Raw genomic sequence first — 114,594 nt, 5'->3', positions numbered from 1 at the left:
GAAGCGGTACGTAAGCTGCTGGGCGACGATCGCCGCGCACACCTGTTGCCGCTGGGGATTGAGCAACTTCCGGCGCTGAACGCGTTCGACACGGTATTCTCGATGGGCGTACTTTATCACCGCCGTTCGCCGCTGGAGCATCTGTGGCAACTGAAAGATCAACTGGTGAAAGAGGGTGAGCTGGTTCTGGAAACACTGGTGGTTGAAGGTGATGAACACACGGTTCTGGTTCCGGGCGATCGCTATGCGCAAATGCGCAACGTCTACTTTATTCCTTCAGCGCTGGCGCTGAAAAACTGGCTTGAGAAGTGTGGTTTTGTCGATGTGCGTATCGCCGATATGTGCGTTACCAGCACCGAGGAGCAGCGTCGGACGCCGTGGATGGTGACCGAATCGCTGGCAGATTTCCTCGATCCACATGACAGCACGAAAACCGTCGAAGGCTATCCGGCGCCGCTGCGCGCCGTACTGATTGCCCGTAAACCATAAGATAAAAAAAGGCCCCTGTTAATGGCAGGGGCCTGGTACGAGCAAGCATCATATTGGGCGACATGATGCGCGGTAAAAACTGTTACGGGCGGTGAAGCGCAATAATCTGCTTCATCTCCGCCACTGCCGGGCCGTCAACACCGTAGCGGGCATATTCATCCGCCTGGGCATCCGACGACATCGATAATCCACTATTGCGATAACGCATCGGCGACGCGAACCAGCGTCCTGCTGAGCTGTGCACCTCTTTGACTCCCGCCGCCAGGAATATTTCCAGGTTTTGCGGACGCACACCAGCACCGGCCATAATGATTGGAGCGCCAGAGCGGGCATTAAGTTCCCTAATTAATGAAAGTCCTTTTTCCGCTGACGCCTGCTGGCCGGAAGTGAGAATACGAACAACGCCTAATTCTGCCAGCGCATCGCAGGCCTGCTGCGGGTTGGCGCACATATCGAAGGCGCGATGAAAGGTCACCGCCATCCCCTGCGCCGCCGACATAATTTCCCGCATGCGCGGCATATCGACCTGACCGTCTTCGTTTAGTACACCCGTTACCAGACCGGGGAAACCGAGTTCGCGCAGCAGCCGGATATCTTCCAGCATGGCGGCAAATTCATCGGCGCGGTAGCAAAAATCGCCGCCGCGTGGGCGAACAATCGGATGCACCGGAATCGTCACTCGCTGACGGACGCTTTTCAGCGCACCGGTGGAAGGCGTTAACCCGCCCTCTTTCGGTGCCGCACAAAACTCGATGCGATCTGCCCCCTGCTGCTGAGCGATCACCGCGTCATCAACGCCGTAACAACAGATTTCCAGTAAGGCCATAGCTCCTCCCTTTGTTCATCATGGCACGCTTATATAATTGCGAATCTGCGCGCCCTCACACCTGCAAGCGTCACTGCTCGCTGGCAACAATCTCTTCAATGGTCCACGGATGAAATTTCACCGTCACTTTGCCGTCGGTTACCGCAAGCGTTGGATTTGGCAAACGCTCGCGTTCTCCTTTTGGCGAGCTGGTTTTCACGGCGATGCCCGGCTGGCTTAACCCTTCATCAGCCAGTAGCGCCAGCGCGCGGGCATTCAGGGTTTCCGGCGCGCCTGGCAGGACAATTTCGATATGCTCCCAGCCTTCGTGCGGATAGCGTTTCTCGCCCGGCCACGGCAGTTCAATCACCGTAAATGCCCAGTGCTCCACATGCAGTGGCTGATGCAATTTAAACAAACAGATCGGGCGCCCGTTAATGATATTTTCCGACAGCAATTCACCGCACTGTTCAAATCCGCGTCGCCAGCGATCCGCCGTGGCGTTCTGGTGGCAGCGCAGGGAAATATGGTCGGCATGAAGTGGCGCAATCGCCAGCCCTAATCGCGTGATTAGCGACTGCAAATCGTCGCGAAAACGCGGCAGATCCGCGACAATATCCTGCAACTCTTCAATTTCTTGCCAGTTGTTCATAAGCCGTACCCGTATGTCGTCGCAAAGCGCATAATCTACCTTGTTATGCGACGCTCACCAACTCCCAGGCTTTCTGCGCGCCGGTGGATGATTTTCTGCACAGACCACGCGCGACGCGGTGCTGACGCCAACGGGCAATTGCAGTATACTCCCGCCTTTAATGAACACCCGGACGCGCCCGCATGTGTCGCGTCCTAAACGTAAGGTATCCCGGTGAATATTCAGGCTCTTCTCTCAGAAAAAGTCAGTCAGGCTATGATCGCGGCAGGCGCGCCCGCCGATTGCGAACCTCAGGTTCGTCAGTCAGCAAAAGTCCAGTTTGGCGACTATCAGGCTAACGGTGTAATGGCAGTGGCTAAAAAACTGGGCATGGCGCCGCGACAACTGGCTGAGCAGGTTCTGTCTCATCTCTCACTCGACGGGATTGCCAACAAAGTTGAAATCGCCGGGCCGGGTTTTATCAATATCTTCCTCGCGCCGGAATTTCTCGCCGCGGAAGTTAACCAGGCACTGAAATCTGAACGCCTGGGCGTAACGCAGCCGCAGCCGCAGACCATTGTGATTGACTACTCTGCGCCAAACGTGGCGAAAGAGATGCACGTTGGCCATCTGCGCTCAACCATTATTGGCGATGCCTCCGTACGTACGCTGGAATTCCTCGGCCACAACGTTATTCGCGCGAACCACGTTGGTGACTGGGGCACGCAGTTCGGCATGCTGATTGCGTATCTTGAGCTAAAGCAGCAGGAAAATGCCGGAGAAATGGCGCTGGCTGATCTGGAAGGTTTCTACCGCGAAGCGAAAAAACATTACGACGAAGATGCCGCCTTCGCTGAGCGTGCGCGCGGCTATGTCGTAAAACTGCAGGGCGGCGATGAATACTGCCGTGAAATGTGGCGCAAGCTGGTTGACATCACCATGAGTCAGAACCAGCAAACCTATGAGCGCTTAAACGTTACCCTGACGCGCAAAGATGTGATGGGCGAAAGCCTCTACAACCCGATGCTGCCTGGCATCGTTGCCGACCTGAAAGCTAAAGGCCTGGCGGTAGAAAGTGAAGGCGCTACCGTGGTGTTCCTTGATGAGTACAAAAACAAGGAAGGCGAACCGATGGGCGTCATCATCCAGAAGAAGGATGGCGGCTACCTCTACACCACCACCGATATCGCCTGCGCCAAATACCGTTATGAAACGCTGCATGCCGATCGCGTGCTCTACTACATTGATTCCCGTCAGCACCAGCATCTGATGCAGGCGTGGACTATCGTGCGCAAAGCCGGTTATGTGCCGGATTCCGTGCCGCTGGAACACCATATGTTCGGCATGATGCTGGGCAAAGATGGCAAACCATTTAAAACACGTGCTGGCGGTACGGTGAAACTCGCCGATCTGCTGGACGAAGCGCTGGAGCGTGCCCGTCGTCTGGTTGCCGAGAAAAACCCGGAAATGCCGGCAGACGAGCTGGAAAAACTGGCCAACGCGGTAGGCATCGGCGCGGTGAAATACGCGGATCTGTCAAAGAACCGTACCACCGACTACGTTTTCGACTGGGATAACATGCTGGCATTTGAAGGCAATACCGCACCGTATATGCAGTATGCCTACACGCGCGTACTCTCCGTGTTCCGCAAAGCGGGTCTTGAAGAGAGCGTGCTGGAGAATGCACCGGTTACCATCGGCGAAGAGCGCGAATCACAACTGGCAGCCCGCCTGCTGCAATTTGAAGAGACGCTGAATGTTGTGGCTCGTGAAGGGACACCGCACGTGATGTGCGCCTACCTGTACGATCTGGCCGGTCTGTTTTCCGGTTTCTATGAGCACTGCCCGATTCTCTCCGCCGGGGATGAAGAGGTGCGCAACAGCCGTCTGAAACTGGCGCTGCTGACGGCGAAAACGCTGAAGCTGGGGCTGGATACGCTGGGTATTGAAACCGTCGACAGAATGTAAAAAAAATCGTCCGCCTCAACGGAGGCGGACTGTTTGTTACAATCTGGCTAAGATTGAACAGACGCGCATATACAATAAATGACAGAGTTAACAATAACAGGATGTTTATTTCAAAGAGCAATCACTATCATGACGATAATATGGTTCAGATCTCACTAATCGAGTGGATAGCTAATTCATTGTCAAATGACTCATATATAACGACCTTGACCAGGGAAACCTCTACTGACTGGGAATGAATAAAAGTGCGTTGAGCAATATAAGCGTACAAATGGCCAGCAACCAGTTGACTGCCAATATACATTAGCGGCAAATATTTCGCTCCGACGATCCCTTCAAACGCCGTTATAAACCGGGATACCTGATCTTTCGTCATTCCCTTTTCATTGATGTTCACCGCAGGGTCAATAATATAGCCACCCACTATTTCACCCATTTCCACCTCCTTGTTTTACGTATTAGATAAATCTCAAACACAAATTAAAAGTAGACGATACAGAATCCATACAGTGTGTGCTTAATCACATTTTTATTAATAACGAATAAATAATGTCATTATTCACACGGTGAATGTTTTTATTAATTGCATTCAGATTAATTATTCGCAATATGAAAAAATGATCGGATTATTCCAGATAGAAAACCGCTCACCATAAGCAGGAGCGGTTTTTATTTTACGCATAACGAACTCAGAAATATTTACGCAAATATTCCGTCAGGCAGAGCATGGCCATCGCCTGACCATAGGGCATAGAGGTGAGCGGGATCTGGCGGTAGAACTCCAGATTACTGCCCATGCCGGTACCGAACGAAACCTGCAACAGCTCCCCTTCCGGCGAAATATTGCCAACGATCGCTTTGACCGCGTTTTCTGCCACCTCAGAATAATCAGCACTGACATAGCGTTTACGCAGCGCTTTCAGAATACCGTAGGCAAACCCTGCGGTAGCCGACGCCTCCAGATAGGAATCGGCATCGTCCAGCAGTGTATGCCACAACCCGCTCTCATGCTGACACTGCGCCAGTGCGGCGATTTGCGCATTCAGCACCTGCACCAGATAGCGGCGCACCGCGTTATTTTCCGGCAGATCCACCAGCTCAAGAAAATCCGGGATCACGATGGTCAGCCAGCTATTGCCGCGCGCCCAGCGCGCTTTGGCAAAGTTATGTAGCCCCTCGTAGTTCCAGCCGTGGAACCACAACCCGGTTTCCCGATCCATCAAATTTTGCACATGCAGCAGAAATTGATAGACCGCCTCTTCCACATAGTCCGGACGATTGAGCAGTTTACCGATCTTCGCCAATGGCAGTACCGTCATCATCAGGGTGTCGTCCCACATCTGCTGGTGATTCTCTTCCGCCAGCGTAATATGCTGCATACCGCCGTGATCGGTGCGTGGCATCTCGTTCATCGCCCACTCCGCCCAACTCTCCAGCCATGGCAAGTACGTTGGATTGCGCGTCTCTTCATAGCGGTACGCCAGTGTCAGGAACGGCGCCATGGTGTTGACGTTTTTGGTAGTTGCGCCTTCTGCAAAACGGTCGGCGAACCAGCTATCAATCACCTCGCGAACGCTCTCATCTCCGGTCTGGCGGTAATACTGATACATTCCGTACAGCCCGACGCCGTGCGTCCACTCCCAGCCAGCCCAGCCTTTGGTGTCAATCACGCGGCCATCATCCAGCCGGAGTAAAAATTCGCCACTGGTATCGTGAATGTTGACCAGATTGTGGGTAACCTTGCGAATCAACGCCTTCAGTTCATCACGGGCGATAAAACGCTCCGGCTGCCGCAGTAACGGGCTGTGTTTGACAGGCCAAACCTTCATATTCTTAACCTCAGTTGTAAGTCGATTTCAGTGACGCGTCTTTCAGGGAGGGCGCGGCAGGTTTATTACGATTCAGATAGCCGATATTGTTATTGCCCCACAGGGATTCGTATGGCATTCCCGCCAGCATCTCGACCGTTTCCCGCGCCTGCGGGGTAATGCATTCCGGCATCGCACGGCCGCTCTGGCGCATTTTTGCCGTCTCTTCACGCAGCACGCTGTGCGTTTTCAGATTCAGCCTGAAGTGCAAGGAAACGAGGAAACCGCAGCACAGCACGGCGATAGTGCCAAAGCACATGATCAGCAGAATGGTATGGCTCACTTCCGCCGCCTGGGTTTTCTGCCCGGAGACAAAGCCGGATGCCTGCATCACGATCCCCACCAGCATCACCGCACCGGCCTGCGAGGCTTTGCGCGTCAGCGTCATGATGCCAGCGAAAATCCCTTCACGACGCTGACCAGTGACCACTTCGTCAATGTCAGCGATATAGGTGTAGGTATTCCACGGCACATAGTTGATACCGCCGCGCCCCAGCCCTGCAACGGCAGAAACCAGCAGCAACAGCGAGTACACATCGCTCAAACCGGTGTAATAAAGCACGGCGTAAGACGCGGCACTCAGACCGAACAGCACCACCACCATGCGGTAAGACGGTGCAGGCCCAAAACGAATACACAGCGGGATCATGGCGATAACCGCAATGAACTGGAATATCGCCATGGTGCCCATCAGGCTGGATGCCACCGAGGCTTCCTGCATCAACACGAACACCACGTAGTAAGTGAATACGGCGTTGAACACATCCTGCGCGATATAGCCGCCGAGATACATGCCCAGGTGCTGGCGGAAGATTTTGATACGCAGCGTTGAGCTCAGTTCGACAAACAGGCGGCTCAGACTCTGGCCGAGAGTAAGATGTTTCTTCTCCGCTTCCGCGCGCAGCGCCGCTTCTGTCCACTCTTCACGCGGGCGCTCCCAGGTGAAGCACCAGACAAACGTCAGCATCATCGCGCACATTACCGAGAACACCAGGCTGGCATAGAAGAAAGAGATCGGGTTGTCCTTGCCGAAATGCGTCAACAGGATCCCCGGCAGGAATGACGCCAGAATCGCTGACATTTGCGCCATTGAGATGCGCGCGCCGGAGAATTTGGTTTTCTGTTTGAAGTCATCGGTCATTTCTGGCACCAGCGTTTCATAGGGCACCAGAATCATGGTGTAGACCACATCAAACAGCAGATAGGTCAGCAGGTAATACCAAAAACTCATGTCCCCTACCCACATGATTGAGTAGCTGAACACACAAGGAATACCCAGCAGGATAAAGAATTTGCGGCGACCAAAGCGCTTACCCAGCCAGGTCGTACCGAAGTTATCGGTCAAAAAGCCCATCAGCGGACTCACAACTGCATCCAGCACCCTTGCGGCTGCAAAGATAAATGTCGCTTCGATCGGTGTCAGACCACAAAAGGTTGTGTAGAAATAGAGTAACCATGCTGCGGTCAACGCGGTCGTGCCCGCTCCCAGAAAATCGCCAGAACCGTAGGCGAGGTAATTAACCAGTCCAATTTTACGTGTTTTCATTGCCGTCAACCCTGTTCATTATTGGGGACCTTTGACAATCCGGCTTAGCCAAAGGAATTTCTTACACGGCTAAAGTAAGAGGATGTGCAACAGGAAACCTTTCTGTTTCTGCCAGCAAAAAGGCGTAACTGGCAAAAATGCAAAGAGTGTCGATACGCGCATCACTGATTTATAAAACAGCGTTTCTAATGCTTCAAAAGGCGTGGTCAAAAATGAGTGGCAGATAGCAAAATCCCGCTCTGATGGCGGGATCGAAGGCTAAAAAAACAGCTAAGCGATTGAGTTTATTGCCAGCGAAGCGGCTAGCTTTTGGCAGGCTGACGGTAATTCACAATGACCTGGTTACTGCGGACGTTCAGCGGCGGCCACAAACGCCCGCCGCCCGGTACTTCCCAGACAAAACGCAATTGTTCAGCAGCGGGTACATCCGCCAAACCTCGCGTTGAACCACTCTGGCCATCGAGCGCCACGCAGCGCGTCTGCGAACAGAGACGCACCAGCAATCCCGCTGGCGTCGGGCCGTTCAGCTCATAGCGCCAGGAGACTTCCGTTATCAGACCATCGACCGGCTGCGTTGGCCCTAATGGCCGTGACGACGCCGCTACGCCCCGGTTATCCAGCCGGATGCCAATGCTGCTGGCTTGCCAGGCACCTTCACCCGCCGCGCAGGCGAACAACGGCAGCGCGACGATCAGCAGGATGAGATAACGCATTATTTACCCCCGATGGTTGCGGTCATGCGGATATGGCGATTGTCGGACATCTCCATATTCGACATCACCACCAGCTGCGGCAGGCTACGACGCAGGAAACGCGCCAGTAACGGACGCAGGGCATGGTTGACCAGCAGCACCGGAGGCGCGCCGAGCATCTCCTGACGCGCCAGCGCTTCCTGAGTCTGCTCCAGTAAACGGTCGGCCAGCCCCGGCTCCAGGCCACCACCGCCCTGCAGTGCTTGCAGCAGCAGACGTTCCAGCGGCGTATCAAGGCCAATCACCTGCACTTCATCATTACCCGGGAACCACTGCTGCGTAATCGCACGGCCGAGCGCTACGCGCACCACCGCGGTGAGTTCGTGCGGGTCGGTTTGCAGCGGCGCGTGCTCCGCCAGCGTTTCGAGAATGGTGCGCATATCGCGAATCGGCACTCTCTCCGCCAGCAGGTTTTGCAACACTTTGTGCAGCGTGGTCAGCGTCACCACGCCCGGCACTAAATCTTCGGTCAGCTTCGGCATCTCCTGGCTTACGCGATCAAGCAGTTGCTGCGCTTCCTGTCGGCCAAACAGTTCCGCCGAGAACTGACCAATCAGGTGGTTGAGGTGCGTGGCTACCACGGTACTCGCTTCCACCACGGTAAAGCCCTGGATTTGCGCCTGCTCTTTCAACGCACTTTCGATCCAGATTGCTGCCAGACCAAAAGCCGGATCGACAGTCTGCTCGCCCGGCAGCGAACCGGCTGCCGTACCTGGGTTAATCGCCAGCCAGCGGCCCGGATAGGCTTCGCCGCTGCCAATTTCCACCCCTTTCATCAGAATACGGTAACGCGCGGGCGGCAGATCCATGTTGTCGCGAATATGTACCACCGGCGGCAGGAAGCCCATGTCCTGAGCAAATTTCTTACGAATACTGCGGATACGTCCCAGCAACTCGCCGTCCTGCTGGAAATCCACCATCGGGATCAAGCGGTAACCCACTTCCATACCGAGGGAATCTTCCAGTTGCACATCATTCCAGGTCGCTTCTACGGCCTGCGTGTTTTCCGGGGCTTTCACTGGTACCGCGTCGACAGGTGCCTCCTGTTGACGTCCGCGCAACCACCAGGCAAGCCCGAGCAGCGCGGCGGTAAACAGCAGGAAGACAAAGTTCGGCATGCCAGGCACCATCCCCAACAGACCGAGGACACCGGCGCTCAGCAACATGACGCGCGGGTTCGAGAAGAGTTGCCCAACCATCTGCTGGCCGACATCTTCGTCGGTGCTGACACGCGTAACGATAACGCCCGCGGCGGTTGAAATAACCAACGCCGGGATCTGCGCGACAAGGCCATCACCGATAGTCAACAGCGTATAGCTCTCCGCTGCATCGCCCATCGACAGGCCATGTTGCAGCACACCCACCAGCAGACCACCGATGACGTTGATCACCATGATCAGAATACCGGCGATGGCATCACCACGAACGAACTTACTCGCACCGTCCATGGAACCGTAGAAATCGGCTTCCTGCGTCACTTCCGAACGACGGCGTTTCGCCTCATCTTCACCGATGATCCCGGCGTTAAGGTCGGCATCGATCGCCATCTGCTTACCGGGCATCCCGTCGAGCACGAAGCGCGCGCCCACTTCCGCGATACGTCCTGCACCTTTGGTGATAACCATAAAGTTGATGATCACGAGGATGACGAACACCACGATACCAATGGCAAAGTTACCGCCGACCAGGAAGTGGCCGAAGGCTTCAACCACGCGCCCTGCGGCGGCGGCACCGGTGTGCCCGTCCATCAAAATGATACGCGTGGAGGCGACGTTGAGTGCCAGGCGCAGCAAAGTGGTAAACAGCAGAATGGTCGGGAAAGCAGCGAATTCGAGCGTACGCTGGGTGAACATCGCCACCAGCAGCACCATGATCGACAGCGCGATATTAAAGGTAAACAGCAGGTCGAGGACAAACGCCGGCAGCGGCAGCACCATCATCGACAAAATAAGCAAAATGAGCACAGGCCCGGCAAGCACTTGCCATTGGGTCGATTTCAGATTGCTGGGCAGACGCAGCATTGCTACCAGATTAGCCATCAGTGTCCTTCTCGTTCATAAAATCCAGCGCTTCAGGCACCGGAAGATTCTCAGGTTTAACAGGTCGTTGTCCGCCTGACAGTCGCCAGCGTTTCAACTGCCATACCCACGCCAGCACTTCGGCTACCGCCGCATAAAGCTGACCTGGGATCTGCTGTCCAATTTCCGCATGACGGAAAAGCGCACGCGCCAGTGGCGGTGCTTCCAGAATCGGTACGCGATTTTCCGTACCCAACTCGCGAATACGCAGCGCCACCAGACCGGAGCCTTTTGCCACCACTTTCGGCGCGCTCATTTTATTTTCGTCATATTGCAGCGCGACGGCATAGTGCGTCGGGTTGGTGACAATCACATCGGCTTTCGGTACATCGGCCATCATGCGTCGGCGAGCGGCGGCTCGCTGCATCTGGCGGATACGACTTTTGATATGCGGGTCGCCTTCGCTCTGCTTAAATTCGTCACGAATGTCCTGGCGTGACATGCGCAATTTTTTCATATGGCTGTAGATCTGCCAGAAAACGTCAAAACCGACCATCGGGATGATGCTCAGCGACACCAGCAGTGCACATAGCCCGGCCAGATTAAGGGCGCTGGCCATGGCGGTTAACGGCGATTCGCTCATCAGGCGCATCATATCCGGCCAGTGATGCCAGACGAATATCCCGGCGACGCTGCCCATCAGCAGGGCTTTCATTAACGCTTTAAGCAGTTCAGCGCCTACCTGAGAGGAAAACAGACGTCCAAGACCGCTCAGCGGATTGAGCTTGGAAAAATTAAACGCCAGCGACTTGGTGCTGAAAACCAGCCCCCCCAACATTACCGGCGCAATCAGCGCGATAATCACCACGCCAGTCAACAGCGGCAGCATCCCCATCAGCGCCGTTTTCAGCATCATGATCACCTGCCCAACAAATAGCCCCGGATCATTGATGATTTTATGATCGAAGCGCAGCCCGGAAGAGAGCGCCATCGATAACCGTCGACCAAACATCTCGCCGCCAAACCACAGAATGCAGACACCCACCAGCATCACCAGCAGTGATGTCAGCTCTTTTGATCGGGGGATTTGCCCTTCTTCACGCGCCTTTTCTAGTCGGTGCGCTGTAGGGGCTTCTGTTTTGTCTTCGTTGTCTTCAGAGGCCACGGCCTGCATCCACGGATTACGGGTTTGACAACATATTGCCAGAGTCAAGGGTATCTAATGGGCAGAGTAAGGCATAAAAACAAGGGGTTTTCGCCATTTGAATTGCCCTTCAGGGTTCATCCACGCGCCCGAAACGAGGACAAAACAGCAATACCCTGTGAAAAATCCTGCCTAAACACCGTTTTTTGTCGGCCTGTCCTGATTGTTAACGACTGAACAGAATTGCAGGTAATCTCCTTTATAATGGTCGGCTTCGCGTATAACCCTGCACGGACGTGACTTTTTATGCCAGCACAATCGGACCGAACATCGCATACTGCGGTGTGCATCGCGGCGTTTGTTATCTATTACAGCCTGTTCTATTTCGCTATTTTCATTCCGGGTTTTATGCGTCTTTATCAAAATGGCCTTGACGGCCCGTTTCTGCATGGCGCCCTGTTGCTCCCCTGCTCGTTGCTGCTGTGGCGTTATTACGGAAGACACTATGACGGGTTGCTGCCTTTTGGCACGCTGGCGTGGCGAAACCTTGCCGCGCCGCTGCTGGCGCTGCTGGCGATGCTGGTAATGGAAAAGCTGTTCCAGCAGCCTGAGCCGTGGCTGGACTCCCTGGAAGGGTATAGGGGGTTAACCCGTTGGGCGTGGGTATTCACCGCCTGTCTGATAGCCCCGGTGAGTGAAGAGATTATTTTTCGCGGCTTTTTGCTCAATGCCAGCCTGGGATGGGGAAAAGTGTCGCAACAAGTCGGTATTGTGCTGACATCTTTATTGTTTGCCGCCATTCATATGCAATATCAGGCGCCGCTCACCTTTATTCAGTTGTTTATTTTTTCTGCGCTGTTGTGTGTTGTCCGGCTCGGGACAGGCGGGCTGCTGATACCAATAGTGCTGCATGCGCTGTCGAATCTCTTCGCAGTGGGCGATATCTTCCTGCAATAAAAAAAGGAAGGTTTCCCTTCCCTTTTTCGTGGGTTCGCTGACTTCACCTTCAGGCTGTCTGAAGGTGAATGTGCCGACAAATCAGAAGCCGAGGCTGTCCAGCAGGTCGTCCACCTGGTCCTGGCTTGCCACCACGCCCGCTTTGGTGGCGTCGAGCTGAGGGCCATTGAGCAGGCTGTCGTTTTCGCGTTTCGGGCGCGCAGACTGCTCCGGGATGTTTTCCAGCAGCACCATCAGCAACTGGCGTTCGATCTCCTGGATAACGTCCATCATGCGCTTGATCACCTGACCGGTAAGATCCTGGAAATCCTGCGCCATCATGATGTCCAACAACTGGGCGTTGGTGAAGCTGGTATGACCCGGAATTTCACCGAGGAACTTGCGGGTATCAGTCACCAGTTCACGGGCGTCTGCCAGTTCAATTGGGTTCTCGAACCACTCGTCCCAGCGCTTGCTCAGCGCTTTTGAATTTTTTTCCATCTCATCCTGGTGAGGCTGAGAGGCTTCCACGCTGTTCAGCGCGCGCTCGGCGGCCTGCGCCGTCATCTGGACCACATAATCCAGGCGATCGCGCGCATCCGGAATCGCTTCCGCTGCTTCGGCAATCGCTTGATCCAGGCCCAACTCGCGCAGACTATCGCGCAGCATGCGCGTCAGGCTACCGATGCGGGCAATAATGTCGCTGGGAGAATGCTCTTCAGAAGGTTTTATTGAAGGTTGCAACATAGTCCGGTCCTCACATGCCAAGTTTCTCGAAGATCTTACCGAGCTTCTCTTCCAGGGTGGCTGCGGTGAACGGTTTCACCACGTAGCCACTTGCACCAGCCTGCGCCGCCGCAATGATGTTCTCTTTTTTCGCTTCAGCCGTCACCATCAGCACCGGCATGGAAGCCATGTTGCTATCGGCACGGATGGTCTTCAGCAGTTCCAGACCATCCATATTTGGCATGTTCCAGTCGGAGATGACAAAACCAAAACCACCGGTCTGCAATTTGTTCAGCGCATCAACACCGTCTTCCGCCTCTTCGACGTTGTTGAATCCCAGCTCTTTCAGCAGGTTGCGCACAATGCGACGCATGGTGGAAAAGTCATCCACAACCAAAAACTTAAGCTCTTTATCCGCCATAAAAAATTACTCCTGGTTCAAATACGTATTGCCTGTCCGGCACTGATTTTCGCCAGCATCTGCTGGCTTACCTGGCTAAGATCGACCACTTCGCTGACGCCACCCATATTGATGGCCTCACGCGGCATGCCGAACACCACACAACTTGCTTCGTTTTGCGCGATGGTCCAGGCTCCCGCCTGGTACATTGCTAACATTCCCGCCGCGCCATCGTTGCCCATCCCCGTAAGGATCACGCCTACGGCGTTGCGCCCCGCATGTTTCGCGACCGAATGAAACAGTACGTCCACCGACGGACGGTGCCGGTTAACTGGCGGTCCATCGTGGATCTTAATCTGATAGTTTGCCCCGCTACGCGCGAGCTCCATATGCTTATCGCCCGGAGCAATATACGCGTGTCCCGGCAGAACGCGCTCACCATCTTCCGCTTCCTTGACGCTGATCTGGCAGAGCTTGTTCAAACGCTCAGCAAATGAGCGGGTAAAGCCCGGCGGCATATGCTGAGTGATTAGAATACCCGGACTTGAGAGCGGCAATGGCTGGAGTACATGACGAATTGCCTCTGTTCCTCCGGTTGACGCCCCAATGACCAGCAATTTTTCCGAGCTGAGCAGCGGGCCAGCCTTCAGCAGCGCCGGCGCTTCCATCGTTTTATGCGCAGCAATACGCGCACGCGAAGCGGTGCGCACTTTCTCAGCAATCATTTCGCTGTAGGCCAGCATGCCTTCACGAATGCCGATTTGCGGTTTGGTGACGAAATCAATCGCCCCCAGCTCCAGCGCACGCAGCGTCACTTCCGAGCCTTTACCGGTCAGCGAGGAAACCATCACCACCGGCATTGGCCGCAGACGCATTAATTTCTCAAGAAAATCCAACCCATCCATGCGTGGCATTTCTACATCCAGCGTTAAGACATCCGGGTTGAATTTTTTGATTAGATCCCGGGCGACCAACGGGTCTGGCGCCGTCGCCACCATCTCCATATCGCTGTGGCTATTGATAATTTCTGTCATGATCTGGCGCATCAATGCGGAATCATCGACGGACAACACCCTGATTTTACTCATGCTTTATCCTTACTCAGCGCATAAACAGTCTGCCCACGGAGGCTGAACTCGCGCACGAGGTTGCTGAAGTTCTCCGAATGCCCGGCAAACAGTAATCCGTCCGGCTTAAGCAGCGGAGCAAAACGATGCAGAATGTCCTGTTGCGTCGTTTTATCAAAATAAATCATTACGTTACGGCAAAAAATTGCGTCAAAAGGCCCCGGCACGTTGTACTGCTTATCCAGCAGGTTCACCGTGGTGAATTCGACGTAATTCGCCAGTTCTTGCCGTACACGTACCAGCCCGGCATGCGGGCCGGTTCCACGCATAAAATAGCGTTGCATCTGCTGTGGCGAGAGGGTCTTCAACTCGTCCTGGCGATAAATACCGCTGCGTGCTTTTTCCAGCACTTCGGTGTCGATATCGCTGGCAAACACTTTCCAGCGACCCGGCGCCATGCCCAGCGCATCGGCAAGAGTAATCGCCAGCGAGTAAGGTTCTTCGCCGGTAGAGGCCGCGGCACTCCATACGCGGTATTCACCCGTGCGCTTACGCGCATGCTCAGCCAGTACCGGAAAGTGATGCGCTTCCCGGAAAAATGCGGTGAGATTGGTGGTCAGCGAGTTGATAAACGCTTGCCACTCGGCGCTGTTCTGGTTCGCTTCGAGCATGCTCAGATAGCGACCAAAATCATCCAACCCCAGCGTGCGTAAACGGCGAACAAGGCGGTTGTACACCATGTCGCGTTTATGGTCCGCAAGAACGATCCCCGCACGCTGGTAGATCAATTGACATATCCGACGGAAATGCGCATCGGACAGCGCCAGGCGCTGTGTCATCTGTTGCAGTATTGATGACGTTTGCCCTGTGGGCAGTGATGATGTCATAGCGCCTTCTCAACCAGGTTAATTTCAGGATGCAGCAGGCACGGCTTTGGGCGGTGCCACTTCGGGTAATGCAATGTGCTCTTCAATCTTAAATACAGCCACTAACGAGGTCAGGTTATCCGCCTGGTTTGCCAGTTGATCGGTCGCGGAAGCGGCCTCTTCTACCAGCGCCGCGTTCTGCTGTGTGACCTGATCCATCTGGCTGACCGCCAGCGCAACCTGCTCAATGCCACGACGCTGTTCATCCGACGCAGAGGCAATTTCGCCCATAATGTCGTTGACCTGCGTCACCGAGCGGACGATTTCCGTCATCGTCTGCGCGGCGGTATCCACCAGCGCTGAACCCTGCTGAACACGGGATACTGACTCTTCAATCAGACCTTTAATCTCTTTTGCCGCCTGGGCGCTGCGGCTGGCCAGGTTACGCACTTCCCCTGCCACCACGGCAAATCCCCGGCCCTGCTCGCCCGCACGCGCCGCTTCCACTGCGGCGTTCAGCGCGAGGATATTGGTCTGAAACGCGATGCCATCAATCACGCTGATGATATCGCCGATTTTTTGCGAGCTGCCGGCAATCTCCTGCATGGTACTCGCCACGCTGGTGGTTTGCTGCCCGCCTTTTCTCGCGGTTTCCGCCGCGCTCTGCGCCAGACCGGAAGCCTGACGCGCGTTGTCGGCGTTCTGCCCGACCGTCGCGGTCAACTGCTCCATGCTGGCTGCGGTTTGCGCCAGCGAAGCGGCCTGCTGTTCAGTGCGCACCGATAAATCATTGTTGCCTGAAGCAATCTCCGAAATACCGGTATGCATAGCATAACTGCCCTGCCGAACATCGCTGACCGTAGTACGCAGCGCTGCCTGCATTTTTTTCAGGCTGGCGAAGATCGCCGAAATTTCATTACGCCCATAAACGGCAATCGGCTGCGCCAAATTGCCTGCTGCGATGCTGTCAAAGTGGCTGCTGATAATCGCCAGCGGCTGAACAATCATCTTGCGCGACCAGAACAGCGCGATGCTGGTAATCAGCGCCGCAAGGATCACCACCGCAATAAAAATGGCCGCCGAACGGTGATAATTACTTTCGCTGTCCTGCCGTGCTTGCTCGGCAAACTCGTTAATGTGCTTTTCCCACGCGTTAAAATTCGCGTCAAACTGGTCCTGCGACTCCTTCACCGGCGCGGTCATAAAATCTGATAGCTGGTTATTTTCAAGCCAGGTGGCCTGATGCTCCAGATCGCTGCGCCATGCGGCATACGTCGCTTTCGTCCCGTCCTGCAATTTCTGCCCCACAGGCGTTATTGCGGCAATGCCCAGAAACTCTTTCTCTTTCTCATCTGCCAGCTTCAGGCTGGCTTTTGCCCGTGTCATCAGAGCTTTAATATCATCCGGCGGATAACTTAATGCCGTGAGCGTACCCGCTTTATTCAGCAATGTGCTCGCTTCAAGCAGCGTGGCCCGAATTTGCATCAGCGCGCTGCGTTGATGGTTGCTGTTCGCTACTTCCTGTAAATGTGATGTGCTTTGTTTAAAAGCCCAGAAGGACAATCCGTTACTGCCGACCTGCAAAATGCCACACACAATCAAAATCAAAAAAAGTGTTGTCGAGATACGAATACGATTAAACATTAACGCCCCATCTGGCGGAAAAATGTCCGCGGTTAAGAACTGCTAAAATGTTTCCCAGTTATCTTCTTGTCCGGTTGCAAGTTGGCGACTCCGCGCCGGGGTCTTAGCGCTGCCTGCTGCCGGAGTTAAGGCACGCTGCGCCGGTTTGCCGGATACAGAAGAAAGGCGGAAAGCAGATACCGCCATCGTCAATCGACTGGCTTGTTCTTCTAAGGCAGCGGCTGCGGCTGCCGATTGTTGTACCAGTGACGCATTCTGTTGCGTGACGCGATCCATCTCGGATACCGCCAGCGCAACCTGATCGATGCCACGGCTCTGTTCGTCCGATGCCGAGGCGATCTCACCCATGATGTCGTTAACACGCGTGACAGCGTTAACAATGTCCGACATGGTTTCACCGGCACTCTCTACAAGCACTGAGCCGGTATCCACGCGGGAAACAGAATCTTCAATTAAGGTTTTAATCTCTTTCGCCGCCTGGGCACTGCGGCTGGCCAGATTACGAACTTCACCGGCAACAACGGCAAAGCCGCGCCCCTGCTCGCCGGCGCGCGCCGCTTCTACTGCCGCGTTCAGCGCCAGGATATTGGTCTGGAAGGCAATACCGTCAATCACACCAATAATGTCAGCGATCTTCTGCGAACTGGTGGCGATATCGTGCATGGTTTTCACCACGCCATCGACGACTTTACCGCCGCGCTCGGCGGTTTCCGACGCACTTTGCGCCAGCAGCGAAGCCTGACGGGCGTTGTCAGCGTTCTGCTTAACCGTCGCCGTCAACTCTTCCATGCTGGCAGCGGTCTGCTCCAGCGCCGAGGCTTGTTCTTCAGTACGCGAGGAGAGATCGTTATTTCCGGCAGCAATTTCGCTGGTGCCGGAGTAAATGGCATCCGAACCCTGGCGCACATTGGTAACGGTATCGATTAACGCGTTCTGCATATGATCGACGCTTTGCGCCAGTTCGGTCATTTCGCTGCGACCGGCAATCGTCAGTGTATGCGTCAGGTTACCGCCCGCGATTTCGCGGATATGAGCGATGACCGATGACAATGGCGACAACAGAATACGGCGGATCCCATACCAGACGCCGGTCAGTACAATCAGCAAGGCCAGCGCCAGAACCGCCATCTGCCATTTCGCAAAGGTGTAATCGCTGACGCTCTGCTCCCAGGCATTACGGTAGAGGCTGTCGCTCAGTGCAGCATATTTTGCCATCGCGTCACCGAGGGCGTTTTGCATCCCTTGAGTCGGTTGCGCCATAAAGGCGTTGATATTGCCGCTCTCCAGAAACTGAACCAGCTCCGTCAACGCAGCATTATAGGTACGATATTTCTCATCCAGCGCCTGCCGCGCCGCATCCATTTCCGGCAGCGATGGCATGTTATGAAAGGCGTCGTAATGTTTTGCTGCTTCCGCCAGCGAGGCTTTCGCGCTGTTCAACAGGTCGGTTTTGGCGCTGCTCTGCTGGTTGCCTGGGTCGAGCAACATACGCGCCGACGAGCGGCTCAGGTTGATGCGCGTTTGCAGCATTAATTCCCAGGCTTTTCCCAGTTCAGTTTGTTGCATACGCAGGTCATTAGAAGCAGCAAAACTCTGCTGGTTTTGCTTAAGGGAAGAGAAAAAAAGTCCCCCGGATACGAGCTGCAACAGGGCAAACACTGCCAGCACACTCATCAGCAGAGTAACGACGCGGATACGGTTCAACATGCAACACCTTTTCGATATGTTCTTAATGGTGTTATCGGCATGCGGCCAGGGAACTTTACATTTGCGAAAGGGAATTAAATAGTAACTTGAAATGCAATGTTCGCGGTCAGGGTATCACTCGATCTTTCCTGCAGCGGCGTGGTCTGCGTTGTAAGGTGCAGTCAGTTAACGTTAATGTCGCACCGATAGCGGTTTAATGACTGAGAAATTGCAAAACAAACGACTACGTAAAAGAGGTATTTTTTGTCAGTAAAAATAACGAATTAGAAGAATTGGACGCGTTGTCCAGTGGTAATGAAGGATAAACAAAATAACCGACAAAAAAGTGTATAAAAAAAGCGGATGACCGGTGAGTCATCCGCTCTTGTATGGCGGTTACGCGACGTGCGTTGCCGCGATGTCCAGCAGCGCCATCTCTTCGCTGTTGAGCAGTTTTTCAATGTTCACCAGAATCAGCATCCGGTCGCCAAGCGCACCGAGGCCGGTCAGGTATTCGGTGGACAGGGTGACGGCGAATTCCGGCGCCGGGCGGATCTGGTCCGATGCCAGGGAAAGCACATCAGAGACACCATCCACTACGATGCCAACCACACGCTGTCCCAGATTCAGGACGATAACCACGGTGTTGTCATCATACTCGACGTCGCCCTGGCTGAACTTCACGCGCAGGTCAACAATCGGCACGATCACGCCACGCAGGTTGGTCACGCCTTTGATAAAGTCCGGGGTATTGGCGATACGGGTCACCTGATCGTAGCCACGAATTTCCTGCACTTTGAGAATATCGATGCCGTACTCTTCATCGCCCAGAGTGAATACCAGGAATTCCTGTCCTGACGGCTCGCCAGCCAGTTTTGCTACATTACTCATACCGGTCATGTTTTATACCTTCTACTTAATCAGGCGGCTGTGTGCGCCATACGATGTTCACGATTCAACCCCTGCAACGCTGACACATCCACGATCAGCGCAACACTACCATCGCCCAGGATGGTGGCGGCAGAAATACCCGGCACTTTGCGATAGTTGCTTTCCAGGTTTTTCACCACAACCTGGTGCTGACCGATCAACTGATCAACCAGCAGCGCATAGCGACGACCTGCGCTCTGCAGAATAACGACAATCCCCTGCGTGGCCTCAGTTTTCGCCCCCATCACGTCAAACACTTTCCACAACTCAACCAGCGGCAGGTATTCACCACGTACTTCCAGTACGCGCTCACCACCGGCCAGCGGATGCAGATCTTCTTCACGCGGTTGCAGCGACTCCATCACCGCGTTCAGCGGCAGAATGAAGACTTCGTTGTTCACTTTTACTGACATCCCGTCGAGGATTGCCAGCGTCAGCGGCAGCAGGATACGAATCGTCGTGCCAGAGCCTTGTTTGGATTTTATTTCAACGTGGCCACCCATTTCCTGGATGTTACGTTTTACCACGTCCATGCCCACGCCGCGGCCGGAAACGTCGGTAACCTGCTCTGCGGTTGAGAAACCCGGGGCAAAAATCAGCATGCCGACTTCTTCATCGGTCATGTTTTCGTTGACCGCCATTCCCTGCGAAATCGCTTTCGCCAGGATACGCTCGCGGTTAAGACCAGCACCGTCGTCAGTCACTTCGATGCAGATATTTCCGCCCTGGTGTTCCGCCGAAAGAATCAGGTTACCGATAGGCGATTTACCGGCTTCGACACGTTTTTGTGGGGTTTCAATACCGTGGTCGAGGCTGTTACGCACCAGGTGCGTTAACGGGTCAATGATGCGCTCGATCAGGCTCTTATCCAGTTCCGTCGAGCTACCTTGCAGAGTCAGTTCAACCTGTTTATCCAGCTTGCTCGCCAGATCGCGCACCAGACGCGGGAAGCGGCTAAAGACATATTCCATCGGCATCATACGGATGGACATCACCGATTCCTGCAGGTCACGAGCGTTGCGCTGCAACTGGCTCATGCTGGTGATCAGATCGCCGTGTGTGACCGGATCCAGCTCATTGGAGCGCTGAGCCAGCATCGACTGGGTGATCACCAGTTCTCCGACCAGGTTAATTAGCTGGTCAACTTTTTCAACCGCCACACGGATACTGGTTGATTCGCTGGCACGCGCCGGTTTTTCACGAGCTGCCGGTTGTTCTTTCGCGACCGCTTTCAGCGCCGGAGCCGCTGGTTTCTCCGCCGGAACCGCAACAGGCGCTGGCGTTTCAACCACTTGTGCAACCGCTTCAACTGCTGCAGGCGCGGGGGCTGTCTCTGCGGTGGGTTTTTCGAACGCAATTTGATCGGCTTCGATGACGAAGCACAATACCGCGATAATATCGTCTTCGCTGACGCCGCCATCAAGCGTCACGCTCAGGGTATCAGCCCCCTTCACTACGTCGCTCAACGTTCCGAGGTTACCCAACTCTTCTTCCAGCAGTGCAACTTCGCTCTCTTTCAGGCGAGACAGGACGATGCGCAGTTTGCCGTCGCTTTCGGCAGCTGGCGCAGCAGCGGTTTCGGACTCCAGCGCAGTATCCACAACGGAGAGTTTTGCACCATTTGCAGGGGCAGCGACGACCTCTCCTTTTGCTTCCAGCGCCAGTTGGCGCAGGGCATTGCAGATATATTCAAAGCTGGCGGCGTCTGGCTCTTGCGAGCTTTTATAAGCGTCGAGCTGTTCCTGCATAATATCTTTGGTTTCCAAAAACAGGTTGATAATGTCGGTGTTAAGCTGCATTTCGCCACGCCGGGCCTCATCAAGCAGGTTCTCCATCAGGTGTGTGGTTTCCTGCAGGATGGTAAAACCAAATGTACCTGCGCCTCCTTTAATAGAGTGCGCCGCACGAAAGATGGCGTTGAGCTGTTCCGAATCCGGCGCTTCAGGCACCAGATCCAGCAAATGTTGTTCCATATCAGCCAACAACTCGTCGGCCTCATCGAAGAATGTCTGATAAAAATCACTAATATCCATGCTCACGCTATCACCTCGGATTGGCTTGTGGCGATGTGGGAACTGTTGCCGGAGCCGCCGGTGTGGATGCAGGTGCTGCTCCGACCGCAGGTTCTGGCTGTGTAATCGCGCTTATTGGCGCACTCTCGCTTTCGGCATTCTCATGCAGAATGGCTTCTTCAGTCTGTTTGTTGAGTACCAAAAGACTGATTCGGCGGTTGATTGCTTCATTCGGACCTCTGTCCGCAAGGCGCATTGTTGCCGCCATACCTACAACCCGAAGAATTTTGCCATTATCCAGCCCACCGGCAACCAGCTCACGGCGCGATGCGTTTGCACGATCGGCGGAAAGTTCCCAGTTGCTGTACCCTCTTTCGCCATTGGCGTAAGGGAAATCATCGGTGTGGCCCGAAAGGCTCACTTTGTTAGGGATGCCATTCAGTACTGGCGCAATAGCACGCAAAATATCGCGCATATAAGGTTCGACTTCCGCGCTGCCGGTTTTAAACATCGGCCGGTTCTGGCTGTCGATAATCTGAATACGCAACCCTTCCTGCACCAGATCGATTTTCAGGTGCGGACGCAGCGCGCGCAGTTTGGGATCGGCTTCGATTAACTGATCCAGATCGCCACGCAACTTACTCAGCCGCGACTGCTCCATGCGTTTTTTCAAATCGTCAATATTGGGCTGTTTTTGCACTTCGCCCTGTTGCTGTGTGTAGTCATCGCCACCGCCCGGAATCGGGCTTTCGCTGTTTGAAATTCGCTGCCCACCCGTAATTGCGGTTGCTAACGGCGTACGGAAATACTCCGCAATCTGAATAAGTTCTTTCGGGCTGGAGATGGAGATCAACCACATCACCAGGAAGAACGCCATCATCGCCGTCATAAAGTCGGCGTAGGCAATCTTCCAGGAGCCGTGCGCTCCACCGCCATGACCTTTATGTTTTTTTCGTCTGACTACGACGATCGGATGGGACTGGTTTTTCATGCGTCCTCGGTCGTGGTCTGTTGGTTAGGATTTCTGACCGCACGGACGTGTTCATCCAGTTCGATAAACGACGGACGTTCGCTGGAGTACAGCGTTTTACGACCAAACTCGACCGCAATTGGCGGTGCATAACCGTTAAGATTCGACAGCAAGGTGATCTTGACGCACTGCATCATTTTGGCGGTTTCCGCACTCTTCTGGCGTAGAACGCTGGCCAGCGGGGAGATAAAACCGTACGCCAACAGGATGCCGAGGAAGGTTCCCACCATCGCATGTGCAATCAGCGCACCGAGTTCAGCCGCCGGACGATCGGCGGAGGCCAGCGCGTGCACCACCCCCATCACCGCCGCAACGATACCGAACGCGGGCAGCGAATCGCCCACCATCGCCAGCGCATTTGCCGGCACTTCGGCTTCGCTTTCGTGCGTTTCGATCTCTTCGTCCATCAGCGCTTCAATTTCAAAGGTGTTCATGTTGCCGCTGATGATCAGGCGCAGATAATCGACAATAAATTCAAGCATCGTCGCATCCGCAAGAATACGTGGATAGCTGGCGAAAATTTCGCTCTCTTTCGGATTCTCAATATCTCTTTCGAGCGAGAACATCCCTTGCTGACGCGATTTCGCCATCAGGCGGTAAAGCAGAGCCAGCAAATCCATATACATGCTTTTGGTGTATTTCGAACGACGAAACAGCAAAGGCATGGCTTTCATCGTACCTTTGATCGCTTTGCCATTGTTACCAACGATGAATGCACCTACCCCCGCGCCACCGATGATGATCAGTTCAGACGGTTGATAAAGTGCCCCAAGTTCTCCGCCGGTCATCATATAACCGCCAAAGACTGCACCAAGAACAACCAGGTAACCTAATACGATAAGCACGACATCATCCTTCTGCTAATGACTAAGGCTCGGGATAAACATTTCAGAGGGTTAAACCGAATTTCAGGCAAAAAAAAGCAGCGGCATTACTGCACCGCTGCTGGAGTGTTTTCCACCTGTTTCGGTCAAACAGCCTGTTCGATCTGTTCATCCAGCAGTTGTGGAATAATATCGGCAGCATCCCGGGAAAGTTTACGTCTTTTTACCGCGCGGGACGGCGGCTGGCATAAACTACAGGCAAAGCTACCAACAGGCTGGTGTGCGTGCGTAATAAAATTACCGTCACAGCAATTACAGCGAGACAACTCCAGCATTCCGCTTTCCACGAAACGAACCAGTGTCCAGGCGCGAGTCAGCGCCAGCAGCGGCCCATCATCGTTATGAGGGCATTGTTCCAGATAGAGTTTGTACGCTTTGATGACTGCATCAACGCCGCTGCACAGGCCTGTTTTTAACAAAAACTGCCAGGCGTTACAGAACATGGACGCATGAATATTCTGCTCCCAGGTCATAAACCAGTCAGTGGAGAATGGCAGCATGCCTTTCGGCGGCGGGCTACCACGTAACTCTTTGTAGAGTTTAATAAGACGACCACGGCTAAGCTGTGTCTCACTCTCCAGCATCTGTAAACGTGCACCCAGCGAAATCAGTTCCATTGCTAACTGAATATCGCGGGCTTCCTGAACAATGCTTTTCTCGCCCATGGTTAAGCCCTTTTCTTTCTTGCCGCATCGCCGGTCTGTGAAGACTCATTCAGCAGGCGGGTTGAAAGTAAAATCCCGGTGTGGACTTGCTGTAAATCATCCACGCGTGATTCCTGGGTCAGACGAGTAATAGTCTGGTGATTGTCAAAACGGAACTGGCAGATAAGCTGATTGGTTTCAGCCAGTTTCACCATTTGTGGAAGGGTTAATTCACCCAGTGTGTTCGCCATCTCTTCGTTAATGCCAAGACGGAACATTGCGGACGCTTTGTCCTGGCTAATCAAACGCTGAGCAAGAAGCAAATACGACAAGTTAATGTCATACACATGTTTCAGCAACTCGGATGTATGCATTTTTCCCATCCCGAATAACCAACTTGTATCTTATGCGGCTGAGCCGCACCCCGTGATGTCGCCGGAAAAAACCGGTATAAAAAAGAAAGGCTAAATGCATAACTGACTTAGGATCTCGCACTCGCGGCACTTCGCTCAAATGTAATGGCCTTGATACGCGCTTAATCATTTCTTACAAAGAACTAAGATTTTTCCTAATTCGACGCAACTGTACTCGTAGGTGCTGACACATACAATCTGACCCGGACAAAAATTTGAAATTTTTGTGATCTGCGTCACAAAATTTAACGGATTATGGGTAATAAATCTATCAGTCCCGCTTGTGATTTGATGCTTTTTTGTTCTGTCAGTCGCTTTTTTTATTCCATTTGGCCGAATACTCATGCAAAACTGCGGCTCCAGGTCATCAACTGGTCTGAGGAGTGACGTTTTGCAACATTCATCGTTACCAAAACGTTTCTATTGCAGATATACAATCAAAAAAGCATATAAAACAACAAATTAAGCTTTCAGGGTCGCTAATTAATTACTATGGGTAATCATTTCAAAATTGTTAGTCATTATGATTGATAGTTTAACAATTTGATCTTAAATTCTTTAAATTTTAGATAAGATTTTAAAATCGGTTAAATGCAGGAATATGCATTAAAGTCTTAGCATAAGAATAATTAATGAATATTTATGATAACCTTCACATCCCCGCAATAATCCTGGGTTGCACTGAGTTCAGAAACAGAGTAATGGTGAGAAAAAATTGATTTGTCGTGGAGAGTGAGAAATGCAATATGCTCATCTTCTGGTCGCTGTTGCGGTGACGCCCGAAAGCCGGCGTTTACTGGCCAAAGCCATTGATATTGCCCGCCCTTTCAATGCCCGCATCTCCCTTATTACCTTAGCTTCCGATCCTGAACTCTATAACCAGCTTGCCGCTCCGATGATGGAAAATGTCCGTGAAGTGTTGCAGGAAGAGACGCAACAATTTCTGGATCAACTCATTAGCGAGGCCGGATACCCTATCGAGCAGGCGCTCATCGCATCAGGCGCATTAAGCGAACATATTCTGCATACCTGCCGTACACAGGGCATCGATTTAGTGGTCTGCGGCAATCACAATCAAACGTTCCTCGCCCGCGCAGCGTGTGCGGCAAAGAGCATCGTTCATGCCAGTGAAGTGGATGTTTTATTGGTGCCTTTAGGAGCGTGAAGCGCTCCTGCTGTCGCAGGAGCGCCGCTGACGTTAAGCCAGCTTCGGAAAGGTCGCCACTTTATGCTGTAGCTGGCTTTGTGCGCTACGTGGCGTGATGCGCTTTAAATCGCGAAGGAACCTCTGCTGCCAGTGGTTGATATCATTCTCCTTAATGATTTCAAGCATTTCTGCATGGCGTGATATGCGCTCTGCCAGCGGCATTCTCAGCGCCCTGTCCATCGCCGCAGCAACATCATCCCGGTCGTAAGGATTCACAATCAGCGCCGATGTCAGCTCATTCGCCGCCCCGGCAAATTGCGACAGTATCAACACACCCGGATCGGCCGGATCCTGCGCCGCAACATACTCTTTCGCGACGAGATTCATGCCGTCACGCAGCGGCGTCACTAAGCCCACTTCGGCGTAACGGAAGACTTTCATCAATACTTTACGGTCAAAGTGCTGGTTCAGATAGTAAAGCGGCGTCCAGCCAAGCTGACCATATTTGCCGTTGATTCGCCCGGCTTCGGTTTCCAGTTGGTGCCGAATATCCTGGTAAGCCTGCACTTCGCCACGGGAGGTTGGCGCAATCTGCGTATAGCGAATTTTTCCGTGATGCTGGGGGAATTTCTCCAGCAGCGTTTCGTAGGCAAGGAAGCGCTCTGGCAAGCCTTTGGAGTAGTCAAGCCGCTCCACAGAGAAAATGTTCTTAACGTTCTTAAGTTCATTTTTCAACTGTGCCAGTTTAGGCGGTAGCGGCCCGGCAGCCTGTTTGGCAATCTCGTCTGGTTCAATCCCTATCGGGTAAACTTCAGTGCGGAAATTTTTCCCCCATGCGACATGTTCTTTACCGCTGCGAGTGGTCAGACGAGTCTTCATTGACAGGCTATCCAGGAACGCCAGTCTGTCGCTTTCGGTCTGAAAACCCAGCAGGTCATAATCACAGAGCGCTTCCAGCAGTTCCGCATGCGGCGGCAAGGCATTAAAGATTTCCGGCGTCGGGAAAGGGATATGCAGGAAGAAACCAATCTGATTATTCACGCCGCGCTTGCGCAGTTCGCTGGCAAACGGTAGCAGGTGATAATCGTGGATCCACAGAATGTCATCCTCTTTCAGTAACGGCAGCAGCTTATCCGCCAGCAGCGCATTGACCTGCTGATAACCCTCCCAGGCTTCACGCTGGTAATTGACCAGATCGAGTCGATAGTGGAAAGCAGGCCATAAAACAGCGTTGGAGAATTGCGAATAATACTGTTCGTAATGCTCATCACTGAGGGTAAACGATGCCCAGGTGATATTCCCTTTTGTCACCTTTTTTAGCGGCTGGTCCTCGTCCCCCAGCTCACCGCTCCAGCCGAACCACAGCCCGCCGGTGGCTTTTAATGCTCCCAGAATCCCTACAGCCAGCCCGCCAGCGCTGGCCTTTTTGTTGTCAGGCGGAGCAATACGATTAGATACTACGACTAAGCGACTCATAGCCATCTCTCCTGTTTGTTAGCGCCTGTTGTTTTTCTTGTTGATGGTCAGTGATACGTTCAAGCCACCGATAAACTTCATTTACGCTGTCCAGACGCCATTTTGCCTGCGTCTCGCCAGCACCAACTTTGATTGATTCGCCCCCCAGCGCGTTCACGGTTTTAAACCCATGCTCATCCGTCAAATCATCGCCGACAAAAACCGGTATGCGGCCAGCAAAAGGCGGTGTCTCTAAAAATGCCGCAATGGCCGCTCCCTTATGAATGCCGGACGGTTTAAGCTCCACCACGCATTTCCCTGGCTGCATTGCCAGCTGCGGGTAGCGCGCGACCATTTGCTTTGCCAGTGCAAAAACCGCGTCTTCATGCTGCAGCGCCTGACGGTAGTGCAAAGCAAATGCCATGCCTTTCGCTTCCAGCTCCACGCCGTGAAGCGATGCCACTTCGTGCCGGAGCGAACGCTCCAGCGGTTGTACGATATTTTCCGGTAATGTCACCCGTTCGGTATGACCCTTGATGTCGCGGCGTTCTGCCCCGTGCACGCCAGCCAGCGGAAAACGCCAGGGTTTGGCGAGTTGCTCGAGCTCAGCGATTGAGCGCCCTGAAATCAATGCCAGTGCCCCGTTGTTCATCTCAGCAAGCAATGAAAGTCTGGCCAGCACAGCGTCCGGAACAGAGACATCATCCGGGTGCGGTTTAATGTCAGCGAGGGTGCCATCCAAATCGAAAAAAAAGGCAAAATTACCGGAAAAGAGAGGCGGTACAGATAATGCGTCTTCCACCCTGGTTTCCTCCTTACAGTCTTTGATGAGAGCCGTTCTTCACTAACATCTCATTATCATTAGCCATGTAAGTATAGACAGTGTGACGCTGCTCGCCATTTTAAGCATGACTTACCAGCCGGATTAGCGGCTGGTAAGGTGGAGGGATAAACTATAAGGTTATGTCTAAAAATTACGCGTTAAGGCTTAAACTGTGCGTTTGGACTTTTGTTTGTAGCGGTCGAAAATTACCGCCGCCAGCAGGATCAAACCACGCACCACATACTGTGAGAATGGCGAGATGTTCAGCAGGTTCATGGCGTTTTCGACGGTGCCCAGAATCAGGATCCCGGCAACAACATACGATATTTTGCCAATCCCGCCTTTCAGCGATACACCACCCAATACACAGGCTGAGATAACAATCAACTCATAGCCAATCGACGTCATCGGCTGGCCACTGGTCATACGCGAAGCAAGAATAATCCCCGCTGCCGCTGAGACCAGACCGGAGAGCACAAAGATGATGATTTTCGTGCGTACCACCGGAACGCCCGCCAGGCGGGCCGCTTCTTCATTACCGCCAATCGCCAGCGTATTGCGGCCAAACGTGGTTCTATTGAGCAGGAAGCCAAAAATAATCAGGCAGGCAACCGTCAACCAAATCGGCGCGGGCAGCCCCAGCCAGTTGGCGTAACCGAGGGTGAAGAAACGTTCATCCTCGATGCCGACCGCTTTACCGTCGGAAATAATATACGCCAGCCCGCGGACGATCTGCATCGTGGCAAGCGTGGTGATCAAGGCATTGATCTTCAAACGCGCAATCACGAAGCCGTTAATAAAACCGCTGACCACGCCGAGCAGCAAACCGGCAAATACGCCAATCCACAAACTCTCCGAAATATTAATCACCACTGCTGTGGTTACCCCGGCGCAGGCGATGACCGACGCGACCGACAGGTCAAAATCCCCGGACGCAAGGCAGAACAGCATGCCGCAGGCCACCATGCCGGACATTGAGATCGCCAGCCCCAGCCCTTTCATATTGACGAAAGAGGCGAAGTTCGGCACAAACAGCGCGCAGCCGATAAACAGCACGGCAAACACCACCAGCATGCCGAACTGATCCCAGATTCGCCCAAAGCTGAGCGAGGATTTCGGTGCGCGGGACGTAGTTAAAGATGACATCATTTTCTCCTCACTCAGGCGACAGCCTGGCTAACTTTCGGCATCGCGAGGCTCAGCGCCCGCTGTTCATCACACTGACCGTGAAGCAGTTCACCGGCGATTTCCCCTTCACGCATCACCACGATGCGATCGGCAACGCCGAGCACTTCCGGCAAATCACTGGAGGCAAACAGCACCGCAACACCGCGGGAAGCCAGCGCGTAAATTACGTTGTAGATCTCATGCTTCGCCCCGACATCAATGCCGCGCGTCGGCTCGTCGAGCAAAATGACTTTCATCTCTTCCGATAACCAGCGACCAAGAATTGCCTTTTGCTGGTTGCCACCGGAGAGATTCATAATCAGTTGTTCCGCACCAGGCGTTTTGATATTGAGCGAACGAATATGGTGTTCGGCGTTTTCACTTTCCCAGCCATCATTGATCAGACAACCTGCGCGAATGTATTTGCGCCGGGCGCTAATATTGATGTTCTCCTGCACCGAATGAACCGGAATAATGCCTTCCGCTTTACGATCTTCCGGGCACAACATCATGCCCGCCTGGATGGCATGCGCCGGTTTAGTAATATTGACTTGCTCGCCGTCGATAAAGACCTGCCCTTCGGTAATTTTCGTCCCGCCGAATAAGCCTTTCATTAATTCACTGCGCCCGGCGCCCACCAGCCCGAACAGGCCGACAATTTCACCGCTGCGCACGCTTAAAGAGATGGGCGTTCGTACGCCTGGCGCTTTAACCTGCTCCAGCCGCAGGCGTTCTGCCCCGTATTCCCGGGGTTTCCAGCCATAAATATCCCCCAGTTCGCGTCCGACCATCGCCTGCACCAACTGGTCATGATTGACCTGCTGCATGTCCGTAAAGGTGCGCACGTAGCGGCCATCTTTAAAGACGGTAATGGCATCGCTGAGCGCAAAAATCTCTTCCATGCGGTGGGAGACATAAAGGATCACCCGGCCCTCTTTACGTAGCTCGCGGATCACACGGAACAGGTTGTCGATCTCACGCGCCGAGAGAGAACTGGTGGGTTCATCAAAAGCGATGATTTTGGCGTTGCGCGCCAGCGCCTTGGCAATTTCGACCATTTGCCACTGACCAATGGAGAGATATTTCAGCGGCGTTTGCGTATCGATATCCAGCCCAAGATGCTGAAGCTGCAAACCGGCTTCGTAATTCAGCAACGAACGGTTCACAATGCCGCTCTTGTGCGGGATCTGGCCAAGGTAGATATTCTCCGCGACGGTCATTTCCGGCACCAGATGCAGCTCCTGGTAGATGATCGCCACCCCGGCATTCAGCGCTGCAGTAGTATCCGCGAAGGTGACTTCCTCACCTTTTATTACCAGCGAACCGGTGGTTGGCGCGTAATTGCCGCTGAGGATTTTTAACAGTGTCGATTTACCTGCGCCGTTTTCACCCATCAGGGCGTGGATTTGCCCGGCGTAACAATCAAAACTGATCTCACTGAGCGCTTTCACACCGGGAAACGTCTTGCCGATGCCGCGAAAAGAGAGATAAGGAGTAGACTGTTGCATAACGTCTCCGTAAAGCAGTTCATTGTACGTCTGGCCCCCCGCCTGAAGCGGGGAGCACAATCAACAGAGAATTACAGTCCTTTTTTCGCCAGCTCTTCTTTGAAGTTCTCGCGCGTGATCAGCACCACGTCCGTTACTGCTGTAAATTTCGGTGGTTCAACGCCTTTGGTAACCCAGTTGTAGAGCAGTTGGCTTGTTTTATAGCCATGCACGTCCGGGCTTGGCAGCAGCGAACCGAAGAAGCCGGTTGCCTGCGCTTTCGACAGCTCACTTACCGCATCGACGCCGTTAATACCAATACCGATGACATCCGGCGCTTTAAAGCCCTGGCCTTCTGTTGCACGCACGCCACCCAGCACAGTGTTGTCATTCATGCCCAGCACCAGCCAGTGTTTCACTTCCGGATGCTGTACCAGCAGGGAGTTACCGGCATCAAATGCACCGGGGATATCGTTAGATTTGGTCGGCACCTGGTAGATCTGTTTTTCCGGGAAACCGGCTTTTTTCAGCGCGTCCATAGAACCGGTCGTGCGGCGGCGAGCGGTATCCAGCTCGTTCGCGGTAATCGCCATGACGCCGGTCTCTTTCACATTCCAGCCACGTTTTTGCATCTCTTTATAGAGCTCTTCACCCTGACGCGCGCCGATTTCGCTCGCTGCCATCATCACCAGCGGCACCGAGGTCATCGGTTCGCCTTTGGCGTTGACGAACTGGTCGTCCACCGCAATGACTTTCATGTCATAACCCCGCGCTTTGGCGACAATCGCTGAGCCCAGTTTGGGATCCGGAGTACAAATAACAAATCCTTTTGCGCCGCTGGCCGCCAGGCTATCAATGGCGTTCAGCGTTTTTTCACCATCAGGGACGGCGATTTTAATCACTTCAAAACCTAAATCTTTGCCCGCCTTGTCGGCAAACTTCCATTCAGTCTGGAACCAGGGTTCTTCTGGCTGTTTAACCAGGAACCCGAGCTTCATCGTTTCAGCGATAGCGGATTGTGACATAACGGCAGCCAGACCGATGGCCGCCAACGCTTTAGTGAATTTGTGCATGGTAAACTCCAGCTTTAGCTTTCTTTTATGTAGGGAAAAATAATTACCGGTTCATTTAAAAGTTAATAAAACAAGGCATTAGAGTCCGCACATCCCTGGACACCTGTGCTGGAAGTAGTTTTAGCGGGAAATTGATTCTCCATAGGAGAGCGGCATCACACCGCAGAATTACAGTAATTCTGTACATAAATTCAGCGATATAGCACATAAAAACAGCCGATTTTGTCAGACAAATAGAAAGGGTAAAAGCAGGATAATCCATAACATCAGCCAGCTTATCCTTGTCCCGGATGCAGGGCGCATCCGGGCAGAAAAATCACCAGCTATAGTAGATATGATCGGCGTGATCTCGCGCTGCAGTTTCGTCCCCCTGCAAACGCGCAGCAATCGTCAACGCAAAATTGAAAGCCAGCCCGAGGCCTTTACCGCTGATCAGGTTGCCATCTTCCACCACTGGCGCGTCCACATACTCACCATCATTGACAGTTTCGTACAGATCGCCGGAGCAGACATAGCGGCGGCCCTTCAGCAAGCCGTTGCCGCCCAGCACGCGCGCAGCAGCGGAACAGATAGGGCAAATTAACTTGCCGGCTGTGTCATGCTGTTCAATAAATTGCACCACCGCTTTGCTGGCAGCCAGATTCACGCTGCCCTGCGGCCCGCCGGGTAAGACGACGGCGTCATACAGCTTTGCCTGACGCTCTGCCAGCGTGCTGTCTGCAACCATCGGGATAGCGTGATAACTGACCACCGCGCGGGACTCCGCGCAGGCCAGTGTTTCGACTTCAATATTTAAGCGACGCAGGATATCAATGGTGATAATCGCTTCTGCTTCTTCGAAACCGGGCGCCAACAACACCGCCACTTTTTTCATGTCCGACTCCTTACGTTGAAGGTGGGTTGATTAAAGTGGGCTTATTGTTGATCAAAACAGCGTTTCATAATTCCCGCTGCGTCACATCCCTGCCAGGCAGAGTCCTTAGTGAGCTTCCCCCTGAGGGGTAAATTTCAGTTCAATTAAGGCGATAGCTTTCTGGATTGCACGGCGGGTAACCGGGTCGGCCGCTGCCGGGTGGGTAGCAAAATCGATGCTCTTAAGCTGGTGAGACATTTTCTCACGCACTTCGACCGGCGCGATGACGTCGATAACGTCGAGGATCTGTTTGATGACGAGTTGACAGGCAACGATATCGGATACCAGTTCCTGGTCGGTGGAGAGATTCTGTGACATAGGCGCTCCTTAAATAAAGTGCGCCATAGTAGCGGGAATTCATGTGTATGAGTAGGCCTGGCAGGCGGACGACAGGCATAAAAAAACCTGCTTCAGCAGGTTTTTTTATCATCAGAACATAGCGCCTGGCGGTACGTCTTTGAATGTTTTGCAATAGGTTTCAAACATATGCTTCAGAATTTTACGCAGTTTCATTTTTGCTCCGGCGATTTGTTATGCAGGTGTTACGTCTCAATGCGTACATAATATGACCTCCATCACAAAAATCAACCATCATGTGATAGAAATCACGTTTCAAAAAATGAAAATGCAGTAGCTTTGTTAAAAATTCAGTTATAAATCCTGCAGTTAGCGCACTAAAGTTTTCTTTAGTATTCTCAATTATTTTTGCAAATGGCAGATCCACAATGAGTGAAAGCACCCTTTTGCGGAAGACTGGAGGTCTTTCTCCCGCTGCGCTACTGGTAGCCGGCGCTTTCTTTATGGAGTTTATCGACGGCACGGTAATCGCGACCGCCCTGCCGGATATGGCAAAAACGTTTGGTGTCGAAGCTGTTGCGCTGAACATCGGTATCAGCGCTTATTTAATTACCCTTGCTGTGCTGATCCCGGCCAGCGGCTGGATCGCCGATCGCTTTGGCGCGCGCAATGTCTTTTCCATGGCGCTGGCTATCTTCACCATGGCATCGATATTGTGTGGGCTGTCGACCAGCGTAGAGATGTTTGTCAGCATGCGTATTTTACAGGGTGTTGGCGGCGCATTGATGGTGCCGGTTGGGCGCCTCGCCGTACTGCGCACCACGCCAAAACATCAGCTTATTACCGCCATCGCCACGCTCACCTGGCCCGCGCTGGTCGCGCCGATCATCGGCCCGCCGCTGGGGGGATTTATTACACATTACGCTGACTGGCGTTGGATCTTCTTTATTAATGTGCCGCTGGGAATTATGGCGATTTTGCTGGCGCTGCGCATCATTCCCAATATTCGTGAAGAGGAGCGGCGCCCGTTCGATTTACCGGGGTTTATCGCCACGTCGATGGCGATGGTCAGCCTGGTTTATGCCATGGAGGATTTAGGCGCAGAGCAGCCGCAAGGCGTGCTGACCAGCGGGTTGCTGATACTGGGCGGTTTAACGCTGGCCTTTACCTTGCGCCATTTCCGGCGTGCGCAATGGCCGATGATCCGGCTGGATGCGCTGCAGGTGCCGACCTTTCGTGTGACGATGTACGGCGGCTCGCTGTTTCGCGCATCAATAAGCGCCGTCCCTTTTCTGCTGCCGCTACTGTTCCAGGTCGGTTTTGGTATGGATCCTTTCCACGCTGGGCTGCTGGTGCTGGCGGTATTTGCCGGTAACCTGACGATCAAACCCGCCACGACGCCGCTGATTCGCTGGCTGGGCTTTAAAAAGTTGCTGCTAATTAACGGCGCGCTGAATGTGCTGGCGCTGCTGGCCTGCGCTTTTCTTACCTCGGCAACGCCTGTCTGGCTTACCTTTGTGGTGCTGTTCCTGGGCGGCGTCTTCCGTTCGGTACAGTTTACCGGCGTCAGCACCCTCGCCTTTGCCGATGTTCCGTCACCACAAATGAGTTATGCCAATACGCTGTTCAGTACCGCCACACAACTGGCTGTCGGCCTGGGTATCACCCTTGGTGCAATTGGTATTCGTATTGGTGAACATGTCAGTAAGTGGCTGCATATCACTGGCGTTGAAGGGATCAGTTTCCGGCTGGCATTTGTGTTTATCGCGCTGATCTGCCTGGTTGGCATGTTTGATACGTTGCGCCTGACCAGAGATGCCGGAAGCGCCGTATCGCAGAAGAAAAAAGTGTAAAGAGACCGCCGCAGCCGGGCCAGCTGCGGCGGCGGTTGTTTATCAGGCCAGCACTTCGCGAACGAACGCCTCAATCTCTTTGCTCTGGCAGTGTTCAAAGAAGCACTGCTGGAAGCGCTCGCCGGAGACGGCCGTTTTCACCAGTTCACGGTCAATGGCGCGTAGGGAATCGAGGTAATTGTCTTTAACCACCGCGGCTTTCACCTGGTTCAGGATCCCGGCATTGCGTACCTGAGGCTCTTTACGCTCCGGCGGATAACCTTCCCCTTTACGACCGGTAAAGGCTTTCTCAAAAATAAAGCGCACGTTCAGTTCCGCGCCCCAGCCAAAACCTTTCGCAAACGGCAGCGATAACGCATTACCGTTGTTGATCTGGGCAAACAGAAACGCATCCGCTGGATCAATACAGTAGCCGCACACCACGCCCGGATGAATGTTCAGCGACATCAGCGCACCCTGCCCGGTACCGCAGCCGGTGACGACAAAATCCACGGCTTTCGCGTTCAGCAGAATACTCGCCATAATACCCAGGTGGATGTAGGTCAGATGATGGTCATTCTCGTCGCTCATGCCGACGTTAAACACCGGAAAATCTTTTTCATCGGCAACGGCTTTCAGCTCTTTCAGAATGATGGCGTTTTTAGCCGCCTGACTGTTTTCCATCATCAGTGCAATTTTCATTTTTGATCTCCTGTGAACATGCTTCAGATAGCAAAGGTTGGATAAACCATACTATCTGCCAAACATACTTTCAAATTTAATGAAAAATGGTTTTAAAAATCAAAAGCGGGTTCACAGTTTTGCATCACTCCCCCGTCGTTTCACCGTCGCGATTAGTAGTGCCAGTTCCACGGGTTATTCTGCCGATTGCCCTCCGATCCGCACGTTAAGATGAGAACATGCCAAAATGAATCAGAGTGATTTCATGAAGAAAATTTTTGTTGCCGCCTCGCTGCTCCTGCTTGCTGGCTGTACCCTCACCAAAGAGGCGGAAGTCAGCAGTGTCGATACCACCAGTGGACTGGTGCGTCTGAGCTATAACCGGTCGATGATGCAAACCGCGAATTACGACCAATACACCGCTCAAGGAACGGCTAACAAACAGTGCCAGCAGATGGGTTATGCTACAGCAGTGCCTTTCGGCCAACCGATCGAAACGTGTAGCCTGATCAGCGGTTCGGTTTGCATGAATACAAAAGTCACTATTCAATATCAGTGCCGCGGCATGGCCTTTTCCCATACCACGGGCAGTTGGTAATTGCCGGGCCAGCAATCATGCTGGCCTGCACATTTATTAATAATCAAAACAATTCTCATTTATTTAATTAACCGCTGCAATGCGTGTTATTCTCATTCACTTCGTGAATAAATGTTTTTTCATTTAACCTTTTGCAAATAATTAAATAACAAATTATAGTGGCCGCTCCACTATTCTATTTTTATATTTTCCGGAGCCGCGCCATGTTAAAAGCAGAGATGATTGAAAAACTAAATGAGCAAATGAATCTGGAACTGTTTTCTTCCCTGCTTTATCAGCAGATGAGCGCATGGTGCAGCTACCACAGCTTTGAAGGCGCCGCTGCTTTCCTGCGCCGCCACGCGCAGGAAGAGATGACGCATATGCAGCGTCTGTTTGATTACCTTACGGATACCGGCAGCCTGCCGCGCATCAATACTATCGAGTCGCCGGTTGCTGATTATGCCTCGCTGGATGTGCTGTTTCGCGCCACTTACGAACATGAACAACTGATCACGCAGAAAATTAATGAACTGGCGCACGTTGCTATGACCTCTCAGGATTATCCAACCTTTAATTTCCTGCAATGGTATGTTGCCGAACAGCACGAAGAAGAGAAATTGTTTAAATCTGTTATCGATAAATTAACGCTGGCGGGTAAAAGCGGCGAAGGTTTGTATTTCATCGATAAAGAACTGGCGACGCTGGATACGCAGAACTAATTACGCAGGCGGTAAATAATACTCTTTACCGCCGTTTTTATTAATGTTTGCAGATTTTACTTTCGTGAGTGGAAAACCCCTCTTCAGCCGGAATGAATTTTCCGCGCTCCGCTAAAAAGGTCACTAATTCCGCCGCCGTCATTCCCTCTGCTGAGCAAGTATGAAAACGCGCCGTTTCCCCAAAGCGGGCCGTAATGGCCGCAGCGAGACTCTCTGTGGTGTAATGTTCGCCTGATGCAATCATCATATTCAGTACTTCATGACCATGTATTGATGCCATAAATCCTCCTCACAAAAGGTGCATCATAAACACAACATTATCTGTAGATGTTGCGTTAAGACAGGTTTACATGCATCTGGTCCAGCACCAGTCCTGCTTATTTACAGCCTGACAGCAGTAGCGATAGTTTTCCGTTTCCAGCGCGATGCCATGATCGAAAAAGAGATCGGTTAACTACTCACCGTTTTCGATGCTCCACTCATCTTCCTTTAACCCCTTGGGCAAAATTTCACCATCAGTATTCGTTTGTACAGATGGCTCAAAAAATACCGTAAATGTATCGTTACACTCTATGTAACGGTCGTTTGACGAAACTACTGAATTATCTTAATCTGCGCCGCAGTTTAGGCTGGTAGTGTGTTTTGTTGCAGAGGAAAGCGTGAAGAATCGAACACTTGGGAGTGTTTTTATCGTCGCCGGTACCACGATCGGCGCAGGGATGTTGGCAATGCCGCTGGCAGCAGCTGGCGTTGGGTTTGCCACCACTTTCGGGTTACTTATCGCGCTATGGGCGGTGATGTGTTACACCGCCCTGCTCTTGCTGGAGGTTTATCAGCATGTTCCTGCCGATACCGGTCTGGGCTCGCTGGCGAGGCGTTATCTTGGGCGCTATGGGCAGTGGATAACAGGTTTCAGTATGATGTTCTTAATGTACGCGCTGACCGCAGCGTACATCAGCGGCGCAGGAGAGTTGCTGGCGTCCAGCATCAGCCAGTGGTTTAACGTTGCGCTTTCGCCAGTCGCCGGTGTGCTGCTGTTCACTCTTGTTGCCGGTGGTGTCGTATGCGCTGGTACTTCGCTTGTCGATCTGTTTAACCGCTTTCTTTTCAGCGCCAAACTCCTGTTCCTCGTGGTGATGCTGGCGCTGTTAATGCCGCACGTCCACCAGGCGAATTTGCTGACCATGCCGCTGGAAAAAGGACTGGCGCTATCGGCAATTCCGGTGATCTTCACCTCGTTTGGTTTTCACGGTAGCGTACCGAGCATTGTCAGTTATATGGGCGGCGATATCCGCAAATTGCGCAAGATATTTATCATCGGCAGCGCCATTCCGCTGGTGGCCTATATTTTCTGGCAGCTCGCAACGCTTGGCAGTATTGATTCGTCAACGTTTATGGGGCTGCTGGCCAGCCAGGCAGGATTAAACGGGTTGCTGCAAGCATTGCGCGAAGTGGTGGCCTCACCGCATGTGGAACTGGCAGTTCATCTGTTTGCCGATCTGGCGCTGGCGACCTCTTTCCTCGGCGTGTCGCTGGGATTATTTGATTATCTCGCGGATCTTTTTCAGCGGCGTAACAATGCTGCCGGACGCCTGCAAAGCGGAATGATCACCTTCCTGCCGCCGCTGGCCTTTGCACTGTTTTATCCGCGCGGGTTTGTGATGGCGCTCGGCTATGCCGGTGTCGCGCTTTCCGTGCTGGCACTTCTGTTACCGTCAATGCTGGCCTGGCAAAGCCGGAAGCATAATTCGCAACACAGTTATCGTGTTCCCGGCGGTAAACCCATGCTGTGCCTGATTTTCGCCTGTGGCATTGCGGTTATCGTCATTCAGTTTTTTATCGTCGCCGGTCTGCTACCTGAAGTGGGATAAACCTGAAAAAAAAACCGCGCGATAAGATTCGTGCGGTTTTTTGTGCAGTGGATGATATCGAAACGGCCAGCAAACTTTATTTCAGAATCCCTGAAGCAATTACGCTTTGAATATTTTCGCAGGCAATGTAAATCGCTTCGCTTGAATTCGGTAATAATATCGGCGCTGAAAAACAGACACAAAAAAACCACCTTTCGGTGGTTTCACGACACTGCTTATCATTGATTTTATTCTTTTTTTCCCATGGTACCCGGAGCGGGACTTGAACCCGCACAGCGCGAACGCCGAGGGATTTTAAATCCCTTGTGTCTACCGATTCCACCATCCGGGCTCGGGAAGAAATTGGAGGCGCGTTCCGGAGTCGAACCGGACTAGACGGATTTGCAATCCGCTACATAACCGCTTTGCTAACGCGCCGTGAATCTTGATGCTTTTCAGCCAGCACCCGCTGTTTTAGCCGATGCTTTAATTTGGAGCGGGAAACGAGACTCGAACTCGCGACCCCGACCTTGGCAAGGTCGTGCTCTACCAACTGAGCTATTCCCGCATTATCAAGTTTTGTTCTAATCACTTGATTTTGCTATCTTCTGGCGAGCTACGCTGCCTTCCGATGCGTTGCATTCTACTTACCTGACGCACTGAGTCAACGATATTTTTCAAAACCCGGATCGTTTGCTGAAAATTACGACGATACGATCAAGGTTCAAGCAGATCGCCACGTGCTGCATTCAGATATTGCAGCATTGACCACAGTGTCAGCCCGGCAGCAACGAAGAACAACGCAATACCAGCATATTCAACCCAGATATTTGGACGCCACAGCAGCCCTACCAGCGCCATCATTTGTGCGGTGGTTTTCACTTTACCGATCCAGGATACCGCCACGCGGCTGCGTTTCCCCATCTCCGCCATCCACTCACGCAGAGCGGAAATAATGATCTCACGGGCAATCATGGTAGCCGCAGGCAGCGTTACCCACCAGGTATGATAATGTTCAGCCACCAGCACCATCGCGATAGCGACCAGCACTTTATCGGCAACCGGATCGAGGAAGGCACCAAAACGGGTGCTCTGATTCCAGCGGCGCGCCAGATAACCGTCAAACCAGTCGGTTATCGCCGCGATACAAAAAATGAGCGCGCAAACGAATGGTGACCAGTAAAAAGGAAGATAAAACGCCAGCACGAAAAAAGGGATCAGGATGACGCGAAAAAGGGTAAGCAACGTAGGAATATTCAATCGCATAGTGGCGTTAACTGTCTGTTGTCCGTAAATTTTCGCTCTATGTTGCTACAGAGCCCCTAATGTTTCAACGAGTAGAAGATCTTTTCTGCCAGTCCTTGCGAGATACCCGGCACTTTTGAGATTTCATCAACACTGGCATTGAGCAACCCTTGCAATCCACCCATATATTTCAGCAGCATTTGGCGACGCTTCGGGCCTACGCCTTCGATCGTTTCCAGCGAGCTGGTGCTCTTCACCTTGGCACGTTTTTTCCGGTGACCGCTGATCGCATGATCGTGCGACTCATCGCGGATATGCTGGATAACATGCAGCGCCGGAGAGTCCGGCGGCAGGCTAAACCCCTCGCCTTCCGGCTCAAAGAACAGCGTTTCAAGCCCGGCTTTGCGATCGGCACCTTTCGCGACACCCAGCAGCAACGGCTTGTGCTTATCCCACGGAACATCCAGCTCGGCAAAAACCGCCTTCGCCTGCCCCAGTTGCCCTTTGCCACCGTCAATAAGGATCACGTCAGGGATCTTGCTTTCTTCAATCGCTTTGCCGTAACGGCGACGGAGGACCTGGTTCATTGCCGCATAGTCATCACCGGGCGTAATACCGGTGATATTATAGCGGCGGTACTCCGCGCGTAATGGCCCATTGGTATCAAAAACCACACATGACGCAACTGTTTGTTCGCCCATCGTATGGCTGATATCAAAGCACTCCATCCGTTTCACTTCCGGCAGTTGTAACACGCTGGCCAGCGCGGCCAGACGCTGGTGAACGGTCGACTGCTGTGAAAGCCTGGTGCTCAACGCCGTGGCAGCGTTTGTGCGCGCCAGCTTCAGATAGCGTGCACGATCGCCGCGCGGTTTAGTCTGTACATTAACCCGGCGGCCAGCCAGCTCAGAGAGTGAATCGGCCAACAGCGTTCTGTCACTGAGATTGAAATCCAGCAGGATTTCGCCAGGCAGGGTTCGCATCTGGCTGCCCTGCAAATAAAACTGACCAACAAACGTTTCCACCACTTCGCCCAACTCCGTACCACCAGGCACTTTGGGAAAGTAACTGCGGCTGCCGAGTACTTTCCCCTGGCGAATAAACAGCACGTGTACACAGGCCATGCCGGCATCAAACGCCACGCCGATAACATCAAGATCGTCGCCGGTGTTAGAGACAAACTGTTTTTCCGTGACCCGCCGTACCGCCTGAATCTGGTCGCGCACGCGCGCGGCTTCTTCAAATTCCAGCGCCTGGCTGGCCTTCTCCATGCGGGTGATAAGTTGCGTCAGCACCTGATCGTCTTTTCCGGCAAGGAACAAGCGAACATACTCAACCTGCTGTGCATACTCTTCTTCACTGACCAGCCCTGCGACACACGGCCCCAGGCAGCGGCCAATCTGGTATTGCAGGCACGGGCGGGAGCGGTTGCGATAAACGCTATTCTCACACTGCCGAACGGGGAATATTTTCTGCAACAGCGCCAGCGTTTCACGCACAGCATAGCCGTTCGGAAACGGGCCGAAATACTCCCCTTTCGCATGTTTCGCACCGCGGTGCATCGACAGACGGGGATGCGTATCGCCGCTGAGGAAAATAAACGGGTAAGATTTATCATCCCGCAACAAAACGTTATAGCGGGGCTGATAAAGCTTGATGTAGTTATGCTCCAGCAGCAGCGCTTCAGTTTCGGTATGCGTTACCGTCACATCAATCTGTTGGATTTGAGCGACCAGTGCTTCGGTTTTTCGTGAGGCAAGATTGCTGCGGAAATAGCTGGAAAGGCGCTTTTTAAGATCTTTCGCTTTACCAACATAGATAACGGTACCACCGGCGTCATACATACGATAAACGCCGGGTTTGCTGGTCACCGTTTTGAGGAAGGCTTTTGAATCGAAAACTTCAGTCACTGACTTAACAACGTCTCCGCATTACACAGACCATGGCGAATGGCGAGGTGTGTCAATTCGACATCACCGTGAATGTTCAATTTACTGAACATTCGGTAGCGATAGCTGTTCACCGTTTTGGGGCTCAGATGGAGTTGTTCAGAAATCTCATTCACTTTCTGACCCTTCGTGATCATCAGCATAATCTGCAATTCTCGTTCAGACAAACTGGCAAACGGCGAGTCCGTTTTTTCAGGTTCAATCTGGCTGAGTGCCATTTGCTGAGCGATATCAGAGGCGATGTAGCGCTGTCCGGAATGCACAGAGCGAATGGCATTCACCACTTCCTGTGGTGCGGCGCCTTTGCTCAGATAACCGGCTGCACCCGCCTGCATGACTTTCGCTGGCAGAGGGTTTTCCGTGTGAACGGTAAGCATAATGACTTTGGTGTCGACGTTAGCACGCGCAATTTTACGCGTGGCTTCAAGGCCGCCGATTCCGGGCATACTCATATCCATCAGGACGACATCAACGGAATTGGCCCGACACCATTTGATGGCATCTTCACCGCAGTTGACTTCACCCGTGACTTTTATGCCTTTAACATCTTCAAGAATGCGTCGTATCCCTGCGCGCACCAGTTCATGATCATCAACAAGTAGTACGTTGATCAATGGAGTATCTCCGAAAAGAGGGATAACGCTGCTGAAAGCTAATTAAACGTATATTAACGGTTTTTCACCCAATAATGAAAGGTAAAATAACCCGCACTTTTCGATTTTGTTCTCGTTTCTGGAAATTAAGCTGTACAAGATGTGGAAAGTGTTTCCATGTTCTCAAGGCGTTGCGTAAGAAAGTCTAAACGGCATTTTTCATAAAGTTGCCAAAAAGGCTTTTACTTTCACAAGAATTATCTGAGCAACATGTAACAACAATTAACTACGCTTAAACGCGGTTTAAACATATATTCCTGGCTAATAGAAAATTCTGATATTTATTGCAAAAAGTTTAATCTAATAAACCAGACAATAACGATCAAAAAACAACCACTGCATTCTTTTGGCCGGGTTGTGGTATACTCCGCCGCTTTGACAGTGACCGTCGCGCAACGGCGCGGCTACATAACGAGGAAAATAAATTGAGCACACCTGATTTTTCCACTGCTGAAAATGCGAAGGATCTGGCGCAGGAAGTCGCTTGCCTGAAATCATTGTTGACGCTGATGTTGCAGGCAATGGGCCAGGCGGATGCGGGCCGCGTCATCATTAAAATGGAAAAGCAAATTGAACAAATGGAAAATGAAGCTCAGGCAGCGGTATTTTCCAGCACTGTTAAGCAAATTAAACAAGCTTACCGCCAGTAATAAAAAACCGGCTGGCAGGTAACCTGACAGCCGGCTGCTTTCTGATTCGTCGCAGTGAATAATCAAATCATTCCGGTCGCCGCAGCATAACAGGCAATCTGCGTTTTATTCGGCGCATTGAATTTCTTCTGCATATTCTTCTGGTGAAAATTGACGGTATTCTCAGAGATCGACAAAATCATGGCGATTTCCGCAGAGGTCTTGCCTTCCGCCGTCCATTTCAGTATCTCGCGTTCACGCTTACTGAAGCGCATCTCCGGCGTCAACACCATCTGATCTTCCAGTCGAGTCAGCGCCAGCAGGCTGAGCTGCACCAGCGTCTGCAGCCGCAGTTCAATCTCATCCTCAGGCATCATTTTACCAAGCAGGCTGCTACGCGAAACCGAGAGAAAACCCAGCGCATGATTAGGCAGCATCAGACACTGCGAGATCCCCTTTCGCAGGCCATGATCCCGCGCAGCATCCCACAATACCATCGCATCCTGGAAGAGCTTGTCATTCCAGGGCAAATGTCCCTGAATGAAATTTTCGGCTTTAAGCACCGGATCAATGGCAAAGTAATTCTCCGCCTGATACTGCTGCATCCAGGCCTGCGGATACGTCGTTTCAACGCTAATCCTCGGCCGGGTAAAGGGCACTGGGTGGCGAACGCACAGTGAGAAATAATCAAACTCCAGCAGCTGTGTCTGCCGCTGTAACTCTGTATAAACGTCCTTAGCCGCTGTCATCTCCTGGAAGCGCGACATCATTTCGCGTCGCCAGGTAAAAAATTCTTTATCCTGCATACCGACCGGTAATACCCCTGGTTTTAATAATCATTATTATGTATACATTAAGCTAACACATAAAACTTAATTATAAATATAAAATATCGGCTAATGTGGAAATAAGTTGCAGAGGCTGCCGGATTTAACGCTGGCAACCTACAGGAAAAACTGCGCGGCTATTGGATAATTGCAGGGATATACGCGAAAAATAGCCGCAGCATCGGCACGCCATTAATTCCGCCCAAAAAAAATTTAGGTTAAGGTCAATTAACGCAATTCAGAAAACAGGCAGGCGGAATCGCGCCGTGTTTATTGCATCAGGAATTTTTCCAGAAACTGCCTGGTGCGTGGATGTTGCGGCTGGGAAAACAGCAGTTTCGCCGGCCCCTGCTCCACAATGCGCCCCTGATCCATAAAAATCGCCCTGTCCGCGACATCGCGGGCAAAACTCATCTCGTGGGTCACTATCACCATGGTGCGTTTCTCCTGCGCCAGTTGGCGAATGGTGTTCAGCACTTCGCCAACCAGTTCAGGATCGAGCGCAGAGGTAGGCTCGTCAAAAAGGATAACATCAGGACGCATTGCCAACGCGCGGGCAATCGCAACGCGCTGCTGCTGGCCGCCGGACAAACGACGCGGAAAACTCTCTTCTTTCCCCTTCAGCCCCACTTTTTCCAGTAACTGACGCGCCCGCGCACAAGCCTCTTCTTTCGCTTCGCCCTTCACGATCACCGGCCCTTCAATAATGTTCTCCAGCACCGTACGGTGTGGAAACAGGTTGAAGTTCTGGAACACGAACCCGACATGCTGGCGCAACTGGCGGATAGCCTTTTTCTGTTCGCCTGGAGATCGAGAGGTATCAATGGTGATTGCCCCCACGCGGATCGTCCCGCTTTCCGGCTGTTCCAGCAGGTTAATACTGCGCAACAAGGTGGTTTTACCGGACCCACTAGGGCCGATAATCGCCACCACTTCCCCCTCCTGTACCTCCAGATCGATACCGTGCAGGACGGTTTGTCCGTGGAATTTTTTCACCAGATTTTTAACGTCGATAGCACTCATTTTGCATCACGCTCCTGACGGTTAAGCTGGTTTTCAAAATAGTTCTGCAACGTGGAAAGCACGGTCGCCATGACCCAGTAGATCAGCGATGCCGCCAGATACATGGTGAACACCTCCAGCGTGCGTGAGGTGATCAGTTGCGCCTGACGAAACAGCTCCGGCACCTGAATAGTTGCCGCCAGCGAAGTATCTTTGACCAGGCTGATAAAACTGTTACTCAACGGCGGTAGCGCCACGCGAGCAGCCTGCGGAAGGATCGCGCGGCGCAGCGTTTGCCAGGACGTCATGCCGATACTGGCGGCCGCTTCCCATTGCCCCTTATCGATAGACGAGATGGCGGCTCGCAAGGTTTCCGCGGCATACGCTGCCGTGTTAAGCGAAAGCCCAATCATTGCCGACGGGATGGGATCCAGCTCTATGCCAAACTGCGGCAGGCCGTAATAGATCATAAAAAGCTGTGCAATCAATGGGGTACCGCGAAAAATCGAGATATAAAAGCGTGCCAGCCAGCGTACCGGCAGCAGCGGCGACATTCGCATCAGCGCCAGCACAAAACCGAGCAGCAAACCAAAAAACATGCCGCCAATACTCAATTGCAGCGTGAACACAGCCCCCTTGAGCAGATAAGGGGCTGAATCGATAACTAGCTGTAAGCTCTCTTGCATCTGTATGCTGCCTGCGGATCAGATATGCGGATGGTAGGCGAAGAGCGCTGGCGCGCCGCCGGTATGAACGAAAAGGATCGGGCCATCGTCTTTAAAACGCTTCTGCTCAATGCCATCGAGCAAACCCGCCATCGCCTTACCGGTATAGACCGGATCGAGCAAAATCCCTTCCAGACGCGCCAGCAGTTTTACGGCTTCCATCCCTTCATCATTCGGCATGCCATAACCCGGCGCAAAGTATTCATCCCACAGCACAATATCGGCATTCGCGCTGATCTCCAGATCGTGGGCGATCGCCTGCTGCAAGGTTACAACTTTGGTTTTTTGATCCGCCACGCTGCGCGAAACGGTAACGCCAATTAACTCGACCTCCGGCAGCAACTGCTCCAGCCCGACAGCAAGCCCGGCATGCGTTCCGGCACTCCCGGAAGCCACCACCACCGACGACAGCGAGACCGCGCCTTCGCATTGCTGGGCAATTTCCAGTGCGCTTTCGACGTAACCCATAGCACCCAACGCATTAGAACCGCCGACCGGAATCACATACGGGCGAAAGCCCTGCGCCTCGACCCGCGTCGCAAGCGCCTCCAGTTGCGCAGCCGGATCGGTCAACGCATCGCACATTTCAATTTGCGCATTGAACAGATCCAGCAGCAAGCGGTTGCCATTGCTGAGATAGTTTTCTGCCTTCGTACCAATAGGATTTTCCAGCAGCGCGACACAGTGCAAACCCAGTTTCGCCGCCACTGCGGCGGTCTGGCGCACATGGTTAGACTGAATCGCGCCTGCGGTGATCAGCGTATCCGCGCCTTCACGTAGCGCATCAGCAGCAAGAAACTCCAGTTTGCGCAGTTTGTTGCCGCCCATCGCAATCGGCGTCACATCATCACGTTTGATGAAAATCTCGCGCCCAAGGTAATCGGACAGGCGCGGCAGGTACTCCAGCGGCGTCGGTGCGCCAATAAATTCAAGACGCGGAAAGCGGGTCAGGTTGTGCAAAGACATAAAACCTCCGAAGACCGGATAACGTTGTGTATTGTTTTTATTATGCACATTTACAGAGATGAAATAAAAAAGGCGCTTTTTTAAGCGCCTTTTTTAACGAGGAACGATCACTTCGTCACATCTGTTCCAAACCATTTTTCCGACAGCGCTTTCATCGTGCCATCTTTTTGCATATCGGCAATTGCCGCATCAATTGCCTGCAACAGATCTTCATTACCCTTGCGCAACGCCACACCGGCCTCCTGACGCGAGAACGCATCACCAGCCACTGCCAGAGTATCTTTAGTTTTTTTCACCAGATCCAGCGCTGCAAGGCGATCCACCAGAATCGCATCGATACGGCCAACGCGCAGATCCTGGTATTTCGTCGGGTCATCATCATAGGTACGAATATCGACGCCCTGAACGTTCTTGCGCAGCCACTCTTCATAGTTGGTGCCCAGGCCAACGCCGACTTTTTTCCCTTTCAGATCGGCTGCGGTTTTAATGCCCGCTTCATTGCCTTTTTTGACCAGCGCCTGGATACCAGAGACGGTATAGGGCGTGGAGAAATCATATTTTTTCTTGCGTTCATCGGAGATGGTCACCTGATTGATCACCACGTCGATGCGCTTCGAGTCCAGCGAGGCCAGCATACCGTCCCATTTCGTCGGTTTCAGAGAGGCCTTCACGCCCAAATGCTTCGCCAGCGCATCGGCAAATTCCACTTCAAAACCAGTCAGCTTGCCATCATCGCCCTGGAAACTGAACGGCGGATACGTGCCTTCCAGACCGACTAACAACGTGCCGCGCTCTTTGACTTTATTCAGCAGGTTTTCTGCGGCGAATGTTTTCGCGCTTACCCCCGCCACCAGCGTGACGGCCATAACGGCCATCAGCGCCCGACGTCCCAGAAGTGCTAGTTTCATAGTTACCCCGATAAAAGAATTGGCTGCAGCAGTGCATTGCCTGGAAAAACGTAATCACAAGCAATGACTCGCCACATGTTATTCTTTTTTAATATATATCAGATCTCGCGCCGACAGCCATTTTTTGCATCGGCGTAAAACGCATCTGCGTCTTAAACTGAGCATATTTGCGCAAAGCGATCCGATAGTTATTGGTGCTGGTCGCGGGTAACCATGGCTCCAGGTTTTCGTCGAGGAACCCTTCATTGAGCAAATCACGGGAGATGTTTAACTCGCTCAGATGATTACCAAGCCGGCGCAGACGCACGACATACTCGCGCACCGTACCGTGGCTCATCTCAGTCTGTTCGAAGAGATATTGTTTGAACCCGATGATATCGAAGAAATCGCTCTGCTCTTTGCAGTGCAAATCCCCGCAGAAACGACAGAGTGCAACCCACTCTTTTTGCTCTTGTTGCCAGGCCGCTTCATCCAACAGCATATCCAGCCGGGAAATCGCAATTTTGTTTACGATTTCGCCCCGGCGGACCAGTGTGATGCGGTCGAGCAACTTATGGCAATGAGCGCAATGCGTCTGGCTGTGTTTAAAGTCTTTAAGGTAGCGGCTTAGAGGCCGTCTTTTAGGTTGCTGCACCGTCATGATAACTCCTGGTTGTCAATGCGTTGTTCGGCATTTACCAGGGGCGATGCAGGATCACCAACCTATAACTTACCCAGCTTGGTGCGTAAGCGCTTAATAGCCTGACTATGGAGCTGGCTTACCCGCGATTCCCCTACTTCAAGAACAGCGCCAATCTCTTTGAGATTGAGCTCTTCCTGGTAGTACAGCGTCAGGACAAGTTGTTCACGCTCCGGGAGAGATTCAATAGCTTCCATCACCCGGTGACGCAAATTACTTTCCATTAGCTGGAATAACGGGTTTTCCTGTTGATGATCGTCAGTCACCAGCTCGATACTATCGCCGTGCTCTTCCCGCCATTCGTCATAGGAGAAAAGCTGGCTATTGTTAGTATCGAGCAGCATCTGACGGTATTCCTCGACAGGAATCCCAAGGCGCTGCGACACTTCTGTTTCCGTCGCGTTACGCCCCAGTTCTTGCTCTAGTTGCCCCATGGCCTGCGCCACTTCGCGGGCATTACGCCGGACGCTGCGCGGCACCCAATCGCGGCTGCGCAATTCGTCCAGCATCGCCCCACGAATACGCTGCACTGCGTAAGTGGTAAATGCCGTTCCTTGCAGAGCGTCGTATCGGTCTACAGCATTCAGTAGACCGATACCGCCCGCCTGTAGCAGGTCGTCCAGTTCCACACTCGCCGGCAATCGCACCTGTAGGCGCAATGCTTCGTGACGCACAAGAGGTACATAACGCTGCCACAGCGAGTGTTTATCCATTACACCTTCAGCGGTATAGAGTGAATTCACGATAAACAGCCCTGCGTTAATTGAGTTATCGGCATGATTATCCGATTCTGGAGTGGTTTTAATCGGATGAATAGTGGGTGAAATGGGGGGTTATTTGCCTTTATAACGCCCCACGTTTCGACGGCAATGCATATAATACTCGCTCAAAAGCCAGCGCCGGATGGTGTCCGCGCAGGAAAAATCGATAATCATCTGAAATATTGTAGATAAATTGAAACATCGCGATCGTTTTTTTACTTTTGTGATTTACGCCGGTGTTTTGCTCGTCCGACAAAATTCTCTGCTTGCGCCTCAATGACCACAATTTTCGCTGCGTTTTTAACATATTGCTTTCCGGTATCATCAGAAACGTCTCACCAGCATCAACACAATAATAAACGTACGCTTCATCACCTTGTAGGAATGCTAAACCCTCTGACAAACAAGGGCTTGTAGAAAAAGATCTACCAGAAATCTCCCTTAGCGCATCCACACCCTGAAGCGTAAAAAAACAATCTGGTTGTCATGGCTTTTATGCCATCGGGAAAAATGACAAAATTCACACAGCAGCAGTTTGTTTTTCTGGCAAAATTCCGCGGCGTAAAGCGTAACGATATTTCTATCAATCAATGAGTATTCACCCTACAAAATACTTTCTCCATTCTTACTACTCGCGCATCTAATTCGATGCGGGCATAGCAGACAGTCAGAATGTAATTCCCAGGCAAATCTCTTTGCATCGCACGGTCTAACTCGATGATATTATGACCATAAAGCGTATAACCATCAGGACACGGTTTCGCCTTTATTGCTTCATAATCGACCGTCTCGCTTTTACGGAACAAAAATGTCTCCGCTTTTTTGCGCTAAATAACCCGCAGGTCATCATCCGGCACGCGGACATTCACTCTATTTCATCGATAATATCTATAAATCGCTTTTGCCTTTGCCAATTATGCATACACAAAAGCGATTTCAGGGCGACGTTAAAAGGCCAATCACAGCACTATTTTTTGCTGCGCAATCGCACTTCTGTTCGCGCTTTCCAGGAATGACAATCCCTGCAATGCGGTGGCAGAGCCAATCGCATAGCCGTTTGCTTCGCCACGCAAAGCGGCGGCGATATCACAGTAGTAGTTGGCAAAAGCTTCAATAAAACCAGCCGGGTGACCGGCTTTAAAGCGGCAATAACGATCCAGATTGGCAATGGTGTTATCACCCGCCGTGCGATCGACAATGCGCACGTTGCCGTGAATATCAGCGAGTCGCAGATACTCCGGCTCCATCTGCAACCATTCGGCGCTGCCTTCCGTACCATAAATGCGGATCCGCAAACCGTTGCGAAAACCGAGCGCGGCTTTACCGTACCAGTAGTTACACACCATATCGTCGGTATAACGTGAGATGATATTGACGGTGTCCACCACGTTCGGCACACGCGCAAACGTACTGTTGACGGCGTAAACATCCAGCGCCTGTTTGTCAGTGAGAAACTCCACCAACTGGTGCACATGAACCCCGAGATCCAGCGATACCGTCGGGATTTCGCCGTCCACTTGACGCCAGAGTTGCGGTAACGCCACGCTGCCATCATTGCGACAACGGCTAAAACCTTCCTGCGGCATTTCGACCATCACCTGCTGAATTCGCCCAAGCCCGCCGCTCAGCAGGCGCTGGCGCAGTTCTCGCACCATCGGATAGCCGGTATAGTTGAACGTCACATACAGCGGGCTATTAACCTCATCAACCCGCTGCTGAATCTCTTGCGCATCACCTACCGTTGCCACCATCGCCTTCTCGCAGATGATCGGCAACGGATACTCCAGGCACGCCAGCAAAATGTCGCGGTGCGCAGGCGTCGGCGTCAGCACCACCACTGCATCAAGGCGCTGATGCTCTTTTTCCAGCATCAATAGCGCATCCTGATAAATCGCGTGATTCTCCAGCCCCCAGTCGGCTCCTGTTTGCTGATTGATGCTTTCATCACGGCTGAAACATCCCGCCGTCAACTGGAAGTGCCCGTCCATCTGGCTGGCGATTTTATGTGTCATGCCGATAGCGGAATTGATACCGCCACCGATGAATGCAAGGCGCAAAGGCTTGGCCATAATCCAGTCCTTAAATCGTTTTAAAAGAAAAATAGTTTTTGAGCTGTGGCGTCAGCCGCGCCAGTTCGGCGAAATCCTCAAACTCGGCGAAAACCAGCCCCGCCCTGTCGCGCGGCGCGGGCAGCAGAGGATCGCCGGGTAACTTCAGCGGGATAGTCTCAATAATTCGCGCCGCCAGCGGAGCAAAGCAATAGCCAACAAAGTGACTTTCAGCATCGCCGGAAATGGTATGCCGGGCGATGGCTCGTTGATGCACGGGCCGACGCACACTGAATGCGGATTCTCGGCCAATAAAGGGAGCGACAAATCCGGCGGAATAGGCTTCGCCGGTGGATAATTCAATCAGACGCGAATAGAGATCGCCCGGGCAACGGCGGGTTAACTCAATCAGCCAAAAATCGTGTTCATTGGCAATGAACTGGGTATGCAGCAAACCATCAACGAGTTGCAGTTCCCGCACCAGCGTCTGCATGCATTCGCTGACGCGATCGCGCATCGTTTCAGCGAGCGTCAGACTCAGGCTACTGCTGTTCACCTGCCAGGGATAAACGGTGCAATATTCGTCGACGAAAAATTCACAGACAATCTCACCGCCGCGAATAAATGCCGAGTGGCTGTATAACGCGCCTTCGCAGAAGGTTTCGATGACGCAGTGGCCATTACGGGAAGCGCCGCGTGCCAGGTCAACCGCCTGCGGCAAGGCGCCCGCCTCGCGCACCAGCGTAATACCGATCCCGCTATAGGCATCAATCGGCTTAACCAGTAGCGGGAAAGGCAAATCACGCGCCGCTTCCGGTTCGTTAACCGCGCGCGGAATCGGATAGCCTTTCAGCTCTGCCCAGGCGCGGAAACGATCTTTAAGAAACAGCGTGTCGCTGACGTCCGGCGTATCAAAACCGGCCAGCCCGAGTTCGGCAGCCACGCGGCTACCGGTCAGATAAGAGACATCGGTTACGCCGGGCAAAATCGCCGTAATCTTCTGTTCGCGCGCCACCGCCAGCACTGCGTCTGCGTCTGCGTAATTCTGCACATGCGCAATATCAGCGAACTTCATCCCCGCATCCTGCGCTTTGCCGCTGCACACCAGTGTGGTAAAGCCCGCAGCTTTGACCACCTGCTGCAAAGGTAGCGACGCAAATCCGGCATCGAGGATCATCGCCGTTGCTGGCTGGCTCATATGCCCCCCGCAGAAATCATAGCGACATTGTTTGCGACAGGGAGCGCCATACGGCGGATAACATCCACAATACGCTGCTGATCTTCCCGCGTAAGCCCAGGGTAGATCGGCAGGCAGAGTACTTTCTCAGCGATATCGTTCGCGCAGGGTAAATGCTCTTTCTGTGAGGTCGCAAAACCGCGATACATGCTGAAGGAGCTAATTAAAGGGTAGAAGTAGCGACGGGTTAAGATGCCTTCGTTTTTCATCGCTTCATATAATGCATTGCGGCTGATGCCAAACTCAGGTTCAATCAGCACCGGACAATAGGCGTGGTTCCAGATCACATCATCGGGGACGTTAAGCAGGCTAAGCCCTGCAACACCATCGAGCAGCTCAAGATAGTACTGATACAGCGCCTGGCGTTCGGCCAGCGCCTGATCAATATGTTTTAACTGCAACAGACCGAATGCCGCTTCCACTTCATTCATTTTGGCGTTGATGCCGGGCGCAACCACGCGGGTTTCACCGGCAAAACCAAAGTTTTTCAGGTAGTCGATGCGTTGCTTCGTCCGCGCGTCATGGCAGATAATCGCGCCGCCTTCGAAGGTGTTAAACACTTTCGTGGCATGGAAGCTGAGTACCGAAAGATCGCCGTGATTCAGGATGCTGACGCCGTTTTTCTTCACGCCGAATGCATGCGCGGCGTCATAAAGCACTTTTAAGCCGTAAACATCCGCCACCTGCTGGATCTTCTCCACGTCACAGGGTACGCCATAACAATGCACCGGCATGATCGCCGTCGTCTGCGGCGTAATCAGCTCTTCAACGCGTTCCGGGTTGATGTTGTAGGTCAGCGGGTCGATATCCGCAAAAACGGGCGTCAGGCCATTCCACAGCAAGGTATGTGAGGTAGCGACAAACGAGTAAGGGGTGGTAATCACCTCACCCGTGATACGCAGCGCCTGGAGTGCCGTCAACAACGCCAGCGTTCCATTGGCGAACAGACAGACATATTTCACACCCAGATATTCCGCCAGCGCTTCTTCAAGTTGCTGGTGGAATGTCCCGCCATTGGTGAGGATGCGGTTCTGCCAAATCTTTTCCAGATAGGGAATAAACTCTTCCAGAGGCGGCAACAGAGGGCTGGTGACGAAGATGTTATTGTCCATAAAATGAACCTGAACAAGCCAGAGATGACTTTGATGTTACAGGCACCAAAGTGAATCTATTGGGTAAACAAGGGGCATTTCCCATGCCAATTAAGCCCGCAAGACACCAGCCTCCCTTTGCTATTATTGGCCGAGATAAAGAAAATCCGTGAAATTTCACGCCTGAGAAACCAGGCCGTCATCACCTCGTTGCCGCATCGCGCGTTGATGCGCTCAAACTGCTGCCCGCATAACGGAAAAAAAATGAACGAATACGCTTTGGTGAGTATCGTTATCCCGACTTACAAGCCCGAATTCTTCGCGACAACGCTCGCCAGCGCGCTCAATCAGAGTTGGCCAAATTGCGAAGTCATTATTTATGACGACAGTAACGACGACACCATTCGTCTCACCTGCGAGCGTTATGCATTAACGACCAAAACGCCTATCTACTACACCAAAAATAGCGTCCGTTTATGGGAAGAAGGCAACGTGCTGGCTGGCGTGCGTCAGGCCAGCGGTAAGTACATTAAGTTTCTCTACGATGATGACATTCTGTTCGAACACGCTATCACCCGGCTCGTTGCAGCGCTGGAATCCTCCCCGGGCAACAGCATGGCTTCCGCGCGTCGTGTTCGCGTTGATGAAGATGGCACCCCGCTGGTCGATATTACGGCGACCGCCTTCCCTTTTACCGCCGATGTGATTCTCGATGGTCCGGACGTGGTGAAGTTTTTCGCCGACCATCCGGTGAACTTTATCGGTGAGCCCAGTTCCGTGCTGTGCTATCGCGAGGATCTGATCTCTTTCGGTGATGACCTCTTTACCCTGCTCGGCGAGAATCTCTACTTCCTGACCGATATGACGCTGTATCTGAAGTTACTGCGCCTCGGCAACCTGGCCTTTGTCGCCGAAACGCTCTCGGCTTTCCGCGTCTCAGAGAACCAGAGTAGCCAGCTCGTGCATACCGGGAAATATGGCGATGTCATTAACAGAACCTATACCCGAATGCCGCAAATTGTCAGAGAACTGGGCTGGTACAGCGGTAATAAAGAAGAGAATGAAAAGGTCAAAGTCGCGCTGATGCACGGCGAGCAGCGTTTCCAGACGGAAAACCTGCTGCATGCACTGCATAACTCTCTACAAGTCTCCGTGCGCCGGTTCTACAGCAACAAAATCAACAAATGGCTCGACGAACGCCGCCTGCAAACGCAGTTCCGGCCCCTGGTGGAAGCTTTCCAACAGGCGCGCAACACGCAGCAAACGTTAACCGTTTTTATCTCGCAGTACGGACATCATCCTGATGCTGTCACGTCAACACTGCAAAGCCTGCAACGCTACGCCGGGTTTGGACTGACGCTAAATCCGGTGGTCATCACGGAGCAGAGCGCCGCTCTTCCTGCGCCGACGCTCATCGCGCGACAAGATAATCAGATTGGTATCATCAATCAGTACGTCGCCAGCCAGCCGTCTGACTGGGTGATGTTCATGGATGCCGGTGAAGTGCTGCTTGAGAGCGGCATGCTGATGTTCGATCTGGCGCTGGATGGCGCCTCCGCCTGCGATGCGATTTATGGCGATGAGTTCTACATGCAGAACGGCGAAATTGTCACCACGGCGATGCGCCCGGATTTCAACCTCGATTTACTGCTCAGCTACCCGGCAGAGATGGCTCGCCACTGGATTTTCCGCAGTGAAGCGATTCTGGCAGCGGGTGGGTTTAACCCGACGTATCTGCAGGCCTGGCAGTTCGAGTTTATTGTTCGTCTGATTGAACAAAAAGGGATGGGCTTTGCTGGTCATCTGCCGGAACCGTTTGTGGTTGGCCATCCGCCAGTGCAGGCCAGCCAACCGGAAGAACAGGCGATTTTAACCCAGCATCTGCACAATCGCGGCTATGCACAGGGTACTGTAGTGGCTACCCATCCGGGGCTGTATGCCCTGCGTTATAACCATCAGCAACAACCGCTGGTCTCGATTATTATCCCGACCAAAGATCAGCTTACTATTCTGAGTACCTGCGTCACCAGCCTGCTGGAGAAGACGCGTTACCGGAATTACGAACTGCTGATTGTTGATAACAACAGCGAGACCCCGGAAGCATTGCAGTGGCTGGAGGGGATCTCAACTATCGATCCTGAACGCATTCGCGTATTGCGCTATCCACATCCGTTTAACTATTCCGCTATCAACAATATGGCCGCGCGGGAAGCGCGCGGTGAATACCTGGTATTACTGAATAACGATACGGCAGTGATCAGCGAAAACTGGCTGGATCATATGCTGAATCATGGGTTACGCCCGGAAGTGGGGATCACCGGCGCGAAGCTGCTCTACCCGGACGGTAAAGTCCAGCATGCGGGCGTGGTGCTGGGGCTGCGTGGCCCGGCGGATCATCCCTTTATCGGCAGCGAAAACAACCGCGCCGGTTATATGAATCGTCTGCTGGTTGACCAGAATTACAACGTGGTCACTGCCGCGTGTCTGTTAATCCGCAAATCAGTCTATGAACAGGTCGGCGGGCTCGATGAAGAGAACTTCACTGTCTCCTATAACGATGTCGATCTGTGCCTGAAGGTGCGTGAAGCGGGCTATTTAACGGTGTGGACGCCGCATGCCCTCGTCATGCACGAAGGCAGCGTCAGCCAGAAGAAGGTCGATAAGACCGTGCAGGAGAAAAAACGCCAGCGCTTTATGGCCGAACAGGACACCATGTACGCCAAATGGATGCCGCTTATCGCTAACGATCCGGCCTATAACCCTAATCTGTCGCTGGATGGCGCGGGATTCCAGTTTGAAGCCAGCAGTAATAAAAGCTGGCAGCCGTTGCACTGGAAGCCGCTGCCACGTTTGATCGCCTTTCCATTGCAAAGCCAGCCCGGCAGCCGGTTGCGCCTCGATGCGCCGTTAGCATTACTGAATAGCGCGGGCGTCGTCGAAGGGCAAATTAATTATCATCCCAGCACCTATACCGATATCAGTCGTTTTGCGCCGGATGCACTGATCGTCCATCGACAAATCAGTGATGGCGCGCAGGAGTGGTTGCGTCGTCTGCCGCAGGCAGCATCGGTGTTTAAAATCTTCGATCTGGATTGCTGGTTGCCTGGCTTACCGGTCAATGCCGAGGAACGTAACGATCTGCCACAGGATATTTTCGCCGCGCTGCGCGGTACGCTGGCGCATGTGGATCGCCTGATCGTCGCCAGTAACGAGCTGGCCGAACAGTGCGCGGGGCTGCACAGCGACATCCGCGTGATGCCAACGCTACTTTCGCCACAGCAATGGTCGGGGTTATCCAGCCAGCGTGGCATGGGTAAGAAACCGCGCATCGGCTGGTGCGGAACCGCGGCGAATACCGGCGATCTGGAACTGATTCATAAGCTGGTCAGCCAGTTAGCCGATCGGGTTGAATGGGTGTTCTATGGCTACTGTCCGCCTTCCCTTCAGGAGTGGGTCAGCGAATTCCATGCCCCGGTTCGCCCGCAGCATTTTGCGAAAAAGCTGGCCAGCCTGAATCTCGATCTCGCCGTGGAACCGTTGGCCGATACGCCGTGGAACCGGGCGCTTAGCCCGGTACGTCTGCTTGAATATGGCGCCTGCGGTGTGCCGGTGATTTGCAGCGATATCATCAGCACACAGAGCATTGCTGGCGTTACGCGCGTCGAAAATCGCGCAAGAAGCTGGCGCGAATCCATTGAAAACCATCTGCTTGATGCGGCGATGGCGGCACAACTTGGCGATAATTTGCGTCTGTACGTGCTGGAAAACGGTATGTGGAACGGCGAAAGCCTGCTGCGCCAGGCGCAACTCTGGTTACCGGATTAATGTTTCTCCGGGCATAACAGCCGATGGCAACAAAAAAGGCGCTTCGCAGCGCCTTTTCTTTTACTTGTCGGCCGGTAACCAGCCCTGACGCCAGTCATCGAGCCCGGCATCCCGCAGATACCAGTCGCTGCGCACGGCGGCACGCAGCGCATCACCCTGCCGCTCGCGCAACGCCGGATCGTGAATGTACGCCTGAATCGCGTTCATCCAGTCTTTAAAGCGGTTCGCCACCAGCGTCACCGGCAGATTGCAGCGATAAGGCTCAATGTCGGTAGCGATGATCGGCACACCGCAGGTGCCAATCTCCAGCAAACGCAGGTTGCTCTTGCATTCGTTGAACTGGTTGATTTCCAGCGGCACCAGCGCCAGGTCGAGATTCAGGCTGGCCAGTTTCTCCGGGTACATTTCAAACGGTACACCGGGGTGGAATTCGCAAAGCACGTTGCGCGGCTTCATGCCCATAAACACCCACTCCACCTGCCCTTCCAGCTCTTTGATCAGCGGCAACAGGATCTCCAGATCGCCAGTATGCGAGCTGCCTCCGGCCCAACCGACGCGCACTTTTTTCCCGGTTCCACGGGCGCTGAGCAGGTGATCCCACTGATTCGGTGCCAGGCGGTTTTGCGCAATGCGAATATCACTGTGGAATCGGCTGTAGGCTTCAGCCAGCGGCGCAGTAGAAACGACAACCCAGTCGGCGGTGTCCATCACTTTGCGGAAGTTTTTCAGCATTTGCGGCGGGAAGTGCTGACGGTTACCGTTTTTCATTGGCACGTTCAGCAGGTAATCATCATATTCCAGCACGATTTTCGCGCCGCTGACATCGCGTAACTGCTTCATGATATCCGGGAAGCGGCTGCCGGTGATCAGCTCAAGCAGAATCACATCCGGCCGCATTTGCGCCGCTTCCATCAGGCCGGGAATGGTGTTCGTCAGCCCGCCTTCGATCATCAAATGGCGTTCCAGCGCTTTGAACGGTTGCATCACCCGGTGATGGCCGCCACCGACCCAGTTGATGTGATGGGCTAACACCACCGGCAATGGGCGGCCAGGCAGCGGCTGGTGCAACCGCGCAATACTTGCGCTCAGCGTGAAGGCTTTGCCCATCTTCTGCATCAGCGGATGGTACGAGGGTTCATTCAGCAACCCCTGCTGCCACTCACCGCGCAGCGTCGTATAGTCCTGCAACAACGGACGCTCCTGCACGCCAATTTTGTTGCCGAATAAACGTGTCGCGCCGCCCATATGTTTCACGCGGGCGTAAGGCGTCCAGACATTGAGATATCCCTGCTGCTGCGCGCGCAACCCCAGATCCACATCGGCGAAATAGAGGGGATAACGCTCCTGGGTAAAGCCGTTTAAGGAGAAGAAAACCTCTTTACGCACCATCATGCAGGAGGCGCTCACCGCAGCCAGGTTACGCGGCGTTTTCAGAAAGTGCTGAAAACCATTGCTCTGCCCGTCAGCGCCATCGAAGGCGACATCAACACCGTGCTGCACGCCGACTAAATAGCCGCCATGTTGAATACGGCCGTCCTGATACTCCAGACGTGCGCCCACCAGCCCTACTTCCGGGCGCAGCGTATGTTCAAGCAGCGCATCCAGCCAGTTACCGTCGATAATTTCGCAGTCATTATTGAGAAACACCAGCACATCGCCACGCGCTTGTTGCGCGGCGGCATTATTGATTTCAGCGAAATTAAAGGGCGCGTCGTAACGCAGAATGCGCACCTGATCGAGCCCCAGCGCCGCCAGATCGTTGAGGAAACGGCAGGCATCCTCCTCCACCGACTGGTTATCAACGATCAGCAGCTCATAGCGCTGATAGCGGGTCTTTTCCATCAGACTTTCAATGCAGCGCTTCAGCAGCGCAAAGCGATCGCGGGTCGGAATAATGATCGACACCAGCGGCATCGCCTGCCACTGATAGCGCAGGCGTTTAATGTTCTCCGCTAATCCCTCTTCCAGCGTGGCGTTAATTCCCAGCCGTTGCAGATGCGCCAGCAACGCCTGCTCGCATTCAGCGACCACCTCTGCCGCCTCGCTCCAGTGGGTTGCCGGATGCGGGTTTTCCACCAGCACTTCCGCCACACGGCCCACGGCGCCTGCGCCCTGTCCTTCGACAAAGCGCCACAGCAAATCGATATGCGCCGCGTGGGGATAATGACCGCTGAATCCTCCCACCTGCAAGGCAATTTCCCGCGAAAAAAGTACCGTCTGACCGATATAAGGCACACCGCGCAGCAGATCGATATTGACGCCTGGACGCAGGGTGAATACCGGTTCGCCGTTTTCCGCCCGCGTCATTTCATCACAGTAAAACAGCCCGGCATTTTGCTGGTTCATACGTTGCTCAGCAAAACGCAGCAGCGCGTCGTCACGCAACGTAAAACCTGCGGGGATCAGCAACATCGCTTCGGCGCTACGCGCTTGCAGCAGCGCATTGGCCGCAGCAGGCCATGCGGTATCATCGGCAATCACATCAAGACTGACGGCCGTCAGCGACTGGCTTTCCACCGACGCCCGCGTGCGTGCGCTGGCCTGATTGTCGCCAAGGATAATGACGCCAATGCTGGCTTTATCCGGGTACGCCCGGGCAAAAGTGAGCAGCGCTTCCCGCCGCGCTTCGCTGATCTGGCGATCGTCCAGCCAACGGGTAAAGGAGTAATCGGAGGTTTGCTGCTGTGCCAGCACCGCTTTACTGTGAAAATTAAGCGCATAGCGGGATTTTTCATCAAGCTGGCGTGTCTTCGCTACCAGCGGCGCATTTACGATGGCATCCAGCGCGGTCTCCAGCGACCATTTCGCCGCCAGATCCGCGCGCTGCGCCTGAGTCCACGCCAGTGCGCTGGCGTAGCCGCTTTGCAGCATCTCAACCCACTCATCGGCATCCGGGCAGTTGCGCAGCGACAGCGCACAGAAATGCTCGGCTTCATGGCGGGCGACGTTCGCGTCGTTCAGATAGCCTTCGACATAGCCCTCGTTCACCAGAAACAGCGGGATCCCAAGTGTCAACGCTTTCGCCACGCTATCATCATTGCCGATCACGACGTCATAGTGTTCCAGCCAGGCCGGATCGATGCGCTGCGCTTGCTGGTTAAGATCCAGCCAGTCTATCTGAACGCCAGCTTCGCGGGCACGCTGCTGCACTTCGTACATCTCCGCCGACATTTTCGGCGCAATGTAGACTGCGCGCGCCAGCGTCGACGATTCGCGGGTGCGCACATACTGGCTGAAACGCGCCGGAACCGTCCACGGCAAGTTTTTCAGTTGAGTGCTTTCCACACCGGTTTGCAGCAGCAGCGCGGAAGTGCGCGGCGAGAGATCGAGCGTCAGTGCTGCGAACTGGTTTTCCAGCGCCACGCCCCAGGGAATATAGAGATCGTTATAGTCGTTGAAATGGCGGAAAATCATCGCGCCGCGGAGACGTTCAGTAGCGATCGCATCGAGCAGTTTATCGCTGAAGAAACCGCGATAGATCCAGATAATATCATATTGCGTGTCTGGCTCACCCTGCTGGTCGGTCACCAACCCAAAGCGCCCTGTCGCCTTCAGGCGATCGATCTCCGCGTTCAGTGCCTTTCCTGCACTACTGGTGATGAGATCTACCCGCCAGTTCTGTGCCAGCAGCACATCGGCAATATCGAGTAATTCGTTGGTATGGGGCGTAAAGGCGTCAAATTTATCAACGCTAATTAATAGGCTTCGCATCTCTCATCCTCAGCACGCCGGGCCTGTTGGCCGGGGCTATCAAAGGGCGTTTCTGTCGTTATGCAATATTGTGGGGGAGTAAGGAAAGATCGAGAGGAAAAACAGCCAGTAGAAAAGGCGCTATATCTGACGATTGGACATAAAAAAAGGCATCCGAAGATGCCTTTTTTAATCCGTTGCGAATTAACGCAGCAGGGACAGCATGGTCTGCGGAACCTGGTTGGCCTGAGCCAGTACGGAAGAACCAGCCTGCTGCAGGATCTGCGCGCGGGACATGTTCGATACTTCGGTCGCGTAATCGGAGTCCTGAATACGGCTACGAGCAGACGTCAGGTTGCTCACGGTGTTGTTCAGGTTGGTGATGGTGGATTCGAAACGGTTCTGGGACGCACCCAGCAGGCTGCGCTGGGAGTCAACCGCTTTGATTGCCGCATCGATATCTGCCAGCGGGCCGCCGTTGGTGCCGCCAGTGGCATCAACAGTACCGCTCAGTACGTCGAAACCTTCAGCCGCAGTCGCACGTGCGTTGCCGTTAACCACGCCACCGGTAGACGCTGTTGCGCCTGTCGCGTTGAACAGGTTGTAGGAATCTGAAGAATCCAGGCTGATGGAGATAGTTTCGCCGTCTTTTGCGCCAACCTGGAAGTTGTAGCTGCTGGTACCGGAACCGGTGTTCAGCACTTTGATGCCGTTGAAGTCGGTCTGGGTGGTAACACGGTTAACTTCTTCCATACGCTGGTTAACTTCAGCCTGGATGGAGTCGATGTCAGAAGCAGAGTTGGAGCTGTTCTGCGCCTGAACGGTCAGGTCACGGATACGCTGTAAGTTGTTGTTGATTTCGCTCAACGCGCCTTCAGCCGTCTGCGACAGGGAGATACCGTCGTTGGCGTTACGGGCAGCAACGGTCAGGCCGTTGATGTTGGAAGTAAAGCGGTTAGCAATCGCCTGGCCAGCAGCATCGTCTTTCGCGCTGTTGATACGCAAGCCGGAAGAGAGACGCTCGATCGCAGTACCCAGAGAAGCCTGAGATTTGGTCAGGTTATTCTGAGTAGTCAGCGACAGGGTGTTAGTATTAATAACAGCCATGATAGTTATCCTTCATTGAGAAATTTATATTCCGGCATGGGCCAGCGGCTTCATCACCGTCTAAATTGTTATCGACGCTGTCGCCGAACTCTTTAATGCTTTTTATCTTTTTTATGTAATTTTCGTCGGCAAAAAAAACGATATATAAAATAAAAAAGCGCCGACAAGCGGCGCCCTTCTTTATTACTAATTTTGCGATTAACGCAGCAGGGACAGCATGGTCTGCGGAACCTGGTTGGCCTGAGCCAGTACGGAAGAACCAGCCTGCTGCAGGATCTGCGCGCGGGACATGTTCGATACTTCGGTCGCGTAATCGGAGTCCTGAATACGGCTACGAGCAGACGTCAGGTTGCTCACGGTGTTGTTCAGGTTGGTGATGGTGGATTCGAAACGGTTCTGGGACGCACCCAGCAGGCTGCGCTGGGAGTCAACCGCTTTGATTGCCGCATCGATATCTGCCAGCGGGCTACCGTCAACAGTACCACCGGAGGTTACGGTACCGCTCAGTACGTCGAAACCTTCAGCCGCAGTCGCACGTGCAGTACCGTTGATGGTCTGACCGGTGGTCTGGAAGGTTGCGCCAGTGGCGTTGTACAGGTTGTAGGAATCCGAAGAATCCAGGCTGATGGAGATGGTTTCGCCGTCTTTTGCGCCAACCTGGAAGTTGTAGCTGCTGGTACCGGAACCGGTGTTCAGCACTTTGATGCCGTTGAAGTCGGTCTGGGTGGTAACGCGGTTAACTTCTTCCATACGCTGGTTAACTTCAGCCTGGATGGAGTCGATGTCAGAAGCAGAGTTGGAGCTGTTCTGCGCCTGAACGGTCAGGTCACGGATACGCTGTAAGTTGTTGTTGATTTCGCTCAACGCGCCTTCAGCCGTCTGCGACAGGGAGATACCGTCGTTGGCGTTACGGGCAGCAACGGTCAGACCGTTGATGTTGGAAGTAAAGCGGTTAGCAATCGCCTGGCCAGCAGCGTCGTCTTTCGCGCTGTTGATACGCAGACCGGAAGAGAGACGCTCGATCGCAGTACCCAGGGAAGCCTGAGACTTAGTCAGGTTATTCTGAGTCGTCAGCGACAGGGTGTTAGTATTAATAACAGCCATGATAATTATCCTTCATTGAGAAATTTATATTCCGGTATGCGCCAGCGGCTTCATCACCGTCAAAATTGTTATCGACGGGGGTAATAAACTCTTTAGCGATTTTTTTATTTTTTTGCGGTGCCAGGTTTTTAACGCAAATAAAAAAGGCGCCGACAAGCGGCGCCCTTCTTTATTACTAATTTTGCGATTAACGCAGCAGGGACAGCATGGTCTGCGGAACCTGGTTGGCCTGAGCCAGAACAGAAGAACCGGCCTGCTGCAGGATCTGCGCGCGGGACATGTTCGATACTTCGGTCGCGTAATCGGAGTCCTGAATACGGCTGCGGGCAGACGTCAGGTTGTTCACGGTGTTGTTCAGGTTAGTGATGGTGGATTCGAAACGGTTCTGGGACGCACCCAGCAGGCTGCGCTGGGAGTCAACCGCTTTGATTGCCGCATCGATATCTGCCAGCGGGCTACCGTCAACAGTACCACCGGAGGTTACGGTACCGCTCAGTACGTCGAAACCTTCAGCCGCAGTGGCACGGGCAGTACCGTTGATGGTCTGACCGGTGGTCTGGAAGGTTGCGCCAGTGGCGTTGTACAGGTTGTAGGAATCAGAAGAGCTGAGGCTGATGGAGATGGTTTCGCCGTCTTTCGCGCCAACCTGGAAGTTGTAGCTGCTGGAGCCGGAACCGGTGTTCAGCACTTTGATGCCGTTGAAGTCGGTCTGGGTGGTAACACGGTTGATCTCTTCCATACGCTGGTTAACTTCAGCCTGGATGGAGTCGATGTCAGAAGCAGAGTTGGAGCTGTTCTGCGCCTGAACGGTCAGGTCACGGATACGCTGCAGGTTGTTGTTGATTTCGCTCAACGCGCCTTCAGCCGTCTGCGACAGGGAGATACCGTCGTTGGCGTTACGGGCAGCAACGGTCAGACCGTTGATGTTGGAAGTAAAGCGGTTAGCAATCGCCTGGCCAGCAGCGTCATCTTTCGCGCTGTTGATACGCAGACCGGAAGAGAGACGCTCGATAGCGGTACCCAGAGAAGCCTGAGATTTGGTCAGGTTGTTCTGAGTCGTCAGCGACAGGGTGTTAGTATTAATAACAGCCATGATGTAATTCCTTTAAATAAAAAAGTTATCAGATTCAGGCATCTGCCTACGGCGTTCTTACCGTCTTCCAGGTTATCGACCGTCACTGACCAACCTTTAGAGAAAAACTTTAATTTTTTAAAGCCACAAACTGCCCGCTATTCTTTGGCTTTATTTCGCCATTGCTTTAAAAAAAAACCTCTAATCTTTTCGCAGTCGCTGCCGATAATCCACACAGTGATTGTCTAAAACTGAAGGATGAAGATATGGCAAGTATTAGTTCGCTCGGCGCAGGCACAAGCTTGGATCTGAACACGTTGTATGACAATTTGCAGACAGCTGAACAAACAAAGCTGACGCCAATTACCACTCAGCAGACTTCGTATAAAGCCAAGCTGACAGCCTGGGGAGTGGTGCAAACCTCCCTGACTAAGCTGCAAACTGCTGCTAATGCGCTGAAAGATACGTCAAGCATCGCATCGACAAAAGTATCCAGCACTAACACCGCGTTCACTGCTACGCTGGCCAATGATGCCGCGGCGGGAACTTACTCGGTCGAGGTGTCTTCGCTGGCAGCTTCTCAATCTCTGCTCAGCCCGAAAGTGGCCAGCAAAGATACTGATTTAGGCGACAGCAGCCTGAGTTCTCGTACCATTACGATCACTCAGCCTGGGCAAACGAATCCGATGACCGTGACGCTGAACAGCGATCAAACCAGTCTGTCGGACATTCGCGATGCCATTAACAAACAGCAAGGCAGCGTAACTGCGAGCATTATTAAAGCAGATGACAACAGCTATTACCTGGCACTGACTTCACGTGACAGCGGTACGGCTAACCAGATGACGATCACCACGAATGATACGCAACTGGCACAGTACATCAGCTATGACTCGACGAATACCAGCAGCGCGAGCAACGTGATGACACAGCAGGTTGCTGCGTCTGATGCGAAGCTGAAAATTAACGGGATTGAAATTACCCGCAGCAGCAATACGATTACAGATGCGCCGGAAGGTGTCACGCTGACGCTGAATAAAACCAACGTTGGCAGCCCGGAAACGTTGACGGTAACCAAAGACAACCAGCCGATGACCGACGCGATTCAGGCGTTTGTTGATGCCTACAACTCGCTGCAAACGACCATTGCTAACCAGACCAAATATACAGCAGTGGATCAGGGCAGTGATTCGCAGGACAGCTCGAACGGCGACCTGCTGGGCGACGGTACGCTGCGCAACATTCAGACGCGTCTGCGCTCTATGTTGTCGTCCTCTCAGAGTGACGGAGGAAGCTTCTCCATTCTGTCGCAATTGGGTGTGACTCAGGATACGACCGGTAAGCTGACCGTTGACAGCACCAAACTTAATAAAGCGTTGAATGAAAAGTCAGCGGACGTGATCTCTTTCTTGTCCGGCGACGGTAAAACCACCGGCTTCGCCACGCAGGCAAGCAACCTGCTGGACGATTTTTTAGGTACCGATGGTACCGTGCAGAATGCGACCGACGGGATCAACAAAACCCTGAAACAGCTGTCCGATCAGTATGACCAGGTCAATGATCAGATCACCGCAACCATGGCGCGTTACAAAACACAGTTCACCAGTTTAAGTCAGCTGGTTTCTTCTCTGACGACAACCGGTAACTATTTGACCCAGCAGTTCAATGCTATGAGTGCATAAACCATCAGTTGAGGTTTGACATGTATACGAAATCGGGAACTCAGGCTTATGCCCAGGTCGGCGTGGAAAGCGCCGTTCTGAGTGCCAGCCCACATCAACTCGTGGTGTTGCTTTTTGATGGCGCCTTGAGCGCCATGAAAAAGGCCGCGATCCTGATTGAGCAGGGAGATATTCCCGGTAAAGGACGGGCGCTTTCACAGGCTATAAATATCATTACCAACGGCTTGCGGGCCGGTCTTAATCACGAAGCCGGTGGTGAGATCTCCGCAAATCTGGACAGTCTTTATGACTACATGACACGACGTCTTTTACAGGCAAATCTCCACAATGACCTCTCCGCCATTGATGAAGTATCGAAGTTGTTGAGCAACATCGCTGATGCCTGGAAAGAAATTGGCCCCAATAATCAAAACTCGCGGGACACTTACTAATGGAAGCAAATCTCGGGTTGCTCCACCACTATCAGCAGCTGTTGGTCGCCAGCCGCACCATGCTTAACCTCGCGAAGGAAGGGCGTTGGGACGAACTCATCGAACATGAAGTGAAGTACATTAACGCTGTGGAGAAGTTAGCACAGTTCCAGGATGCCGGAGAAATTGCGCCTCAGTTGCAGGCGCAAATTCGGCCGCTGCTGAAGCAAATTCTGGATAACGAAGTTGTGCTGAAAGAACTGTTAAACGAACGAATGGATGAACTGCGGACATTGGTTAGACAGACATCTCGACAACATAACCTGCATTCGACATATGGACGCCTCTCTGGAAATATACTCTTCCCGAATGAGATCTAATCTCAGAACAGGCGGGTGACGTTTTAAACACCTCGCCCGCACTGTTCTCTCCTGTTACCCCTGTTTCCCGAGTCTCAGGAACATGGCAACGGGTTTTCCTTGCTATCCCCCCAGTTTTTACCTTCCACTAAAAATGCAGGCTGTCGCCAATGCAGGCGTGATCCCGTGCGTAAAATCCACAAACATCCGCGATATCTGCGTAGGGAAAAAAGGAAGGGGACGTAATGTGCCGGGCAGTAGCACCCGGCGCTACCTTATTTGCTGATGTCCAGCCCGGCGGCAGTCAGCGCGTTCTGGCACTCAACCGTCGGTTTATCGACGCGTTTGAGCGTCATGCCATCAAATTCCAGTGTATTACCTTCGTGGTCGAGCGGGTAAATATCCCGTTTTTGCGTCACGTTATATAACGTGCTGCCATCACGCATCAGTTTGCCCGGTACGGCAATGACCCGCTGCCACTGACGGCAATCCAGCGTGTCCCCTTCGGGCGTGACAATCAGGCTGCCTATTGCTTCCGGGCTGACCAGTTTGCTCTGCGGGCCTGCCGATTGCCAGTAACCCGCCAGACCTGACGGTGCAGGCTGTTTTACCACCGCGTTGTAATCATCCACCTGTACGCAGCCGCTGAGCAGTAGCGCCGCGCCAATAATCACTCGCTTTTTCATTATTTATCCCGATCGCGAAGAAAAAAATATTGTGGCATTAAAGCATTATCATCGCCACCCTTCTCCGGCGCGAAGAAGTTTGATCTGCACCAGGGTTTACGCCCTTTTTGCGTTAGTTTGTCATTTGCCACGTGTATCATTCGCCTTCTTTAATTACTGCCTTCTGAGTTCAGAGGTTTTCACTATGTCATGGCAATCCTTTAAGGAGCGTTTCCTGATTCGCTTCTGGTCCCCGATTCCGGCCGTTATCGCCGCCGGTATTCTCTCCACCTACTATTTCGGCATCACTGGCACTTTCTGGGCGGTGACGGGCGAATTCACCCGCTGGGGCGGCCAGTTGTTGCAACTGGCGGGCGTTCATACAGAAGAGTGGGGATACTTCAAATTGATCCATCTGGACGGCACGCCGCTGACGCGTATTGATGGCATGATGATCATCGGTATGTTTGGCGGCTGTTTTGCCGCCGCGCTGTGGGCGAATAACGTCAAGCTACGTTTTCCGCACAGTCGCATTCGCATCGCCCAGGCCATTGCTGGCGGCATTATTGCCGGTTTCGGCGCCCGGCTGGCGATGGGCTGTAACCTTGCCGCCTTCTTCACTGGCATTCCACAATTTTCGCTGCATGCCTGGTTCTTTGCCGTTGCCACGGCGATTGGCTCATGGTTCGGCGCGCGCTTTACGCTGCTGCCCATGTTCCGCATTGCGGTAAAGATGCAGAAAGTTTCTGCCGCTTCACCGCTGACACAAAAACCGGAGCAGGCAAAACGCCGCTTCCGCATCGGTATGCTGGTGTTTATCGGCATGGTGGGCTGGGCGCTGCTGACGGCGATGAATCAGCCGAAACTGGGGCTGGCGATGCTGTTTGGTGTCGGTTTTGGTTTACTGATTGAGCGGGCGCAAATCTGCTTCACCTCCGCATTCCGCGATATGTGGATCACCGGGCGTACCATGATGGCAAAAGCGATTATTTTTGGTATGGCGGCGAGCGCGATCGGCATCTTCAGCTATGTGCAACTGGGGATGGAACCCAAAATCATGTGGGCCGGGCCGAATGCGGTACTCGGCGGGCTGCTGTTTGGCTTCGGGATTGTGCTGGCAGGCGGTTGTGAAACCGGCTGGATGTACCGCGCAGTCGAAGGTCAGGTGCATTACTGGTGGGTCGGGCTGGGCAACGTTATCGGCTCGACGATCCTGGCCTGGTTCTGGGATGACTTATCCCCTTCCCTCGCCACCCACTGGGATAAAATCAACTTGCTGAACACCTTTGGCCCGCTCGGCGGCCTGCTGGTGACCTATGCGTTGTTACTGGCCGCGCTGCTGTTTGTCATTGGCTGGGAAAAACATTTCTTTCGCCGCAAAACACCGGCGCCCGTGAAGGAGACTGCATGAACATTGTGCCCGATTACCGCCTCGATATGAGCGGTGAACCCTGCCCTTATCCGGCGGTAGCCACGCTCGAAGCGATGCCACAACTCAAAAAAGGGGAGATTCTGGAGGTGGTGAGCGACTGCCCGCAGTCAATCAATAACATTCCGCTGGATGCCCGCAACCACGGTTATACCGTGCTGGATATCCAGCAGGATGGCCCGACCATCCGCTACTTGATTCAGAAGTAACGCAACAGGCTGGCTCACCTGCAAATGGTGAGCCAGCAACCGATAACGCTCAACCGACGAAATGGTGGATCTCGCCCCACTCATCCATAAACATGCAGCGGTTGCGCCCGGTCTGCTTACCGCGATACATCGCCGCATCGGCACGTTTTGCCGCCTCGTCCAGTGACTCTTTGGCCTGGACTTTGGTTAACCCAACAGTGACCGTAATATGCAGTGCTTGATCGTCACAATTCAGGGTGGTGTCGGCAATGGTATTGCACAGCCGCAGCCCGGTCAGACAGGCATCTTTATCCGAAGGAGCACGTAGCAAAATGATAAATTCCTCACCGCCATAGCGGTACGCATTATCGTCATCGCGGATGCCGTCGCGTAATAGCTGAGCGAGACCGCGCAATACGCTATCGCCAATCAGATGGCCGTAAGTATCGTTAATATTTTTAAAGCGATCGATATCCAGTAATAACAGGTAAATATTTTGTTCCGGGGCGCGTATTAATTGCTGTACAAATGTTTCATCCAGCATTCTTCTGCCTGGCAAGCCGGTGAGAATATCGATCCCGCTGCGCATATTTAATAAATAACTTTTATAGGTTGTCACCGCGCTGGAAAACAGAGCCAGATGCTGTTTAAAGTCGGTGAAATGTTCGGCCGTCACGGTTTTATTCTGGATGGCGAGCATCATCTGGCGACCACTGTCATGCATGCGCATATGTGCCTCGCTAATTGACTGAATACATGAAGATTCCTCCTCTCCCATCGGTTGGTGATGATGCAGCCAGGTTCCAACACGACAGTGTTTATGCGCGCACGGATAAATAATATCTGGCTGTTCAAAGGCATTATTTACCACACAGGAAAACATATTCACCAGCCAGTCATAATGGGCATCAACAGAATAATTAAGATCGGCCAGAATAGTGTCAATCTGGCAAGTTTTACGGTACATAGTTGCCCTCCGCGTCAGCTAATTTTAGGGTTGCTAGTGTATGCAATTGAAGTTAGCTTTTTGTAAAGATCATTAAGACAGGGCAAGAATTAATTATTTCAGCGGGATAAATATTTACGAAAAGCGCTACGGAAGGCGGCCGCTCATTACCCAGGGCACGACATAATATTTGCCGGTGCAACGCCAGTGAGTATTTTTCATTCAAAGAGATTACCGGTTATCAGCGCCAGGCTACGGTAATTCCTCGTACCAGCGTTTTGCCCGCAGGGAAATCATTACGGGCTATATGTATTGGGATAGTGTATTGTTGCAGCCCATTCATCAGGAATTACTCTATGCCACCACGGAAAGATTCAAAAAACAATCGCAACTTTCTTACCAAATGTACCTGCCCTCACTGCGCTATGCAGTCAGAACATAGCTTCACCCGAGTCCAGAAAGGTTCAGCACTGATGTGCCCCCATTGCAGCAAGATCTTCAAGCAAGACAAACCTGCTTACGCCTGAAATCAGCAACCTCAGTGGATACCGGTCGGCATTTAACGACCGGTTTTAACGCCCGCACAAAATCCTGCCGCACATAGAGAAAAACCCCGCCAGAGCGAGGTTCTTACGTTGCCCCCATGCCACGCGAAAAGCGCCGACCGGTAGCAAAATGCAAAATCAGTCAGGCCTAAACCTGCATATTCATGATGTCCTGATAAGCAGACACCAGTTTATTACGCACCTGAACGCCCATTTGCAACGAAATGGACGATTTTTGCAGATCGGTCATCACGTCATTCAACGCCACGCCCGGTTCGCCGAGTGTGAATTTCTCTGCCTGCACACGTGCTGCGTTTTGCGTGTCGCTGATGCGATCCAGCGCAGCATGCAGTTGCCCGGCAAAGCTGATTGTCGGTTCGCTCTCCACGCTCTGATTGCGCGCAACGCCGGCAGTTGCCTGCAACTGGCTGATGACGCTTTCAATGCCCTGTATAGCCATTATTTTTCCCCGGATGGTTTGATACTGGACAAGGTTAACAGCTTGTCAATGAGATAATGGCGGTAAATAGCGACAAAAAACCAGGTTATTTGGCGCATAGAAAATTGGGAATCATCAAATAATGGCATTGCCATGTTAATGGATAAATGTCGAGTTTGCCGACCCGGGAGTCTGTTTTGTTTCTCAACTCAAATAACAACATCCACCCAGAGTTACGAGGTGCGCAATGAGTGCGACTGCAACAACTGCACCGCAGAATAAATCTCTTGAGTGGCTTAACCGCTTACGCGCGAACCCCAAAATCCCTTTAATGGTGGCCGCCGCAGCAGCCGTCGCCATCGTTGTTGCTATGGTGCTGTGGGCCAAGAGCCCGGATTACCGGACGTTATTCAGCAACTTATCCGACCAGGATGGCGGAGCCATTGTCACGCAGTTGACCCAAATGAATATCCCTTACCGCTTTGCCGATGGCAACGGAGCGATTGAAGTTCCGGCGGACAAAGTGCACGAACTGCGCTTGCGTCTGGCGCAACAGGGTCTGCCGAAAGGCGGCGCAGTGGGTTTTGAACTGCTGGATCAGGAAAAATTCGGTATCAGTCAATTTAGCGAGCAAGTGAACTACCAGCGTGCGCTGGAAGGTGAACTGGCCCGCACCATCGAAACACTTGGCCCGGTGAAAAGTGCCCGCGTGCACCTCGCCATGCCGAAACCATCGCTGTTTGTTCGCGAACAAAAATCTCCTTCCGCCTCTGTCACCGTTAATCTTCAACCGGGCCGCGCCCTGGATGACGGCCAGATCAGCGCGATAGTACATCTGGTTTCCAGCGCAGTGGCAGGTTTGCCGCCGGGTAACGTAACGGTCGTTGATCAGGGCGGTCGTCTGTTAACGCAGGCCGGGACAGCCGGTCGCGATCTGAACGACGCCCAACTGAAATATACCGCTGACGTTGAAGGCCGTATCCAGCGCCGTATCGAAGCCATCCTTGGCCCTATCGTCGGTAATGGCAACGTACACGCGCAGGTTACCGCTCAACTCGATTTCGCCAATAAAGAGCAAACGGAAGAGCAGTACAGCCCGAACGGCGGCGATCCGGCGCAGGCGGTTCTGCGTTCACGCCAGGTAAACACCAGCGAACAGATTGGCGGCCAGTATCCTGGCGGTGTTCCGGGGGCGCTCTCTAACCAGCCCGCGCCAGCGAACAGTGCGCCGATCACGACGCAGAATAACCAGCAGAATGCGCAAGGTCAGCAAGGCACCAATACCTCCACCGCGAACAGCAGCAATGTGGGGCCGCGCAACACCACGCATAACGAAACCAACAACTACGAAGTTGATCGCACCATTCGTCATACCAAGATGAATGTCGGTGATATTGAACGTCTCTCCGTTGCCGTGGTGGTGAACTACCGCACGCTGGCAGATGGTAAAACGGCCGCACTGACCGCCGATCAACTGAAACAAATTGAAGATTTAACCCGTGAGGCGATGGGTTACACCGAAAAACGCGGTGATACCCTCAACGTCGTCAACTCGCCGTTTAACGCAACGGACGATATCGGTGGTCAGCTCCCGTTCTGGCAGCAGCAGTCGTTTATCGACCAGCTGATGTCCGCAGGCCGCTGGTTACTGGTACTGATTGTTGCCTGGCTGTTGTGGCGTAAAGCGGTCCGTCCGCAACTGGTGCGCCGCCAGGAAGAAGCGAAAGCTGCACAGGAAGCTGCACAGGCACGAGCCGAAATTGAAGAGTCGGTGGAAGTTCGCCTGAGTAAAGACGAAGTGAACCAGCAGCGTCGTTCTAACCAGCGCCTGAGCGCAGAAGTGATGAGCCAGCGTATTCGCGAAATGTCAGATAACGATCCGCGCGTCGTGGCGCTGGTCATTCGCCAGTGGATGAATAACGAACATGAGCAATAATCTTTCCGGAACAGACAAAAGTGTCATCTTGCTGATGACCATCGGCGAAGACCGCGCAGCAGAGGTGTTTAAACACCTCTCTGCCCGCGAAGTTCAGCATCTGAGTACCGCGATGGCCAGCGTGCGTCAAATCTCCAACAAACAGTTGATGGACGTATTGCAGGAGTTTGAGAACGAAGCGGAACAGTTCGCGGCGCTGAACATCAACGCCAACGACTACCTGCGTTCGGTGCTGGTCAAAGCGTTGGGCGAAGAGCGTGCTTCCAGCCTGCTGGAAGATATTCTCGAAACCCGCGATACCACCAGCGGCATCGAAACGCTCAACTTTATGGAACCGCAGAGCGCCGCCGACCTTATTCGCGACGAACATCCGCAGATCATCGCCACTATTCTTGTGCACCTCAAACGTTCTCAGGCGGCAGATATTCTGGCGCTGTTTGACGAGCGCATGCGCCATGACGTGATGCTGCGTATCGCCACCTTCGGCGGCGTACAGCCTGCCGCGCTGGCGGAACTGACCGAAGTACTGAACAACCTGCTCGACGGCCAGAACCTCAAACGCAGCAAAATGGGCGGCGTGAGAACGGCAGCCGAGATCATCAACCTGATGAAAACCCAGCAGGAAGAAGCGGTTATTACTGCGGTTCGCGAGTTCGACGGCGAACTGGCACAGAAAATTATCGACGAGATGTTCCTGTTCGAAAACCTGGTGGACGTGGACGACCGCAGTATCCAGCGCCTGCTGCAGGAAGTGGACTCCGAGTCCCTGCTTATCGCCCTCAAAGGCGCCGAGCAGCCGCTGCGCGAGAAGTTCCTGCGCAACATGTCCCAGCGTGCTGCCGATATCCTGCGCGACGACCTCGCCAACCGTGGCCCGGTGCGTCTGTCTCAGGTGGAAAACGAACAGAAAGCGATCCTGCTTATTGTTCGTCGTCTGGCGGAAACCGGCGAGATGGTAATTGGCAGCGGCGAGGATACCTATGTCTAACGAATTGCCCTGGAAAGTCTGGACGCCGGACGATCTGGCACTCCCGCAGGCTGCCGAGTTCGCTCCCCTGCTGATGAACGAGAGTGCATCAGAAGACGCCGACGAGGAAGAAGACGTCTTATCCGAGGAGCAAAAACAGCAGCAGCAACTGGCACAGATCCAGATGCAGGCTCACGACGCGGGTTACAACGCTGGACTCGCGGAAGGACGTAAAGCGGGACACGATGTCGGTTACCAGGAAGGGCTGGCACAGGGCCAGGAGCAAGGGCTGAATCTGGCTCGCCAGCAGCAGGCTCCACTTCATGCGCGGATGCAACAACTGGTCAGTGAATTCCAGTACACCCTGGATGCGCTCGACAGCGTGATTGCCTCCCGTCTGATGCAGATGGCGCTGGAAGCCGCTCGCCAGGTGCTGGGACAAACGCCCTGTGTCGATAACAGTGCGCTGATCAAACAGATTCAACTGCTGTTGCAGCAGGAGCCGCTGTTCAGCGGCAAGCCACAACTGCGCGTTCACCCGGACGATCTGCAACGGGTAGAAGAGATGCTCGGCGCGACGTTAAGCCTGCACGGCTGGCGTCTGCGCGGCGACCCAACGCTGCATCCGGGCGGCTGTAAAGTTTCCGCCGATGAAGGCGATCTTGATGCCAGCGTTGCAACGCGCTGGCAGGAACTGTGCCGTCTGGCGGCGCCGGGAGTGATTTGATGACTGCGCGCTTGACCCGCTGGCTGACAACGCTTGATAACTTTGAAGCCAAAATGGTGCAGCTCCCTTCTGTGCGCCGTTACGGGCGACTGACCCGCGCTACCGGCCTGGTGCTGGAAGCCACCGGTTTGCAGTTGCCGCTGGGCGCAACCTGCATCATTGAACGTCAGGAAGGCGGCGAAACCCACGAAGTGGAAAGTGAAGTGGTCGGCTTCAACGGTCAACGCCTGTTTCTGATGCCGCTGGAAGAAGTCGAAGGGATTTTGCCCGGCGCGCGCGTTTATGCACGCGGTGCGGTGGGCGATGGTCTACAGAGCAGCAAACAGTTGCCGCTCGGCCCTGCCCTGCTGGGACGCGTGCTCGACGGTGCAGGTAAACCGCTCGACGGCCTGCCTGCGCCCGATACCGGGGAAACGGGCGCGTTGATGACGCCGCCGTTTAACCCGTTGCAACGTACGGCGATCGAGCATGTGCTTGATACTGGCGTGCGCGCCATTAACGCCCTGCTGACGGTAGGTCGTGGTCAACGTATGGGGCTGTTTGCCGGTTCCGGCGTCGGTAAGAGTGTGCTGCTTGGCATGATGGCGCGTTATACCCAGGCTGACGTGATTGTCGTGGGGCTTATTGGTGAACGTGGCCGTGAAGTTAAAGATTTTATCGAGAACATCCTTGGCGCTGACGGTCGCGCCCGTTCTGTAGTGATCGCCGCGCCAGCGGATGTTTCTCCATTGTTGCGTATGCAGGGCGCTGCCTACGCCACGCGCATTGCTGAAGATTTCCGCGACCGCGGTCAGCATGTGCTTCTGATCATGGACTCTCTGACGCGTTATGCCATGGCGCAGCGTGAAATTGCGCTGGCGATCGGCGAACCGCCAGCAACCAAAGGTTATCCTCCTTCTGTCTTCGCCAAATTACCGGCGCTGGTGGAACGTGCGGGGAACGGCATTCACGGCGGCGGCTCGATCACCGCTTTTTATACCGTCCTCACCGAAGGGGATGACCAGCAAGATCCTATCGCGGATTCTGCGCGCGCGATTCTTGATGGACATATCGTACTTTCCCGCCGTCTGGCGGAAGCCGGTCATTATCCGGCGATTGATATTGAAGCCTCCATCAGCCGTGCAATGACCGCGCTAATTACTGAACAACATTACGCAAGGGTCCGGAATTTCAAACAGTTGCTGTCTAGCTTCCAACGAAATCGCGATCTGGTGAGCGTTGGCGCGTATGCGCGAGGCAGTGACCCAATGCTGGATAAAGCTATTGCATTGTGGCCGCAGCTTGAAGCCTTTCTGCAACAGGGCATCTTCGAACGTGCCGGGTGGGAAGATTCTATACAGTCTTTAGAGCTGATCTTCCCGACAGTATAAGGTAGTGGAGAGCTGACTTTATGACGCAAAACAGCGCATTAACGACGCTAAAAGATCTGGCTGAGAAAGAGGTTGACGACGCGGCACTGAAGTTGGGTGAAATGCGTCGCAACTGCCAGCAGGCGGAAGAGCAGTTGAAAATGCTGATCGACTATCAGCATGAGTATCGCAACAGTCTGAATAACAACATGAGCCAGGGCATTGATAATCAGCGCTGGCAAAATTATCAGCAATTTATTCAGACGCTGGAAAAAGCCATCGATCAGCATCGTAAGCAATTGATGCAATGGAACGAGAAAGTCGATATCGCTCTGGGTTGCTGGCGAGAGAAGAAACAGCGCTTACAGGCCTGGCAAACGCTGCAAGAGCGGCAAAGCGCAGCAGCATTACTGGCGGAAAACCGCCTCGATCAGAAAAAAATGGATGAGTTTGCACAACGCGCATCCCTGAGGAAAATAGAATGATCACCTTGCCAAAACTGGTAGTAACTGAATCCGATACCGCCACCAGCGCGCAGACAGGCAAAGCGGGCGGCGATTCGGCACAAGATTTCCTCGCCCTGCTTACCGGCGCGATGTCCGGCACGCAGGGACAAACCCAGGAGAACGGGGAACCGCTGACGCTTGCTGATTTACAGGCTGCGCTGGCAAGCGGCAAGCTGGCGAAAGGCAACCTGACCGCAGCCACCGGTGAAGATGCACAAACGCCCGCGCAGAAACTTGCGGATCTGCTTGCGCGTCAGATTGCCAAACGCGATGTCACCGCCGGGGCGACGGAAAGTACAGCCACCACTGCTGATATGCAAAAACTCTTGTCTGGCCTGACGCCTGCCGCGAAAAGCGATGTTCTCGCCGCGCTGAACAAAACGGCGCAAAGCGGCGATGAGAAGAGTGATGCAACCGATGACGAACTGGCAGGCCTCAGCGCATTGATGGCGATGCTGCCGCATCAGCAAACTGCGCAGCTGAGTGCTTCCGCGACGGCGAAATCGACCAGCGTCAGCACGCAAGATGTTGCCGCAGCCGCTAACCGCGCGCTGAACAGCGGCTCACTCTCGACCGCAGCCGATACCGATCTATCACGTAGCGCCGCGAAGAATGATCCGGGCGCGAACACGCCTTTCCAGGTGGCTGACAATTCACAGCAGGCCGCAGTACTGGCCGCGGCCAGCGCCACGAAGAAAGATAGCGACAATGCGCTGCAAACCACCAACACCACGGTTAGCGTGGCGCCGGTGACCACCAGCGCCAGCGCGGCCCAGGCCAGCTCGCCTGTGGCGGCACCGGTTGTCAGCGCGCCGCTGGGTAGCCATGAATGGCAGCAGAATATCAGCCAGCACGTCACGCTGTTCACTCGCCAGGGCCAGCAGACGGCTGAACTGCGTTTGCATCCGGAAGATCTGGGCCAGGTGCAGATCTCCATCAAGCTGGAAGATAACCAGGCGCAGCTGCAAATGGTTTCGGCGCACAGCCACGTTCGTCAGGCACTGGAAGCCGCGTTACCGACGCTGCGTACGTCTCTGGCTGAAAGCGGTATTCAGCTTGGGCAGAGCAGCATCAGCAGCGAAAGCTTCACCGGCCAGCAGCAACAGCAGGCCTCACAGCAGCAACACGCTTCACGTTCGGGTTCCGGCGATGTTTTTGGTTCCGACGATGATACAGCCATCGTGACGCCAGCAAGCTTACAGTCTGTGGCTCGCGGTAACGGCGCTGTAGACATCTTTGCCTAAACGCCAGAGGTAGCATGATTATCCCCGTCTTTTCCGCGCTTTGACGCGCGCAGGACACGGGATAATCACCTCATAAGCAGTACTAACAGGAAGCCCGTATCTAATGACTGACTCCGCTATTAATAAAAAACGTAAGCGCTCTATCTGGATCCCGCTGCTGGTGTTAATCACCCTCGCGGCATGCGCCACAGCTGGCTATAGTTACTGGCGTATGCAACAGAAACCTGCGGCAAGCGCAAAAGCGGAAGCTCCGCCCCCGCCAGCGCCGGTTTTCTTCGCGCTGGACACCTTTACTGTGAACCTGGGCGATGCCGATCGTGTGCTGTATGTGGGCATTACGCTGCGTCTGCACGACGACGCAACGCGCGCCAGACTGAGTGAATATTTGCCGGAAGTGCGTAGCCGCTTGTTACTGTTGTTCTCTCGTCAGAATGCACAACAGCTTGCAACCGATGAGGGTAAACAGGCGCTTGCTACCGCGATTAAAGAGACGCTTGCAACGCCGTTAGTGCCAGGACAGCCGAAGCAGGAAGTCACTGACGTTCTTTATACAGCTTTCATTTTGCGGTAAAGACATGGGCGATAGTATTCTTTCTCAGGCCGAAATCGATGCGCTGCTCAATGGCGACAGCGATAAGAGTGATGATCCGAAACCGGGTATGGGCGGCGATAGCGATATTCGCCCCTATGACCCGAATACCCAGCGCCGCGTGGTGCGTGAGCGTCTGCAAGCGCTGGAGATCATCAATGAACGTTTTGCGCGTCAGTTTCGCATGGGGTTGTTCAACTTGCTGCGTCGTAGCCCGGATATCACCGTTGGCGCGATCCGCATTCAGCCCTATCACGAGTTTGCGCGTAACTTACCCGTTCCGACCAACCTTAACCTGATCCACCTGAAACCGCTGCGCGGCACAGGCCTGTTTGTCTTCTCGCCGAGCCTGGTGTTTATCGCCGTGGATAACCTGTTCGGTGGTGATGGACGCTTCCCGACGAAAGTGGAAGGCCGTGAGTTTACGCACACTGAACAACGCGTGATCAACCGCATGCTCAAACTGGCGCTTGAAGCGTACAGCGATGCATGGAAGGCCATTAACCCGCTGGACGTAGAGTATGTACGTTCTGAAATGCAGGTTAAGTTTACCAACATTACTACGTCGCCGAATGATATCGTCGTCAATACGCCGTTCCACGTGGAAATCGGCAACCTGACCGGTGAATTCAACATCTGTCTGCCTTTCAGCATGATAGAGCCGCTGCGCGAGATGCTGGTGAACCCGCCGCTGGAAAACTCACGCACCGAAGACCAGAACTGGCGTGACAATTTAGTGCGTCAGGTTCAGCACTCCGAGCTGACTTTGATTGCCAATTTCGCGGATATTCCCCTGCGCCTGTCGCAGATACTTAAGCTCCAGCCCGGCGATGTGCTGCCGATTGATAAACCCGATCGCATTATCGCTCATGTGGACGGCGTACCGGTTCTTACCAGCCAGTACGGTACAGTCAATGGACAATATGCGTTACGTGTAGAGCACCTGATAAACCCGATTTTGAATTCGCTGAATGAGGAACAGCCCAAATGAGTGATATGAACAATCCGTCCGATGACAACAACGGAGCAGTGGACGATCTGTGGGCTGACGCGTTGAACGAACAAAAAACCTCGACTGGCAGTAAAAGCGCGGCTGATGCCGTGTTCCAGCAGCTTGGCGGCGGTGATGTTGGCGGCAATCTCCAGGATATCGACCTGATTATGGATATCCCGGTCAAGCTGACGGTCGAACTCGGCCGTACGCGGATGACCATTAAAGAGCTGCTGCGTCTGACGCAGGGTTCCGTAGTCGCCCTTGACGGGCTGGCGGGCGAGCCACTGGATATCCTGATTAACGGCTATCTGATTGCGCAGGGTGAAGTGGTTGTCGTCGCCGATAAATACGGTGTGCGTATTACCGATATCATCACCCCGTCTGAGCGTATGCGTCGTCTGAGCCGTTGAGCCGAGCATGAAAACACAGGCCACGGTTTCCCAACCGTCTGCCATTTCCGGTTCGCCGTTGCTGCAAGTCAGCGGCGCACTGTTTGGCATTATCGCGGTGATCCTTGTCGCCGCGTGGCTGGCAAAACGCCTCGGCTTTGGCGGCAAAACCGCCGGCGCCAGGGGCTTAAAAGTGACGGCCAGCGCTTCTGTCGGCACGCGTGAACGCGTAGTGATTGTCGATGTTGAAGATGCACGTCTGGTGCTCGGCGTGACTCCCACCCAAATAAACCTGTTGCACAAACTTCCTCCTGCGCCTGCTGAAAGTGAAGACGTGAACGACAAAAATGCGGATTTCCAGTCCGTGATGAAGAATTTGCTTAAGCGTTCCGGGAGATCCTGATGCGCCGTTTGTTACCCCTTGTGCTGGCTGGTTTATGGCTGGTTACACCTGCCGCTTTCGCTCAACTGCCCGGCCTTATTAGCCAGCCGCTGGCTAACGGCGGCCAGAGCTGGTCGCTGCCGGTGCAGACGCTGGTGTTTATCACCTCCCTCACCTTCCTGCCGGCAATTTTGTTGATGATGACCAGCTTCACCCGCATCATCATTGTGTTTGGCCTGCTGCGAAATGCATTGGGTACACCCTCCGCGCCGCCAAACCAGGTACTGCTTGGGCTGGCGCTGTTTTTGACCTTTTTCATTATGTCGCCGGTTATCGACAAGATTTATACCGACGCCTATCAGCCGTTCAGTGAAAACAAGATTTCCGTGGACGTGGCGCTGGAACGCGGCGCGCAGCCGCTACGTGAATTTATGCTGCGCCAGACCCGGCAAGCCGATCTGGCGCTGTTTGCCCGCCTCGCCAATGAGCCACCCATTCAGGGGCCGGAAGCCGTACCCATGCGGATTTTGCTGCCAGCTTATGTGACCAGTGAGTTGAAAACGGCTTTCCAGATAGGTTTTACGATTTTTATCCCGTTCCTGATTATTGACCTGGTGATCGCCAGCGTACTGATGGCGCTGGGGATGATGATGGTGCCACCCGCGACCATCGCCCTGCCGTTCAAGCTGATGCTCTTCGTGCTGGTGGATGGCTGGCAATTACTCGTCGGCTCGCTGGCGCAAAGCTTTTACAGTTAGGAGTAAAGCATGACACCCGAATCGGTCATGATGATGGGCACCGAGGCGATGAAAGTGGCTCTCGCACTCGCTGCCCCACTGCTGTTGGTTGCGCTGATCACGGGTCTGGTGATCAGTATCTTGCAGGCTGCAACGCAGATCAACGAAATGACGCTCTCCTTTATCCCGAAAATCATCGCCGTGTTTATCGCGATTGTGGTTGCCGGGCCGTGGATGCTGAATTTGCTGCTTGATTATGTGCGCACCCTGTTCAACAACATTCCTTATATCATCGGGTAAACCCGCTTATGCTGAACGTCACCAGCGACCAGTGGCTCCACTGGATCAGTATGTATTTCTGGCCGCTGCTGCGCGTGATGGCGCTGATTATGACCGCGCCGATCCTCAGTGAAACACGTATCCCGCGTCGCATTAAAGTTGGGCTGGGGATTGTCATTACCGTAGTCATCGCACCGACACTGCCACCAACACCCGATGTCGCCATTTTTTCACCACCAGCGCTGTGGCTGGCGTTACAGCAAATTCTGATTGGCGTCGCGCTCGGTTTTACCATGCAGTTTGCTTTTGCCACTATCCGTACCGCCGGTGAACTGATTGGCCTGCAGATGGGTCTCTCCTTCGCCACCTTTGTCGATCCTACCAGCCATCTAAACATGCCAGTGCTGGCGCGTATTCTCGATATGCTGGCGATGCTGCTGTTCCTCACCTTCAATGGACATCTTTGGCTGATTTCCATGCTGGTGGACACCTTCCACACGCTGCCTATCGGCGGCAATCCTGTAAACAGTAACGCGTATCTGGCGCTAACCCGCTCGGCGGGAATGATTTTTCTCAATGGCCTGATGCTGGCATTACCGGTTATCACCCTGCTACTGACCATTAACCTGTCACTCGGTTTGCTAAACCGCATGGCTCCTCAGTTATCGGTGTTTGTCATTGGTTTTCCGGTGACATTAAGCGTAGGTATTTTGCTGATGGCGGTGATGATGCCGTTGCTTGCACCTTTCTGTGAACGATTATTCAGCGAGTTTTTCAATCTGTTAGCGGAAATTGTCAGCGAACTGCCGCAGAATACTAATCCGTAGCTTTGGTATTGTCTTTGTAAGGATAATCCTAAAGTGAAATTTGCAAAACATCTTCCAACATATATCTGGCGCGGCTTATTTGTTTTTAGCCGTCTCACAGAACACAACATTTACTTTACTTTGAGATGATTCCTGGCAAATTATACGTAACTTTACGGGATAGTGGATTCGCCTGAAGTCTTCATCCTGCACTTCAGTAATATTAAGTTTTTCCTGTATGGCTTCGGAAGCTTCTGGCGGGTGGTGAATTATCGTTACGCATTGAGTGAGGGTATGCCATGTCAACGATTATTATGGATTTATGCAGTTATACCCGGTTGGGATTAACAGGGTATCTGACGAGCCGGGGGGTAAAAAAACGAGAAATCAACGATGTACAAACAGTTGATGAACTCGAATCAGCTTGCGCCACACTTCAGCCATCCGTGGTGTTTATTAATGAAGACTGCTTTATCCATGACCCAAGCAGCAGTCAACACATTAAGCAAGTCATTAATCAACATCCCCGAACACTGTTTATCGTGTTTATGGCGATAGCCAATATTCATTTCGATGAATATCTTTTGGTCCGTAAAAATTTATTGATTAGTTCTAAATCAATCAAGCCTGAGTCGCTGGACAATATTCTGGGAGATTATCTGAGTAAGGAGAAAAAAAGCGTCGGAACCATTAATTTACCCACGCTTTCATTGAGCCGTACAGAGTCCAGCATGTTGAAAATGTGGATGTCCGGGCAAGATACGATCCAAATATCGGATCAAATGAATATCAAAGCCAAGACGGTATCATCACATAAAGGCAATATAAAAAGAAAAATAAAAACACATAATAAACAAGTTATTTACCATGTCGTACGTCTTACCGACAATGTCACGACAGGTATATTTGTTAATATGCGTTAGAAAGTAGTATTTTTTTTCACCCTCCCTGGCAGGAGGGCGAAATATTATTCTACTCGCTCGACAAAAATCCCATCAGGGTGGTCCTTTTCGTTAAAGAACCAAATACCGAGCGGGTAATCTTCAAGTGATACCAGGTACATCGTACCCTCATTGAATGCTTCAACAGCCAATACCACACCCGGACGGCGTGGACCCCCGTCCGTTTTGACTGTAACCCGATCGTTAACCTTCATATTTACCCTCCTGTCGCATTTACGCCAGTGTAGAACAAAACGCCGGAGCTGGCAGCGTCCCGCCGTTTAGCTGGCGATTTTTTCTACCGTCTATACTTAAGAACGGCATTGCAACGAGGTGACAGCATGAAAACGGCAAAAGAGTACAGCAATACCGTCAAGCGCGACGTCGATATTGACGTGGATGCGCTACTGGCGGCCATTAATGAAATTAGCGAAAGCGAAGTTCATCGGGTCGAAGATGAAGAGGGCCAGCGCGTCAGCGTTGATGGTCGCGAATATCATACCTGGCGGGAACTGGCGGAGGCATTTGAACTGGATGTCCATGATTTCAGCATTACGGAAGCGAATCGCTGAAGAAACATCCCGGCCGTAAAACGGCCGGGATAAAGCTTGCTTTCGCAAGAAGCACTTAAAATTCGTACACCAGGGAATCTGATGTAGCGCAACTTTATCGACAAAAACGGACGATGACAAGAATTATTGATCAGGCGAATAATTAGAAATACAACTGTATTCTGTTGGATACAATACTTCCGCCGCCTGCCCTTTTCCGAATGATAAGGAGCCGAAAATGCCGAGTCTGGACGATCCCTTACTGGTATTTACCGATGTCGATGGCACGCTGCTTGATAACCATACCGGCGAGTGGCAAGCCGCAGCAGAATGGCTTACCCGCCTTCGCGCGCAGTCAATCCCGGTCATTTTATGCAGCAGTAAAACAGCCGCAGAGATGATGGCCATTCAGAAATTGCTGCAACTGCAGGGACTGCCGTTTATTGCCGAAAACGGCGCCGTCATTCAGCTTGATGCGCAGTGGCAGGATCATGAGGATTACCCACGTATTATCAACGGTTCGCCCCATGCTGATATTGCCAGCGTACTGGCCCGGCTGCGCCAGCAGCATGGCTGGAAATTCACTACGTTTGGCGAACTGGATGAGCATGTGCTGGCAGACGTGACCGGTTTACCTCTGGCGCAGGCAAATCTTGCGCGTCTCCAGGAGGCGTCAGAAACGCTGATCTGGCGTGACAGCGACGAGGCGATGTCCGCCTTCGATCAAACCCTTCAGCAACTCGGTCTGCGCTTTGTGCAGGGCGCGCGCTTCTGGCACGTTCTGGATGAACGCAGTGGAAAAGATCAGGCCGTTAACTGGCTCACGCGCCAGTATCATCACTACCGGGGCCAGCGCATGTTAACGCTTGGCCTCGGCGATGGCCCTAACGATGCGCCGCTGCTTGATAGCGTCGATTACGCTATCGTGGTGAAAGGCCTCAATCGCCAGGGCGTACAATTGCGTCAGGATTCACCCGAGCGGGTTTATCACACAATGCAGGAAGGCGCGGGAGGCTGGCGCGAAGGGATGGATCATTTCTTTGGCGCACCGTCCGTAGAGCAAACCTGATTGCGTCCGTTGTTTTTCGCGCGGTACAGGCGGCTATCAGCAACAGATTGCAGGGATTCGAAATCGTAATCGCCGTTCTCAGAGGCATCGCTGACACCCAGCGACACCGTAATGCGCAGCGTGGTGTCTTTCTGTACCAGAATCTCTTTCCCCTTGATTCGCGCGCGAATACGCTCGGCAACCCGGGCAGCCTGCTCCAGCGTGCTGCCCGGCAGCAGAATACAGAACTCTTCCCCGCCGACGCGCCCGGCGACATCCTGCCCGCCGATAGTATTGCTGATTATTCCGGCAGCATGAGAGAGCACCAGATCGCCAGCCTGATGACCGAAACGGTCATTAACACTTTTAAAGTGATCGAGATCCAACTGGATAACGGCAAAGGGCAGATTACTCACGCGCGCCTGTTCGGATAACGTTTTTGCCCGTTCAAAAAATGAGCCGCGGTTATACAGACGCGTTAGCGGATCGAACCACGCCTGCCACTGCAACGTGTTCTGCATGCTGTACATATTATTCACCATCCTGCGGATAATCCCCCACGAGAACAGCAGCATGCCGGTAAAGAGCAACCACAACAGCGACAGTGCGATACTGATACGCCCAAAATCGCCGGTTATCCCCTCCCGCAACGTGTGAATACGCACCAGTACGCCACCAAACTGTTTCAGCTTTTGCCAGCTAACATAGCGTGTACCGAGATGGATCCCACCGAGGGTATCGCGTTCCATATCCGCCAACAGTTGATTGCGTTCATTCACACTAAATACAGCCCCCTGCTCCGTCAGCGTGCTAGTCAACAGATTAAAGCTGCTGTCATAAAGCAGATATTGCCCCCCTTCCTGCTCTTCACGCGCTTCGACCAATAAACGATTGATATCGCTAATAGGAAAGCTCAGCACCAGCACGCCATACCAATATTGCTGATAGTCCAGCGGCACGCTGGCAGCGACGAACCCGCGTGTTACGCTGCCCTGGCGCGCCTGATCGGTATACCAACGAACGCCACGGGCCCGATTTTCCTGCTGTTGCTGTCCCCGAAACCAAGGGCGCATCAGCAGGCGATAATAGGTCGGAACGATCTTTTCTTCACTCTCCACCGGGTTTGTCGAGATATAGAAACCGGCGCGAGAAACGTAATACGCCTGGCGCGGCAACATGGAAGCATTAGCGGAGAGACGGAACAGATAGCCGAGCTCCATCGCCGCGGTCAGTTCCGCAGGTAAGCGTTCATCATCACGGTTGAGGAGATCGCTTTGATTAACAAAATAATCGGATACGCCATAAATGGGCAGCGTGCGCGTATTATCAAGGCCGATTTGCCACTGCGACTGTGTGCGCCGGAGTCCGAACTCCTGCTGTACATTATTCAGTACTTTAAAACCGAGCGGCGTTTGTAGCGCGGCCTGCATGCCGTTGCGAAAAAAAAGCAGCCGATCCACACCACTCTGCATTTGCATGTCCAGCGCGTTACTGACATTTTCCAGCTCGCTGCGCTGGCTGGCGACGTAAGCTCCTTGCAGGACGATCACTTCTCGCCAGGTCAAAATCGTGGAGCACACCATGACAATCAGAAAGCAAAGGTTAACCACCCGTGCCGGGAGAAAATAACGCTTCAGAGTAATAAACGACCTCGGTTGTTTCACGACGCTGTTCTGCCGCACACGAGCTCCCTGGAATTCAGTCTGTATAGCCGCAGTCGATCTTTAGCACTGGCGTCGAATGGAGAACAATAAAAACGCCCAGCAATAGCCGGGCGTTTCTACTGGGTTACACCTGCTCGTGTGCCCTTTGTCTGTCGCCAGGCATCAGTTCATCTTCACGAAAGGCTTCCCGTTTGACCCCGTAACCGTCATACCATCGGCACTCCACCATACCGCTGGAGTAGCCGGTAACGATCATGCGCGGACCACCCTCTTTTGGTATTACTTCATCGCTGACCAAAAAGACCATCACTGCCTCCTGTATCAGGGCGAAACTTTTTCACATTAGACGAAGTTTGCGGGTTTTGCATAATCACTACGGCGAGATTTTACTTCGCCGCACCACGCAGATGCGTAACCCCTTTAACGACGGCCATGACCACCGCGCCAATGGCGAATCCCAACAGCAAATTAGCGATAACCGGTATCAGGGTCTGCAGCAACGCGTGCTGACCGGCCGCGAAATTCGCGATCGCATGGTGCAGCGGCGTTATGCCATGCACCACAATACCGCCGCCAACGAGGAACATCGCCAGCGTGCCGACCACGCTTAAGGTCTTCATCAGCCAGGGAGCCAGAACAAGCAGCCCTTTGCCCATCCCCTGCGCCAGCGCGCCTTTCCGTTCTGCCAGCCAGTAACCCATGTCATCGAGCTTGACGATAATCCCCACCAGGCCATAAACACCGATGGTCACCAACAACGCAATGCCCGATAAAACCAGCACCTGGTTGAGCAATGGCGAGTCGGCCACGATACCGAGCGTGATGGCAACAATCTCTGCCGATAAAATAAAATCGGTACGGACAGCGCCTTTGATTTTGTCTTTTTCGAACTGCTGCGGATCCTGTGCGGCCAGCGCCTCCAGCCGATGCTGCCGGGCTTCAGGGGTCTCTTTATGCTTACGTGCAGCCAGGGTGTGCAGCACTTTTTCCACACCCTCGAAGCACAAAAACGCGCCGCCGACCATCAACAGCGGTGTAATAGCCCACGGGATAAACGCGCTGATCAGCAAAGCCAGAGGCACAAGAATGACCTTGTTGAGCAGCGATCCGCGCGCCACACCCCACACTACCGGCAGTTCACGGTTGGCGCGAACGCCGGTTACTTGCTGCGCATTTAACGAAAGATCGTCTCCCAGCACACCGGCAGTTTTCTTCGCCGCCAGTTTGCCCATCACGGAAATGTCATCCAGCAAGGTGGCAATGTCGTCAAGCAATGTTAATAAACTACTTCCTGCCAAAATTTCTTCCTTTTCAGAGTTATCACTAAATAAAGTGCAGTATGCAGTAAAAAATCTATGGCGAGAATCACCCCATAGTGTCAACAAAAATTTAACAGCTTCTGCCGAATTAACCACTCGCAAGACGTATAGTTTTGACGTTTACTATAAGCCTCGTATCTTTTGTTGTGGTGGTTTATGCGTTTCAGGCAAGTTTTACCGCTTATTGGAGCGTTGTTTGCGCTCTACATCATCTGGGGTTCTACCTATTTTGTTATCCGCGTCGGCGTCGAAAGCTGGCCGCCCTTCATGATGGCTGGCATCCGCTTTTTATCTGCGGGTATCGTGCTGATAACCATTCTGTTGCTGAGCGGCCATAAACTGCCGCCGCTGCGCCCAATGCTCAATGCGGCGCTGATTGGCGTATTGCTGCTCGCTGTCGGTAACGGCTTTGTCACGGTGGCGGAACATCAGAATGTCCCTTCCGGCATCGCTGCGGTCGTCGTGGCGACCGTACCACTGTTTACGCTGTGCTTTAGCCATTTTTTTGGTATCGCGACGCGAAAGCTTGAGTGGGCTGGAATTGCTATTGGCCTGGCGGGGATCATTTTGCTGAATAGCGGCGGAAACCTGAGCGGTAATCCATGGGGCGCAGTCATGATCCTCATCGGCTCGCTAAGCTGGGCGTTTGGTTCGGTGTACGGTTCGCGGATTGAACTCCCGGGTGGGATGATGGCGGGCGCGATTGAAATGCTGGCCGCCGGGATCGTGTTGCTGGCCGCCTCAGCTCTGAGCGGCGAACACCTTAGCGCCATACCGCCGCTGTCCGGCTTTTTCGCCGTCGGCTATCTGGCGCTGTTTGGCTCTATCATCGCTATTAGTGCCTATATGTATCTGATCCGCAACGTGTCACCGGCATTAGCAACCAGCTACGCCTATGTGAACCCGGTGGTGGCGGTACTGCTGGGCACGGGCTTTGGCGGCGAACATCTCTCTTCCGTTGAATGGCTGGCGCTGGGGATCATTATCCTGGCTGTGGTACTGGTGACGCTGGGCAAATATCTCTTCCCGCCGCGCCCGGCTGTTACGCCTTGCGTGGAGAAGTAATCGCCATCGCATGAATCCCCTGAGTGTCGATCTGCGCGGTTTGTTGCCCCTCGCAGATCCACTCTTCCAGCCGCTCGCTCAGCGCCCCATCGCTCAGTTTAAGCTTGCCGCGCAATGCGCACTCCCACACCACCAGCACCCGCCAGCCCTGTTCAAGCAGCAATGCGCAGTCGCGCGCATCACGCGCCACATTTTTGCCGATTTTTTCCAGCCAAAAATCCGTACGCGTGGCCGGAATCTTAAACAGATAGCAGTTATGGCGATGCCAGTAACACCCGTGAGTGAAGATCACACAGCGATACTCATCCAGCACAAAATCAGGGCGACCTGGTAACGCGGCATCCTGTACGCGAAACGCCAGATCCAGCGATTGCAGGCAGGCGGCCAGCCGTTTTTCGATGGCCGTATCGCGCGTAGCGATTGCCCGCATATTCTTACTGCGCGTCGCTTTGTCATGAACATCCGCCATCTCTTTTCTCCCTTAAGTTGCTGAGGTACGAAAGCGCCGTAGCACCTCATCATCAATCCGTTGATGATCGCCCTGGAGTTCCGCGCTCAGTTTCGCCATGTAATGCACCAGAAAATCGGCGTTATGCGCAGCCAGCTCCCGCCCTTTTGCTGTCTGCATGGTGGCAGGCAGCTTCAGTAACTTACAGCGAAAATGATCGAGGGCGTAGGCTTTGTCGTCCAGTTCCCGCTCTGCGGCAAAGGGATCGTTGCCGTCAAAGAGCGCCGCGCCCATCGAACCGGAGACAGCAAACACGCGGGCCAGACCAATCGCGCCAAGCGATTCCAGCCTGTCCGCGTCCTGAACGATTTTGGCTTCCAGCGTGAGCGGTGCGATACCTGCGCTAAAGCTGTGCGCTTCAATGGCATGACGCACGGCTGGCACCGAGCCTGCGGGAAAATCAGGGAAGTCATTGGCCAGAATTTCAGCGGTTTTTTGCGCCGCCAGTACCGAGGATTGATGGCGTTGCGGGTGGTTTTTCGCAAAGCTGACAATGTCATGGAAATAGCAGGCAGCCAGCACCACCAGCCCATCAACCTGCTGCCCCAGCATCAGCGTCTGCGCGGTTTTCCACACCCGGCGAAAGTGCGACACATCATGGGCTGCATCAGCATGATTAAAGTGTTGCGTCACCCATTTATCGAAACGGTGTTGCCAGTCAGATAAATTCATTGTGCGTCCTGTCGATGAAAAGTCATTACCATAACATCTTCAGGCATCAGGATCGCGTGGGCGAGTATACCAGGCAATCGCGCCGAGTATCGCTCCCACCACGCCAAGCACCAGTACGCTGCTGAAGCTGTTGAACCCATCCGCGCTGGCTGCGCCCCTTGCGCCATTCGCGTTGCCCGAAGGCGGTCCAGGCAACCAGATATCGTTCAACAGGCTCCAGATAAACCAGACACAAAAAATCCAGAAAACCCATAACGCCAGCTTTCCCCCCAGACTTCGTTTCGCTTTATCTTCCATAATGTCGTTTTCCGCGCTGTTAAGGGTGAAAAGGAAAAGCTTCTTTCAATACGAATGTGACTACTTTCACATCATATCCCCAGAAAATGAATTTTAAAGATATATCAGCTTTATTTATATATTTTACTGTCACACGTCAGCTCGCCCTGTTTTGGTGCAAAGAAGTTCGTAAAAATAAACAGAATAAAAAAACAAAGTGCTTTAGTTTTATTTAAGGCTAAAAAATTAGTTTTCTTATTACAAAAACTGTGTAATTATCCTGACTCGTTTGTTATCCACCTTCCTTTCTTTATTTTTTACTGTCGCTCCTGTTTGACTTGTCCGATATTTATATGTCGGACTTTTTTCTTCTTATTAAAATAACCAACATCAATACCAATAACCCCTGAATTTACAGAAACCATAAATTTAAAATAACAATTAAAAACAAATGGTTGCAATGGTTCGCGAATCATAATCACATCGTGTAAAAACAGAATACCTACGATATTTCTCATTTTTATTACCTGACATCGCAGATAATTAAGGAAAAACAGGGAATAATCCTACTCAGCCCATCATGACGCTAAACATATTCTCAGACACCATGTTATTTATTGTACAAATAATTAATGGGAAAATATCATCCGGAATTATTTCTACACATAACACGACTAACGCGTAACGCTAAGGGTGCTCATCATTGAGAAACCGATCGGCAAACCTGGGCAGGAGCGACAAACAGCGGAAGTGATCCCCGATCGCACGCGCACAAGACAACGGTGACATCCGCCACTGTCGGGTTTCATTCGAAATGCGACTTGCCCACGCAGACAGCAGAATTCAGGCCGGAGCTTTACAGACCGATAACAAATAATATTGCACAAAATAGTGTGACTCTGTTCAATCCGCAATCTGCGCAATAGTGTTATTTATGCACAATCGTTTTTATATGAAGCAATTAAATTATGAACGCATATGAATTACAGGCATTACGCCATATTCTCGCGATGAGCATCGAAGAGTGCGCAACCTGGATTGCACCGGATAATACGGCAGCAGAGTGGCAGGCATGGGAAAAGGGAGAAAAAGCTATCCCAGCGGATATTGTTGAAAAATTGCAGGCGCTGAGAAAAAAAAGGCAATCGCATATTAACGCTCTCATCCAACGAATAAACAATCGCATTGGCAATAATACGATGCGTTTTTTTGTGGATTTGGCTGCGTTTCGGACGGTATATCATGATGGGGATTATCTGGACTGGAAGGTTTATCAGTCAGTGGCCGCCGAACTCTATGCGCATGATCTGGAACATCTGTGCTAAAGACGTTTGTCTGCTGACACCGCCAACGATCCATTTCACCTTCACGCCGTAAATAAAATGAAAAACACCTATCTCTCGACTGCCCTGGGTCTTTATCTGAATTACCTGGTGCACGGCATGGGGGTCATTTTAATGAGCCTCAATATGTCTTCGCTCGAACTCCAGTGGCAGACCAATGCAGCAGGAGTTTCTGTTGTTATTTCCTCACTCGGTATTGGCCGGCTAAGCGTTTTGCTCTTCTCCGGAATATTGTCGGACAAATTTGGCCGTCGACCATTTATTATTCTCGGCATGCTTTGCTATCTCGCATTTTTTTTCGGCATCATCAACACACACAGCATTGTTGTGGCTTATGCGTTTGGCTTTTTAGCCGGGATCGCCAACAGTTTCCTCGACGCAGGAACCTATCCCAGCCTGATGGAAGCATTTCCGCGTTCCCCCGGCACGGCGAATGTGCTGATCAAAGCGTTTATTTCTGCGGGGCAGTTTTTATTACCGATGATCATCAGCCTGCTGGTATGGGCGGAAATCTGGTTCGGCTGGTCCTTTCTGGTTGCCGCCGCCATTATGATCCTCAACGGCCTGTTTTTACTCCGCTGCACCTTTCCCCCTCACCGCGCGCGCAAATCGCCACCGGTCGCAGACAGCACGCTTAAACACCACTGCTCCGTTATCGATCTGGCCAGTTACACATTGTATGGCTATATCTCAATGACCACTTTTTACCTTATCAGTCAGTGGCTTGCGCAATACGGTCAGTTTGTTGTCGGCATGTCGTATACCGAGTCTATCAAACTGCTCAGCGTTTACACCTGCGGTTCGCTGCTCTGCGTTTTCATTACCGCTCCACTGGTACGGAAAACCGCCAGAACCATGGCGTTATTAGTGCTGTACACTTTTATCTCGTTTGTTGCCTTGCTGACGGTATGTCTGCATCCCAGCGTTGGGATGGTGGTGATTTTTTCGTTTGTTATTGGTTTCTCCTCCGCAGGTGGCGTCGTACAAATTGGCCTGACATTGATGGCCGCCCGTTTTCCTTACGCCAAAGGAAAAGCGACCGGTATTTATTACAGCGCGGGAAGCATTGCTACTTTTACCATCCCATTAATAACGGCACGCCTCTCTGAGCACAGTATTGCCGATATTATGTGGTTTGATACTGCCATTGCGGCTATCGGTTTTCTGCTGGCACTTTTTATTGGTTTACGCAGCCGTATGGCATCCAGGCGCTCGGTGAATATGGCACCTGTCGCCGAATAATCCTCCCGATGCAATATTGTTGATGCGCTTGTGCAAAATAATACGGACGTTATTTAGCGACACAATTGATATCGTTCAGAACGATATAAAAACCATTTCACTTCACATTTTATCATGCAATAAACCTGGCAAATTAAGCGCCATACTATGTATGGCCGAATGTTGAAAGAACGTAAAGTAATATCTAAACTCGCGGCCAGATATCACAGTAAGCGCTGCGGGAGAAAAAATTTAAAATCTGCACGGAGCTGTGAAAAATGTCTCAGAATAAGGCTTTCAGCACCCCATTTATCCTGGCGGTAATCTGTATCTATCTTAGTTATTTCCTGCACGGCATTAGCGTTATTACGCTGGCGCAAAATATGACATCTCTGGCGGCGAAATTTTCCACCAACAACGCGGGCATTGCTTATTTAATTTCGGGTATCGGTCTGGGTCGTCTGGTCAGTATTCTGTTCTTTGGCGTTATTTCCGACAAGTTCGGTCGCCGGGCCGTTATTTTATTGGGCGTCGTATTGTATATGCTCTTTTTCTTTGGCATCCCCTCCAGCCCGAACCTGATGGTGGCTTTTGTTCTGGCTGTCTGCGTCGGTGTCGCCAACTCGGCGCTCGATACCGGAGGCTACCCGGCGTTGATGGAGTGTTTTCCGACAGCGTCCGGCTCGGCGGTGATTCTGGTAAAAGCGATGGTTTCTTTCGGGCAGATGCTCTACCCAATGATCGTCAGCTACATGCTGCTTAATGATATCTGGTACGGCTATAGCGTCATTATTCCCGGTGTTCTGTTTGTCCTGATCACGTTGATGCTGTTGAAAAGCCGCTTCCCCGGCCAGCAGGTCGATGCCAGCGTCGCCAAAGCGCTGCCGCAGATGAACAGCAAACCGCTGCCGTGGCTGGAAGGCATTGCCTCGGTATTATTCGGCGTTGCAGCCTTCTCCACCTTTTACGTCATCGTGGTATGGATGCCGAAATATGCCATGGCATTTGCCGGAATGGCGGAAGCCGACGCCCTAAAAACCATCTCTTACTACAGCATGGGATCGCTGCTGTGCGTGTTCATCTTCGCCGCACTGTTGAAGACAAAAGTACGTCCTGTCTGGGCCAACGTCTTTAACGCCGGGCTGGCGGCTATTACAGCAGCTGTTATCTATTTGTTCCCGTCGCCACTGGTGTGCAATGCCGGTGCGTTTGTTATCGGCTTTTCCGCAGCGGGCGGCATCCTGCAACTGGGTGTGTCGGTGATGTCTGAGTTCTTCCCGAAGAGCAAAGCCAAAGTCACCAGCGTCTACATGATGATGGGCGGGCTGGCGAATTTTATTATTCCGCTGATTACGGGGTATCTCTCTAACATTGGACTGCAGTACATCATCTTGCTGGATTTCTTCTTCGCACTGCTGGCCTTCCTCACCGCCGCCATTGTCTTCGTCCGTTACTACCGCGTCTTCAATATTCCTAAAAACGATGTGCGGTTCGGCGAACGGTATTTTCAAAAAACAGCTTCCGTTCACGATAAATATTCAAGGAGTCTATGATGGATGTAACTGCAAAATATGAACTGATTGGCCTGATGGCCTACCCTATCCGGCACAGTCTGTCTCCGGAAATGCAAAATAAGGCGCTGGAAAAAGCCGGGCTGCCTTTTACCTATATGGCATTTGAAGTCGATAATTCGACATTCGCCAATGCCATTGCCGGGCTGAAAGCCTTAAAAATGCGCGGCACCGGCGTCTCCATGCCGAATAAACAACTGGCGTGCGAGTATGTGGATGAATTAACCCCGGCGGCAAAACTGGTTGGCGCTATCAATACCATTGTCAACGATGATGGCTATTTACGCGGCTACAACACCGACGGTACCGGACATATCCGCGCCATCAAAGAGAGCGGTTTCGACATCAAAGGCAAAACCATGGTACTGCTGGGTGCCGGAGGGGCATCAACCGCGATTGGCGCACAAGGTGCCATTGAAGGGCTGAAAGAGATTAAACTGTTTAACCGCCGGGATGATTTCTTCGAAAAAGCCGTCGCCTTTGCCCGTCGCGTCAACGAAAACACCGATTGCGTGGTAACCGTGACAGACCTTGCGGATCAGAAAGCGTTTGCCGCTGCCCTTGCTACCGCAGACATCCTCACTAACGGCACCAAAATCGGCATGAAGCCGCTGGATGATCAAAGCCTCATCAGCGATATCAGCCTGCTTCGTCCGGGTCTGCTGGTCACCGAATGCGTGTATAACCCGCATATCACCAAACTGTTGCAGCAGGCGCAGCAAGCCGGGTGCAAAACCATTGATGGTTACGGCATGTTACTGTGGCAAGGGGCTGAACAGTTCAAACTGTGGACCGGTAAAGAGTTTCCGCTGGAATACGTGAAACACGTCATGGGCTTCGAAGCCTGAAAGACCGTTGAATAAGAGGTACTGAATGAAAACGGTAAGCGTAAAAAATCTCGTGATTGGCAAAGGAGCTCCCAAAATCATCGTCTCGCTGATGGGGAAAGATATCGCCAGTGTTAAATCGGAAGCGCAGGCCTATCGTGACGCGGACTTCGATATCCTGGAGTGGCGTGTTGACCATTTCAGCAATGTCGCCTCCATTGATGCTGTGCTGGAAGCGGTATTTGTCATCCGCAATGCAATAGCGGATAAACCGCTGCTGTTTACCTTCCGCAGCGCGAAAGAAGGCGGTGAACAGGCGCTATCGGCGGAGCAGTATATTGCGCTCAACCGCGCGGCAGTGGATAGCGGTCTGGTCGATATCATCGATCTGGAGCTGTTTACCGGCGAGGCGCTGGTCAAAGCCATGGTGGAACATGCGCACGCGAAAAGCGTGAAAGTTATCATGTCCAGCCACGATTTCCATAACACGCCACCAGCAGAAGAGATTGTGCAGCGCCTGCGCAAAATGCAGCAACTGGGTGCCGATATACCCAAAATCGCGCTGATGCCGAAGAACAAAACCGATGTGCTGACCCTGCTTACCGCGACGCTTGAGATGCACGAACACTATGCCGACCGCCCGCTTATTACCATGTCGATGGCAAAAACCGGGGTCATTTCACGGCTGGCAGGTGAGGTGTTCGGCTCGGCCGCAACGTTTGGCGCGGTGAAAAAGGCCTCGGCACCAGGACAAATATCCGTTAGCGACCTGCGTATTGCCTTAACGATATTGCATCAGGCCTGAGAGAGTATATTCAGGCGGAACTAAACGTTTTCGCCCTACATTAAATAATGCCCGGACATGAATATTTTCAAATATTCAGCGGACGCGCTCGGCTTTAATTCACGGTTGAATACCGGCGAATAAAGCCAGATATCCGCACCGCACGGACATCCCAGGAGTCATTATGAAACCTGAAAGACCCTCACGCCTCAATGGACGCGTGACTGTACTGTCAGCGCAGGAAGCGGTGGAATATATTCCCGACGAAGCCACGCTGTGCATTTTAGGCGCAGGTGGCGGCATTCTCGAAGCCACCACATTGATCACCGCGTTAGCCGATAAATATAAACAGACGCAAACACCGCGAAACCTTTCCATTATCAGCCCAACCGGACTTGGCGACCGTGCCGATCGCGGGATCAGCCCGCTGGCACAGGAAGGCCTGGTGAAATGGGCACTGTGCGGACACTGGGGACAATCGCCGCGCATCTCCGATCTGGCAGAACAAGGTAAAATTGCCGCCTACAACTACCCGCAAGGCGTATTAACACAGACGCTTCGCGCCGCGGCGGCCCACCAGCCCGGCATCCTTAGCGATATCGGACTGGGCACCTTCGTTGACCCCCGCCAGCAAGGCGGCAAGCTGAATGAAGTCACCCAGGAAGATCTGATCAAACTGGTCGAGATCGATAACAAAGAGTACCTCTACTACAAAGCCATTGCCCCGGACATCGCGTTTATCCGCGCCACCACCTGTGACAGCGAAGGATATGCCTCGTTTGAAGATGAAGTGATGTATCTGGATGCACTGGTACTGGCGCAGGCGGTGCATAACAACGGCGGGATTGTGATGATGCAGGTGCAGAAAATGGTGAAAAAAGCCACGCTGCATCCGAAATCAGTGCGCATTCCGGGTTACCTGGTGGATATCGTGGTAGTGGATCCCAACCAGACGCAGTTGTACGGCGGCGCACCGGTGAACCGCTTTATCTCTGGTGATTTCACGCTCGACGACAGTACGCAACTTACCCTGCCCCTCAATCAGCGCAAGCTGGTGGCGCGCCGCGCCTTATTTGAGATGCGCAAAGGCGCGGTGGGAAATGTGGGGGTCGGTATTGCCGACGGCATCGGCCTGGTGGCGCGTGAAGAAGGCTGTGCCGATGATTTCGTGCTGACGGTGGAAACCGGGCCGGTCGGCGGCATCACCTCACAAGGTGTGGCGTTCGGCGCCAACGTCAATACTCGCGCCATTCTCGATATGACCTCGCAGTTTGATTTCTACCACGGCGGCGGCCTTGATGTGTGTTACCTGAGCTTTGCCGAAGTGGATCAACACGGCAACGTCGGCGTGCATAAATTCAATGGCAAAATTATGGGCACCGGCGGGTTTATTGATATTAGCGCCACCTCACGAAAAATTGTGTTCTGCGGCACGCTGACTGCCGCCGGGCTGAAGACCGAGATTACCGACGGCCAGTTGCGCATTGTGCAGGAAGGCCGGGTGAAAAAATTCATTAGCACGCTGCCAGAAATTACCTTCAGCGGAAAAATCGCCCTCGAACGCGGGCTGGACGTCCGTTACATCACCGAACGCGCAGTATTTACCCTGAAAGAGAACGGTCTCCATTTAATGGAGATTGCGCCGGGCGTCGATCTGCAAAAAGACATTCTGGACAAAATGGCGTTCACGCCGGTGATTTCTCCCGACCTGAAACTGATGGATCCACGCTTATTTATCGATGCCACCATGGGGTTTGTGTTACCCGAAGCGGCCAATTAACAGGAGTACGATAATGGATTTCTCTTTAACCGAAGAGCAGGAACTGCTGCTTGCCAGCATCCGGGAACTCATTACCAGCAACTTCCCGGAAGAGTATTTCCGTACCTGCGATCAGACAGCAACTTACCCACGCGAATTTATGCGTGCACTCGCCGATAACGGCATCTCTATGCTCGGCGTGCCAGAAGAGTTCGGCGGCATCCCGGCAGATTATGTCACGCAGATGCTGGCGCTGATGGAAGTATCAAAATGCGGCGCACCGGCATTCCTGATCACCAACGGCCAGTGCATCCACAGCATGCGTCGTTTCGGCTCCGCTGAGCAGCTACGGAAAACGGCGGAAAGTACGATGGAAACCGGCGATCCGGCGTATGCGCTGGCATTAACCGAACCGGGAGCGGGTTCCGATAACAACAGTGCCACCACCAGCTACACGCGCAAAAACGGCAAGGTTTACCTGAACGGGCAGAAAACCTTCATTACCGGGGCGAAGGAATACCCTTACATGCTGGTGCTGGCGCGCGATCCGCAGCCTAAAGATCCGAAAAGAGCCTTTACGCTGTGGTGGGTGGACGCGAAAAAACCGGGGATCAAAGTTAACCCGCTGCACAAAATCGGCTGGCATATGCTCAGCACTTGCGAAGTGTATCTCGACAATGTCGAAGTTGAAGAGAGCGATATGGTCGGCGAAGAAGGCATGGGCTTTCTCAATGTGATGTACAACTTTGAAATGGAACGCCTGATCAACGCCGCCCGCAGTACCGGCTTTGCCGAATGCGCGTTTGAAGATGCTGCCCGCTATGCCAATCAGCGCATTGCTTTCGGTAAACCAATTGGCCATAACCAGATGATCCAGGAAAAACTGGCGTTAATGGCGGTAAAAGTTGAGAACATGCGCAATATGGTACTGAAAGTGGCCTGGCAGGCCGATCAGCAGCAGTCCCTGCGCACCAGCGCTGCACTGGCGAAGCTGCACTGCGCCCGTACCGCACAGGAGGTGATTGATGATGCCATCCAGATTATGGGTGGGCTGGGTTATACCGATGAAGCGCGCGTCTCTCGTTTCTGGCGGGATGTACGTTGTGAACGCATCGGTGGCGGCACTGACGAGATCATGATTTACATCGCAGGACGCCAGATTCTGAAGGATTACCAGGATTAAAACTGCGCTGTAGCTCCCGGCGCGCCGGGAGCTACAGGAAAATTAATACAGCACTTTTTCCGGCACGTAAAAATCGGACAGATACTCTGATTCAACCACGTTATTTTTAAATTGCCGACGGTAGTCGCTGGGTGAGCAACCACCATGACGCAGAAAGAGCTTGGCAAAATGATCGACGTTTTCGTATCCCACGCGCCAGGAGATTTCGGCCAGCGAATTGTCGGTATTGGTCAGCGCAAATTTGGCTTCCGTCATCCGCCGCTGAATCACATAGTTGATGGGAGAAATACGGTATTCTTTAGTAAATTCGTGACAGATATAACTGACACTGGCGTGAAATTGTTTTGACAACTGTTCGAGCGTTATTTTTTTACGGTAGTTGTTATTCAGATAAACCAGAATATCTTTAATTAACGCATCTTTTTTAATATACCCCTGCTCCGATCGGTAAGCGTTTTTAAAGTTTTCGAAGTACAACACCGTCAGCGCATAAGCAAACGCATCATAGACCGAAGATGTTAATGTATTTTTACTTTGCGGCAACATTACGCTCAATTCATGAAAGATGCTGGTAATCACCTCTTTTGCCTGCCCGGCAGAAATGACCGGACACGAATGCGGTTGCAACAGTTGGTTCTCTTCCCAGCCGCGAAAACGAAAGCCATACAGCGCGCAGGTATAGGTAGTGGCAGGCGCGTTCGCATCGGAAGTGACGGCGTGTAACCGCCCCCGCTCAATCACCACAATATCGTTCTCGTGCGCGACATACAGCGACGAATCAATGATTAATCGTGCAATCCCTTTTTTGACAAAAATAAGCTCAGTTTCATTATCGTGAACATGATGCCCGGATTCCCAGGTTGGGTCATCGCTGATGACAAAGCGCGAAAATCGGGGCGTTTCCCCCTGCACGAAAAGGGGTTCCACGGCATTATCAAAGCATCGCTGATACATGACAACCTCACATGTTAAGAATAAGCCTGAACAAAATAATAAGGGTAAAATAGAGCGACTACTGCGGTTATTCAACACTCCTTCGCTGTTGCAGAACAAGATTATTTGCCCGGCATGCAAGATAATATGTTTACGCCTGAAAATTAATTTCTCTCACTTTTATTTTGCCTGGGCGATCTCACTTTTTTTGCAAGATTGTTAGCAACGAAAACAAATTGTCCCGTCGAAAAGCGCATCCCGCTATCGCACACTGTTTCCAGTCACTTTTTACTTTCCGTCGATATTGGCGCTACGTCCAATATTCGCCCGCGACTCACAGGAGATGCCATGAAAATAATAGCCTGCTTCAAACTGGTACCTGAGGAACAGGACATCGTGGTCACGCCCGACCACGCGCTCAGCTTTGACAATGCGGCAGCGAAGATCAGCCAGTTCGATCTCAATGCTATCGAAGCGGCGACGCAGCTCGCCAGCGATGATGATGAGATTGCCGCCCTGACCGTTGGCGGTTCGCTGCTGCAAAATTCAAAAGTGCGTAAAGACGTACTTTCTCGCGGCCCGGACAGCCTGTTTATGTTGCAGGATGCGCAACTGGAACATGCCCTGCCGAAAGAAATCGCCCAGGCGCTGGCGGCGGCGGCAGAGAAGATGGGCTTCGACCTGATGCTGTTTGGCGAAGGTTCCGGGGATCTCTACGCCCAACAGGTGGGCTTGCTGGTTGGTGAGATCCTGCAACTGCCGGTGATTAACGCCGTCAGCAACATCCAGCGTAACGGCGACAAACTCAGCATTGAGCGCACGCTGGAAGAAGAGGTCGAAGTGATCGAACTGACGCCACCCGCCGTTCTCTGTGTCACTTCCGATATAAACGTCCCGCGCATTCCTTCGATGAAAGCCATCCTTGGTGCGGGTAAAAAACCGGTCAACCAGTGGCAGGCCAGCGACATTGGCTGGAGCCCGTCCTCACCGCTGGCGGAACTGATGGAAATCACCGTACCACCAGCCACCACGCGCAAACACATCATCCTCGACAATGATTCACCCGAAGCGATTGCCCAACTGGCTGAACTCGTGAAAAAAGCCCTCAATTAAGCCCAACGGAGAAGAACACCATGAGTCAATTAACCCATGTCTGGGTACTGAGCGATAACGCAGAACGCTATGCCGAATTACTGTCCGGCGCACGCCTTTGGGGCCAGCAGGTACATGCCATCGTCTATGGCGCAGAACAGGTCAAGCGAGTCCAGTCTCTGGGCGCCGACAGTGTGATAGTGCTTGAACCCCACTCTGAACTGCAACGCATTGAAAATTTCGCTGAGACTCTTGCGGCGCGGATCGGGCAGGACGCTGCCGGTCAGCCATCATTACTGCTGATGGCCGCGACAAAACGGTGCAAAGCGCTGGGCGCGCGGTTGAGCGTGCAATTGAACGTGGCGATGGTTAATGACGCCACGGCTGTCACCATTGCCGACGGCAGCGTCTGTGCGGAACACCGTATGTACGGTGGTCTGGCGTTTGGGAAAGAGAAACTCAACGGCTCGCTCGCCATCATTACCCTCGCATCCGGCGTACTGGAGCCTGCGGCCGCAGATTCGTCGCGCACCTGCCCGGTTGTCACTGCGGACTATATTGCGCCGCGCCACGAGATCCGTTGTCTGGAACGCCGCGCGAAAACGCTGAGCAGTGTGGATCTGAGTAAAGCGAAACGCGTGGTGGGTGTTGGCCGTGGCCTGGCGGCGAAAGATGACCTTGCGATGGTACGAGAACTGGCCAGCGTGCTGGGTGCGGAAGTGGGTTGCTCGCGCCCGATTGCCGAAGGCGAAAACTGGATGGAACGCGAACGTTATGTGGGCGTCTCCGGCGTACTGCTGAAATCCGATCTCTACCTGACGCTGGGGATTTCCGGGCAGATCCAGCATATGGTCGGCGGCAATGGCGCCAAAGTGATCGTCGCCATCAACAAAGATAAAAACGCGCCGATTTTCAATTACGCCGATTACGGCCTGGTGGGCGATATCTACAAAGTCGTCCCGGCCCTGATCGGTGAATTGAGCCACTAAGATACGTATCCCGCAGGCGCTGCGGGAAGGGAGCATAACGCATGTCGGATGAAAAATTTGACGCCATCGTAGTGGGCGCGGGCGTGGCGGGAACGGTGGCGGCTTATGTGATGGCCAAAGCCGGACTGGATGTACTGGTTATTGAACGTGGCAACAACGCGGGCAGTAAGAATATGACCGGCGGCCGACTCTACGCGCACAGTATTGAGCGCATCATGCCCGGTTTCGCGCAGCGCGCGCCCATTGAGCGCAACGTCACGCGGGAGAAAATCTCCTTTTTAACCGATGACAACGCCGTCACCCTCGATTTTCAACGCGAGAAATCTGAGCTCGCGGAGCAGGCCTCCTATACCGTGCTGCGTAGCCGACTCGATCCGTGGCTGATGGAGCAAGCCGAAGAAGCGGGCGCGCAATTTATTCCGGGTGTCCGGGTGGATGCGTTAATCCGTGAAGGCAATCAGGTCACTGGCGTGCAGGCAGGTGATGACATTCTTGAGGCCAATGTGGTGATCCTCGCTGACGGTGTCAATTCGCTGCTGGGACGTTCGCTGGGGATGGTGCCGGCGCCCTCGCCGCACCATTATGCCGTGGGCGTGAAGGAACTGATTAGCCTGTCGACCACGCAAATCGACGATCGCTTTAATCTCTGCGGGAACGAAGGTGCCGCCTGGCTGTTTGCTGGCTCTCCATCGAATGGCCTGATGGGCGGCGGTTTTCTCTATACCAATCGGGAGTCGGTATCGATTGGTCTGGTTTGCGGGCTGGGAGAGATGGGTCAGGCCCGGAAAAGCGTGCCGCAAATGCTGGAGGACTTTAAACAGCATCCAGCTATTCGCCCGCTGATTCAGGGCGGGAAATTGCTGGAATACTCGGCGCATATGGTGCCGGAAGGTGGTCTCGCGATGATCCCGCAACTGGTCGGCGACGGGGTGATGATCGTGGGTGATGCTGCCGGGTTGTGCCTCAATCTGGGCTATACGGTACGCGGTATGGACTTAGCCATCGCTTCGGCGGAAGCCGCGGCCAATACCGCGATTGCCGCCAGAGCGCAGCAAGATTTTTCGGCTCACGCACTTTCGGCCTATAAACGCGCGCTGGAGCAGAGCTTCGTGATGCGCGATATGCAGCATTTCCGCAAGCTCCCTGCCCTGATGGAAAACCCGCGTCTGTTTACCCAGTATCCGCAAATGGTGGCAGGCATCATGAATGATATGTTCACGGTTGACGGTAGCCCGAATCAGCCAGTACGCAAAATGATGATGTCTCACATGAAGAAAATCGGCCTGCTGAATTTACTGAAAGACGGCATCAAAGGGGCGACTGCACTATGAGCCAGGAGAATAACGTTAACGTTGACGTCAAACTGGGCGTCAATAAATTCCATGTTGATGAAGGCCATCCGCACATTATTCTGGCCGATAACCCCAACATTGATGAGTTTCGCAAACTGCTCAACGCCTGTCCTGCCAATCTCTACAAGCAGGATGCGCAGGGCAATATCCATTTCGACTGCGCCGGTTGCCTTGAATGCGGCACCTGCCGTGTGTTGTGCGGGGAAACCATTCTCGAACACTGGAACTACCCGGCAGGGACCTTCGGTGTTGACTTCCGCTACGGTTGAGCCCAAATCCGCCTGAAATTCATGCAAAAACATCCACTACGTTTAACGGTTTATTGACCAGGAAGAGTCCATGAGTGTCACGATAACGTTTAATGCTGAACGTCGGGAAGCGTACCGACGGCAAGGATATTGGGGCGATGCATCGCTGGGCGATTACTGGCACCAGACCCTGCGCGCGATGCCGGACAAACTCGCCGTGGTGGATAATCATGGTGATTCATACACCTATGCGGCGCTTGATCACGCCGCAAGTTGCCTGGCAACATGGTTGCTTAACAGCGGTATTCAACCGGGCGATCGCGTCGCATTTCAGCTACCGGGCTGGTGTGAATTCACGGTGATTTACCTGGCCTGCCTGAAAACCGGCGCGGTGTCTGTGCCGCTGCTGCCCGCCTGGCGTGAAGCGGAACTGGTGTGGGTATTAAATAAATGCCAGGCAAAAATCTTCTTTCCCCCAACGCTGTTTAAGCAGACGCGTCCGGTCGATTTGATCCTGCCACTGCAAAACCAGTTACCCTGGCTACAACGCATTGTCGGCGTGGATAAGCTGGCACCGGCAACCACGTCGCTTAGCTTCCGGCAACTGGTGCAGGAGAACGCCCCACTACATGCACCGCGCGAAGTTCACGGCGATGAACTGGCCGCCGTGCTGTTTACCTCCGGCACCGAGGGAATGCCGAAAGGCGTGATGTTAACCCATAACAATATTCTCGCCAGTGAACGAGCCTACTGCGCGCGGTTGAATCTCACCTGGCAGGATGTGTTTCTGATGCCTGCACCGCTCGGTCATGCAACCGGCTTTTTGCACGGCGTCACCGCGCCCTTTCTGATCGGTGCTCGCAGTGTATTGCTGGATATTTTCACCCCGGAGGCCTGTCTCGCACTGCTGGAGCAACAGCGTTGCACCTGTATGCTCGGCGCCACGCCGTTTGTGTATGACATCTTGTGCGCCCTCGGCAAACAGCCGGCCGATCTTTTATCGCTGCGTTTCTTTCTTTGCGGTGGAACCACTATCCCCAAAAAAGTGGCGCAGGGTTGTCAGCAGCTTGGGATCAAGCTGTTAAGCATTTACGGTTCGACGGAGAGTTCGCCCCACGCGTTGGTGAATCTCGATGATCCGCTGCCGCGCATGATGAATACCGATGGCTATGCCGCTGCCGGTGTGGAAATTAAGGTGGTGGATGAGTCTCGCAAAACGCTGCTGCGCGGTATGGAAGGAGAAGAGGCCTCGCGCGGCCCGAATGTGTTTATGGGCTATCTGGATGAGCCGGAACTGACTGCCAGGGCGCTGGATGACGAGGGCTGGTACTACAGTGGCGATCTCTGCCGGATGGACGACGCGGGCTATATCAGCATTACCGGGCGTAAAAAAGATATTATCGTGCGTGGCGGCGAGAACATCAGCAGCCGCGAAGTGGAAGATGTGCTGTTACAGCATCCGGCCATTGAGGATGCCTGCGTGGTAGCGATGCCCGACGAACGTCTGGGGGAACGCTCATGCGCTTATCTGGTGCTGAAAACGCGGGAGCCGCCGCTACACCTGGAGGATGTGGTGGCTTTTTTCAGCCGTAAGCGGATGGCGAAATATAAATACCCAGAGCGCATCGTCATCGTCGATAAGCTGCCCAGAACATCATCCGGTAAGATCAAAAAGTTCCTGCTGCGCCAGGACATCATCCAGCGGATGAGCAAAGAGAGCGACTGCCCCAGCCCGCAAAGGCGCTACTCGCACTCGTAGCGTTGCATAAGATGATGGTAATAAACGCATCCGTAAATGACGCCTGGTTAACAGATGATGAGCGTCGTTTCTGACCCTGTGGCAACGCGACCTGCCGGTTACGTTGCCACAGGATTTACTGACAAGTAAATGGCACGGGATTGGCGCTATCAGTATCAGAGAGCGGAGAAATGTTCCGTCTTGCCACCTGTATTCTATCCGGTAATAACCGTACGATATTGATTCGGTTGATTTTTGGCACGGGGTGCGACTTGAATGCCGTTTTTCATTACATATCGTGTCCCTTTAAAATCTCTTTTAATATCCCCTTTTATTATCTTGTATTTTCCAGGTGTATAAGAGGTGCCATATTTCAGATCGTAAATATATTGCCCTTTATCACCGGAAGAAGACGGGCCGCTAATATAAGAAAATGAAATCCCATCCCTGAGCATTTTTTCACCAAGCACCCGCAACCATTCTCGCTCGCCAATATGGCAACAATGGAATTTTAATACTCCAATGCGTTTCAAACCCCATAGTTTTAGATAATAAATAAAATCGTCTGTCATTTTTGCATAGCGCAATCCAAACTCAGTCGAATGACTGACGATAATTAATTTATCATTCTCACCCATATCGGCGCAGAAATCCCTTACGAAGCCACCGAACAAAATATCCCTGTAATCTGGATATCTTTTTTTTATGAAAGCATAGGTATCCGGCTCGGTGTACTTGAGATCATCAAGAATAATGCATCTAACCTTTCCATATTTCCACACAGCCGGGATACTTGTCGTCCCATAACGCCTTAAAAAATCAAACATAGCCTCTCCGATTAATAATAAAATGAGCGAAACTGGTAAAAATAAGTTGAACGCGAGAAAAACCCAGGTCAATAAAACAATCAAATTAATATTTAAAGATATTTTTATTTGAGCTTATAAGCACAGAGATAATAAGCTCAGAAACATTTACATACTTCAGTTATTACCTTCAGCCATGGCAACTTCCAGTAATAATGAAAACGATAGTTAATAATAATTGTAAGAAGCAATATTACTGATTGCTACAATTAACATCTTATTTAAAACAGTATTTCTCAGGTCAATATAAAGAAGAGATAAACAGCACGGAACACTCACTGCTGACAGGAAAAAGAGCGAATACAGATCGCTGTTAAGTAACGCAGAGCCAGCGCATAATCATTGTGTTCGGCAGGTCAAATGTGCGGCTTCGCAACGCAAAGACATCAAGGGGAACGCGCGCACTTGCGACGATCAAAATGGTCAAACCAGAGCGAGAGGAATCTGAGGGTAAAAATAATAAATCGCATTACGTTTTATGAGATATGTGCACATGACAGATTTATCCATGATGTGTAACATTCATGAAGTACAAGCGAGGCATTTCCGGAATAAAATCAGTAAGAAACAACCGATTGGGTGAAGTGGCGGAGAGAGGGGGATTTGAACCCCCGGTAGAGTTGCCCCTACTCCGGTTTTCGAGACCGATCTAAACCCTTTTTCTTTCATGTGGTTATATAATTTTGCTGGTATAAACGGCTTTATTCTCACCGCCATAAATCAATCTCTTACAGACTTTCCATGACTTAATATACCAACACTTTCTTGCCTGTTTATCTTAATTGATGAACAGCATCAAATCTGTCGTATCTTGTCCCAGCACACGGAGTGATACGCCTATCTTTCCGTGCTGAACGTCAGCGCCCTGACACGATCAGTCATACATCAAGCCCGGTTTGGCAGATTCAATCAACATGCCTATCTTAAAATCCGGTACCGACGCTGACTCACTTTTATCGAGGAAACTCTAGGGAAATGGCACATCCTGACCAATTCCCTATTAATTAATACATATAGTGTTGACCAACTCCCGCAGCAGGCACTAATTGGACAGGTTTGAAAGTTGTCAGGGCCGTTACGAGTGAGGAACTGACATTGTTGGGTCTGTGCTACATAAATTATCGGGGAGTAGGTAACTAACACTTAGTTGACCACCTAACATTGGTATGCCTCTAAGTTTATGGATTTATGATCCAACATTCCCGGCCAAGCCTCCGATTATGGCAGAAACTAAAGGATGAGTTAAAAATTCCTGAAGTTTTGATTTTGCCGAAGCCTTTTCACTTGGAGATGCATCTGATTTTTCAATATTGGTTATTAGTTCAGCAAGCGATATTTTAAGTTCGGGAGAATTAATTGAATGACCTGCAACATTAAGCTGTCCATTGACATTACCATTGATCGTGAAATTATTCATGACATTATCCTTTAAGTTGATTTTTCTTACTTCGTTCCGGTCTATCAGTTTAATCAGAAGTGAGTACTTTAACTCATCAATTTTACTGCCGCTATTAATATATTGATTAGCCAATTGAACGGAACATTTATTTGTCAATGTCTCAGGTGTTTCATTGTTTCCCTGTAAATCCATAATTAATTCAACAAAAGCTTTTGATTGAGGGATCCAATATTTGATTTGCTGCACTAAATCTAAATCTTTATCCAATTCATCAATACCTTTGTAATTCTTTATGTTCTTCTTGTAATTATCAAAAGTTCGCCAACCATCAGGTATTTTATTTGTTATATATAATAGATTGATTTTCTTATCAATTACCTCTACTTCTTTTTGTATTGCTGTTGTTACACTCGTTGTGACAGTACCCGCTAAAAAACGAAGGTTCTGTTCTGAAAGATGAGATGAGAGCTTTAACACAATTTGCTCTATCCTGTTTAACTCTTCAATTACATTTTGAGGTGTCATTTTTATTCCTCAGTGTAAACTTATCTTATATTTAGCATTATTGCTGAATGTGTTTATAGATCTAATATACTAAGGCTAGCTCGAGGATTGAATCCAGATTACCTACTTCCATCAATCGTTCTTCTTAAAGTATACAATATTTTTTTTAATTTCATAACAGTATGTGAGTTGCTGTTATACAAGTAATCTGTACTGACCAACATGTCCGTTTCTCGCACGAGGCAAACAAGTCTATCTCGCTAAAAGTCTGCTTAGAGGGGGGAGCGGACATTGAATTGATACAGGACCTTTTTTTTATCAAACTATTACGAATTATTTGCCTCTATGTTCCTGTCAATAAAGGGTAATTCCATAAAGGTTAAAATCCTGTCGTTTTAGCTCCCTCTTGCTTGCCAGTTACCGGACCACGGGCAGATCAGAGTAACGTGTCGTGTACCGGGGAGACAGCATATCGCGTTTCATTTGCCACTGTTGCTGTATGCCCTGCCCGGCAAAGTATAAAGTGCCACGACCTTCTTTTTTATTTAGCTCATCCAGAACTTCCATAAGCTTTTCACTGTTCGCGCGCGGCGCGCTGTCGTCAAACAAATTGAGCTGCGCAACGCCCTGGCTGAAAAAGTCGCCCAGCATCACACCCGCCTTCTGATACTGGTGTCCATCCTTCCAGATCCGGTCCAGACAGCGCGTGGCCGCACCAATAATATCTCTGCTGTCCTGCGTGGGGGTGAGAAGTTTTACAGAGGCGCTGTTGCCATAATAAGGCTCGTTTGATGCAAACGGGCTGGTTTTAACGAAAGCAGATATGAACCGGCAGTACTGATGCTCACCACGCAGCTTTTCCGCAGCCCGGCTGGCGTAACTGCATATTGCCTGTCGCATATCCTCGTAATCGGTAATGCGACCGCCAAACGAGCGGGAGCAGACAATTTCCTGTTTTGCCGGTGCGAACTCCTCAAACCCGAGGCATGGCTCGCCGCGAAGCTCCCTGACCGTTCTCTCCAGAACGACGCTGAAGTGCTTACGGATAAACCGGATATCGCTGTCAGCCAAATCCAGTGCCGTTTTGATACCCATAGCGTCGAGCTTTTTTGAGATACGACGGCCTATCCCCCAGACGTCTTCAACCGGAAGCATTGCCATCAGCTTTCGCTGGCGCGCCTGGTTCGACAAATCGAGCACGCCGCCGGTCTGTCGCTGCCACTTTTTTGCCGCGTGGTTGGCGAGCTTCGCCAGGGTTTTGGTTTGTGCGATGCCTACGCCGACAGTCAGATGAGTACGCTTCAGCACTGTAGCCCGTATCTCTCGCCCGAAGTCAGTCAAATCGCGGCAATTCCGCACGCCGGTAAGATCACAAAAGGCCTCATCAATCGAGTATATTTCCACGCGCGGCGACATCTCTTCCAGCGTCGTCATCACCCGGTTTGACATATCCGCGTATAACTCATAATTGCTGCTGAACGCGACGATGCCGTGCCGCCGGAACGCCTCTTTCTGCCTGAAGTAAGGCTCAGCCATGACGACAAATGGCTTCGCTTCGGCGCTGCGGGCAATCACGCAGCCGTCGTTATTCGAAAGAACGACGACTGGCCGCCCTTTCAAATCGGGGCGAAAAACGGTTTCGCACGACGCATAGAAGCTGTTCACATCACAAAGCGCAAACATAATCAGCCCACTGCTTTGACGATAAAAGTCACAACACCGAATATGTCGAGCGTCTCTTCATTCATCACCCGGATCGGGCTGTATGCGGGATTCATTGGGTTAAGCTGAATGGCTGGTCTGAGCTGGAGACGCTTCACTGTGAATTCGCCATCTACTGCTGCGATCACAATGTCGCCATGCCGGGCGGTACGGGAACTGTCGACGACAAGAAGATCACCATCACTGATACCGCCATCAATCATGGAATCCCCCGCCGCCCTGACAAAATACGTCGCGCTGGGATGCAGTACCAGTAGCTCGTTAAGGTCAATACGCTGCTCAACATAATCTGCTGCCGGACTGGGGAAACCGCACTGAACAGGGTCGCTGAAGAGAGGTAGCACGGCAACTGCACGCTGAAAATCTGCTGGTTTGATGAACTGCATAATGTAGTCTCAATTTATACTGTTTTTATATACAGTAGTTTGATTGACGCTACTGATCAATACCGCTTCGTTTGGCGGGAGCCAGAAATTAGCTGGTTTTCTATTGGTGAGAAACAGTTAGGCAGGAGAAATTTTTTTTCATGGCTAAGCCATGCACATCATGCTCCTGACTGGATTGTATTCAGTTTCTTTTCAAGCTCATCAATGCGGGACATAAGCGCAAGAATGGCCTCGTGATGCAACGCGGCCGCAACGCCTGAAGTGTCCACGCCAAGAACGCTTTCGACGACTGTGCCATCAGTTAACGTCCTGTCCTGTCCCACATAAACGCTACCCGGAAAAACCTTCTGCACGTCCTGAGCGATAAAGCCAAGACCACCGGCATAACCGTCGAGACGATCCCACGACACGCCGCGTAGTTGCGTCATTTTATCCAGCGGATCAGCGATACGCTGGATATTGGTTTTAATACGCTCATCCGAGTTATTCACCCACTGTCCGGGGGCGGTTGCGTTACCACCACCGTCAAAGCTGAATGTCGCGCCGCGAACATAGGTACCTGTTGAAGAAAGTAACGCAACATTAATTGCACCAACTGTATTTGTGTTACCCCATGTATATGCACTTTGTAATGACACAATCGCCCGATCTACGTTCGCAATCTGGTGAGTTGATTCAACTGGCGCACCATAAAGAATTGTTCCCGTTGATGGTTCAGCGGCCGATTTACGGCGTCCCGTTAACGTGCCAACAACCTGTGTTGCCGATGATATTTCACCGCCAGTTTTACCGGCAACCGTCATAAGCCTGCTATCACTACCTTCGCAAAAAGAGCCGGCAATGGTGCCAAATGGGTTATTTAACCCAGTACCGCCCTGCGCTTTTGATAGCGGCGTCGTCAGCCCGGCCAGGCTGGTAATGTCGCTGTTCGCACCCTTTGCGGCTTTATTGCCGACATCACTGGACAGGCTGTTAAGGGACGCGGTTATCCCACCCCAGGCCGGACCGGTGAATGTGCTCTGGTCCGGCAATTTAACCGTGATGGTACCGCTGCCGGTGAAAAGCTGCTGCCAGTTCTGCTTGTCGTAATTCAGCCCGCGCAGGGCTTCGGTGTTCTGTACCACCATCGCGGCAGAGACAAGACTCATTGCAATTCTCGGCAGTGCGTACCAGCCAGCACCAGACTGAGTTGCTCCTGTAAAGAAATCCACTAATGTTATTGACGTATTACTGTTTACAGATAAGACAGGCAACGTATACGCCAGCCCTCCGGCAGTAGTAACAATGTGATCCCCGGCGGCCAGTTCTGTAAGAAACGACGTTCCGTTACCGACTACTGCTGTGGAATTATGTGTTAGGGTGATTGTTCCTGCGGACATATTGGCTCCGGACAATAAAAAAACCGCCGAAGCGGTTTCCTGTTATTTGATTTCTGCTATTTGCAGGTTGAGGAAGTAAAGTTATTTTTGTTTACCCATCGCCAGTTAAACGGGTCACCCGCTTTATATTCAGTCTGGTTTGCAATGACACGCACACCATAAATCTGCACCGTCTGAGGAAAACCACCCAGCATTGCAGTTGCCTGACATACGGGCTGTTGTTTTTCCAGAAGAGGGGCTGAACAGCCTGATAAAATAATTGCCAGTAAAAAAACAGAAAACACAGCTTTCATTTAATTATCTCCGGAGGTAATTGTTAATTAAATTACCCCTGCCGGGAAAATACTGAAAATAGATTTAACAGATCAATTAAAAGAAAACGATCGATTAAAACGATCAAATTAATCATAGGCATCTGTTTTTATCGCGATGATTGCATTCCCGTTATTTGTATTACCCACGACTGAACCGGAAGCGTTACTGCTGGAAGCCGCGCTTATTCTGGAAGTTGAACCATTGTATCGACATCCGGTGTACGCGGTAGCTGCAATTACCTGCGGTTGGCCCTGCACCATTACCTGTATCAGCGTTGAACCCAGAATACCGGGACACACGGCATAGCTTCCGCTCAGTGTCTGGTCTATGTTTATGCCGCCGTTGCTGCCTGGTGTACCGATTGTAACCAGATCACTTAACACCCGGCTTTCGTTGGTTAATACCAGCTGGCCAGCAACATCCCATATTGCGAACCCCCATTGCGGCAGGGTCTGAGGGAAAATAGCGAAGATGTAAGCGGTCAGCCGATGGGCTTGCCCATAAGGATTACCTGAACCGACCATTATGTTGCTTCCGGACCTTATTGCACTGACGTATGTCGGCTGGGCTGTGTCACTTGTCCGGCAGAAAGCGATGGCTGGATATGACGCGTCCAGGGGTATCGATGCGGATGCGCCGTGAGCTGTCCCGCCAGCAACAGAATCCACCACCACTTTTCTGTATAAACAAAAAGGGGTGGATTGCGGCGTTACAAATGGATTTCCATTATCCATCAATATCATCGCCCCATAATCAGCCATTTAAATTTTCTCCATAAAAATGACAAGTTCACATTCCGATGCGGGGTAATTGCCGACTCCGGTATCGCTGGCTGGCTGAATGGTAATGGTATTGCCAGAGGCTGTTATCCGGCGAGCTACCCCCACGGCCCCTTTGTCAAGGGAGGGAACAAAATTGACTTTCATTCCTGCCGGGACAGTAAATGAATATGTTCCGGTGGTCTGTCCCTGTGAAAGCTTAATAATCCCCACCACTGAAACAGGCTTAATGCCATAGTTATTCGGGACGCCGTTAGCGTCCCATGTCTGTATCCCCCACGCCATCAGAACACCCCGGTTAATTTCCCGACCTGAACACGCAATACGCCATTTCCGTCTTTAACACTCTGGGTGACGTTCGTTATCTTCATCGCGCCCTCACCAGACACTGCACCATTCATCTCAAACGTCCCATCAGCTTTCATGATTGTGCCGGTCTGGCCCGCGACATAATTAGAAGAGCGGAGTTCGCCAATTTTCGCGAGAGTGATAGCCGCGTACTGAATGAAGGCATCGCTGATAAATACCTGCCCGTTGACCACCGCGAACGGTGAATACTGTGTGTCGCCGCTGCCGCTCATCAGTACAAACTGATTGGCATTGAAGCCCACCCGCGTGACCACTGGCTGACCAGCCTGCGCCAGCACGGCAATCGACATTCCGGCGTTATACATCACGCCGTTTATCCTGACGCCGGTCTTCAGCGTATAGATAGCCGTTGCGCCGTCGCCATCCACCACCGCCGTAAGTTTGTCCTCCAGCGCTGCGGTGACATCGCCAATCTGTGCCTGCACCTGGGTGGACAGTTCAGCCAGCGCATTATCGACGTCGGCAATCGTGGTTTTCACGACCAGAATGTCAGCACGCACCTCACCGTATTGCGCCCACTGGTGCTCAACGGCACTGTGGGCAGCCAGCGCATCCTGCATGATCCCTTCAAGGTTAGTGTTAATGCCGCTGGTCAGCCGGTCGCCGTCGGCAGATGTGAGGAAGCCATCACCAATCCCCTCCAGATAGTCAGCGGCCTGGTCGTTTGCCATCCCCCGGATCCAGTCGGTATAACCCGATTCGTTGCCGGTTTTATCGACCAGTTGCGCGCGGTACCAGAATTCCTGCCCGGCTTTCAGTCCGAGCTGGGTGTATTCTGCCTGCGGGTAAGGCACATCGGAGAGCAGCAGCGGATCTGAAAAATCACTGTTGGCCGTGTACTGAATTTCCGTTTTCAGCGTGTCAGCGGTGTTGGCCGGGAATCCCCAGTTGAGACGGATACCCCAGTTAATACCTGTCGCCATAAAACCAACCGGCTTCGGCGGGTTGCCTTCTTTTCCGGTCAGCGTCGTTTCGGTTGAGTATCCCCAGCCACTGGAGATTTCTGCGGCGTTAATGGCGCGCACGCGCACCAGATAGCGTCCCGCATAAATCCCCGGCACTTCAAACGAGGTGGTGGAGCTGCGCGGCACGTTCACCCAGTTGCCCTCATTGCGGCGCCACTGTGCTTCATACGCGATCGCATTGGCCGTATCAGACCATGACACACGCATGGTCTGGACGCTGATCCCCTGATTCACCACAGAATAACTGCCGATCACGATATCATCGGGCGCGGCCTGGCTGCCCGGTGGCACGACACTGACAGGACGACTGTCGATAATGGCTCCGGTATCAATGCGGGCATATTTGTCCGGATCGTGCGCCGCGCCGGTAATGGCAAACGTGCCATCATTATTGTCAGTGACACTGACCACCCGGTACTGCTGGGCATACAGCTCGTCGGATTCCACAATCCAGACGCTTTCCGCTTCCGGCGTTTCGCTGTAAGCGGTGGTCACCGTGACCACTTTTCCATTAACGCTCTGAATGGTGCGGCTCTGTGCAGCACCGGAAGGCAGGTTGAGAATCAGCCGATTACCGGCAACAGCATCTGGCACCCTGTCCAGGGTGATCAACCGGCCATTTACCGCACTGATACGCCCGCCGGTAACTTTTCCCGACAGGTTCTCGTCGGCCACAGCGATGATGTAGCCAGGTTGTGGGATCATGCCATCCAGCCCAACGGAGAAAGAAACCACCCGGTCTTTGTTGTTGGTGAGGATCCCCCAGCGCCCTTTGCGGTTCGCTTCTGACTGGCGGGTACAGCCGATCGCTGTCATCTCAAGCTGGTTAAAGCCTTTATAGCGGGAGACCAGTTCCTGCTCAAACACCGGCTCCATTGCATCAGCATAGCCATTATCCGGATCGGAATATGAAACCAGCGCGCTGGTATAGCGGCTTTTCGTCGTGCTGCTGCTGTAGCTGAATCGGCCATCGATGACGTTTGCTTTAGTGTAGCTGTAGTCGACATCGCGCGGCATATCCGCCAGGGTAACAATCTGGTTACCGCCCCAGTAGGTCATCCCGCGAAAGATAGCAGCGAAGTCACGCAACACCGTGTAAGCATCGTTGCGATCCTGGACATAGACGTTACAGATATAACGCGGCTCAGTGCTGGTGCCGCCTTTACCATCCGGCACCGGCGCATCGCAATACTGCGCCACCTGGTAGAGTGTCCATTTATCGATGTTTTCAGCCGTCAGGCGATCGCCCAGTCCGAA

At 52.7% G+C, this 114,594-nt stretch carries 115 protein-coding genes, 3 tRNA genes and 1 pseudogene (2 of these 119 running past the window's edge); 46 read left to right on the top strand and 73 right to left on the bottom strand.

The window, feature by feature from the left end; genetic code table 11:
- Positions 1-489: the 3' portion of a tRNA 5-methoxyuridine(34)/uridine 5-oxyacetic acid(34) synthase CmoB gene (cmoB, locus tag Y71_RS10670; RefSeq protein WP_007371572.1), read on the top strand. 483 nt of this gene lie to the left of the window's left edge; only the last 489 of its 972 coding nucleotides appear in the window; its start codon lies beyond the left edge, outside the window; its stop codon occupies positions 487-489.
- Positions 490-571: 82 nt separating this feature from the next.
- On the opposite strand, the gene cutC is transcribed toward cmoB, so the two are convergent.
- A complete protein-coding gene (gene cutC / locus Y71_RS10665) occupies positions 572-1,315 on the bottom strand; it encodes a copper homeostasis protein CutC (RefSeq protein WP_007371571.1) in 744 nt (247 codons plus the stop codon).
- Between the two features lie 70 nt (positions 1,316-1,385).
- On the bottom strand, positions 1,386-1,946 hold the full coding sequence (locus Y71_RS10660; protein WP_007371570.1) for a VOC family protein: 561 nt from the start codon (positions 1,944-1,946) through the stop codon (positions 1,386-1,388).
- Between the two features lie 213 nt (positions 1,947-2,159).
- Here Y71_RS10660 and argS point away from each other — a divergent pair, with 213 nt between their 5' ends.
- Positions 2,160-3,893: an arginine--tRNA ligase gene (argS, locus tag Y71_RS10655; RefSeq protein ID WP_007371569.1), complete on the top strand. Its 1,734-nt coding sequence runs from the start codon at positions 2,160-2,162 to the stop codon at positions 3,891-3,893.
- Between the two features lie 145 nt (positions 3,894-4,038).
- On the opposite strand, the gene Y71_RS10650 is transcribed toward argS, so the two are convergent.
- The 6 genes from Y71_RS10650 to flhB all read right to left on the bottom strand — a co-directional run bounded on the left by Y71_RS10650 (position 4,039) and on the right by flhB (position 11,251).
- Positions 4,039-4,329: a hypothetical protein gene (locus tag Y71_RS10650; RefSeq protein WP_007371568.1), complete on the bottom strand. Its 291-nt coding sequence runs from the start codon at positions 4,327-4,329 to the stop codon at positions 4,039-4,041.
- A 253-nt stretch (positions 4,330-4,582) separates the two neighbouring features.
- Positions 4,583-5,722 (bottom strand): beta-galactosidase BglB, encoded by a 1,140-nt coding sequence (bglB, locus tag Y71_RS10645; RefSeq protein WP_007371567.1) that lies wholly within the window; start codon positions 5,720-5,722, stop codon positions 4,583-4,585.
- Positions 5,723-5,732: 10 nt separating this feature from the next.
- Complete coding sequence (locus Y71_RS10640) at positions 5,733-7,307, bottom strand: MFS transporter (RefSeq protein WP_007371566.1); 1,575 nt, start codon at positions 7,305-7,307, stop codon at positions 5,733-5,735.
- 302 nt (positions 7,308-7,609) lie between these two features.
- The gene (flhE, locus tag Y71_RS10635) at positions 7,610-8,020 is read right to left on the bottom strand and encodes a flagellar protein FlhE (protein ID WP_007371564.1); all 411 of its coding nucleotides are present in this window, start codon (positions 8,018-8,020) and stop codon (positions 7,610-7,612) included.
- Positions 8,020-10,098: a flagellar biosynthesis protein FlhA gene (gene flhA / locus Y71_RS10630; RefSeq protein WP_007371563.1), complete on the bottom strand. Its 2,079-nt coding sequence runs from the start codon at positions 10,096-10,098 to the stop codon at positions 8,020-8,022. The genes flhE and flhA overlap by 1 nt, the downstream gene beginning before the upstream one ends.
- Entirely contained in the window at positions 10,091-11,251 is a 1,161-nt protein-coding gene (gene flhB, locus Y71_RS10625; protein WP_435526109.1) for a flagellar biosynthesis protein FlhB, read from the bottom strand. The genes flhA and flhB overlap by 8 nt, the downstream gene beginning before the upstream one ends.
- A 276-nt stretch (positions 11,252-11,527) precedes the next feature.
- On the opposite strand from flhB, the gene Y71_RS10620 reads away from it, so the two are divergent.
- The gene (locus tag Y71_RS10620; protein WP_035942230.1) at positions 11,528-12,178 is read left to right on the top strand and encodes a CPBP family intramembrane glutamic endopeptidase; all 651 of its coding nucleotides are present in this window, start codon (positions 11,528-11,530) and stop codon (positions 12,176-12,178) included.
- Positions 12,179-12,259: 81 nt separating this feature from the next.
- On the opposite strand, the gene cheZ is transcribed toward Y71_RS10620, so the two are convergent.
- The 12 genes from cheZ to flhD all read right to left on the bottom strand — a co-directional run bounded on the left by cheZ (position 12,260) and on the right by flhD (position 24,420).
- Positions 12,260-12,904, bottom strand: coding sequence for a protein phosphatase CheZ (cheZ, locus tag Y71_RS10615; RefSeq protein WP_007371560.1), 645 nt, complete (start codon positions 12,902-12,904; stop codon positions 12,260-12,262).
- A gap of 10 nt (positions 12,905-12,914) precedes the next feature.
- Positions 12,915-13,304 carry a chemotaxis response regulator CheY gene (gene cheY, locus Y71_RS10610; protein ID WP_007371559.1) on the bottom strand — a complete coding sequence of 130 codons (390 nt, stop codon included), beginning with the start codon at positions 13,302-13,304 and terminating at the stop codon, positions 12,915-12,917.
- Between the two features lie 17 nt (positions 13,305-13,321).
- The gene (locus Y71_RS10605; protein WP_007371558.1) at positions 13,322-14,371 is read right to left on the bottom strand and encodes a protein-glutamate methylesterase/protein-glutamine glutaminase; all 1,050 of its coding nucleotides are present in this window, start codon (positions 14,369-14,371) and stop codon (positions 13,322-13,324) included.
- Positions 14,368-15,237: a protein-glutamate O-methyltransferase CheR gene (cheR, locus tag Y71_RS10600; RefSeq protein WP_007371557.1), complete on the bottom strand. Its 870-nt coding sequence runs from the start codon at positions 15,235-15,237 to the stop codon at positions 14,368-14,370. Before cheR ends, Y71_RS10605 begins: the two co-directional genes overlap by 4 nt.
- Positions 15,238-15,261: 24 nt before the next feature.
- Positions 15,262-16,860: a methyl-accepting chemotaxis protein IV gene (tap, locus tag Y71_RS10595; protein WP_007371556.1), complete on the bottom strand. Its 1,599-nt coding sequence runs from the start codon at positions 16,858-16,860 to the stop codon at positions 15,262-15,264.
- Positions 16,861-16,902: 42 nt separating this feature from the next.
- Positions 16,903-18,567: a methyl-accepting chemotaxis protein II gene (tar, locus tag Y71_RS10590; RefSeq protein ID WP_007371555.1), complete on the bottom strand. Its 1,665-nt coding sequence runs from the start codon at positions 18,565-18,567 to the stop codon at positions 16,903-16,905.
- Between the two features lie 375 nt (positions 18,568-18,942).
- Positions 18,943-19,446 (bottom strand): chemotaxis protein CheW, encoded by a 504-nt coding sequence (gene cheW, locus Y71_RS10585; protein ID WP_007371553.1) that lies wholly within the window; start codon positions 19,444-19,446, stop codon positions 18,943-18,945.
- Positions 19,447-19,466: 20 nt separating this feature from the next.
- On the bottom strand, positions 19,467-21,515 hold the full coding sequence (gene cheA / locus Y71_RS10580) for a chemotaxis protein CheA (protein WP_035887530.1): 2,049 nt from the start codon (positions 21,513-21,515) through the stop codon (positions 19,467-19,469).
- Positions 21,516-21,519: 4 nt separating this feature from the next.
- Complete coding sequence (gene motB / locus Y71_RS10575) at positions 21,520-22,479, bottom strand: flagellar motor protein MotB (RefSeq protein WP_007371551.1); 960 nt, start codon at positions 22,477-22,479, stop codon at positions 21,520-21,522.
- A complete protein-coding gene (gene motA, locus Y71_RS10570) occupies positions 22,476-23,363 on the bottom strand; it encodes a flagellar motor stator protein MotA (RefSeq protein WP_007371550.1) in 888 nt (295 codons plus the stop codon). Before motA ends, motB begins: the two co-directional genes overlap by 4 nt.
- Positions 23,364-23,488: 125 nt before the next feature.
- A complete protein-coding gene (flhC, locus tag Y71_RS10565) occupies positions 23,489-24,067 on the bottom strand; it encodes a flagellar transcriptional regulator FlhC (protein ID WP_007371549.1) in 579 nt (192 codons plus the stop codon).
- Positions 24,068-24,069: 2 nt separating this feature from the next.
- Positions 24,070-24,420 (bottom strand): flagellar transcriptional regulator FlhD, encoded by a 351-nt coding sequence (gene flhD / locus Y71_RS10560; RefSeq protein ID WP_007371548.1) that lies wholly within the window; start codon positions 24,418-24,420, stop codon positions 24,070-24,072.
- A gap of 778 nt (positions 24,421-25,198) precedes the next feature.
- On the opposite strand from flhD, the gene uspC reads away from it, so the two are divergent.
- A complete protein-coding gene (gene uspC / locus Y71_RS10555) occupies positions 25,199-25,624 on the top strand; it encodes a universal stress protein UspC (RefSeq protein ID WP_007371547.1) in 426 nt (141 codons plus the stop codon).
- Positions 25,625-25,657: 33 nt separating this feature from the next.
- Here uspC and otsA read toward each other — a convergent pair whose 3' ends face one another.
- The 8 genes from otsA to azuC all read right to left on the bottom strand — a co-directional run bounded on the left by otsA (position 25,658) and on the right by azuC (position 33,037).
- Positions 25,658-27,082, bottom strand: a complete 1,425-nt coding sequence (gene otsA, locus Y71_RS10550) for an alpha,alpha-trehalose-phosphate synthase (RefSeq protein ID WP_007371546.1) — start codon at positions 27,080-27,082, stop codon at positions 25,658-25,660.
- The gene (gene otsB / locus Y71_RS10545; protein WP_007371545.1) at positions 27,057-27,863 is read right to left on the bottom strand and encodes a trehalose-phosphatase; all 807 of its coding nucleotides are present in this window, start codon (positions 27,861-27,863) and stop codon (positions 27,057-27,059) included. Before otsB ends, otsA begins: the two co-directional genes overlap by 26 nt.
- 186 nt (positions 27,864-28,049) lie before the next feature.
- On the bottom strand, positions 28,050-29,030 hold the full coding sequence (gene araH, locus Y71_RS10540) for an L-arabinose ABC transporter permease AraH (protein WP_007371544.1): 981 nt from the start codon (positions 29,028-29,030) through the stop codon (positions 28,050-28,052).
- A 14-nt stretch (positions 29,031-29,044) separates the two neighbouring features.
- The gene (gene araG / locus Y71_RS10535; RefSeq protein ID WP_007371543.1) at positions 29,045-30,559 is read right to left on the bottom strand and encodes an L-arabinose ABC transporter ATP-binding protein AraG; all 1,515 of its coding nucleotides are present in this window, start codon (positions 30,557-30,559) and stop codon (positions 29,045-29,047) included.
- A 71-nt stretch (positions 30,560-30,630) separates the two neighbouring features.
- Entirely contained in the window at positions 30,631-31,611 is a 981-nt protein-coding gene (locus Y71_RS10530; RefSeq protein ID WP_007371542.1) for an arabinose ABC transporter substrate-binding protein, read from the bottom strand.
- A gap of 316 nt (positions 31,612-31,927) precedes the next feature.
- Complete coding sequence (locus Y71_RS10520; RefSeq protein WP_007371541.1) at positions 31,928-32,485, bottom strand: DJ-1 family glyoxalase III; 558 nt, start codon at positions 32,483-32,485, stop codon at positions 31,928-31,930.
- 105 nt (positions 32,486-32,590) lie between these two features.
- Positions 32,591-32,842 carry a DUF2766 family protein gene (locus Y71_RS10515; RefSeq protein WP_007371540.1) on the bottom strand — a complete coding sequence of 84 codons (252 nt, stop codon included), beginning with the start codon at positions 32,840-32,842 and terminating at the stop codon, positions 32,591-32,593.
- Between the two features lie 111 nt (positions 32,843-32,953).
- On the bottom strand, positions 32,954-33,037 hold the full coding sequence (gene azuC / locus Y71_RS29975; RefSeq protein WP_017458329.1) for a stress response protein AzuC: 84 nt from the start codon (positions 33,035-33,037) through the stop codon (positions 32,954-32,956).
- A gap of 212 nt (positions 33,038-33,249) precedes the next feature.
- Between azuC and Y71_RS10510 the strand changes: the two genes are divergently transcribed.
- A complete protein-coding gene (locus Y71_RS10510; protein WP_035942228.1) occupies positions 33,250-34,674 on the top strand; it encodes an MFS transporter in 1,425 nt (474 codons plus the stop codon).
- A 42-nt stretch (positions 34,675-34,716) separates the two neighbouring features.
- Here Y71_RS10510 and Y71_RS10505 read toward each other — a convergent pair whose 3' ends face one another.
- Entirely contained in the window at positions 34,717-35,355 is a 639-nt protein-coding gene (locus Y71_RS10505; RefSeq protein ID WP_007371538.1) for an RpiB/LacA/LacB family sugar-phosphate isomerase, read from the bottom strand.
- Positions 35,356-35,599: 244 nt separating this feature from the next.
- Here Y71_RS10505 and yecR point away from each other — a divergent pair, with 244 nt between their 5' ends.
- Both yecR and ftnA read left to right on the top strand, forming a co-directional pair.
- The gene (yecR, locus tag Y71_RS10500) at positions 35,600-35,932 is read left to right on the top strand and encodes a YecR family lipoprotein (protein ID WP_035942437.1); all 333 of its coding nucleotides are present in this window, start codon (positions 35,600-35,602) and stop codon (positions 35,930-35,932) included.
- A 203-nt stretch (positions 35,933-36,135) separates the two neighbouring features.
- The gene (gene ftnA / locus Y71_RS10495; protein WP_007371536.1) at positions 36,136-36,633 is read left to right on the top strand and encodes a non-heme ferritin; all 498 of its coding nucleotides are present in this window, start codon (positions 36,136-36,138) and stop codon (positions 36,631-36,633) included.
- Between the two features lie 40 nt (positions 36,634-36,673).
- On the opposite strand, the gene Y71_RS10490 is transcribed toward ftnA, so the two are convergent.
- Positions 36,674-36,913 carry a YecH family metal-binding protein gene (locus Y71_RS10490; protein WP_007371535.1) on the bottom strand — a complete coding sequence of 80 codons (240 nt, stop codon included), beginning with the start codon at positions 36,911-36,913 and terminating at the stop codon, positions 36,674-36,676.
- A 379-nt stretch (positions 36,914-37,292) separates the two neighbouring features.
- Here Y71_RS10490 and tyrP point away from each other — a divergent pair, with 379 nt between their 5' ends.
- Complete coding sequence (gene tyrP / locus Y71_RS10480; RefSeq protein WP_035887545.1) at positions 37,293-38,504, top strand: tyrosine transporter TyrP; 1,212 nt, start codon at positions 37,293-37,295, stop codon at positions 38,502-38,504.
- 244 nt (positions 38,505-38,748) lie between these two features.
- On the opposite strand, the gene Y71_RS10475 is transcribed toward tyrP, so the two are convergent.
- The 6 genes from Y71_RS10475 to uvrY all read right to left on the bottom strand — a co-directional run bounded on the left by Y71_RS10475 (position 38,749) and on the right by uvrY (position 42,291).
- Positions 38,749-38,835, bottom strand: a tRNA-Leu gene (locus tag Y71_RS10475).
- Between the two features lie 12 nt (positions 38,836-38,847).
- Positions 38,848-38,921: transfer RNA gene (locus tag Y71_RS10470), tRNA-Cys, on the bottom strand.
- A 54-nt stretch (positions 38,922-38,975) separates the two neighbouring features.
- Positions 38,976-39,051 (bottom strand) — tRNA-Gly (locus Y71_RS10465).
- Positions 39,052-39,200: 149 nt separating this feature from the next.
- Complete coding sequence (pgsA, locus tag Y71_RS10460) at positions 39,201-39,749, bottom strand: CDP-diacylglycerol--glycerol-3-phosphate 3-phosphatidyltransferase (RefSeq protein WP_007371533.1); 549 nt, start codon at positions 39,747-39,749, stop codon at positions 39,201-39,203.
- Positions 39,750-39,805: 56 nt separating this feature from the next.
- Positions 39,806-41,638, bottom strand: a complete 1,833-nt coding sequence (gene uvrC, locus Y71_RS10455) for an excinuclease ABC subunit UvrC (protein WP_007371532.1) — start codon at positions 41,636-41,638, stop codon at positions 39,806-39,808.
- On the bottom strand, positions 41,635-42,291 hold the full coding sequence (gene uvrY / locus Y71_RS10450; RefSeq protein WP_007371531.1) for a UvrY/SirA/GacA family response regulator transcription factor: 657 nt from the start codon (positions 42,289-42,291) through the stop codon (positions 41,635-41,637). Before uvrY ends, uvrC begins: the two co-directional genes overlap by 4 nt.
- 396 nt (positions 42,292-42,687) lie before the next feature.
- Between uvrY and Y71_RS31090 the strand changes: the two genes are divergently transcribed.
- Positions 42,688-42,759: a hypothetical protein gene (locus Y71_RS31090; protein WP_418268669.1), complete on the top strand. Its 72-nt coding sequence runs from the start codon at positions 42,688-42,690 to the stop codon at positions 42,757-42,759.
- The gene (locus tag Y71_RS10445) at positions 42,756-42,980 is read left to right on the top strand and encodes a DUF2594 family protein (RefSeq protein ID WP_007371530.1); all 225 of its coding nucleotides are present in this window, start codon (positions 42,756-42,758) and stop codon (positions 42,978-42,980) included. Before Y71_RS31090 ends, Y71_RS10445 begins: the two co-directional genes overlap by 4 nt.
- Before the next feature lie 62 nt (positions 42,981-43,042).
- On the opposite strand, the gene sdiA is transcribed toward Y71_RS10445, so the two are convergent.
- From sdiA to Y71_RS10390, 11 genes are all read right to left on the bottom strand, one after another.
- Complete coding sequence (gene sdiA, locus Y71_RS10440; protein ID WP_007371529.1) at positions 43,043-43,765, bottom strand: quorum-sensing transcriptional regulator SdiA; 723 nt, start codon at positions 43,763-43,765, stop codon at positions 43,043-43,045.
- A gap of 291 nt (positions 43,766-44,056) precedes the next feature.
- Positions 44,057-44,809 (bottom strand): L-cystine ABC transporter ATP-binding protein TcyN, encoded by a 753-nt coding sequence (gene tcyN / locus Y71_RS10435; protein WP_007371528.1) that lies wholly within the window; start codon positions 44,807-44,809, stop codon positions 44,057-44,059.
- Positions 44,806-45,474: a cystine ABC transporter permease gene (gene tcyL / locus Y71_RS10430; RefSeq protein WP_007371527.1), complete on the bottom strand. Its 669-nt coding sequence runs from the start codon at positions 45,472-45,474 to the stop codon at positions 44,806-44,808. The genes tcyN and tcyL overlap by 4 nt, the downstream gene beginning before the upstream one ends.
- Positions 45,475-45,492: 18 nt before the next feature.
- A complete protein-coding gene (gene dcyD / locus Y71_RS10425; RefSeq protein ID WP_007371526.1) occupies positions 45,493-46,479 on the bottom strand; it encodes a D-cysteine desulfhydrase in 987 nt (328 codons plus the stop codon).
- Positions 46,480-46,586: 107 nt separating this feature from the next.
- A complete protein-coding gene (tcyJ, locus tag Y71_RS10420) occupies positions 46,587-47,387 on the bottom strand; it encodes a cystine ABC transporter substrate-binding protein (RefSeq protein WP_035887547.1) in 801 nt (266 codons plus the stop codon).
- An 88-nt stretch (positions 47,388-47,475) separates the two neighbouring features.
- Positions 47,476-48,027 carry a flagella biosynthesis regulatory protein FliZ gene (gene fliZ, locus Y71_RS10415; RefSeq protein WP_007371524.1) on the bottom strand — a complete coding sequence of 184 codons (552 nt, stop codon included), beginning with the start codon at positions 48,025-48,027 and terminating at the stop codon, positions 47,476-47,478.
- Between the two features lie 62 nt (positions 48,028-48,089).
- On the bottom strand, positions 48,090-48,809 hold the full coding sequence (locus tag Y71_RS10410; protein ID WP_007371523.1) for an RNA polymerase sigma factor FliA: 720 nt from the start codon (positions 48,807-48,809) through the stop codon (positions 48,090-48,092).
- A 100-nt stretch (positions 48,810-48,909) separates the two neighbouring features.
- Positions 48,910-49,134, bottom strand: coding sequence for a hypothetical protein (locus Y71_RS10405; protein WP_007371522.1), 225 nt, complete (start codon positions 49,132-49,134; stop codon positions 48,910-48,912).
- Between the two features lie 652 nt (positions 49,135-49,786).
- Positions 49,787-50,896 (bottom strand): Gfo/Idh/MocA family protein, encoded by a 1,110-nt coding sequence (locus tag Y71_RS10400; protein ID WP_035887549.1) that lies wholly within the window; start codon positions 50,894-50,896, stop codon positions 49,787-49,789.
- A 10-nt stretch (positions 50,897-50,906) separates the two neighbouring features.
- The gene (locus Y71_RS10395; RefSeq protein WP_007371519.1) at positions 50,907-52,073 is read right to left on the bottom strand and encodes an ATP-grasp domain-containing protein; all 1,167 of its coding nucleotides are present in this window, start codon (positions 52,071-52,073) and stop codon (positions 50,907-50,909) included.
- Positions 52,070-53,224 (bottom strand): DegT/DnrJ/EryC1/StrS family aminotransferase, encoded by a 1,155-nt coding sequence (locus tag Y71_RS10390; protein ID WP_007371518.1) that lies wholly within the window; start codon positions 53,222-53,224, stop codon positions 52,070-52,072. Before Y71_RS10390 ends, Y71_RS10395 begins: the two co-directional genes overlap by 4 nt.
- A 243-nt stretch (positions 53,225-53,467) precedes the next feature.
- Here Y71_RS10390 and Y71_RS10385 point away from each other — a divergent pair, with 243 nt between their 5' ends.
- Positions 53,468-57,028, top strand: a complete 3,561-nt coding sequence (locus tag Y71_RS10385) for a glycosyltransferase (RefSeq protein WP_035887552.1) — start codon at positions 53,468-53,470, stop codon at positions 57,026-57,028.
- A gap of 60 nt (positions 57,029-57,088) precedes the next feature.
- On the opposite strand, the gene Y71_RS10380 is transcribed toward Y71_RS10385, so the two are convergent.
- The 4 genes from Y71_RS10380 to Y71_RS10365 form a co-directional block, all read right to left on the bottom strand.
- A complete protein-coding gene (locus Y71_RS10380) occupies positions 57,089-60,739 on the bottom strand; it encodes a glycosyltransferase (RefSeq protein ID WP_007371516.1) in 3,651 nt (1,216 codons plus the stop codon).
- A gap of 183 nt (positions 60,740-60,922) precedes the next feature.
- Complete coding sequence (locus Y71_RS10375; protein ID WP_007371515.1) at positions 60,923-61,825, bottom strand: flagellin N-terminal helical domain-containing protein; 903 nt, start codon at positions 61,823-61,825, stop codon at positions 60,923-60,925.
- Between the two features lie 198 nt (positions 61,826-62,023).
- Positions 62,024-62,929, bottom strand: a complete 906-nt coding sequence (locus tag Y71_RS10370) for a flagellin N-terminal helical domain-containing protein (protein WP_007371514.1) — start codon at positions 62,927-62,929, stop codon at positions 62,024-62,026.
- Between the two features lie 187 nt (positions 62,930-63,116).
- The gene (locus Y71_RS10365; protein WP_007371513.1) at positions 63,117-64,022 is read right to left on the bottom strand and encodes a flagellin N-terminal helical domain-containing protein; all 906 of its coding nucleotides are present in this window, start codon (positions 64,020-64,022) and stop codon (positions 63,117-63,119) included.
- A 245-nt stretch (positions 64,023-64,267) separates the two neighbouring features.
- On the opposite strand from Y71_RS10365, the gene fliD reads away from it, so the two are divergent.
- The 3 genes from fliD to fliT are packed head-to-tail and all read left to right on the top strand — an operon-like array spanning position 64,268 to position 66,473.
- A complete protein-coding gene (fliD, locus tag Y71_RS10360) occupies positions 64,268-65,683 on the top strand; it encodes a flagellar filament capping protein FliD (protein ID WP_007371512.1) in 1,416 nt (471 codons plus the stop codon).
- A 20-nt stretch (positions 65,684-65,703) separates the two neighbouring features.
- Positions 65,704-66,114, top strand: coding sequence for a flagellar export chaperone FliS (gene fliS, locus Y71_RS10355; protein WP_007371511.1), 411 nt, complete (start codon positions 65,704-65,706; stop codon positions 66,112-66,114).
- Positions 66,114-66,473 (top strand): flagella biosynthesis regulatory protein FliT, encoded by a 360-nt coding sequence (gene fliT / locus Y71_RS10350; protein WP_007371510.1) that lies wholly within the window; start codon positions 66,114-66,116, stop codon positions 66,471-66,473. The genes fliS and fliT overlap by 1 nt, the downstream gene beginning before the upstream one ends.
- A 254-nt stretch (positions 66,474-66,727) precedes the next feature.
- Here fliT and yedD read toward each other — a convergent pair whose 3' ends face one another.
- Positions 66,728-67,138: a lipoprotein YedD gene (gene yedD / locus Y71_RS10345; RefSeq protein WP_007371508.1), complete on the bottom strand. Its 411-nt coding sequence runs from the start codon at positions 67,136-67,138 to the stop codon at positions 66,728-66,730.
- A 184-nt stretch (positions 67,139-67,322) separates the two neighbouring features.
- Here yedD and yedE point away from each other — a divergent pair, with 184 nt between their 5' ends.
- Both yedE and yedF read left to right on the top strand, forming a co-directional pair.
- Positions 67,323-68,528: a selenium metabolism membrane protein YedE/FdhT gene (gene yedE / locus Y71_RS10340; protein ID WP_007371506.1), complete on the top strand. Its 1,206-nt coding sequence runs from the start codon at positions 67,323-67,325 to the stop codon at positions 68,526-68,528.
- Positions 68,525-68,755 (top strand): sulfurtransferase-like selenium metabolism protein YedF, encoded by a 231-nt coding sequence (gene yedF / locus Y71_RS10335; RefSeq protein ID WP_035890239.1) that lies wholly within the window; start codon positions 68,525-68,527, stop codon positions 68,753-68,755. Before yedE ends, yedF begins: the two co-directional genes overlap by 4 nt.
- Positions 68,756-68,804: 49 nt before the next feature.
- Here yedF and Y71_RS10330 read toward each other — a convergent pair whose 3' ends face one another.
- On the bottom strand, positions 68,805-69,701 hold the full coding sequence (locus Y71_RS10330; protein ID WP_007371504.1) for a diguanylate cyclase: 897 nt from the start codon (positions 69,699-69,701) through the stop codon (positions 68,805-68,807).
- 335 nt (positions 69,702-70,036) lie between these two features.
- Here Y71_RS10330 and Y71_RS30685 point away from each other — a divergent pair, with 335 nt between their 5' ends.
- Entirely contained in the window at positions 70,037-70,207 is a 171-nt protein-coding gene (locus Y71_RS30685) for a YnfU family zinc-binding protein (RefSeq protein WP_216637202.1), read from the top strand.
- A gap of 166 nt (positions 70,208-70,373) precedes the next feature.
- Here Y71_RS30685 and fliE read toward each other — a convergent pair whose 3' ends face one another.
- The gene (gene fliE, locus Y71_RS10325; protein ID WP_233218389.1) at positions 70,374-70,688 is read right to left on the bottom strand and encodes a flagellar hook-basal body complex protein FliE; all 315 of its coding nucleotides are present in this window, start codon (positions 70,686-70,688) and stop codon (positions 70,374-70,376) included.
- 223 nt (positions 70,689-70,911) lie between these two features.
- Here fliE and fliF point away from each other — a divergent pair, with 223 nt between their 5' ends.
- The 14 genes from fliF (at position 70,912) to rcsA (ending at position 82,492) form a co-directional block, all read left to right on the top strand.
- A complete protein-coding gene (fliF, locus tag Y71_RS10320) occupies positions 70,912-72,600 on the top strand; it encodes a flagellar basal-body MS-ring/collar protein FliF (RefSeq protein WP_007371499.1) in 1,689 nt (562 codons plus the stop codon).
- On the top strand, positions 72,590-73,588 hold the full coding sequence (gene fliG / locus Y71_RS10315) for a flagellar motor switch protein FliG (RefSeq protein WP_007371498.1): 999 nt from the start codon (positions 72,590-72,592) through the stop codon (positions 73,586-73,588). Before fliF ends, fliG begins: the two co-directional genes overlap by 11 nt.
- Positions 73,581-74,294: a flagellar assembly protein FliH gene (gene fliH, locus Y71_RS10310; protein ID WP_007371497.1), complete on the top strand. Its 714-nt coding sequence runs from the start codon at positions 73,581-73,583 to the stop codon at positions 74,292-74,294. Before fliG ends, fliH begins: the two co-directional genes overlap by 8 nt.
- On the top strand, positions 74,294-75,664 hold the full coding sequence (gene fliI, locus Y71_RS10305; protein ID WP_007371496.1) for a flagellar protein export ATPase FliI: 1,371 nt from the start codon (positions 74,294-74,296) through the stop codon (positions 75,662-75,664). Before fliH ends, fliI begins: the two co-directional genes overlap by 1 nt.
- Positions 75,665-75,684: 20 nt before the next feature.
- A complete protein-coding gene (gene fliJ / locus Y71_RS10300) occupies positions 75,685-76,128 on the top strand; it encodes a flagellar export protein FliJ (RefSeq protein ID WP_007371495.1) in 444 nt (147 codons plus the stop codon).
- The gene (gene fliK / locus Y71_RS10295; protein WP_007371494.1) at positions 76,125-77,393 is read left to right on the top strand and encodes a flagellar hook length control protein FliK; all 1,269 of its coding nucleotides are present in this window, start codon (positions 76,125-76,127) and stop codon (positions 77,391-77,393) included. Before fliJ ends, fliK begins: the two co-directional genes overlap by 4 nt.
- A gap of 103 nt (positions 77,394-77,496) precedes the next feature.
- Positions 77,497-77,964, top strand: coding sequence for a flagellar basal body-associated protein FliL (fliL, locus tag Y71_RS10290; RefSeq protein WP_007371493.1), 468 nt, complete (start codon positions 77,497-77,499; stop codon positions 77,962-77,964).
- 4 nt (positions 77,965-77,968) lie between these two features.
- Complete coding sequence (gene fliM / locus Y71_RS10285; RefSeq protein WP_007371492.1) at positions 77,969-78,973, top strand: flagellar motor switch protein FliM; 1,005 nt, start codon at positions 77,969-77,971, stop codon at positions 78,971-78,973.
- On the top strand, positions 78,970-79,386 hold the full coding sequence (fliN, locus tag Y71_RS10280; protein WP_007371491.1) for a flagellar motor switch protein FliN: 417 nt from the start codon (positions 78,970-78,972) through the stop codon (positions 79,384-79,386). Before fliM ends, fliN begins: the two co-directional genes overlap by 4 nt.
- Positions 79,387-79,393: 7 nt before the next feature.
- Positions 79,394-79,768, top strand: a complete 375-nt coding sequence (gene fliO / locus Y71_RS10275) for a flagellar biosynthetic protein FliO (RefSeq protein WP_007371490.1) — start codon at positions 79,394-79,396, stop codon at positions 79,766-79,768.
- Positions 79,768-80,505 carry a flagellar type III secretion system pore protein FliP gene (gene fliP / locus Y71_RS10270; protein WP_007371489.1) on the top strand — a complete coding sequence of 246 codons (738 nt, stop codon included), beginning with the start codon at positions 79,768-79,770 and terminating at the stop codon, positions 80,503-80,505. Before fliO ends, fliP begins: the two co-directional genes overlap by 1 nt.
- 9 nt (positions 80,506-80,514) lie before the next feature.
- The gene (gene fliQ / locus Y71_RS10265) at positions 80,515-80,784 is read left to right on the top strand and encodes a flagellar biosynthesis protein FliQ (protein WP_007371488.1); all 270 of its coding nucleotides are present in this window, start codon (positions 80,515-80,517) and stop codon (positions 80,782-80,784) included.
- Between the two features lie 8 nt (positions 80,785-80,792).
- Positions 80,793-81,590 (top strand): flagellar biosynthetic protein FliR, encoded by a 798-nt coding sequence (fliR, locus tag Y71_RS10260; RefSeq protein WP_007371487.1) that lies wholly within the window; start codon positions 80,793-80,795, stop codon positions 81,588-81,590.
- Between the two features lie 278 nt (positions 81,591-81,868).
- Positions 81,869-82,492, top strand: coding sequence for a transcriptional regulator RcsA (rcsA, locus tag Y71_RS10255; protein WP_007371486.1), 624 nt, complete (start codon positions 81,869-81,871; stop codon positions 82,490-82,492).
- Positions 82,493-82,536: 44 nt separating this feature from the next.
- Here the strand turns inward: rcsA and dsrB are convergent, their stop codons facing one another.
- On the bottom strand, positions 82,537-82,725 hold the full coding sequence (dsrB, locus tag Y71_RS10250; RefSeq protein ID WP_007371485.1) for a protein DsrB: 189 nt from the start codon (positions 82,723-82,725) through the stop codon (positions 82,537-82,539).
- A 126-nt stretch (positions 82,726-82,851) separates the two neighbouring features.
- On the opposite strand from dsrB, the gene yodD reads away from it, so the two are divergent.
- Both yodD and Y71_RS10240 read left to right on the top strand, forming a co-directional pair.
- On the top strand, positions 82,852-83,082 hold the full coding sequence (gene yodD, locus Y71_RS10245) for a YodD family peroxide/acid resistance protein (RefSeq protein WP_007371484.1): 231 nt from the start codon (positions 82,852-82,854) through the stop codon (positions 83,080-83,082).
- 217 nt (positions 83,083-83,299) lie between these two features.
- Positions 83,300-84,130 (top strand): mannosyl-3-phosphoglycerate phosphatase-related protein, encoded by an 831-nt coding sequence (locus tag Y71_RS10240; protein ID WP_007371483.1) that lies wholly within the window; start codon positions 83,300-83,302, stop codon positions 84,128-84,130.
- Here the strand turns inward: Y71_RS10240 and dgcQ are convergent.
- The 3 genes from dgcQ to Y71_RS10225 all read right to left on the bottom strand — a co-directional run bounded on the left by dgcQ (position 84,094) and on the right by Y71_RS10225 (position 87,071).
- Positions 84,094-85,791 (bottom strand): cellulose biosynthesis regulator diguanylate cyclase DgcQ, encoded by a 1,698-nt coding sequence (gene dgcQ, locus Y71_RS10235; RefSeq protein WP_050998892.1) that lies wholly within the window; start codon positions 85,789-85,791, stop codon positions 84,094-84,096. The genes Y71_RS10240 and dgcQ overlap by 37 nt on opposite strands.
- A gap of 106 nt (positions 85,792-85,897) precedes the next feature.
- Positions 85,898-86,080 (bottom strand): YodC family protein, encoded by a 183-nt coding sequence (locus Y71_RS10230; RefSeq protein WP_007371481.1) that lies wholly within the window; start codon positions 86,078-86,080, stop codon positions 85,898-85,900.
- A gap of 79 nt (positions 86,081-86,159) precedes the next feature.
- Positions 86,160-87,071 carry a DUF808 domain-containing protein gene (locus Y71_RS10225; RefSeq protein WP_007371480.1) on the bottom strand — a complete coding sequence of 304 codons (912 nt, stop codon included), beginning with the start codon at positions 87,069-87,071 and terminating at the stop codon, positions 86,160-86,162.
- 177 nt (positions 87,072-87,248) lie between these two features.
- Here Y71_RS10225 and yedA point away from each other — a divergent pair, with 177 nt between their 5' ends.
- Entirely contained in the window at positions 87,249-88,157 is a 909-nt protein-coding gene (gene yedA, locus Y71_RS10220; RefSeq protein ID WP_035942225.1) for a drug/metabolite exporter YedA, read from the top strand.
- Here the strand turns inward: yedA and Y71_RS10215 are convergent.
- The 4 genes from Y71_RS10215 to Y71_RS10200 form a co-directional block, all read right to left on the bottom strand.
- Positions 88,135-88,626, bottom strand: a complete 492-nt coding sequence (locus tag Y71_RS10215; RefSeq protein WP_007371477.1) for a very short patch repair endonuclease — start codon at positions 88,624-88,626, stop codon at positions 88,135-88,137. The two genes, yedA and Y71_RS10215, sit on opposite strands and share 23 nt — an antisense overlap.
- A 12-nt stretch (positions 88,627-88,638) precedes the next feature.
- Positions 88,639-89,337: a phosphohydrolase gene (locus Y71_RS10210; RefSeq protein ID WP_035890253.1), complete on the bottom strand. Its 699-nt coding sequence runs from the start codon at positions 89,335-89,337 to the stop codon at positions 88,639-88,641.
- Positions 89,338-89,376: 39 nt separating this feature from the next.
- The gene (drpB, locus tag Y71_RS10205) at positions 89,377-89,634 is read right to left on the bottom strand and encodes a cell division protein DrpB (protein ID WP_007371474.1); all 258 of its coding nucleotides are present in this window, start codon (positions 89,632-89,634) and stop codon (positions 89,377-89,379) included.
- Between the two features lie 296 nt (positions 89,635-89,930).
- Entirely contained in the window at positions 89,931-90,131 is a 201-nt protein-coding gene (locus Y71_RS10200; RefSeq protein WP_007371471.1) for a hypothetical protein, read from the bottom strand.
- Between the two features lie 450 nt (positions 90,132-90,581).
- Here Y71_RS10200 and Y71_RS10195 point away from each other — a divergent pair, with 450 nt between their 5' ends.
- The 7 genes from Y71_RS10195 (at position 90,582) to Y71_RS10165 (ending at position 98,301) form a co-directional block, all read left to right on the top strand.
- Positions 90,582-90,938: a YdiL family protein gene (locus Y71_RS10195; protein ID WP_007371470.1), complete on the top strand. Its 357-nt coding sequence runs from the start codon at positions 90,582-90,584 to the stop codon at positions 90,936-90,938.
- A 57-nt stretch (positions 90,939-90,995) separates the two neighbouring features.
- Positions 90,996-92,198, top strand: coding sequence for an MFS transporter (locus Y71_RS10190; protein ID WP_007371469.1), 1,203 nt, complete (start codon positions 90,996-90,998; stop codon positions 92,196-92,198).
- A 257-nt stretch (positions 92,199-92,455) separates the two neighbouring features.
- Positions 92,456-93,730, top strand: coding sequence for an MFS transporter (locus Y71_RS10185; protein ID WP_035890257.1), 1,275 nt, complete (start codon positions 92,456-92,458; stop codon positions 93,728-93,730).
- Positions 93,730-94,596: a quinate/shikimate dehydrogenase gene (ydiB, locus tag Y71_RS10180; RefSeq protein ID WP_007371466.1), complete on the top strand. Its 867-nt coding sequence runs from the start codon at positions 93,730-93,732 to the stop codon at positions 94,594-94,596. Before Y71_RS10185 ends, ydiB begins: the two co-directional genes overlap by 1 nt.
- A gap of 25 nt (positions 94,597-94,621) precedes the next feature.
- On the top strand, positions 94,622-95,380 hold the full coding sequence (gene aroD, locus Y71_RS10175) for a type I 3-dehydroquinate dehydratase (protein ID WP_007371465.1): 759 nt from the start codon (positions 94,622-94,624) through the stop codon (positions 95,378-95,380).
- Between the two features lie 163 nt (positions 95,381-95,543).
- Entirely contained in the window at positions 95,544-97,139 is a 1,596-nt protein-coding gene (locus Y71_RS10170) for an acyl CoA:acetate/3-ketoacid CoA transferase (RefSeq protein WP_007371464.1), read from the top strand.
- 13 nt (positions 97,140-97,152) lie between these two features.
- Positions 97,153-98,301 carry an acyl-CoA dehydrogenase gene (locus Y71_RS10165; RefSeq protein ID WP_007371463.1) on the top strand — a complete coding sequence of 383 codons (1,149 nt, stop codon included), beginning with the start codon at positions 97,153-97,155 and terminating at the stop codon, positions 98,299-98,301.
- Positions 98,302-98,343: 42 nt separating this feature from the next.
- Here the strand turns inward: Y71_RS10165 and Y71_RS10160 are convergent, their stop codons facing one another.
- Positions 98,344-99,255 carry an AraC family transcriptional regulator gene (locus tag Y71_RS10160; RefSeq protein ID WP_007371462.1) on the bottom strand — a complete coding sequence of 304 codons (912 nt, stop codon included), beginning with the start codon at positions 99,253-99,255 and terminating at the stop codon, positions 98,344-98,346.
- A 327-nt stretch (positions 99,256-99,582) separates the two neighbouring features.
- On the opposite strand from Y71_RS10160, the gene Y71_RS10150 reads away from it, so the two are divergent.
- From Y71_RS10150 to fadK, 5 genes are all read left to right on the top strand, one after another.
- The gene (locus tag Y71_RS10150; RefSeq protein WP_007371460.1) at positions 99,583-100,347 is read left to right on the top strand and encodes an electron transfer flavoprotein; all 765 of its coding nucleotides are present in this window, start codon (positions 99,583-99,585) and stop codon (positions 100,345-100,347) included.
- Positions 100,348-100,367: 20 nt separating this feature from the next.
- A complete protein-coding gene (locus Y71_RS10145) occupies positions 100,368-101,315 on the top strand; it encodes an electron transfer flavoprotein subunit alpha (protein WP_007371459.1) in 948 nt (315 codons plus the stop codon).
- Between the two features lie 41 nt (positions 101,316-101,356).
- Positions 101,357-102,646 carry an FAD-dependent oxidoreductase gene (locus tag Y71_RS10140; protein ID WP_007371458.1) on the top strand — a complete coding sequence of 430 codons (1,290 nt, stop codon included), beginning with the start codon at positions 101,357-101,359 and terminating at the stop codon, positions 102,644-102,646.
- Positions 102,643-102,936, top strand: coding sequence for a ferredoxin family protein (locus tag Y71_RS10135; RefSeq protein ID WP_007371457.1), 294 nt, complete (start codon positions 102,643-102,645; stop codon positions 102,934-102,936). Before Y71_RS10140 ends, Y71_RS10135 begins: the two co-directional genes overlap by 4 nt.
- Positions 102,937-103,006: 70 nt before the next feature.
- Positions 103,007-104,674 carry a medium-chain fatty-acid--CoA ligase gene (gene fadK, locus Y71_RS10130; RefSeq protein WP_007371456.1) on the top strand — a complete coding sequence of 556 codons (1,668 nt, stop codon included), beginning with the start codon at positions 103,007-103,009 and terminating at the stop codon, positions 104,672-104,674.
- 194 nt (positions 104,675-104,868) lie between these two features.
- Here the strand turns inward: fadK and Y71_RS10125 are convergent, their stop codons facing one another.
- The 10 genes and pseudogenes from Y71_RS10125 to Y71_RS10085 all read right to left on the bottom strand — a co-directional run.
- Positions 104,869-105,480 carry a hypothetical protein gene (locus Y71_RS10125; RefSeq protein WP_035890070.1) on the bottom strand — a complete coding sequence of 204 codons (612 nt, stop codon included), beginning with the start codon at positions 105,478-105,480 and terminating at the stop codon, positions 104,869-104,871.
- A 913-nt stretch (positions 105,481-106,393) separates the two neighbouring features.
- Positions 106,394-106,447 (bottom strand): annotated as a pseudogene (locus tag Y71_RS31085) (hypothetical protein); the annotation flags it as partial.
- 258 nt (positions 106,448-106,705) lie between these two features.
- Positions 106,706-107,443, bottom strand: coding sequence for a hypothetical protein (locus Y71_RS10120; RefSeq protein ID WP_081120736.1), 738 nt, complete (start codon positions 107,441-107,443; stop codon positions 106,706-106,708).
- Between the two features lie 396 nt (positions 107,444-107,839).
- Positions 107,840-109,105: a Y-family DNA polymerase gene (locus Y71_RS10115; RefSeq protein ID WP_007371452.1), complete on the bottom strand. Its 1,266-nt coding sequence runs from the start codon at positions 109,103-109,105 to the stop codon at positions 107,840-107,842.
- 2 nt (positions 109,106-109,107) lie between these two features.
- Positions 109,108-109,530: a translesion error-prone DNA polymerase V autoproteolytic subunit gene (locus tag Y71_RS10110; protein ID WP_007371451.1), complete on the bottom strand. Its 423-nt coding sequence runs from the start codon at positions 109,528-109,530 to the stop codon at positions 109,108-109,110.
- A 158-nt stretch (positions 109,531-109,688) separates the two neighbouring features.
- The gene (locus Y71_RS10105; RefSeq protein WP_007371450.1) at positions 109,689-110,909 is read right to left on the bottom strand and encodes a tail fiber domain-containing protein; all 1,221 of its coding nucleotides are present in this window, start codon (positions 110,907-110,909) and stop codon (positions 109,689-109,691) included.
- Positions 110,910-110,965: 56 nt separating this feature from the next.
- Positions 110,966-111,202: a phage exclusion lipoprotein Cor gene (gene cor, locus Y71_RS10100; protein WP_007371449.1), complete on the bottom strand. Its 237-nt coding sequence runs from the start codon at positions 111,200-111,202 to the stop codon at positions 110,966-110,968.
- 108 nt (positions 111,203-111,310) lie between these two features.
- A complete protein-coding gene (locus tag Y71_RS10095) occupies positions 111,311-111,985 on the bottom strand; it encodes a hypothetical protein (protein ID WP_035942224.1) in 675 nt (224 codons plus the stop codon).
- A complete protein-coding gene (locus Y71_RS10090) occupies positions 111,986-112,288 on the bottom strand; it encodes a hypothetical protein (protein ID WP_035942223.1) in 303 nt (100 codons plus the stop codon). It lies immediately after the preceding gene.
- Positions 112,288-114,594, bottom strand: partial view of a TipJ family phage tail tip protein gene (locus Y71_RS10085; protein WP_007371446.1) — the 3' portion only. Its footprint extends 879 nt past the window's final position; only the last 2,307 of its 3,186 coding nucleotides appear in the window; the start codon falls outside the window, past its right edge; the stop codon is at positions 112,288-112,290. The genes Y71_RS10090 and Y71_RS10085 overlap by 1 nt, the downstream gene beginning before the upstream one ends.

This window comes from Kosakonia radicincitans DSM 16656, from assembly GCF_000280495.2.
GTDB classification, from domain to species: domain Bacteria; phylum Pseudomonadota; class Gammaproteobacteria; order Enterobacterales; family Enterobacteriaceae; genus Kosakonia; species Kosakonia radicincitans.
The sequence above is the reverse complement of the archived record's forward strand: the minus strand, read 5'-3'. Positions and strand labels throughout refer to the sequence as shown.

Bases quoted from the DNA above. Each gene is read 5' to 3' on its own strand.
- fliN (WP_007371491.1), top strand. From the start codon at position 78,970: ATGAGTGATATGAACAATCCGTCCGATGACAACAACGGAGCAGTGGAC.
- Y71_RS10330 (WP_007371504.1), bottom strand. From the start codon at position 69,701: ATGTACCGTAAAACTTGCCAGATTGACACTATTCTGGCCGATCTTAAT.
- Y71_RS10240 (WP_007371483.1), top strand. From the start codon at position 83,300: ATGCCGAGTCTGGACGATCCCTTACTGGTATTTACCGATGTCGATGGC.
- cutC (WP_007371571.1), bottom strand. From the start codon at position 1,315: ATGGCCTTACTGGAAATCTGTTGTTACGGCGTTGATGACGCGGTGATC.
- Y71_RS10395 (WP_007371519.1), bottom strand. From the start codon at position 52,073: ATGAGCCAGCCAGCAACGGCGATGATCCTCGATGCCGGATTTGCGTCG.
- otsA (WP_007371546.1), bottom strand. From the start codon at position 27,082: ATGAGTCGCTTAGTCGTAGTATCTAATCGTATTGCTCCGCCTGACAAC.
- Y71_RS10520 (WP_007371541.1), bottom strand. From the start codon at position 32,485: ATGAAAAAAGTGGCGGTGTTGTTGGCGCCCGGTTTCGAAGAAGCAGAA.
- Y71_RS10195 (WP_007371470.1), top strand. From the start codon at position 90,582: ATGAACGCATATGAATTACAGGCATTACGCCATATTCTCGCGATGAGC.
- bglB (WP_007371567.1), bottom strand. From the start codon at position 5,722: ATGAAGGTTTGGCCTGTCAAACACAGCCCGTTACTGCGGCAGCCGGAG.
- fliZ (WP_007371524.1), bottom strand. From the start codon at position 48,027: ATGACGGTGCAGCAACCTAAAAGACGGCCTCTAAGCCGCTACCTTAAA.
- Y71_RS10505 (WP_007371538.1), bottom strand. From the start codon at position 35,355: ATGAAAATTGCACTGATGATGGAAAACAGTCAGGCGGCTAAAAACGCC.
- Y71_RS10620 (WP_035942230.1), top strand. From the start codon at position 11,528: ATGCCAGCACAATCGGACCGAACATCGCATACTGCGGTGTGCATCGCG.
- fliQ (WP_007371488.1), top strand. From the start codon at position 80,515: ATGACACCCGAATCGGTCATGATGATGGGCACCGAGGCGATGAAAGTG.
- flhC (WP_007371549.1), bottom strand. From the start codon at position 24,067: ATGGGCGAGAAAAGCATTGTTCAGGAAGCCCGCGATATTCAGTTAGCA.
- Y71_RS10640 (WP_007371566.1), bottom strand. From the start codon at position 7,307: ATGAAAACACGTAAAATTGGACTGGTTAATTACCTCGCCTACGGTTCT.
- drpB (WP_007371474.1), bottom strand. From the start codon at position 89,634: ATGGAAGATAAAGCGAAACGAAGTCTGGGGGGAAAGCTGGCGTTATGG.
- yodD (WP_007371484.1), top strand. From the start codon at position 82,852: ATGAAAACGGCAAAAGAGTACAGCAATACCGTCAAGCGCGACGTCGAT.
- tcyL (WP_007371527.1), bottom strand. From the start codon at position 45,474: ATGCAAGAGAGCTTACAGCTAGTTATCGATTCAGCCCCTTATCTGCTC.
- Y71_RS10365 (WP_007371513.1), bottom strand. From the start codon at position 64,022: ATGGCTGTTATTAATACTAACACCCTGTCGCTGACGACTCAGAACAAC.
- uspC (WP_007371547.1), top strand. From the start codon at position 25,199: ATGCAATATGCTCATCTTCTGGTCGCTGTTGCGGTGACGCCCGAAAGC.
- Y71_RS10400 (WP_035887549.1), bottom strand. From the start codon at position 50,896: ATGGCCAAGCCTTTGCGCCTTGCATTCATCGGTGGCGGTATCAATTCC.
- cheR (WP_007371557.1), bottom strand. From the start codon at position 15,237: ATGACATCATCACTGCCCACAGGGCAAACGTCATCAATACTGCAACAG.
- Y71_RS10385 (WP_035887552.1), top strand. From the start codon at position 53,468: ATGAACGAATACGCTTTGGTGAGTATCGTTATCCCGACTTACAAGCCC.
- Y71_RS10095 (WP_035942224.1), bottom strand. From the start codon at position 111,985: ATGGCTGATTATGGGGCGATGATATTGATGGATAATGGAAATCCATTT.
- araG (WP_007371543.1), bottom strand. From the start codon at position 30,559: ATGCAACAGTCTACTCCTTATCTCTCTTTTCGCGGCATCGGCAAGACG.
- fliS (WP_007371511.1), top strand. From the start codon at position 65,704: ATGTATACGAAATCGGGAACTCAGGCTTATGCCCAGGTCGGCGTGGAA.
- Y71_RS10660 (WP_007371570.1), bottom strand. From the start codon at position 1,946: ATGAACAACTGGCAAGAAATTGAAGAGTTGCAGGATATTGTCGCGGAT.
- tap (WP_007371556.1), bottom strand. From the start codon at position 16,860: ATGTTTAATCGTATTCGTATCTCGACAACACTTTTTTTGATTTTGATT.
- fliK (WP_007371494.1), top strand. From the start codon at position 76,125: ATGATCACCTTGCCAAAACTGGTAGTAACTGAATCCGATACCGCCACC.
- Y71_RS10390 (WP_007371518.1), bottom strand. From the start codon at position 53,224: ATGGACAATAACATCTTCGTCACCAGCCCTCTGTTGCCGCCTCTGGAA.
- Y71_RS10510 (WP_035942228.1), top strand. From the start codon at position 33,250: ATGAGTGAAAGCACCCTTTTGCGGAAGACTGGAGGTCTTTCTCCCGCT.
- yedE (WP_007371506.1), top strand. From the start codon at position 67,323: ATGTCATGGCAATCCTTTAAGGAGCGTTTCCTGATTCGCTTCTGGTCC.
- Y71_RS10110 (WP_007371451.1), bottom strand. From the start codon at position 109,530: ATGCAGTTCATCAAACCAGCAGATTTTCAGCGTGCAGTTGCCGTGCTA.
- Y71_RS10370 (WP_007371514.1), bottom strand. From the start codon at position 62,929: ATGGCTGTTATTAATACTAACACCCTGTCGCTGACGACTCAGAATAAC.
- tcyN (WP_007371528.1), bottom strand. From the start codon at position 44,809: ATGAGTGCTATCGACGTTAAAAATCTGGTGAAAAAATTCCACGGACAA.
- araH (WP_007371544.1), bottom strand. From the start codon at position 29,030: ATGTCATCTTTAACTACGTCCCGCGCACCGAAATCCTCGCTCAGCTTT.
- cor (WP_007371449.1), bottom strand. From the start codon at position 111,202: ATGAAAGCTGTGTTTTCTGTTTTTTTACTGGCAATTATTTTATCAGGC.
- fliG (WP_007371498.1), top strand. From the start codon at position 72,590: ATGAGCAATAATCTTTCCGGAACAGACAAAAGTGTCATCTTGCTGATG.
- Y71_RS10115 (WP_007371452.1), bottom strand. From the start codon at position 109,105: ATGTTTGCGCTTTGTGATGTGAACAGCTTCTATGCGTCGTGCGAAACC.
- Y71_RS10135 (WP_007371457.1), top strand. From the start codon at position 102,643: ATGAGCCAGGAGAATAACGTTAACGTTGACGTCAAACTGGGCGTCAAT.
- Y71_RS10380 (WP_007371516.1), bottom strand. From the start codon at position 60,739: ATGCGAAGCCTATTAATTAGCGTTGATAAATTTGACGCCTTTACGCCC.
- fliL (WP_007371493.1), top strand. From the start codon at position 77,497: ATGACTGACTCCGCTATTAATAAAAAACGTAAGCGCTCTATCTGGATC.
- fliM (WP_007371492.1), top strand. From the start codon at position 77,969: ATGGGCGATAGTATTCTTTCTCAGGCCGAAATCGATGCGCTGCTCAAT.
- fliT (WP_007371510.1), top strand. From the start codon at position 66,114: ATGGAAGCAAATCTCGGGTTGCTCCACCACTATCAGCAGCTGTTGGTC.
- Y71_RS10125 (WP_035890070.1), bottom strand. From the start codon at position 105,480: ATGTTTGATTTTTTAAGGCGTTATGGGACGACAAGTATCCCGGCTGTG.
- Y71_RS10145 (WP_007371459.1), top strand. From the start codon at position 100,368: ATGAGTCAATTAACCCATGTCTGGGTACTGAGCGATAACGCAGAACGC.
- yedF (WP_035890239.1), top strand. From the start codon at position 68,525: ATGAACATTGTGCCCGATTACCGCCTCGATATGAGCGGTGAACCCTGC.
- pgsA (WP_007371533.1), bottom strand. From the start codon at position 39,749: ATGCGATTGAATATTCCTACGTTGCTTACCCTTTTTCGCGTCATCCTG.
- Y71_RS10210 (WP_035890253.1), bottom strand. From the start codon at position 89,337: ATGAATTTATCTGACTGGCAACACCGTTTCGATAAATGGGTGACGCAA.
- flhA (WP_007371563.1), bottom strand. From the start codon at position 10,098: ATGGCTAATCTGGTAGCAATGCTGCGTCTGCCCAGCAATCTGAAATCG.
- motB (WP_007371551.1), bottom strand. From the start codon at position 22,479: ATGAAAAACCAGTCCCATCCGATCGTCGTAGTCAGACGAAAAAAACAT.
- ydiB (WP_007371466.1), top strand. From the start codon at position 93,730: ATGGATGTAACTGCAAAATATGAACTGATTGGCCTGATGGCCTACCCT.
- sdiA (WP_007371529.1), bottom strand. From the start codon at position 43,765: ATGCAGGATAAAGAATTTTTTACCTGGCGACGCGAAATGATGTCGCGC.
- yedD (WP_007371508.1), bottom strand. From the start codon at position 67,138: ATGAAAAAGCGAGTGATTATTGGCGCGGCGCTACTGCTCAGCGGCTGC.
- Y71_RS10230 (WP_007371481.1), bottom strand. From the start codon at position 86,080: ATGGTCTTTTTGGTCAGCGATGAAGTAATACCAAAAGAGGGTGGTCCG.
- azuC (WP_017458329.1), bottom strand. From the start codon at position 33,037: ATGAAACTGCGTAAAATTCTGAAGCATATGTTTGAAACCTATTGCAAA.
- Y71_RS10090 (WP_035942223.1), bottom strand. From the start codon at position 112,288: ATGGCGTGGGGGATACAGACATGGGACGCTAACGGCGTCCCGAATAAC.
- Y71_RS10140 (WP_007371458.1), top strand. From the start codon at position 101,357: ATGTCGGATGAAAAATTTGACGCCATCGTAGTGGGCGCGGGCGTGGCG.
- cheW (WP_007371553.1), bottom strand. From the start codon at position 19,446: ATGACCGGTATGAGTAATGTAGCAAAACTGGCTGGCGAGCCGTCAGGA.
- rcsA (WP_007371486.1), top strand. From the start codon at position 81,869: ATGTCAACGATTATTATGGATTTATGCAGTTATACCCGGTTGGGATTA.
- flhD (WP_007371548.1), bottom strand. From the start codon at position 24,420: ATGCATACATCCGAGTTGCTGAAACATGTGTATGACATTAACTTGTCG.
- Y71_RS10170 (WP_007371464.1), top strand. From the start codon at position 95,544: ATGAAACCTGAAAGACCCTCACGCCTCAATGGACGCGTGACTGTACTG.
- Y71_RS10530 (WP_007371542.1), bottom strand. From the start codon at position 31,611: ATGCACAAATTCACTAAAGCGTTGGCGGCCATCGGTCTGGCTGCCGTT.
- dcyD (WP_007371526.1), bottom strand. From the start codon at position 46,479: ATGTCTTTGCACAACCTGACCCGCTTTCCGCGTCTTGAATTTATTGGC.
- Y71_RS30685 (WP_216637202.1), top strand. From the start codon at position 70,037: ATGCCACCACGGAAAGATTCAAAAAACAATCGCAACTTTCTTACCAAA.
- fliP (WP_007371489.1), top strand. From the start codon at position 79,768: ATGCGCCGTTTGTTACCCCTTGTGCTGGCTGGTTTATGGCTGGTTACA.
- dsrB (WP_007371485.1), bottom strand. From the start codon at position 82,725: ATGAAGGTTAACGATCGGGTTACAGTCAAAACGGACGGGGGTCCACGC.
- fliH (WP_007371497.1), top strand. From the start codon at position 73,581: ATGTCTAACGAATTGCCCTGGAAAGTCTGGACGCCGGACGATCTGGCA.
- Y71_RS10215 (WP_007371477.1), bottom strand. From the start codon at position 88,626: ATGGCGGATGTTCATGACAAAGCGACGCGCAGTAAGAATATGCGGGCA.
- fliJ (WP_007371495.1), top strand. From the start codon at position 75,685: ATGACGCAAAACAGCGCATTAACGACGCTAAAAGATCTGGCTGAGAAA.
- fliO (WP_007371490.1), top strand. From the start codon at position 79,394: ATGAAAACACAGGCCACGGTTTCCCAACCGTCTGCCATTTCCGGTTCG.
- Y71_RS10405 (WP_007371522.1), bottom strand. From the start codon at position 49,134: ATGTTAAAAACGCAGCGAAAATTGTGGTCATTGAGGCGCAAGCAGAGA.
- Y71_RS10200 (WP_007371471.1), bottom strand. From the start codon at position 90,131: ATGAGAAATATCGTAGGTATTCTGTTTTTACACGATGTGATTATGATT.
- cheZ (WP_007371560.1), bottom strand. From the start codon at position 12,904: ATGTTGCAACCTTCAATAAAACCTTCTGAAGAGCATTCTCCCAGCGAC.
- tar (WP_007371555.1), bottom strand. From the start codon at position 18,567: ATGTTGAACCGTATCCGCGTCGTTACTCTGCTGATGAGTGTGCTGGCA.
- Y71_RS10165 (WP_007371463.1), top strand. From the start codon at position 97,153: ATGGATTTCTCTTTAACCGAAGAGCAGGAACTGCTGCTTGCCAGCATC.
- Y71_RS10515 (WP_007371540.1), bottom strand. From the start codon at position 32,842: ATGTCACAGAATCTCTCCACCGACCAGGAACTGGTATCCGATATCGTT.
- tcyJ (WP_035887547.1), bottom strand. From the start codon at position 47,387: ATGAAACTAGCACTTCTGGGACGTCGGGCGCTGATGGCCGTTATGGCC.
- fliI (WP_007371496.1), top strand. From the start codon at position 74,294: ATGACTGCGCGCTTGACCCGCTGGCTGACAACGCTTGATAACTTTGAA.
- yecR (WP_035942437.1), top strand. From the start codon at position 35,600: ATGAAGAAAATTTTTGTTGCCGCCTCGCTGCTCCTGCTTGCTGGCTGT.
- Y71_RS10185 (WP_035890257.1), top strand. From the start codon at position 92,456: ATGTCTCAGAATAAGGCTTTCAGCACCCCATTTATCCTGGCGGTAATC.
- Y71_RS10490 (WP_007371535.1), bottom strand. From the start codon at position 36,913: ATGGCATCAATACATGGTCATGAAGTACTGAATATGATGATTGCATCA.
- Y71_RS10120 (WP_081120736.1), bottom strand. From the start codon at position 107,443: ATGACACCTCAAAATGTAATTGAAGAGTTAAACAGGATAGAGCAAATT.
- fliR (WP_007371487.1), top strand. From the start codon at position 80,793: ATGCTGAACGTCACCAGCGACCAGTGGCTCCACTGGATCAGTATGTAT.
- Y71_RS10190 (WP_007371469.1), top strand. From the start codon at position 90,996: ATGAAAAACACCTATCTCTCGACTGCCCTGGGTCTTTATCTGAATTAC.
- flhB (WP_435526109.1), bottom strand. From the start codon at position 11,251: ATGCAGGCCGTGGCCTCTGAAGACAACGAAGACAAAACAGAAGCCCCT.
- yedA (WP_035942225.1), top strand. From the start codon at position 87,249: ATGCGTTTCAGGCAAGTTTTACCGCTTATTGGAGCGTTGTTTGCGCTC.
- cheY (WP_007371559.1), bottom strand. From the start codon at position 13,304: ATGGCGGATAAAGAGCTTAAGTTTTTGGTTGTGGATGACTTTTCCACC.
- aroD (WP_007371465.1), top strand. From the start codon at position 94,622: ATGAAAACGGTAAGCGTAAAAAATCTCGTGATTGGCAAAGGAGCTCCC.
- Y71_RS10650 (WP_007371568.1), bottom strand. From the start codon at position 4,329: ATGGGTGAAATAGTGGGTGGCTATATTATTGACCCTGCGGTGAACATC.
- flhE (WP_007371564.1), bottom strand. From the start codon at position 8,020: ATGCGTTATCTCATCCTGCTGATCGTCGCGCTGCCGTTGTTCGCCTGC.
- ftnA (WP_007371536.1), top strand. From the start codon at position 36,136: ATGTTAAAAGCAGAGATGATTGAAAAACTAAATGAGCAAATGAATCTG.
- fliF (WP_007371499.1), top strand. From the start codon at position 70,912: ATGAGTGCGACTGCAACAACTGCACCGCAGAATAAATCTCTTGAGTGG.
- Y71_RS10150 (WP_007371460.1), top strand. From the start codon at position 99,583: ATGAAAATAATAGCCTGCTTCAAACTGGTACCTGAGGAACAGGACATC.
- fadK (WP_007371456.1), top strand. From the start codon at position 103,007: ATGAGTGTCACGATAACGTTTAATGCTGAACGTCGGGAAGCGTACCGA.
- Y71_RS10375 (WP_007371515.1), bottom strand. From the start codon at position 61,825: ATGGCTGTTATTAATACTAACACCCTGTCGCTGACTACTCAGAATAAC.
- Y71_RS10105 (WP_007371450.1), bottom strand. From the start codon at position 110,909: ATGTCCGCAGGAACAATCACCCTAACACATAATTCCACAGCAGTAGTC.
- Y71_RS10605 (WP_007371558.1), bottom strand. From the start codon at position 14,371: ATGAGTAAAATCAGGGTGTTGTCCGTCGATGATTCCGCATTGATGCGC.
- fliD (WP_007371512.1), top strand. From the start codon at position 64,268: ATGGCAAGTATTAGTTCGCTCGGCGCAGGCACAAGCTTGGATCTGAAC.
- Y71_RS10160 (WP_007371462.1), bottom strand. From the start codon at position 99,255: ATGTATCAGCGATGCTTTGATAATGCCGTGGAACCCCTTTTCGTGCAG.